This window comes from Streptomyces sp. NPDC024632 (assembly GCF_055559175.1).
In genome coordinates, this window is the sequence record NZ_JBVHLD010000013.1 from 1 (window position 1) to 115343 (window position 115343).

Sequence of the window (115343 nt, forward strand, 5' to 3'; positions counted from 1 at the left end):
CCCCCCCCCCCCCCCCCCCCCCCCCCCCCCCCCCCCCCCCCCCCCCCCCCCCCCCCCCCCCCCCCCCCCCCCCCCCCCCCCCCCCCCCCCCCCGCCCCGGACTCCGCACGCCGTCGCCCGCTTCACCCACCCTCCCCTCGAACTCTCCCCGGAGCACCCCGCCGTGTCCTGGTTCACCGCCGCTGTCCTGGGCCTTGTGCAGGGTCTGACCGAATTCCTGCCGGTGTCGTCGAGCGCGCACATACGCGTGGTCTCCGTCCTCGCCGGATGGGACGACCCCGGAGCGGCCTTCACCGCGGTCACCCAACTGGGCACGGAGACCGCCGTGCTGATCTACTTCCGGCGCGACATCGCCACCATCGTCAAGGCGTGGACCGCGTCGCTGTTCCACCCCGAGCGCCGCAAGGACCACGACGCGCGGATGGGCTGGTTCGTGATCGTCGGTACGGTCCCGATCGCCGTCCTGGGCGCGGCATTCCAGCACACCATCGAGAACGGCCTGCGCGACCTGCGGATCACCGGCACCGTCCTGATCCTGTTCGGACTCGTCCTGGCGGTCGCCGACCGCACCCGCGCCGTGCGCCGCCCCAAGCCGATCACTGAGCTGACCTTCCGGCACTCCCTCTGGTACGGCGTGGCGCAGTCGCTCGCCCTGATCCCCGGCGTCTCCCGCTCCGGCGGCACCATCAGCGCCGGACTGTTCCTCGGCTACAGCCGCGAGGCCGCCGCGCGCTACTCGTTCCTGCTGGCCATCCCCGCCGTGCTGGCCTCCGGCGGCCTGGAGCTGTTCAAGCTCGGCAGCGGCCCGGCGCCCGCCTGGGGCCCGACGATGCTGGCGACGGTCATCGCCTTCGCGGTGGGCTACGCGGCCATCGCCTGGTTCCTGAAGTACATCTCCCACCGCAGCTTCACGCCGTTCGTGATCTACCGGGTGCTGCTCGGTGTGGTCATCATCGCGCTGGTGGCGACGGGCGCGGTCGCGGCGGGCGCGGGCGCCACCTCCGGCTAGAGCGCGCACCAGGCCAGGAGCGGGCCAGGAGCGGGCCAGGGCCGCGTCATGGCCGGGTCAGGACCGGTTCAGGGCCGGGGCCGCCGTCCGGAATGTGGTCCGGCGTGACCGGAGCATGGTCCGCGCTCTAGCCTGGCCGGTGCGACAGGTTCGCGTCCGTCAGCCAGGCGGTCGCGTCGTAAGAGGGAACCCGGTGCGAATCCGGGACTGCCCCGCAGCGGTGAGTGGGAACGACCGCCGTCATACGCACTGGGTCCGACGTACCGGACCTGGGAAGCGACGGTCAGTAGGTGTCCGCCTCAGGCGGACGTGCCCGCGAGTCCGAAGACCTGCCCGTCGCCCGTACGCGACCGTTCGCGTACGGATATCCCGGTGACCTCGTGGGCGGGTCGGCGTGCATATCGGACGGACCGGTGCCATTGCGGGGCACTGTGGGTCCGTCGGGTCTGTCACCTCCCTTTCGCGCTCGCGTCCCGTCGCCGGGAGGCCAGGAGTCATCTCGCGAAGGAGATTTCCGTGACAGCGAAGTCCGCAGCCGCGGCAGCACGGGCCACCGTGTACGGCTACCCCCGCCAGGGTGAGAACCGTGAACTGAAGAAGGCCGTCGAGGGCTACTGGAAGGGCCGCGTCACCGCCGACGCCCTCCGGGAGACCGCGGCTGACCTGCGCCGCTCGACCTGGCGGAAGCTGGCCGAGGCGGGCGTCCACGAGGTGCCGACCGGCGACTTCTCGTACTACGACCACATGCTGGACACCAGTGTCATGGTCGGCGCCGTCCCCCCGAGGCACCGGTCGGCCGTCACCGCGGACGCGCTCGACGGCTACTTCGCGATGGCCCGCGGCACGCAGGAGGTGGCGCCGCTGGAGATGACCAAGTGGTTCGACACGAACTACCACTACCTGGTCCCCGAACTGGGCCCCGACACCGTCTTCACCGCCGACTCCGCCAAGCAGGTCGCCGAGTTCAAGGAAGCCGCCGCGCTCGGCCACACCGCCCGGCCCGTCCTGGTCGGCCCGGTCACGTATCTGCTGCTCGCCAAGCCCGCCCCCGGCGTCGCCGCCGACTTCGAGCCGCTGACGCTGCTCGACCGGCTGCTGCCCGTCTACGCCGAAGTCCTCGCCGACCTGCGCGCCGCGGGCGCCACCTGGGCGCAGCTCGACGAGCCCGCGCTCGTCCAGGACCGCACCCCGGCCGAACTGAACGCCGTCGCCCGCGCCTACCGCGACCTCGGCGGCCTCACCGACCGGCCGAAGCTGCTGGTCGCCTCGTACTTCGACCGGCTCGGCGAGGCGCTGCCCGTCCTGGCCAAGGCCCCGGTCGAGGGTCTGGCGCTGGACTTCACCGACGCCGCCGCCGCGAATCTGGACGGCCTCGCCGCCGTCGGCGGACTGCCGGGCAAGCGGCTCGTCGCGGGCGTCGTCAACGGCCGCAACATCTGGATCAACGACTACGAGAAGTCGCTGGCCACCCTCGCCACCCTCCTCGGCTTCGCCGACCGCGTCGACGTGGCCGCGTCCTGCTCGCTGCTGCACGTCCCGCTCGACACCGCGCCCGAACGCGACATCGACCCCCGGATTCTGGGCTGGCTCGCCTTCGCCGCGCAGAAGACCACCGAGATCGTGACGCTCGCCAAGGGCCTGGCCGAGGGCACCGACACCATCGCCGCCGAGATCGCCGCCAACCGTGCCGCCCTCGCCTCCCGCGCCGCCTCCCCGATCACCCGCGACCCGGCCGTACGCGCCAGGAGCGCGGCCGTCACCGACGCCGACGGGCGCCGCTCCCAGCCGTACACCGAGCGCGCCGCCGCCCAGCGCGCCCGGCTCGGCCTGCCGCTGCTGCCGACCACCACCATCGGCTCGTTCCCGCAGACCGACGACCTGCGCGCCGCCCGCGCCGACCTGCGGGCCGGCCGGATCGACACCGCGGGGTACGAGGAGCGGATCAGGGCCGAGATCGGCGAGGTCGTCTCCTTCCAGGAGAAGACCGGCCTCGACGTGCTCGTGCACGGCGAACCCGAACGCAACGACATGGTGCAGTACTTCGCCGAGCAGCTCACCGGCTACCTCGCCACCCGGCACGGCTGGGTGCAGTCCTACGGCACCCGGTACGTGCGCCCGCCGGTCCTGGCCGGGGACATCTCCCGGCCGGAGCCGATGACGGTGCGCTGGACGTCGTACGCCCAGTCGCTCACCGACCGCCCGGTCAAGGGCATGCTCACCGGTCCCGTCACCATGCTGGCCTGGTCCTTCGTCCGCGACGACCAGCCGCTCGGCGACACCGCGCGGCAGGTCGCGCTCGCCCTGCGCGACGAGGTCACCGACCTCGAGGCCGCGGGCACCTGCGTGATCCAGGTCGACGAGCCCGCGCTGCGCGAGACCCTGCCGCTGCGCGCCGCCGACCGGCCCGCGTACCTGGACTGGGCCACCGAGGCGTTCCGGCTCACCACCGGCGCCGTCGCTCCCGGCACCCAGATCCACACCCACATGTGCTACGCCGAGTTCGGCGACATCGTCCAGGCCATCGACGACCTCGACGCCGACGTCATCAGCCTGGAGGCCGCCCGCTCCCACATGCAGGTCGCCACCGAACTGGCCTCGCACGGCTACCCGCGCGAGGCGGGACCCGGCGTGTACGACATCCACTCGCCGCGGGTGCCCGACGCGGCGGAGGCGGCCTCGCTGCTGCGCGAGGGCCTGCTCGCCATCCCCGCCGAGCGGCTGTGGGTCAACCCCGACTGCGGCCTGAAGACCCGCGGCTGGCCCGAGACGAAGGCGTCGCTGGAGAACCTGGTGGCGGCGGCCCGTACGGTGCGCGCCGAGCTGTGAGGCTCCGGCCGACGGCCGCGTGACGCGGTCGCGACGGCCGGGAGGGACGCGCGGAGCCTTCGCCGTCTCTCCCGGCCGGGCGCGCCGCCGCCTGTCCCGGCTCGACGCGGTGTGCGTACGGCGCGTGTGGCGTATGCGACGCGTACGGCCCGTATGGCCCCTCCGGCCCGTATGGCGAGACCCTCCCGGCTCCCCGCGCGCACGCCGGGCCTACAGTCATGCGCAGTGGTGGTTCTCGTCGGCGGGGGGAGTACGGCGATGCGCGGCGCGACATGGGGATGGCGGATCGTCCAGGGCCTGTACATGGCGGTCGTGGCCGTCCTGGCGGTGCTCGGCGCCGTCACCGGGACGAGCCTTCCGTACCTGCTGGCCGTGGCCGTGACCCTGCCCTTCGGGATGGCGGCACTGGTCCTCGTCTACGGCGGCTACGCGCTGCTCAAGGGGGTCGGCGGGCTGTGGGCGTCCACCACGAACGCCGACGGCGACGACGCCGCCTGGCTCAGCGCGGGCAGCGCGACGCTCAACGTCGTCCTCCTGATCGCCGCGGCCCTCGCCAACGTCCTGCTCCTCGAGTACCTGCGCCGCCGGAGCCCGCGCACCGCCCGGCGGTGAGGGCGCGGCGCTCGGGCCGGGGGAGCGCGGGAGCCGTCAGGGAGAGGGCGGGGCACCCCACCAGGACCGGTGGAAGGGGTCGTCGGCGCCGATCGAGCCCCGCGGGACCGGGCGGCCGGTCGCGGCCGACTTGTAGAGGGCGGTGACGAATTCGGTGGTGCGGCGCGCGTCGGCCGCCGTGTGCTCGGGCGGCTCGCCCCGCCGCATCCGCGCGACCAGGTCCGCGAGCTGCGGCGCCTGGTGCGCGGGCACCTCGGCGCCGATGGTGTCCCAGCCGGGCGTGGACGGCGGCCGGTCGGGCGCGGGGGTGAACGTCCAGTGCTCGTTGCCGTACGCGTACAGGTGGCGCAGCTCCGTACTGGCCCGCGCGCAGTCGATCCGCAGATACGACTCCTGGCGCGCCGACACGACGCTGTTCACGATCGACGCCTGCGCGCCGGAGGCGAAGGCGACATGGGCGAGGGACACGTCCTCCGTCTCGATGTCCCGGTCGACCGTCGCGATCCGCGCGCTCACCTCCGCCCAGTCGGGCATCAGCCACAGCATCAGGTCCATGGCGTGGATGCCCTGCGTGACGGTGGCACCGCCCAGTTCGGTGGCGCGCCGACCGCGCCACGGGGCCGCGTAGTAATCCGCGCCCCGGTACCAGGTGGTCTGGCACAGCGCCAGCAGCGGCGGCCCGAGCACACCGTCGCGCAGCAGACCGCGTACGTGCGCGGCGCCCGACCCCGCCCGCCACTGGAAGACCGGCGCGCAGCAGCGGCCCGTCGCGCGCTCCGCGGCCAGAATCCGGTCGTGGTCGGCCAGCGAACCGCACAGCGGCTTCTCGCAGTAGACCCAGGCACCCGCCTCCAGCGCGGCCACCGTCAGATCGGTGTGGGTGAACGACGGGGAGCAGATCACCACCAGGTCGGGCCGTTCGACGGCCAGCAGTTCCAGCGGGTCGTCGTAACCGCGCGCGATGCCGTGCCGCGCCGCGAAATCCCCGGCCCGCGCCGGGTCGGAGTCCGCGACCGCCACCAGGTCGAGCTGCCCGGACAACGCCCGGATCGCCGGGACATGGGCGTCGTCCGCGATGCTGCCCGCGCCGATCAGCGCCGTACGGTAGGGAAGGTCTCCGGCCGGCCGGGTCATATGGTGCCCCCCTGGGCCGTCATGCCGCGCGCGAGCCACCGCGCGGTCACCGCGATCGCCTCGGGCTCGTGCTCGGGGGAGTGGAAACCGTGGCCGGCGCCGGGCAGCGGGCGGAATTCCCAGTGCGGGACCGTCGCCGCGACGTCACGGGCGATGTCGAAGGAGACGCAGTCGTCGCGGTCCCCGTGCAGGACGAGGGCGGGCGGGCCGCCCGCGGTGTAGGCGTCGATCGGCCGGTGGGCGGCCAGCTCCGCGAACAGCACCCGGCCCAGGGCGAACCGGCCGCCGATCAGCAGCTCCCCGTGCTCGGCGAGGCCCTTCAGCGGACCCGGTCCGAAGTTCGCCAGCCCCCAGGGGAGTTCGGGTTCGAGGAAGGTCCGGCGCAGGTCGAGGACGGGATTCCACAGCACCAGGCGGGCCAGCCGCCCGCCCAGCCAGGGCATCGACAGGCCGGTGGACACGGCGCCGAAGCTCGCCGCCACCACCGCCAGCGGACCGGGCAACTCCCGCTCGGCGTAGGCCGCGACGGCCGCCAGGTCCAGCATCTCCCCGGCGATTGTCACACCTTGCGGAGCGCCGCCGCTTTTCCCGTGCCCGCGGAAGCTGAACCGCAGCGCGGTCAGGCCCTGTTCGGCCAGCCGCTGGGCGAGCCGTACGAACGCCCCGCCCTCGTCCAGATCCGCGGAGATTCCGTGGACCAGGAGCACCGTGCCCTCGGGGCCCGTTCCGGACCTGGTCCCTGGCCTGCTCCCGGCCCCTGTTCCGGCCCCTGTACCGGGGGCTCCGGACGCGGGGCGGTGCACGACGGCGTCCAGCTCGACGCCGTCGGATGCGACCACCCGCACCCGTTGTCCGTCCGTCACGGAAACTCCCTGTCTGCTCGATGTGTTGACGTCATCCCCACGGATCGACACATGACGACGTGCAGCGGCTGGTACCGGCGCGCATCGGCGCGGACGAGCGGCACCCCTCCGGCCGCCCGTCCGCGCACCCGCGCGTCCCTACGGCGTCCAGCGGTACAGCAGCACCTTGTTGAACAGGTCGTCCTCGACCTGGACCAGATAGTCGCCGTTGGACCTGCGGGTCGCGGTGATGCCGTACGGCACGTCGACCCACCCCGTACGTTCCACGCCGCCGACGTTGGCGCCGGGCTGCCAGGTCCCGACCGGGCTGGCGTCGGCGGCCCTCCACACCCAGATCTGCCCGCGCGTCGCGATACCGGAGATGAAGATGTAGTCGCCCGCGAAGGCCAGACTCACCATGGTCACGATCGGGTTGGCGGCGGTGTCCCAGGGCAGCAGCAGCGTCCAGGTCGGGGTGCGGTTGCCGGTGCTCCACTTGTCGTAGCGCACCAGGACCTTGCCGCACTCCTTCCAGTGGGCGTTGTCGAAGACCTGGTCAGGGGTGTAGCCGACCATGTACATCACGTCGGTGGCCACGTCGTAGTGCAGACGGCGGACGACGCTGAACGGCGCGGGCAGCGCGATCGTCTCCCGGCTCGCGTACGTGTAGACCGGGTTGCCCTGCGCGTCGAAGCCCTGCAACGGGTAGCGGCGCAGGTCGCGGTCGCCGCCCTCCCAGATGTCGCCCCGGTCGTCGACGTACCAGACCCAGCAGTTGCCGGGGGAGTTGCTGCCGTCGCCCGGCTGGAAGAACTCCCCGGCCTCGAAGGCGCCGTTGCCGCTCAGGTCGCGCCAGATCCACTGACCCGAGGCGGGCTGGTTCGGCGGCCAGTTGGGGTCGTCGCCCGGATCGGCGCCCGACCAGTGCGCCTTGAAGATCGCCCCCGACGGCTTCGCGATCTCGCCCTGGAAGCGGTAGATGAGCAGGTGACCGCAGTACATGCCCGTCACGTACATGTACATCTGCCCGTTGAGCCGCTTCAGGAAGGGCGAGGTGGCGTGGTGGTGATGGCCGGGCAGGAACAGCCGCGCGTCCTGCGGGTAGTTGACCGAGTCGAGGGTGTAGCCGCGCCAGGTCGCGTCGGTGCCGGGCTGCCGCGCGTAGTTGACGGTGTAGTGATTCTGCTTGGTGTAGACCTCGACGCCGTCGGAGGCCGGGTCGAAGTCGGCGGAGTCCACGAAGGCGCTGCCCTGGAGCTGCCACACCACGGCCCCGGCCGCGCTGAACTTCCGCAGCCAGGTGCCGAATTCGTACATCGCGACATAGACGTTGCCCGCGGCGTCGCCGCCGACGCCGACGATGCCGAAGAACTTGTCCGCGGTGACCCGGCCCGGTGTCCCCGCGCCGATGCCGCCCGCCTGGCCGAGGCTGCGGGCCCGGGTGGGCGTACCGGACAGGCCGGTGTACGTGTGGACTTGGCGCAGCGGGCCGTTGTCGCCGACGAGGAGGTCGCCGTGGACGTCCACGGCGAGCGAGGTGGGCAGCCAGTCGGCGGAGGGGCCGCTGATCGTTCCGGCCAGCGCCGCGCCGGTGTTGGAGAAGTGCAGGATCTGCGCCGGATGCGCGGGGTCGGCGTGCCAGAAGTGGCCGTCGTTGGCGTCGCGCGTGACATTCGCGACCACCCAGATCTCGCCGTTGGCGCCGATCGCCACCGCGCCGGGCTTGTTGACGCTCCAACTGCGCAGCAGCGCACCGCTGGCGGCGTCGAAGACCTTGACGAGGTTGGCCGCCCGGTCGGTGGCGACCACCTGCGTCGCCGAGGCCGCGGCGGCGGCGGGCGAACTGCCCACGGCGTAGGTCAGCGAGGTGGCGGCGCCGTTCAGGCCGAAGCGCGTCAGGCCGTTGCCGACGCTGAGATAGACGTACGAGTCGTTGACCGCCACCGCGTCGCCGTTCGCGCCGTGGCAGTTCCCGATGAGATGGCCGTCATTGTAGATGCCGGCGTAGTTCCCGCCCTCGTCCCAGAAGCTGACGGTGTAGACGGTGCCGTCCTTGGCGACGGCGATGTTGAAGACGAAGTCCTGCACCCACTCGGTGGCCCCGGAGAAGGTGTTCCCGGTCCAGGAAGTGACCACGTTCGGCAGGGTGTTGGTCGGGATCGCGGTGGCCACCGGGGGCGCGGCGAGCGGTCCTGACGCGCCGGTGGGCGCGGCGGGCGGCGGGGCGGCGGCCCGCGCCGCGGAGGTGACGGCGGCCGGAAGCGCCACGGCGGCTCCGGCGACGATCGCGGCGTTCCTGCCGTAGGCCAGCATCCGCCGGCGGGAGACCGCGCCGGTACCGCGCGGGGTGTGACGGGGTGCGGGGGGATTGTCTGCGGGTTCCTGCTCGCTCATGTTCGGGGTCCTCCGTCGTGGGGCCGACACCTTCGAGCCGGTCTGGCGGTACACGAGTGACCGTTCACTTGACGGGAGGTAAAGCTAGGACTCGCCGCACCCGGCGTCAATGGCGCGTACCTCTTCCGCTCGGCGGCGATCGGTTCTACGATGAGTGACGCGTCATGTGAACGGTCACTGAAGAATCGAGGATGCCCCGTGTCGGACCGGCCGACTCTGCGTACCGTCGCGGCCGAGGCGGGTGTCTCCCACCAGACGGTCTCCCGCGTGATCAACGGCGACCGTACGGTCACCGACGCCGTACGCGACCGGGTGCTGGTCGCCATGCGGACGCTCGACTACCGGCCGAGCGCCGGTGCCCGCGCCCTGGCCAGCGGCCGTACCGAGGTGATCGGCGTCGTCCTGCCGCACAACCCCGGATTCGCCTTCTCCAACGACCACTTGATCCGCCTGGTGCAGGGCGCGGACCAGGAACTGACCTCGCGCGGCTACGGGTTGCTGCTGTCCACCCGCGAGGTGGCCGACGAACCCGCGTCCGCCTACCGCCGGTTCGTCCAGCGCCGCCAGGTCGACGGCCTGCTGGTCGAGGCCGGAACCGGCGGGGAGTCGCTGCCCGCCCTGCGGTCCGCCGGATATCCCACCGTGGTCATCGGCTACACCGCCGAAGACCTCACCTGCGTCCACCCCGACGACGAGGGCGGCGCCTACGCCGTCGCCCAGCACCTGCTGGCCCTCGGCCACCGCCGGATCGGCGTGGTCAACGGCCCGCGGGAGAACCGGCTCGCGATGGCCGCCCGGCTGCGCGGGCTGCACCGCGCCCTGGCCGACGCGCACCGCACTGTCCCCGACGACCTCATGGAGCACGGCGACTTCACCGCCGCTTCCGGCTACGCGGCGGCCGAACGGCTCATGGCCCACCCGGAACCGCCCACCGCGATCTTCGCCTTCAACGACGGCATGGCCCTGGGCGCGCTGCGCTGGCTGCGCGAGCACGGACACGCCCTGCCCGCCGACGTGTCCGTGGCGGGCTTCGACGACACCGAGGCCGCCGACCTCGTCGACCCGACGCTGACCAGCGTCAACCTGCACAGCGTCGACGTGGGCCGGCGCGCCGCGCAGATCCTGCTCGACCTGCTGGACGGCCGCCCGCCGGCCCAGCGCGAGAACGTCATGCCCAGCACGCTCAAGGTCCGCGCTTCCACAGCGCCGCCGCGCGCGGCCGGTTGAGCACCCGCCGCCCCGCGCGATCCCGCCCCGCGTCAGCCCCGCTTCGCGCAAGCCCGCCGTACATCGGCCCCGCCCCGCGCGATCCCGCCACCTGACGCGTCAGCCCCGACTCGTACACCCCGAGGTGTACGCCCCAGACCCCCGGAAAGGACCGGTCGCACCGATGGACCACGCCCAGAACCGGAGCGAAAGCCCGGACGCCTGCGCCTACGTCGAGGACGTATCACCCGGCAACGGCCGGCTGCGGCCCCGCGCGTCGTTCGACTCCGACGCACCCGCCCTCGACCTGAACGGCGACTGGAGCTTCCGGCTCGGCGACGGTCTCCACGACGTGACCGTGGGCTTCGAGGCCCCGGAGTTCGACGCCGCCGAGTGGACGACCGTCCCCGTGCCCTCGTCCTGGCAGATGGACGGCGTCCCCGGACCCGGCCGCTTCGGCACACCCGCGTACACCAACGTCACCTTCCCGATCCCCGTCGACCCGCCGCGCGTGCCCGACGAGAACCCGACAGGCGAGTACCGCAGGGAGTTCGACGTCGCGGAGGGCTTCGCTGACGGCGGCACCGCGGTGCTCCGCTTCGAGGGCGTCGACTCCGCCTTCGCGGTCTGGCTCAACGGCCGGCCGCTCGGCGACGGCAAGGGCAGCCGGCTGCCCACCGAATTCGACGTCACCGACACCCTGCGGACCGGCCGCAATGTGCTGGCCGTACGGGTCCACCAGTGGTCCTCCGCCAGCTACTTGGAAGACCAGGACATGTGGTGGCTGTCGGGTGTCTTCCGCCCCGTACGGCTGCTGGTCCGGCCGGCCGGCGGCATCGCCGACTTCTTCGTGCACGCCGACTACGACCACCACTCCGGCACCGGCACCCTGCGGGTCGACGTCGACGGCGCGGGCGACGCGCGCCTGAGCGTCCCCGAACTCGGCATCACCGACGCCGATCCCGCCGGTCCGCACACCGCGCCGGGCGTCACTCCCTGGAGCGACGAACAGCCCCGGCTCTACGCGGGCGAACTCGTCACGGCCACCGAACGCGTCCCGCTGCGTATCGGCTTCCGCCGGGTCGTGGTCGAGGACGGCGTCGTCACCGCCAACGGCAGGCCGCTCGTCTTCCGCGGGGTCAACCGGCACGAATGGGACCCGGTCAGGGGCCGCGCGCTGACCCGCGAGACGATGCTCGCCGACGTGCTGCTGATGAAGCGGCACAACATCAACGCCGTGCGGACCAGCCACTATCCGCCCGCCGCCGCCTTCCTCGACCTCTGCGACGAACACGGCCTGTGGGTGGTCGACGAGTGCGACCTGGAGACCCACGGCTTCTCGGAGAACGGCTGGCGCCGCAACCCCTCAGACGAGCCCGAGTGGCGCCCCGCGCTGCTCGACCGGGCCGAGCGGATGGTCGAGCGCGACAAGAACCACCCCAGCGTCGTGATGTGGTCGCTCGGCAACGAGTCCGGCGTCGGCGCGAATCTCGCGGCCATGGCCGAGTGGATCCGCGACCGCGACCCCGACCGGCTGATCCACTACGAGGGCGACTGGGACGACTGCGCCTACACCGACGTGTACTCGGTGATGTACCCCGACTACGCGTTCGTGGCGGCGGTCGCCGCGCGCCAGGAACCGCTCACCGGCGACCCGGCCAACGACGCCCGCAGGCGCGCGATGCCGTTCCTGCTGTGCGAGTACGCCCACGCGATGGGCAACGGCCCCGGCGGACTGCGCCAGTACCAGGAGCTGTTCGAGAGCAGCCCCCGGCTGGCGGGCGGCTTCGTCTGGGAGTGGATCGACCACGGCGTCGCCCAGCGCGACGAGGAGGGCACGCTCTTCTACGCCTACGGAGGCGACTTCGGCGAGCCCGTCCACGACGGCAACTTCGTCGCCGACGGTCTGGTCTTCCCCGACCGCACCCCCTCTCCCGGACTCCTGGAGTACGCGAAGGTCATCGAGCCGGTCAGGATCACCGCCCGCCGCGACGGCGGCGGAGTCGAGATCCGCAATCTGCACCACACGCGGGACACCGGTTACCTGCGCTGGGTCTGGCTGCTCGAAGTCGACGGCGAGCAGGCGGGGGAGGGCGCGTGGGAGGTGCCGGTGACCGGCCCCGGCGACACCCGCCGCGCGGACTGGCCCGACAGCCTGGCCAAGGCGCTCGCCGCGGCGGGACCGGGGGAGCGCTGGGTGACCCTCAGCGCGCAGCTCGGCGCGGACGAGTCGTGGACCGGAGCCGGGCACACCGTCGCCTGGTCCCAGTTCGCCCCGGACGGCAACGGCGCGACCACGCTGACGGCGGGACCCGCGGGCGCGGCTTCCACCACGACCACGCTGACGGCGGGACCCGCGGGCGCGGCTTCCACCACGACCACCCCTCAGGCGCGCCGCCGCGGAACGATCAGCCTCGGCGCCGGACAGTTCGACGCGGCCGACGGACGGCTGCTCCGCCTCGGTGACCTGGCGCTCGAAGGCCCCCGCGTTGACCTGTGGCGGGCCCCGATCGACAACGACGGCCGGTCGCCGCTCCTGGCCGCCTGGCACCGCAGCGGCCTGCACCGGCTCCGGCACAAGGTGCTGGAGATCTCGGCGGGCGGGGCGAGCCTCACGGTGAGGACCAGGATCGCCCCGGCGGGCCTGGACCTCGCGATGCTGGCGGACTACCACTGGACCACCGGGCCCGGGGACCGGCTCGTGCTCACCGTCGACACCCGGCCCATCGGCATCTGGGAGGTACCGCTGCCCCGGCTCGGCGTCGCGCTGACCCTCCCGGCGGCGCTCGACCGGCTGAGCTGGTTCGGCCTCGGTCCCGGCGAGTCCTACCGGGACAGCGAGGAGGCCGTCCGCGTCGGGCGGTACGCGACCACGGTCGCCGAGGCGCAGACGCCGTACGTGTACCCGCAGGAGAACGGCAACCGGCGGCATGTGCGCTGGGCCCGCCTCACCAGTCCCGAAGGCGACTCCGCGGGGCCCGGTCTGGAGATCACCGGCAGCCCCTGGTTCGACCTGACCGCGCGGCCCTGGTCCACCGCGGCCCTGGCGGCGGCCAGGCACACCGCCGACCTCAGGCCCGACGGCCGTATCCACCTCAATGTCGACCTCGAACACCACGGCCTCGGCAGCGCCTCCTGCGGACACGCGTTGCAGCCCCGGCACCATCTGGCCGCCGTACCGGGCCGCTTCACGCTCGGGTTCGGTCTGACGGAAGGGGAGGCGGCAGCCGATGGCGTAGGGTGATTTCGGCGACCCCGGCGGCGGTATGATCCGAGCGTGAGACAACGTTGGCCCTCCCCTCGGCGCCGCGTCGCCGAGGGGAGCAGCACGTGAGTACACCGAGCCCGAGCGCGGCCCCGCGGCGGCCGACGATGACCGACGTCGCCCGGGAGGCCGACGTCAGTCTCAAAACGGTCTCGCGTGTGGTCAACGGCGTGTCCACCGTCGATCCGGAGATGGCCGAGCGGGTCAGGGCCGCCGTGGTGCGGCTCGGCTTCCGCCGCAACAACATGGCCAGGGACCTGCGCACGCAGTCCACCTCGGCCACGGTCGGCCTGCTCATCGAGGACCTGGCCAACCCGTTCTACGCGGGCATCGCCGCCGCCGCGGCGCAGTGCGCCCTGGAGAACGACACCCTGCTGATCACCGCCAGTTCCGAGGAGGACGCCGAGCGGGAACGCCGACTGCTGTTGCAGATGTGCGAGCGACGCGTCGACGGGCTGCTGGTCGTACCGGCCGGCAGCACCGCCGACCACGTCTACCTGCGCGCGGAGATCGACATGGGCACCCCCACGGTGTTCCTCGACCGGCCGCCCACCAACCTGCGCGCGGACACCGTGCTCATCGACAACGCGGCGGGCGCGCGGTCCGCGATCGAGCACCTGACGGCCCGCGGCCACGAGCGGATCGGCGTGGTCTCGGACTGGCTGAGCATCCACCCCATGGTCGAGCGGCTGTCGGCCGCCGAGACCGCGCTGGAGCGGGCCGGGCTGCCGTACCGCCCCGACCTGATCAGATACGGCCTGCACACCGTGCGCGACACCGAGGCCGCCGTCGAGCGGATGCTCACCGGGCCGCAGCCGCCGACCGCGCTGTTCGCGCTGAACAACCGGCTCACGCTCGGCGTGCTCGGCGCGCTGAACCGGCTCGGCGGCGAGGCCGGCGCGGGCGGCGCGGGCAGCGCCGTCGAAGTGGTGGGCTTCGACGACTTCGAGACCGCCGCGCTGATGGCCCACCCGCTGACCGTGGTGTCCTACGACGCCCGCGCCATCGGCCGGATCGGCGCGGAACTGCTCTTCAGGCGGATCGCGGGGGACAAGTCGCGGCCCCAGACGGTGGTCATCCCCACCACCCTGGTCGAGCACGGCGCGGCGCGGCCGGGCGCCGGACGGTGACCGGCGAGGGGGCCCCGCCGAGTCCCGCGCGGGACTGAACCGGGCCGCCGTCGGTCCTGTTCAGGCCCCGCCCCCCACGCCCACCCCGCACTCACCCCCGCGAACGTCCCCACTCGCCACGCAACCGGCGCGGTCCCGTACCGCTACCGCGCCGAGACTCATGCCGATACGGGCCGCCCCGTGCGCCGTTCCCCGGCCGCCGAGGGCGGCGCGCCACAGTGCGCCCAACGGGATGTCCACCCAGTCCGGTTCGCCGGTGCGGTGGTCCACGACGGGACCCTCGCCGACCCCGGCCCCGACCCCGTCCCCGGCCCCGCCGGGGACGGAGATGTCCGGCGCGTGCGGGTGAACGGCTTGTGACACGGTCGCTCTCCGGATCTCCGCGCGGGATTTCTCTGTCACTCGCGCGAAAACTCTAGGCAACGTTGTCTCAGGTGGCTAGGGTTCAGCACGACCGCCTGCGGAGGGCGGCCGGGTCGGGCCTCCTGCCCCGGTGCTCCTTCCGGTATGCGTGGTTGATCTGCCGACAGCCGTCAGGACGTAGCTGACCAGGAACGAAGGCGCCACCTGTCGGTGAGCGCGCACGGCCGGAGCCGTGGCGCGGGCGTCGTGATCCCCTCCAACCCCCTGGGGGACGCCGCTTGTCTCGTCAGGCAACGTTGTCTCAGCTGGTCAGACATGTTTCCCCGACCTCGGAAAGGAGCGGTGATGGCCGACTTCGCCAGTCCGGCGCGGTTGTGGGCCGCACGCGACGCCCTGTGTGTGCGGGGCGCCTCGGTCAGCCTGCTGACGGACGGCGCGCGGCTGAGCGTTGAGCCCGCGGGCGGTCACGTGGCCGGTGCGGACGGGGGCGCCGGGCGTCCCGTGGACGCCGACGTGCTCGAACTGCGCGCCGACGCGGCCACAACGGCCGTACTGCGGCTGGCCGTTCCGCTCGGCGACGCGGCGGGTTACTGGCATCCGGGGGCGGGCTGGGACCGGCACCTGGTGGCGGACTGGGCCAACCCCTGGCGCACCGTCGGCCTGGTCGACTCCGCGCCGCTGGGCTGCCTGTACGACACGGCGGGCCGCGCGCTGCTGGCCTTCGCGTCCGACCGGATCGCGGCCACCACGCGGGTCAGATTCGGTGTCGGCGAGGAGTCGGCCCGCTTCGGGGTGTGGCTCTCGATGGACCTCGCGGCGGGGGAGACCTGTCGGATTCGCGTCCAGGCCCCGGGCCGCCCGTGGGCCGAGGCCGTACGGGAGGTGACCGGCGGTCTCGCGGACGCCGCGCCGCTGCCCGTACCCGACGCGGCCCGCGCCCCCGCGTACTCGACCTGGTACTCGATGCACCGCGAGCTGACGGCGGCGGGCGTCGAGGCCGAAGCCGTGCTCGCCGCCGAAATGGGCTGCGGGGTGCTGCTGTTGGACGACGGCTGGCAGCTCCACGCGGACGGTCCCGGCTACTCCGGCAGTGGCGCGTGGACCCCGGACCCGGCCAAATTCCCCGACTTCGCCGCGCATGTGAGGACCGTGCAGGGCCTGGACCTGCGGTACGTGGCCTGGATCGCACCCCTGCTGGTCGGCGAACGCACCCCGGCGTACGAGGAGTTGGCGCGGGTCGCGCCGCACGAGGTGACGCGGCTCGGCTGCCGGGTCCTCGACCCGCGCCGCCCGGCCGCCCGGCGCTTCGCCGTCGACTCCTGCGTCGACCTCGTCCAGCGCTACGGCCTGGACGGGCTCAAGATCGACTTCCTGGACTTCGCGATGGCGTACGCGGCGGAGGAGTACGCGGCTGAGGAACTCGCGGGCGGGGACCACGCGGCCGAGGTCCACGCGGTCGAAGTCCATGCGGTCGAAGTCCACAAGGTCGAGGTCCATGGGGCCGACCGGCCGACTGCCGAAGAGAACGCCGCAGACGAGAACGTCAGGACCGGCCGCGATGACGGCACCGGTGCGGGCCGTGGTGCCTCCACAGACGCCGGTACCGGTGTCGCCACCGCCGCCGGACCTGACACCGGCGGAGGCACCGGCACCGGCACCGGTAAGGACACCTGCCGAGGCGTCACCGCGGAGGCGCCCGCCGACCTCGCCGTCGCGGACGTCGCCGATGTGGGCCTGGGCATACGGCTGTTGCTTACCGAACTGCGCGAGCGGCTGCGTGAACTGCGCGGCGACGAGCTGCTGATCGAGCTGCGACAGCCCTACACCGGCCCCGGCATGCGGCGCTTCGGCAACATGCTCCGGGCCGCCGACTGCCCGGGGGACGCCACCGCCAACCGGGTCCGCACGCTGGACACCGGCGTGCTCGCCGGATCGGCGGCGGTCCACTCGGACATGCTGATGTGGGACCCGGCCGCCCCGGCGGAAGCGGCGTCCCGACAGCTGCACTCCGCGCTGTTCTCGGCACCGCAGATCTCCGTCGCGCTGGCCGGACAGAGCGCGGAGCACCGCGCGATGACCGCCTTCTGGCTCGGCGTCCGGCGGACGTACGCCGATGTCCTCGGCCGGGGCGAGATCCGCGCCGGACGCCCCGACCAGCTCCACCAGACGGTGACGGCCGCCCTGGGCCGGCGCGCCGTCATCGCCTGCTACGCCGAACACCACGTCGTCCCGCTCCAGTTGGCGGAGTTCACCGAGGTCGCCCTGGTGAACTCCACCGCCGGGTCGCGCGTGGTCCTGGACATCGAGGACCCCGGCGTCGAGCGGCCGGGCGTGGCGGGCGTGGCAGGCGTGTCGGGCGGGTCGGGCCTGGACATCGAAGCTCCTGGCGTCGCCGGGCCCGGTGTCCGCGTCCGGCTGGACGTCTTCGACGCCTGCGGCAGACCCGCCGCCTCGGGCCCGCGCACGCTCGGCCCCGGACTCACCCCGATCGCCGTCCCGCCCTCCGGCCTGTGCGTCGTCCGGCCGGTGGCACCCGAACAATCCCCGCGCTGAACCCTGGAGAGGACCGACCGTGACAGACAGCCACGCCAGATCCGACCGCACCACCCCGGCGACGCCGACCTCGGCGACGGCCACCCCCGCGGAGGTCTCCCGGCGCAAGGTCGTGGGCTACGGAGCGGCCGCCGTCGCGGGCGCCGCCGCCGCGAGCGCCATGGACTGGGGTCTGGCGCCGAGCGCCCGCGCCGCGGCGCCCGAGGGCACGGCGGCAGCCGCCGCGCTGCCCGTGGTCGCCTTCGGATTCTCCGACCCGACCGGCCTCTACCCGGTGACCGGTACAGCGAAGGCCGCCCCCGACCTGCTCGTGGTCTTCAACCCCACGACGGCGCTGAGCGGTTCGGTCACCTGGTCGGTCGCCGCCCGCGCCGGGGCGCCGCTGAACAGCGGCACCACCGCGTTCACCGCCCCGGCCGGTACGCAGACCACCACCACGATCCCGCTGGGCTCGTACGATCCCGATCACTACGCCGTCACGGCCACCGTCACCAACGCCTCCGGTGCCCAACTGCTGTCGCAGACGCTCGGGTTGGGCGTGATCCGGCCGACCGTGGCGGGCCGCAGGCCGAACTCGGCGTTCGGGCTGGGCATCCGCTCGGAGTCGACTCCCGCCATCACCCGGCAGATCGCCCAGCGCATCGGCGTCAAGTGGTGCCGGGGCATCGACGCCGTGCAGCCGGACACCGTCTGCCCGTCCCCCGGCGTCTTCTGGCAGCAGCCGCAGATCGACGCGGCGCGGGCCGAGATCGCCGACTGGCACGCCCACGGCATCGAGGCCCTCGCCGGCATCAACTACAACATGTCGTGGAATGTGCAGCCCGGCCCGGACGGCAAGCCGGTGAAGACCTACCAGAACCGGCCCAAGGACCTGGTCGCGCACGCCGAGATGGTCTACCACTGCATCGCGCCGCTCCAGGACCTGGTCCCCAACTGGGAGGTGTGGAACGAGCCGTGGGTGCACGGCTGGGCGTGGATGACCGGTGACGCCCAGGACTACCGCGACATGTGCAAGCTGATCTGGGACCGGGTGAAACCCGAGTTCCCCGACGTGAATCTGATCGGCGGCGGCTCGGTCACGTACAACCGCGACATCGTGTACGCGCGGGGCTCCAAGGACACCGGCTACATCGACGGCTCGGTGAACCACGCCTACGGCTACCCCGACGCCACGCAGTACGCGATGACCAAGACGCAGGTCAAGATGGACCGCCTCTGGTCGCGCACCCAGGGCCGCGCCGGGCAGTGGCAGACCGAACTGGGCAACGCCGACGCCAACTTCACCCATCTGCCGGCCGGACAGGCCGGGTACGGCGTGGCCCGCACGGTGGCGCCGACGTACCTGCTGCACATGCTCGCGGGCGCCGAGGAGGACTCGCCGATCCGGATCTTCTGGTTCTCGCTGTCCTACGACAAGACCTACTCCGGCGTCGAGTTCAACATCTACGACATCGCCACGAAGTCCCCCAAGCCCGCCGTCGTCGCCTACGCGACCATGACGAGCCTGCTCGAAGACGCCACGCTGGAAGAGGAGTTGTACCCGAACGCCAAGTCGACATGGGGCTTCCTGTTCCGCGGCGCCGACGGCAAGGGCCGGGCCGCCGTCTACGCCGACCAGCTCTACGACGGCACGATGGAGGACCAGAGCGCCGGGTACAACGGCACCGTCACCCTCAACGGCGCGCAGGGCGTGCGGGTCTACGACTACCTCGGCCGCCGCCTCGCCGACGGGGCCTCGTCGTCCGTCACGCTCCAGGTCAAGCCGTGGGAAGTCCTGTACTTCGACAGCGATCTGAGTCCTGAGGCGCTGAAGTCGGTGCTGACCACGGGTGCCGCCTTCGACTACGACACCCCGCTGAAGGTCGAGGTCCAGTCCTTCACCAGGCCGCTGGGCGCGAGCAGCACCATCGACGTCCTGGTGGAGAACGTCTCGCCGCAGACGCAGAACGCGAAGGTCGTGATCACCCCGCCGTCCGGCTGGCAGGTGTCGCTGTCGGTCTCGCCGTGGATCAGCCTCAAGCCCGGCCAGTCGAAGACGCTGACCTTCCCCGTGACGTCGTTCACGGCCAACTCCGCGAACCAGTACGAGATCGGCTACGACATCACGGTGCCGCGCGGCTCGGCCCAGGTGCACCAGACCGGGACGCGGAAGGTGCAGCTCGCGTATCTGCCGTTCCGTCAGATCACCGTCGGCGGAAGCGCCAGCCAGTGGAACGACGTCGTCCCGGTGACGATGGCCAGCACCGGCGCGGCCGGTGACACCAGGACGTACAGCCTCCAGGCCGCCTGGGACGACGGCTTCCTGTACTTCAGGGCGCTGATCGAAGACGACGTCCAGCTCTCCAACGTGCCCTTCGCGGCGAACGAGTACCTCTTCCCGTTCAAGGCGGACAGCATCCAGCTCGGCTTCGACGCGGTCGCGCACAAGACCGAGGATCTGCTGGTCGGGGACGCGCACTACGAGAAGTGCCTGCGGTCGCTCTCCCACCTGTACGTCGTCACGCTCGCCACCGGAGGCGTCCCCGAACTGCACCGGCAGCTCGCGCCCGGCACCAACTACCAGACGTACTACCCGACCAACGCGACGCTCCCGACGCCGCTGGGCCCGATGGACGCGAAGGCGGACAGCGGCACCGAGGGCCGGGTGCTGGTGTCGCGGGACGACGTCAACAAGGTGACCAGGTACGAGGTCGCGCTCGCCTGGAGCCAACTCCCCGAGGTGGCCGCCGCGGTGAAGAGCGCGCAGCCCGGCGCCGTCACCCCGATGTCCTTCGCCTTCCAGGTGACGGACGCGGGAACCGGCGGTCACGGCGCCACGTACTGGACGACCGCCGCGGAGCCGCCCACGTCCGGCTGCTACAACTTCGCGCCGTTCTGGGGCACCGGCGCCCAGTTCACCGGCGGTCGCGTGGACACCCGCTGGGGCATCGGCAGTTGACCGTCCCGCGCACCCCGTAACGCCTCTTCGCACAGAACCAGGAGCACCCTCCCGTGACCGACCACGCCGCCGATTCCGCCGGACCCGTCAAGGAGTCCGTGCCCGCAGAGCCGCCGTGGGCGCAGCCGTCCGGCGTCCGTATCACCGGCGTCAGGACGATCCTGACCGCTCCCGCGGGCACCACGCTCGTCGTGGTGCGGGTCGACACCAGCGAGCCCGGCCTGTACGGACTCGGCTGCGCGACCTTCACGCAGCGGGCGAAGGCGGTCGCCACGGCGGTCGACGAGTACCTGGCGCCGCAGCTCATCGGCCGCGACCCGGCGGACATTACGGACATCGCGTCGACCCTGCACGTCAGCGGCTACTGGCGGTCGGGGCCCGTGCTCAACAACGCGCTGTCCGGCGTGGACATGGCCCTGTGGGACATCAAGGGCAAGCAGGCGGGACTTCCGGTGTGGCAGCTCCTCGGCGGGCGCTGCCGCACCGCGGTCCCGGTGTACGCGCACGCCGCGGGACGGGACGCGGCGGAGGTCACCGACGAGGTGCTGGCCCTGATGGCCGAGGGGTACGGGCACGTCCGCTGCCAGGTCGCCGTGCCCGGCGCGGGCACCTACGGGGCGCCGGCCGCCGCGGCCACGGCCGGCGCCGCCAAGGCGCTGACCCCCAACGCCTGGGACCCGGCGGCCTATCGGCGCACGGTGCGCGGCCTCTTCGAGCACCTGCGGGAGCACGCGGGCCCCGAGGTCGAGCTGATCCACGACGTGCACGAGCGGGTGCACCCCACCGACGCCGTACGGATCGCGGCGGACCTGGAACCGTACGACCTGTTCTATCTGGAGGACCCGGTCGCGCCCGAGGACATCGAGTGGCTGCGCGTCCTGCGCGGGCGCTCGGTGACCCCGATCGCGATCGGCGAGCTGTTCACCAACCCGGCCGAGTACCGCCCGGTCGTCATGGAGCGGCTGTGCGACTTCATCCGGGTCCACGTGTCGGCGATCGGCGGCATCACCCCGGCGTGGCGGCTCGCCGCCGCCTGCGAGATGTTCGGCGTGCGCACCGCCTGGCACGGTCCCGGCGACGTCTCGCCGGTCGGGCACGCCGCCAACCTCGCCCTCGACCTGGCCGCCCCCAACTTCGGCATCCAGGAACAGCATCTGTTCGGCCCGGCCGCGCGGGAGGTCTTCCCCGGCTGCCCCGAGATCCGCGACGGCCACCTGTGGCCGAGCGACGCGCCCGGTCTCGGCGTCGACCTCGACGAGCGGCTGGCGCTGAAGTACCCGCCCAAGGGCGCGGCGGAGCCCGGCCAGGTGTGGAAGCCGCCGCGGCGGGCCGACGGCGCGCTCCAGCGCCCCTGACGCGCGCCCGCCCGCCCGGCACCGACCCCGCACCGCACTCGAAGCGACCCCGAACCGACCCCGCATCGCACTCGAACCGAACTCGAAACGAAGGAGCCCCACCCTCATGCGACCCCGTACCTTCGTCACGCTGCTGGCGGCGACCGCCTGCGTGTCGGCCGCGCTCACCGGCTGCGGCTCCTCCTCGTCCGGCGGCGGCGGCGCCACGACCACCCTGACCGTCGCCGAGTGGACCAACCCGGGCGCGATCGAGTTCACGCAGGACCTCAACGCCAAGTTCGAGAAGGCCCATCCGGGCGTGAAGGTCAAGCTCCAGCAGGCGCCGAACAACAACGGCGCCTGGCAGCAGCTCTGGAACAGCCTGCTCCAGTCCAAGTCCGTTGACGTACTGGCCCTTTCCGCGCCCACCCAGGCGGGCTTCGCGCCCAGCTACACCAGCCTCAAGCCCGCGGGCGCCGCCGCGCTGATCGACGCCGGGCAGATGACCGACCTGTCGGCGCAGCCGTTCATGAAGAACTACGACGCGACGGCCCAGGCCGCCGCGGTCGGGCGCAACGGGAAGGTCTACGGCGTCATGGCCGCGCAGTACGCCGCCGCCGGGTCGATCTGGTACAAGAAGGACCTTCTCGACAAGTACCACATGGGCGTGCCCACCACCTTCCAGGAGTTCCTCGACGACTGCGAGACGCTGAAGAAGGCGGGCAAGACCCCGATCTTCGTGGCCGCGAAGGACAACATGCAGGGCGGGGTGTGGCAGGGCTCGGTGAACCAGACGCTCATGCAGGGCCGCCCGGCCTCGGACTCGGTCAAGGTGTCGAGCGAGCGGGCCGACGCGTTCTGGAAGGGCACGCAGTCCTGGACCGACCAGGTCTACAAGGACGCGGCAGGCCGCTACGAGAAGGTCATGAAGTACATCGAGCCCAACGCGGCCGGTGTCGCCCAGCTCACCGCGCCCGGCGTCTGGGCCGCGAAGTCCGACGACTACCCGTTCCTGCTGGACGGTTCGTGGGACGGCGCGCTCATCCAGAAGGCCAACCCCACGCTCAACCTCGGGTTCTTCACCATGCCCGGCACCGACACCCCGGCGGCCAACCGCCTCATGCTCAAGCCCGACCTGACCTGGATGGTCCCGACGACCGCCAAGCACAAGGACCTGGCCATGGAGTGGCTGACGATGTTCTCCGACCCGGAGAACTACAAGGAGTGGCTGACCAAGACCGGCTCCATCTCCACCCAGCCCGCGCTGAAGAACACCGGACTGCCGTGGATGGACTGGCAGAACGCCCACATGGACGACGCCTTCCAGCAGCTCAGCAACCCGTGGGTGCCCGCGGGCGCGCCCGTGGACGCGGGCGGTCCCGACTTCTCCAAGATGACGCCGATCGGCGGCGACAGCGCCGACACGATCCTCAGCCGCTCGGCGAGCGCGTACCGCAAGTCGGTCGGCAACTGACCACCGCCTCCCAGGCACCATGAGAAAGGAGGCGCGGCGTGGCACGCTGTCCCTTCGGAACCCAACGGACGCGGCGGTTCATTCCCTGGGCCAGCATCGCGATTCCGGGAGCGGGCTGGCTGCTGTTCGGGCTCTACCCGTCCCTGGCCACCATCGGATACTCCTTCACCAGGTACTCCGGGCTCCCGGGCACGCCGCTCAACTTCTGCGGACTGTGCAACTACGACGCGGCGTTCACGTCGCTGTCCACCCAACTGTGGAGCGCCGTACGGGTCACGCTGATCTATGTCATCGGCGTGACCGTGCTCCAGAACGCGATCGGGCTGGGACTGGCCCTGCTGCTCAACCGGCCGGGCCGCTCCCTGACCTTCTACCGCGCGCTGATCTTCATGCCGCAGATCTTCTCCGTCACCGTGGTCGGCGCGGTCTTCTCCCTCATGCTCGACCCGTACTCGGGGCCGGTGGAGAAGGTCGTGCACGGACTGTTCGGCGTCGACTCCGCCTTCCTCGGGTCGAGTTCACTGGCGCTGTGGCTGGTGATGATGGTGAACGTCTGGATGTTCTCCGGCTACTCGATGCTCATCTACATCGCGGGACTGCGGAACATCCCGCGCTCGGTGTACGAGGCCGCGGCGATGGACGGCGCGGGGCGGTTCCGGGTCTTCCGGCATGTGACGTGGCCGCTGCTGGCCCCGGCCACCACCGTGAACGTCTTCCTCACCGCGATGGCCACGCTGGGCGAGTACGCGCTGATCATGGTGCTCACCGCGGGCAACTTCGGCACCAAGACCCTGGGGTTGTACATGTTCCAGTCCGCGTTCGGCAGTGACAGCCAACTCGGCTACGGCTCGATGCTGGCGATGATCCAGTTCGTGCTGACCGTCGCGATCGGCGGCGTCCTGCTGTACGGCCTGCGCAGGCGGGAGGTCTCGCTGTGACGACCGCCCGGGCGGCCGGCGCGTCGCCGTCGTCAGCGCCGAGGACCCCCGCGGCCCCCACCCGGCTCCAGCGGCTGATGTCTGCCAGGACGACCAAGGCGGCGGGGCTGAACCTGCTGTGCTTCGCCATCGCGGCCGGTCTGTTCGCCCTGCCGCTGGTCTACGTCCTGCTCCAGGCGTTCAAGACGTACACCGGATTCCTCCAGAACCCCACCGGGATGCCGCATCCGTGGACCACCGAGAGCTTCTCGGCGGCCTGGAACCAGGGGCACTTCGGACGGCAGATGATCAACAGCCTTGTCTACGCGGTCATCCCCGACGTCGTCACGCTGATCCTCGGCGTCTTCCTGGCCTTCCCCATCTCCCGCGGCTACTTCAAGTACTCCAACGGGCTGTACACCTTCTTCATCTTCTCCGGCTTCCTGCCCGGCGGCCTGATCCCGCTGTTCATCGAGGCCAGGACGCTGGGCCTGTACAACAGCATGGCCGGCTACCTGATCCTGACCAGCCTGTCCGGCGCCGGGTTCTTCTTCTTCGTCGGCTACATCAAGGGCATCCCGCGCGAGATCGACGAGGCGGCGGCGCTCGACGGCTGCGGCTACATCCGGTTCATCTTCACCATCATCATTCCGCAGATGAAACCGGCCCTGGCCACGTTCGCGATCTTCGGCTTCGTGCACGCCTGGAACAACCTGATCCTGCCGCTGGTGATGCTGTCGGACTCCGCGCTGTGGCCGGTCACCCGGGGGCTGTACTCGTTCTTCGGCGAGTACTCGCAGAACTGGCCGCTGATCGCCGCGGGCACCTTCATCGTCGCGGCGCCCATCATGCTGCTGTTCATCCTGCTCCAGCGCTACCTCGTCGAAGGCGTCGCGGGCGGCGCGGCGTTCGGCACGCAGGGTGTCGCGCCCGGCTCGTCGGGCGCCGGAGGCGCCGAAGTGGGAGGGGGATCGTGACGGCCGCCGTCACGCACTGGCCGGCGGACGGGGACGAGGTGAGGTTCGCGCTCAGCGACCCCCTCGACCACCCCGACTTCGCCTGGCCCCGGACTCTGCTGCACTACCCGGTGCGGTGGGCGGCGCCCTCGATACGCGCCGGGCGACTGCGGCTGCTCGACGCGTCCGGCGCGCCGGTGCCCTTCCAACTCGCCGAGACGACCACGGACTCGGAGGGCGACGACGCGTTCCTGACGTCGGCCACCGTCTGCTTCTTGGCCGACCTCGCGCCCGGCGCCCGCCATGAGTTCACCCTGCGCGCGGACGAGACGCTGCCGTCGGCGCGGGGCACGGGGCCGGTCGAGGTCACCGAGGACGGCGACGGCATCGTGGTCGACGGCGGAGCCCTGCGGGTCCGGCTGCCGTCCGCCGGCCGGTTCGCCGCCGGGGACATACCAGGGCCGGTCCGGCAGCTCGACCGCGGGCACGGCTGGGTCGGCAGGTCCGTACTGCGCTGCGGCGACGGGCGGCTGGACCACCTCGACGTGCAACTGACCGAGGCCGGAACGCTGTTCGCGACCCACGTCCTCACGTACGTCTTCACCGGCGGCGCGCGCTACACCGCCACCGTCCGGGTGCTGCGGGACTGCGACTTCCTCGAACTGTCCGAGGAGATGGTGTCGTTGGACGAAACGGCGACCACCACTACTGCGACGACGACGGCGACGACGGCCATGGCGTGGGAGCTGCACTGGGAGGGCTGCACGCCCACCCACCGGTTCTCCTCCGCCTGGCCGTTCTCGCAGTCCGCCGCCGACCACGCCGACCCCGGTTCGCCCGAGCTGTACCACTGGCTCGGCATCGACGAGCCCGTCGTCGTCGGCGACTGCGGCGAGGACCCGTCCTTCTCCGGGCCGGGCGGCAGGGAGCACCCCGAGACCGACATGGCCTTCACCGTCGGCCCCTACGCCCCGAGCTTCGCGTGGGACATCCGGCCGCACGCCGCCTTCTGGGACGCAGAACAGCGCGACGCCATGGGCGTGTTCGTCCGCGACCACGCCCGGTGGGACGACCGTACGTACTCCTCGTGGGCGTCGGCGGACACCCTCCGCGTCCACTTCCGCCACGACGGCGTCCTGCGCTGGACCTGGCCGCTGCGCACCGGCACCCGCAGCACCGGTATCGCCTTCTACGACCACGAGCGCGACCTGGGGGTGCTGCGCGCGCAGCGGTCGACGGCCTACCAGTCCACGTACGTACGCCATCTCCAGCACTGGCAGGGCACGCTCAGCCTCGACCGGGTCAAGGACTGGACGCTCACCTATACCGGCAAGCGGCCGGAACCGCTGTGCGGGGAAGGGGAGTTCGGCAGCGCGCGGGAATTCGCCGACGCCCTGCTGACCGGCCCCGAGGGACCCCGGCTGATCGCCCACGGGGTCAACGACGTCGCGGGCTACCTCAACATCGGCCAACGCCCGCTCTACGACCGGCTGCTGGACGGCTACGACCGGTTCGCCGGACAGCTCGACGCCGCCGAGCGCGAACGCGTGGACGCCCTGCTCCTGCTGACCGGATACGTCTCGGCGGGCGAGGAGATCGGCCCGCTGCTGCGGATGGCGGGCGGGCACCCCAACTTCATGGCCGACGGCAAGGCGGCGCTGGCCTGCCTGGCCTGGCTCTACCCCGAGCACGAGGCGGCAGGGGAGTGGCTGGACCAGTTCGAGCGGTTCGCCGAGCTGACCGGTGTGTTCCACACCCGCCCGGCGCTGCCCTCCCGCCGCGCGAGGCCCGGCCGGTGGACCGAGAGCCTGGCCACGTACGTGTGGGCGTATCTGCGGCCCCTCGGCCAGGGCAACCACCTGGCGCGGGAGGCCGACGGCCGCAACCGGGCCGTCACCCCCGAACTCGCCGCCCTCGGCGACTGGTTGGTCAACGCGCTGACCGCGCCGGTCGATGTCACCGGCACCGGCGAGCTGCGGCGGCTGCACCCCGCGCAAGGAGCGCACGCCTACTGGCCGCGCCGCCCTCCCATCGAGATGCGGCTGCTCGGCGAGACCCTGCACCGCTACCGGCCCCTGGTCGCCGAACACCTGCTGTGGGGCAGCGACCCCGCCGCCCGACGACTGGACAGCCCGCACGACGCACCCGACCCCTGGCGCGTCACCGTGCGCACCGAGGGCAACCCCGGCACCAACCCCCGCCTGCGCAGCGCCAAATACACCGGATACGGGATCACCCTGCGCGCCGACGTCGACCGGCCGGGCGAGGTCGCCGTCTTCCTCCAGCAGGTGGACCGCGGCCCCAACTACCGCTGGGGCGTCGCCGACGACAACGGGAGCGGCCACCTCTACTACTACGCGGCGGGCGCCTCCTACAGCGGTCACGGTCCCGAGGACGCCGGGGACCGCCGCGTGCCCGACGCGACCTTCGCGACCTCCTGCGCGGTCTGGAAGGACGGCGCCTTCCGCGGCATCGGCTGCCACACCCTCGACCGGCCGATGTACGACCTCGGCGGCGCGCAGTACGCGGAGATCGTCCCCGATCCCGACGGCCCGGTCGGCGACCTGTACCTCGGCCGCAGCGTGCTGCTCGTCGGCACCGACTACCTGGTCACCTACGACTCCTTCGCGCCCAACCAGCGCATGGTGTGGACCTGGTCGGTGCTCACCGAGGCCACCGGGCACGACGCCAACAGCTACCCCCACCTGCCCGAGCGGATGCCGTTCATCCACCTCGTGCGCGGGGTGCGCGAGGACGGCACGGTGGGAGAAGGCGGCGCGGCGGGCCGGGGCGGCGCGGTGCGGGAGGCCGGCGCGCTCGGAGGCGCCTTCGCCACCGACGTCACGCACGGCGTACGCCTCGAAGGCCGCGCCGACGGGGCAAACGGCAACACGCTCGCGGTCGTCAGCCACCGCGACGACCTCGTGGTCGACCCCGCCGCCGACACGCCCTGGGGCGCCAGGATCCGCACCCCGCACAGCCTCGACCTCGTCTTCCGGCACCAGTCCGCGAGGCCCTGCGAACCGGCCGCCGTCGAATTCGCCGAGGACGGGCTGCGGTTCACGGGGACGGCGGGCACGATCCGGCTCTTCGACAGCGGACGCCGCGAACTGACGCTCTTTCACGGCAGCGCCATCGGCACGGCGGACGTCCTGCTGACCACCGACGACCGCGACCTGGGCATCAGCCTCGGCTACCTCCACCCCACGGAGCTGCGCGGCACGTACGACGCGCAGACGGACACCGGGATCACCCTGCGCCTGCCCGCCGGGCTCGACGCCGCGGCGGACTTCTCCGTGGACGGCGCACCGCTGCGCCCGCTCGGCCGGACGCACGACACCGTGCGGCTGGCGCTCCCACGGGGCCGCCACGCATGGGAGTTGACCGCGCGCCGCCCGGAACCGGCGCCGCCGCGGGTGATCCGTACCGAGACCGTCCCCGGCGGCGCCGTCGTGCACTTCACCGCCGTCGCCGCGGCCGACTCCTACCTGCTCGAACTCAGCACGGACGGCGGTCTGACCTGGGCACCGGCCGTCGCCGCCGCCGACAGCCCCGGACTCCTGAGCGGACTGTCCGACGGCGTGAAGTACCACGTCAGGGTCGCCGCGCGGAACACCGACCGGCAGGGCCCTCCCGGCGCCGACTACCCGGTCTACGCGTCCGGCCGGGCGCCGGAGCCGCCGGACGGCCTGAAGGTCAGGCTCAACGACGGCGCGGTGAGCGTCAGTTGGGGCGAGGTGCTGGGCGCAGGACGGTACCGGCTGTACCGGCGGCGCAAGGGCGAGGCCGGCTTCCGCGAGGTCTTCGCGGGCACGGCCTTCGCGTACGTCGACCGCGTGCCCGGTGTCGTACCGGCGACCGGCGATCCGTGCGGGTCGGACGGTGCTCGCGGCGGCGGGAGGCCGGGGCAGGCGCCCGTCCTGGAGTACGCGGTGGCCGCCGAGAACGGAAACGGTGCCGGCCCCATGTCGCCCCCCGTCGACACCGACCCCGGCAGCTGGCGGCACTGGAATCCGCCGGTCGACGTCGCCTTCCGCCGTCACCACGCCTACAACCAGCCGCCGTACGCCCCCGCCTGCGCGACCCCGCGGCCTTACGACGAGCAGCGCCCGCCCGCCCGACTGCCGCACGATATGGACCCGTTGGAGCGGACATGGTGACGGCGCAGCGCATCCTGATCACCGGGGCCGCGGGCCGCGTCGGCCGGGCGCTGCGCCCGCGCATGGCGCGGCCGGGACGCACGCTCCGGCTCCTGGACATCGCCGAGATCGAGCCGCCGGCGCCGGGCGAGGCCGTGGAGACCGTACGCGCCTCGTTCACCGACCCGGACGCGATCGACGCCGCCTGCCAGGGTGTCGACGCCGTGCTCCACCTCGGGGGACTGGCCGGGGAGGCGCCCTGGGAGCGCATCCGGGAGATCAACATCGACGGCACGCAGCGGGTACTGGAGGCCGTGTGCCGCCAGGGCGTGCCGCGGGTGGTGCTCGCCTCCAGCATCCACGCGGCGGGATTCCGTACGCGGGACGACGCCGTACCCGTACGGGAGGCGGGCGCTGCCGCAGGGGCCCCCGCCGCGGAGCGCGCCGAACTGCCCGCGGACATCGCACCGCGCCCCGACACGTTCTACGGCGCGGGGAAGGCCGCGGTGGAGGCGCTCGGCGCGCTCTACCGGAGCCGCTTCGGCATCGACGTCACCTGTCTGCGGATCGGCGCCTTCCGGCCGCGCCCGCTCGCTCCTGAGGACCTGGCCGCCTGGCTGTCGCCGGACGACGCGGCCCGGCTGGTCGAGGCGTGTCTGCGCGCGGAGCCCGCCGGATTCCGGATGCTGTGGGGCATCTCCCGCAACACCCGCCGGTGGTGGTCCCTCGCGGAAGGGGAGGCCATCGGCTACCACCCGCGGGACGACGCCGAGGACCACCTGGCCGCGCTCCTGGAGTGCGGGTCCTTCGGTCCCGCGGACTTCGACCCGGCGGCCGACCGCAACTTCCGCGTCGGCGCCAATTTCTGCACTATGCCGTTGGGCTGACGACAAGGGCCTGCCGTCGGCAGCAAGCTCGGACGGCAACAGTTTTCGGTCATCCGGCCGCGCAGGCGCTCCGGTTGGCGAACACCGTGGGACTGGAGAGGGAACGTATGAGTGAGGAACACGCCGGTCGCATCGCGCTGGTCACGGGCGGATCGAGCGGTATCGGCCGCGCCGCCGCGGAACTGCTGGCCGCGTCGGGCGCCGCTGTCGCCGTCTGCGGTGTGGACGCCGACGACACGGAGAAGACGGCCGCGGCCATCGCGGAGGCGGGCGGCCGGGCGCTGCCCGTCGTCGCGGACGTCTCGGACCCCGACGCGGTCGCCGCGGCGGTGGCGCGGACCGTGAGCGAGTACGGCGGTCTCGACGTGCTGGTGACGTCCGCGGGCATCCAGCGCTACGGGACGGTCGCCGACACCGACGAGAAGACCTGGGACGAGGTGTTCGCCGTCAACGTCAAGGGAGTGTTCCTGACCGCCCGCGCCGCCCTGCCCCACCTGCGGCGCAGCGCCTCCGGCGGCTCCGTCGTCGTGGTCTCGTCCGTGCAGTCGCGCGCCGCGCAGTCCAACGTGGCCGCCTACGCGGCGGCGAAGGGCGCGCTGAACGCGCTGGTCCGGTCGATGGCCGTGGACGAGGCCCCCTTCGGGGTACGGGTCAACGCGGTCTGCCCCGGCTCCGTCGACACCCCGATGCTGCGCCACTCGGCGGCACGGTTCAGCGACGGCAGCGACGAAGGGGTGCGGCGACTGCTCGGGGAGTGGGGCCGCAGCCACCCGATAGGGCGCATAGCCCAGCCCCGAGAGGTCGCCGAGGTGATCGCCTTCCTGGCCGGCACCCGCGCCGGATTCGTCACCGGCACGGACATCCCGGTCGACGGCGGCGTCCTCGCGGCCCTGGCCGTCACCCTCCCCCAGGACGCCCCGGAGCCCTCCGCGACAGCCTGACCCCACGGCCGGACCGATACCGGCGACGAGGGAGCGGGGGCCCTCGTCGGCACGGCGAAGTCGGTCGCCGTGCGCAGCGACCGGCGCCGGGCGGGCCCGTCGGCGTCCCGGCGGAGCGCGAGCCGTTGCTCTACGGCCTGCGGGCGGGCGGCGGTTGAAGGGCGGGCCAGCGGGTGAGCATCGCTTCGCGCATCGCGGGGGCCAGACGGCCGAGAGCCGGCAGGCGGCCCTCTCGGGCGGTCACGCGGCCGACGACGCCGAGCCGGTGGACCAGCCGCTGACGGGCCGTCACCGTGCCCCACTCCCAGTCCTGGTGAGGAATCAGGGCCAGGCGGTCGGTGGTCCCGCGCTCGGCCCGCTGCACCAGCGCGTCACCGCGCAGCAGCCAACCGGCGCAGGCGTCGGTGAGATCACCCGGGACGTCCGTGCCCGTCGCCCGGCGCCAGGCGTCGCGGTACGCGGCCTCCGCCGCTTCCAGCAGCGGGGGAGCGGCGGCGGTGACGCACCAGCAGGTCGGGAAACCGACGCGCAGATAGGCGAGTTCGACGATTCCGTCGCCCAACGCGGCCTGCTCGAAGTCGATGAATCTGACGCCGTCGTCGGTGTGCATGTCGTTGCCGGGGCACGGGTCGCCGTGCAGCAGAGCGCGGCCCCGCGCTCGTGACGTACGGTCCACGATGTCGTCCAACTCGCCGCGTACGGCGGGCGGTACGGCGACGCCGAGGGCCTGGGCGAGGCCGAGGAAGGAGTCGACGTCCGTGTGCGCCGGGCCCGACCAGGCGGGGAGTACGTCCGAGCCGTCGCTGCCGTCGCTGTCGTCGCCGCTGTCGCCGCTGTCGCCGTCGTCCCCGACGTCCGCATCGCCGCTGGTCGCCGCGTGGAGCCGGGCGAGTGCCCCGGCGTAGTCGACGATCCACTCCTCGCGCGGCGGCCGGTGCTCCACGTACTCCAGCACCAGCACCCGTTCCCGCGCGTCGGCGCCCAGCAGCGTCGGCACGACCGGCGGATCGACCCGGCCCGCGAGCCGCAGCGCGGCCACCTCGCGGGCGTACCTCTCGTCGGCCTCGGGCGCGTCGACAAGTTGCTTGACCACCACGGGAGTTCCGGCCAGCTCGGCCCGCCACACCCGCGAGCGCGGACTGCTCCCCAGCCGGCGGCCCCGCCGGGGCGTCCCCAACTCGTCCCGCAACTTCTCCCCGAGGGGCAGCCGTGACCGCATGGCGGCATCCTCGCACGGGCGGGGACGACACCCGGAGCGATTTATGGCGCGGCGGCCCCGCCCGGTCCGGGGCGGTCCCCGCCCATGACATTCGTCATGAACAGTCATGACAGACCACACGGCCCGAAGCGCCGACGGGCGGACAGCCTTGAGACATGGACACAGTCATCGAAACCACCGGCTTGCGGCGGAGCTACAGCGGCTTCGAGGCCGTACGCGGCGTCGACATCAGCGTGGGGCGGGGCGAGCTGTTCGCTCTGCTGGGGACGAACGGCGCGGGCAAGACCTCGACGCTGGAGATCCTGGAGGGGCAGGCGCCCGCCGGCGCGGGAACCGTACGGGTGCTGGGCGCCGACCCCTACCGCGAGCGTGCCGCGGTGCGGCCCCGTATCGGAGTGATGCTCCAGGAGGGCGGCTTCCCCACCGAGCTGACCGTCGCGGAGACCGTCGACATGTGGGCGGGCTGCACCAGCGGTGCCCGGCCCGTGGCGGAGGCCCTGGAGCTGACGCGGCTGGAGCAGCGGCGCGGGGTGCGGGTCAAGCAGCTCTCCGGCGGCGAGCGGCGCCGCCTCGACCTCACGCTCGCGCTGCTCGGACGCCCGGAGGTGCTCTTCCTCGACGAGCCCACCACCGGTCTCGACGCCCAGTCCCGGCACGACACCTGGGAGCTGATCGGAGAGCTGAAGCGGCAGGGCACCACGGTGCTGCTCACCACGCACTACCTCGAAGAGGCGGAGCAGTTGGCGGACCGGCTGGCCATCATGCACGCGGGCCGGATCGCCAGCACCGGACGCGTCGCGGACGTGGTCGCCGAGCGGCCCGCGCGGATCACCTTCGAACTGCCCTGGGGCCGCTTCCCCGCCGACCTGCCGCCGCTGCGGTCGATCGGCGTCACCGCACACGAGGTCACCGGGCAGAAGATGCGCCTGGAGACCCGCGACCTCCAGCACACCACCACCGAGCTGCTGTGCTGGGCCCGTGACCAGGGCGTCGAACTGACCGGCCTCGACGTCCGTTCCGCGTCACTGGAAGAGGCGTTCATGGACATCGCCAAAGAGCTCGACCACCGGGCCACCCACCGGGCCGACGACCACCAGGAGACGACGCGATGACCTCCGCGACCACGACGACCACCGTGCCCACGGACACCGCGCGCCGGTCCCGTAAGAGCACCGAACGCCTGGCCGCGCTCGGCCGCGCGGAACTGATCCTGCTGGTCCGCAGCAAGGCCGCCCTCATGACGGCCCTCGTCCTGCCCGGTGTCATCGCCGTGTCGATGCGCAGCGCCGTGAAGAGCCTGGACCTGGGCGGCACCGGCCTGTCCGTCGCCACCGTGCTGGTGCCGGGCGCCCTCGGCATGGCGCTGTTCTTCGCGATCTACACCAACATGGTCGGCGTGTACGTCACCCGCCGCGAGGGCCTTGTCCTCAAGCGGCTCCGCTCGGGAGAGGTCCGCGACGCCGAGATCCTGACCGGCGGCGCGCTGCCCGCGGTCCTGATGGCGGTCGTGCAGTCCCTGCTGCTCGGCGTCGGACTCGCCGTCCTGCTCGACATGCCCGCCCCCGAGGCACCTCACCTGCTGGTCCTCGGCCTGCTCCTCGGTATCGTGCTGCTGGTCGTGGGCGCCGCGCTCACCGCCGCCTTCACCCAGACGGCTGAGAGCGCCCAACTGACCTTTCTGCCGTTCATGCTGGTGAGCATGGCCGGTTCCGGGATGTTCCTGCCCCGCGACACCCTGCCGGACACGGTGGCGCGCATCGGCGCGTTCCTGCCGTTCACCCCGGTCATGGACCTGTTGCGCTGCGGCTGGACGGGGAATGTGGACGGGACGGACCAGCTCCGGCTCACTCTCACGGCCCTGGTGTGGATCGGCGTGGCCGTGCTCGGCGTGCGGAAGTGGTTCCGTTGGGAGCCTCGGCACTGACCGCCCGCGCGGCCGACGAGAAGGCCGGGCGCGCACGGCGCCGGACACGTAGGACTCAAGGATTCGAAGGACCGAAGGACTCGAAGGACGAAGGGACGAAGGGGCGACGGTGACTGCGGGAACCACAGGGACCACGACGGGACCCACGGGAACGGCCGGGCTGGCGAGCGTGCAGAGCTGGGTGGAGTGGCTCGGCCACCGGCACGGCACGGACCGCTACCGTCGCTACACCCTGAACTCCCTCTCCTGCTTCGCCCTGTTCGAGGCGGGCCTGTGGACGCTGTGGGTCGTCACGAACGACGTGGGCCCGCTCTGGATCGCGGTCGCGGTCCTGGGCGCTGCCCACGTCGTCGTCCAGGCACTGCTCTCCCGCGCCGGGCTCCGCGCCTACATCGGCCTGGCGCCCCGGCCGTACCTGCTGGCCGCCCTCTACACCGCCGTCACGGTCGCCGCTGTCGCGGTCGGCTGCGTGTTGCAGGCGAAGGACCGCGTCGAGGGGAAGGACCTCGCGCCGTACGTGCTGTGGCTGATGATGTTCTACGCGGGCCCGCCCATGCTGGCGCTGTCCCTGCGGGCGGGTACGGCCCTGGTCTCGGCCGTCACGCTGGGCTCGCTGGTCGCCGTCTTCGCGACCGGACTGCGCGGGGAGTCGCTGGCGGTGGTCGTCGGCGGGACCCTGTTCCTCGTCCCGTTCATGGCCCTCGCCCTGCGGGCCTCCGGCTGGAGCGTGCTCCTGATCGAGGAGCTGGCCGCGGCCCGCGGGACCCAGGCCCGCCTGGCCGTGGCCGAGGAACGCCTGCGCTTCGGCCGCGACCTGCACGACATCCTCGGACGCAACCTCGCCGTGGTGGCGCTGAAGAGCGAACTGGCGGCGAAGCTCGCGGAACGCGGCAGCCCGGAGGCCGTCGACCTGATGTACGAGGTGCAGCGCATCGCGCAGGACAGCCAGCGCGAGATCCGTTCCGTCGTGCGCGGATACCGCACCGCGGACCTGCACACCGAACTCGCGGGGGCCCGCGAGGTCCTGAAGGCCGCCGGGATTCCCTGCCGTATCAGCGACGGTCCCGCCGCCCGCCTCCCGGACGACATCCAGACCGCGCTCGGCTGGGTCATCCGCGAAGCGGTCACCAATGTGCTGCGCCACGCCCAGCACGCCACCCGCTGCGAGGTGTCCCTGCGCGACACCGGCGAGGGCGCTGTCACGCTGGTCGTGGAGAACGACGGCAGCGACCACCGGGGCGGGCGCGGCCACCGCGCGGGGAGCGCGGGAGGCGGCCACGGGCCCGCCACCACGGTGGGCAGCCGCACGGCGGACGCGGCCTCCGCGGACGGGACCACACCCGGCGGAAGCGGTCTCGCCGGACTCGAAGAGCGTCTGACGCAGCTTCAGGGCACACTCACGACCAGCGAACGCTCCGCCGGCGTCTTCCGCCTGACCGTGACCATCCCGTGGGAGGAAACACCATGATCAGGGTCCTGCTCGCCGACGACGAGCACCTCATCCGCGGAGCGCTCGCCTCGCTGCTCGCCCTGGAGGACGACATCCTTGTCGCCGCCGAGGCGGGCTCCGGCGACGAGGCCCTCGCCATGGCACGGGCCCACCGGCCGGACGTCGCCGTCCTCGACCTCCAGATGCCGCGCGGCGACGGAATCAGCGTCGCGGAACACCTGCGCGCCGAACTCCCCGACTGCGCGACGATGATCGTGACCAGCCACGCCGGGGCCGGGGCCCTCAAGCGCGCGCTGAGCGCGGGCGTGCGCGGCTTCGTACCCAAGACCGTCTCCGCGCAGCAGCTCGCCCGCATCATCCGTACCGTGCACGACGGCGGACGCTACGTCGACCAGGAGCTGGCCGCCGACGCCATCACCGCGGGCGACTCCCCGCTGACGCCCCGCGAGGCGGAACTGCTCGCCATGGCCGAGGAGGGGGCGCCCGTCGCCGACATCGCCGCCCGCGCGATGCTCTCGGTCGGCACCGTACGCAACCACCTGTCGTCCGCCGCCACCAAGGTCGGCGCCGAGAACCGCCATGTCGCGGCGCGCCTCGCCCGCGAGCGCGGCTGGCTGTGACCGCACAGCGCACCGGAGACCGCGGGCGGGGGCCGCAGGAGGTCAGGGACCGGTCACCCGCAGGAGACGAAGGTCACCTCCACGGCCCGCCTCCTGACCCGTGGTCTGTACCGGCGCTCACGGGGAAACCGCCGTGACAGGGACCAAGCCGCGTGACGTGCGGCGGCAGGCCCGACGACGACGAAGTGGTGGCGATCGTGGGCATGGTCCGAAGATTCGACGCCTATCAGCGCGAGCACACCTGGATCGGGCTGCCGCTGGCGGTGGTGTACAAATTCGGCGAGGACCAGGGCGGCTACCTCACGGCGCTGATCGCCTACTACGCCTTCCTGTCGGTCTTCCCCGTGCTGCTGCTCCTGGTGTCGGTGCTCGGCTTCCTGCTGCACAACGACGCGCACTTCCAGAAGCAGGTCGTCGACTCGGCCCTGCACCAGTTCCCGGTGATCGGCGATCAGATCGGCGAGAACATCCGGTCGTTCCACGGCAACACGCTCGCGGTCGTCACCGGTGTGATCGGCGGCCTGTACGGCGCGCTCGGTGTCGCCCAGGCCGCGCAGAACACCCTGCTGAAGATCTGGGCCGTGCCGCGCCACGACCGGCCGAACCCGTTGCGCTCCCGGCTGCGCAGCCTGCTGGTGGTAGGGGTCTTCGGCGTGGGCCTGGCCGCCACCACCGCGCTGACCTCGCTCGCGTCGGACGCCCGCGCGTTCGGCGTCCACCCCGTCGTCCTGCTGCGGATCGCGGCGACCGTACTGTCCACGGCCGTCAACACCGGCCTGCTCCTGTTCGCGTACCGCTACTTCACGGTCGGCACCGTACGGCTGCGCTCCTCGGCGGGTACGGCGCTGGCCGCCGCGCTGGCCTGGCAGTTCGTGCAGTGGGCGGGCACGTACTACGTCCGGCACGAGTTGCGCGGGGCGACCGCCACGTACGGGCTGTTCGGGATCGTCCTCGGCCTGATCACCTGGATCTACCTGGGCGCGCTGATCTTCGTCCTCACCGCGGAGGTGGCGGCGGTGCGGGCCCGGCGGCTCTGGCCGCGCAGCCTGCTCACCCCGTTCACCGACAATGTGGTCCTCAGCCGCGCGGACCGCGAGGTGTACACCTCGTACGCCGCCACGGAGGTCTTCAAGGGCTTCCAGCACGTCGAGGTGAGGTTCGACCCGCCGACCGTGCCCTCGCCCACCGGTACGGCGACGGATACGGCAACCGGTACGCCGCCGCCCGGCGTCGGGCTTCCCGCGCAGGACGGTTCGGGGGACGCGAAGGACGTCGTTCCATAGCGGGTGCCTCAACTCCGCCGATCGGGGAAGTCGGCCTGTGTGAAGACGCAAGCAGCAGCATCGACGGGCCGTCACAACGCCAGACGCGCGGCCGACAGCAAGGCGGTCGCCGTCGCGGGCCGCGCGGGGTTCGCGGCCCGAGGGGTGATCTACATCCTGGTGGGCGCACTGGCGGTGCGCATCGCCTTCTCCGACGCCGGAGGCCAACAGGCCGACCGCGGCGGCGCGCTCGCCGAGATCGCGCACAAGCCGTTCGGGGACGTCCTGTTGTGGCTGCTGGGCATAGCCCTGGCCGGAATGGCCCTGTGGCGGCTGTCGGAAGCGGCCTTCGGACAGGCGGGACCCGACGGCGACAAGCCCACCAAGCGCGCGATGGCCGCGGGCCGCTGCGTCTTCTACGCCTTCGTCTCGTACTCCGTGCTCGCCTACGCGGCCGGTGAGAAGAGCAGCGGCAGCGGGTCGACCGACAAGAGGACCGACGACGTGACGGCCAAGGTGCTCGACTGGCCGGGCGGCCAGTGGATCGTCGCCGTCGCCGGTGTCGCCGTCTTCTGCGTCGGTGTGTGGATCGCGGTCCGTGCCCTCATGCGCAAGTTCCACAAGCACCTGAAGATGGGCCAGATGTCGCGGCGCCAGCGCCAAGCCGTGGACTTCCTCGGCATGTTCGGCGGCACCGCGCGAGGCGTGCTGTTCGCCACGGCCGGCGGATTCGCCGTGGCCGCGGCGGTCAAGCACCAGGCGGGCAAGTCCAAGGGCATGGACGACACGCTGCGCTCGTTCGCCGACACGCCGGTCGGCCCGTGGCTGCTGGTGCTCATCGCGGTCGGCCTGATCGCCTTCGGGCTGTTCTCCTGGGCCAACGCGCGGTGGCGCGAGGTCTGAGCGGCGTCGGAAGGCGGACCGCGCGGCTCACAGGTCGCGCGCGCTCACAGCTCGCGGATCTCCTCGGGCGGGCGGCCGACGGCGTCCGCCACCTCGTGCTCGTCGCCGCCCTTGGCGAGGACCGCCGCGCTCTCGGCCTTGAGGTCGATCGCCGCCGCCTGGAGGGCGTCCTCGGCCTCGGCGTAGCGGTGCGCTGCCAGTTCAAGTTTCGCTGTGTCCACAGCGCAAGCATGCCACTACTCACCGCTGTCGCGGCGCACGACCGGGGCAGGTGTCGGCCGGTCCTGCCGTCCGTACATTCGTCCGCACCCCCGTACACGAAGAGGAGAAGCCGATGAGCACGCCGATGTGGGTCGTCCTGGGCGCCGTGGTTGTTGTGGCGCTGGTGGCCGCCGTGGTGGCGGCCGGACGCGTGCGGCGTAGCGGAGAAACCCCCGTACGGCGGTCGGGCGGCGCGTCCGGCGGCGGCGCCGCGCCGCGCAGGGGCGAGGTGTGGTGGGCGGACGTGCCGTACGAGGACACGGCCGGCTCGAAGGACCGTCCCTGCCTGGTCGTCTCGGTGCGCGGCGGGACCGCGCGGGTCGCCAAGATCACCTCTCAGCACCACGAGGAGCTGCCCGGAGTCGTACCGCTTCCCGCGGGCACCGTCGACGACGCCCGGGGCCGGCAGAGCTATCTGGAGACCAACGAGCTGCGGCGCGTGCCCGTCTCGGCCTTCCGGCGCCGCGCGGGCGCCCTCGACCCTCAGGTCATGAAGCGGCTTAATCTGCGGTGACGAGCCGTCGGGCGAGCGGCCGTCGCGGACGCGGGGCCCGTCCGGCAGTCAGCTCAGCCACCAGATGAAGAAGCCTCCCGCGAAAACGAGGAGGCAGATGGTGAGATTGGTGCGCCAATACGTCATGAGCATCGCGACGAATTCGCGAATGGTCGCACTCGGCCAGAAATACGCGGCGGTCGGCGCTCCCACGACATGTCCTCTGACGCCCAGCCGCCGCGCGGTCACCGCGGCGCGCAGGACATGGTAATTGTTCGTGACGACGACGCAGCGGTAGTCCGCCTTGTTCCGCTCCATGATGGACTTGCTGAAGCGCAGATTCTCCTCGGTGGTCGTCGACCGGTCCTCGCGTTCGATCAGATCCGCCGGAAAACCCTGCGCCACAAGGTAGTCGGCCATCGCGTGCGACTCCGGCAGCTTCTCGTCCGGGCCCTGTCCGCCGGAGGTGAGCAGCACCGGCCGCCTGCCGCGCGACGAGAGCCTGCGGTGCACCGTACGGGCCCGGTCGAGGCGGCTCGCCAGCAGGGGCGGCACCTTGGTGCCGCCGATGAGCCCCGAGCCGAGAACCACGACGTAGTCGGTCTTGCGGCGGACGGTCAACCATCCGTAGAGCGACCCGTAGACGATGAAACAGAGGAAGAGGAAGACGACATACCCCGCGAGGACGGTGGCCGTCCCCGCGACCACGAGCAGTGCGCGGGTGTGCATCACCACCGCGGTGATCAACAGCGCTATGAGCGCCAGCAGCGCGAACCCGGCCAGCAGGGACAGCAGATTGGCCGGACTTCTGCCCTCTTTCCGCACCATGGCGACGCCGTTGGAAATCAGAAACCACGACATGGCGACCACGCCCACCGCCATGAGCGTCAGCAGCGCCACCCCGAGATCATTGCCCAACGTCGGGTGTTCCCTGCCTATGTCAAACAGCCACGCACCCAGCGCGAAAACGGGTGAAAGCCCGAGCAGAATCGCATTGCTGAACCGACGCCGCTCCCGCAGCACTCCGACACAGAACCCCAGAAAGAACAGCACCGCCGGTACATACGCCCACATGCCCACATGCTAGTGGCCCCCCGTCCCCCCACCCGCCGCCCCACCAGCCCCGGTTCCCCGCCAGGGTCAGGTCAGGCCCGCTTCGATGGCGCGGCGGACGGCGTCGGCGCGGTCGCGGATCGCGGCTTTGGCGAAGAGGTTGTTGATGTGGGTCTTGACGGTGGCCTCGCTGATGAAGAGCTTCTCGGCGATGCCGCGGTTGGGCAGGCCCTGGCCGATCAGCGCGAGCACTTCGCGTTCGCGGGGTGTGAGGTCCTCCGGCAGGGCCTGGCCCACCATCGGGGCCTTGGTCCTGACGGAGGCGAGCAACCGGTTCTGCACCTCGCGGTCGAGCACCGACTGCCCCGCGGCGGCGGCACGGATCGCCCGGATGATGTCCTGGCGCCCCGCGTTCTTCGTCAGATAGCCGCGGGCGCCCGCGCTCAGCGCGCCGAGGATCGAGTCGTCGTCGGCGAAGGTGGTCAGTACGACCACCGCCACGTCCGGGTGCTCCTCGCCGAGCCGCCGGGTCGCCTCGATCCCGTCCATCACCGGCATGCGCAGGTCCATCAGCACCACGTCCACCGGCCCGGCGGCGACAGCCGCCAGCACCTGGCTCCCGTCCGCGGCGGACGCGACGACGTCGATGTCCTCGGACAGCCCGAGCACCGCGGCGAGCGGCTCCCGTACGGCGGCCTGGTCGTCCGCGACGACCACCCTCAGCCGCCGCGGCTTCTCGGTCGGTTCGGTCATACCGGAATCACTGCTTCCACCTTCCAGCCGCCCTGGTCGGGACCGGCCGTGACCGGCCCCGCCGTCACCGTCCCGCCCAGCAGGGCGACGCGTTCGCGCATTCCGATCAGCCCCATGCCGCTGCCGACCACCGCGTTCACCTCGCGCGTGGCGGGGCCGTTGCGCACCGCCAGCGTGATCGACGCGGCGGCGTACGTCAGCTCCACACCGACATCGCCGCCGGGAGCGTGCCGGGCGGCGTTGGTCAGCGACTCCTGGGCGATACGCAGGAGATTCTGGACCACCCGGGCCGGGACCTCACGGGCGGTCCCGGTGACGGTGAGGACATCGCGGTGCCCCGACGACTCCAGCATCGCCGTCAGGCTCTCCAGCAGCGGCAGCGAGTCCTCGCGCAGCGCGTGCACCGTCCACTGCGCTTGTTTGAGGCTCTCCCGCACCAGACCGTGGGCCTTGTCGTTGGCCTCCCTGACCTTCTCCAGGTCCCCGGTGTCGAGCAGCGCGTCGGCCAGTTCCAACTGCATGTTGATCCCGGCCAGCGAGTGCGCCAGCACATCGTGCACGTCCCGGGCGATCCGGCTGCGCTCGGTCAGCGCGGCCGTCCGCGCCTCGGCCCGCGCGGCGCGCTCCGCCGACTCGGCCGCCGCGATCACCGCCTGTACGGCCTGGCGCTGGCTGCGGTTGAGTATGCCCACCAGCACCGGAGTGCCGGTGGCCAGACCGAGCACCCAGGGCAGCTCGTCGTGCCCGGGACCGAGACGGAAGTACAGCACCCCGCCGCAGAGCAGACTGCAGATCCCGGCGAGGACGAGAGCCGGTCTGGTCTCCAGCCGGTATCCGATGTGACCGGCGAGGAAGAAGGCGAAGAGATAGCCCGTACCGCTGCGGCTGACACCGATCAGGGCGACCGCCGCGGCGATGCCGACCGTCAGCCACGGGAGCACGAGGCCCTGGGGAATCCTGTCCTCGGGCAGGCGCCGGGCCAGCAGCACCGCCGAGTTGATCACGAGCAGGACGGCGACGACCAGCCCCCGGCCGCTGAAGCCCAGGGGGCGGATCGTCAGGACTCCGGCGACGACGACCCCGAGGGTCATCGCCCACTGCATCCACGGGTCCTGTCCCGGCACCTGCCGCGCCCCCGCCTCCTGGGCCACGGTCTTCCCAGGAGGCGGGGGGCTGTCTGTCGCGGGCACGGGGAGAACATAACGCACGGTCAGGCCCTGCGGCTGAGGACGGGCACGGTGCGCGGCGTCATCTGCATCCGGCTCCGTATGAAGATGGTGGCGAGCCGCGTCACGACTTCGGTGAGCGCCATCAGTACGAACGCCGCGACCCACGCCTGATCGCTGGTGATGTGGTGGGCGACGCTGAATTGGGCGACCTGGTGGGCGCCGCCCGCGTGCTCGGTCCACAACTGGAAGCCCATCCGCGCCCCCATGCCGACGACCCACAAGATCGCCGACACGGCGCCGGCCTTGATCAGGACGTGCTCGCCGACGGTCCGGACGCGGGTGTAGATGCCGCCGGCGACGCCGAGCGCGGCGCCTACGCTCATCAGCACTCCGATGAGCACCAGGTCGTTGCCCGCGGTGGGAATGGTGTCCAGGTACGAGTTCGCGACGAAGGCCACGATGCCCAGCGGGATCAGGAAGGTCTTGAGGTCGAGTCGGCCTTCCCGCAGTTGCCGGAAGACGACGAGGAGAAGAGCGATGTCGGTGATCCACTCGGTCGATGTCATGCCCCCAAGACTGCTGCGACCAGGCACGAAGCACCTGGACCCAGGGGTGGAACCAAGGGTGGAGATGACTCCCCGCCCGGCCCTCCACCCCCACGGCGCCGCCGCGCACCTGGACGCCGCAGAGCCCGCGCGCCCTGCCACCGCAGAGCCCGTGCGCCGGACACCGAAAAGGGCCGCCCGAAGGCGGCCCTGTAAGGAGAGAAGATGTGTCCGAGGGGGGACTTGAACCCCCACGCCCGATAAAGGGCACTAGCACCTCAAGCTAGCGCGTCTGCCATTCCGCCACCCGGACGGGGTGTGTCACCTCGGCCTATGGGCCGTGGCGACGAGGTAAACCATAGCAAAGATCCGGTCACGTCGATCACGGGCGCGGAGCGGGCCGAGGGGGCCGATGAAGGGGCTGTGCGCGGGGCCCGGGGTGAGGGCCCGGAGGGGAGCCTTGGGCGGGGTGGGGGTGTCGGGGGAGGATGGGGGGAGGCATCGGCCGCGGTCGCCCGGGTGGTGGGCGGACGCGGCAGGCAACGAGCGAGGAGACAGCGTGAGCGAGTCGGGGCCGGGCAGGGCGGAGAACGGGACGGTCACGGGCGAGGACGAGGTCGTCGACCTGTGCAGTGAGCTGATCCGGATCGACACCAGCAACTACGGCGACCACTCGGGGCCGGGAGAGCGGGCGGCGGCGGAGTACGTCGCGGAGAAGCTCGCCGAGGTGGGCCTCGAACCGCGGATCTTCGAGTCGCACCAGGGCCGGGCGTCCACGGTGGCGCGGATCGAGGGCGAGGACCGCTCGCGGCCCGCGCTGCTGATCCACGGGCACACCGACGTGGTCCCGGCCAACGCGGACGACTGGACGCACCACCCGTTCTCCGGCGAGATCGCCGACGGCTGCGTGTGGGGCCGGGGCGCGGTCGACATGAAGGACATGGACGCGATGACGCTGGCGGTCGTACGCGACCGGCTGCGCAGCGGGCGCAAGCCGCCGCGCGACATCGTGCTCGCCTTCGTCGCGGACGAGGAGGCGGGCGGTGTGTACGGCGCCCGGCACCTGGTCGACAAGCACCCCGACCTCTTCGAGGGCGTGACGGAGGCGATCGGCGAGGTCGGCGGCTTCTCCTTCACCGTCAACGAGAACCTGCGGCTGTACCTGATCGAGACCGCCCAGAAGGGCATGCACTGGATGCGGCTCACGGTGGACGGCACCGCGGGGCACGGCTCGATGACCAACAACGACAACGCGATCACCGAGCTGTGCGAGGCCGTCGGGCGGCTCGGCAGGCACGAGTTCCCGGTCCGCGTCACCAAGTCCGTCCGCGGCTTCCTCGACGAGCTGTCGGACGCCTTCGGGGTGGAGCTGGACCCGGAGGACATGGAGACGACGCTCGCCAAGCTCGGCGGCGTCGCCAAGATGATCGGCACGACCCTGCGGAACACCGCGGCCCCGACGATGCTCGGCGCGGGCTACAAGGTGAACGTGATCCCCGGCCAGGCCACCGCCCACGTCGACGGCCGCTTCCTGCCGGGCTACGAGGAGGAGTTCCTGGCCGACCTCGACCGGATCCTCGGCCCGCGCGTCAAGCGCGAGTCGGTGCACTCCGACAAGGCGCTGGAGACGGACTTCGACGGCTCCCTGGTGGACGCCATGCAGCTCGCCCTCAAGGCGGAGGACCCGATCGCGCGCGCCGTGCCGTACATGCTCTCCGGCGGCACCGACGCGAAGTCCTTCGACGACCTGGGCATCCGCTGCTTCGGCTTCGCGCCGCTCCAGCTCCCGCCGGAGCTGGACTTCGCCGGGATGTTCCACGGTGTTGACGAGCGGGTGCCGGTGGACGGCCTGCGGTTCGGGGTCCGGGTGCTCGATCGTTTCATCGAGAACTGCTGACGGTTCGGCCGCCCGTACGAGTACGGGCGGCCCGGATCGCTGGGACGAGTGAATGATCCAGTGCTTTCGTAGCTCTATTCCTCCGGCTTCGTTACGACGTGTGTGGTCCGCGGCTGGGACCGCACTTGTCAATCAGGAGGAAGAAAATGATCAAGAAGGTCGTAGCCGCTGCGGCTGTCACCGGCGGTCTCGTGCTCGCGGGTGCGGGCATGGCTGTCGCCGACTCCGGCGCCCAGGGCGCCGCTGTGCAGTCGCCCGGTGTGCTGTCCGGCAACCTGATCCAGATCCCCGTGCACGTGCCGGTGAACCTGTGCGGCAACACGGTCTCCGTGATCGGTCTGCTCAACCCGGCCTTCGGCAACTACTGCGTCAACAAGTAGTCCGAAGGCGTTCGGAACCCCTGTGGTCCGAACCGTCGGAACCGGCCCCGGAAGCGCGTATGCCGCGCTCCGGGGCCGGGCCGTGTCTGCGGCGGACCCCGCGTCCCACCGTCGCGCGTCTCACCATGTGGCCCGCACCTGGCGGATGATCCGGCGGCGCAACCGCACCCTGCGGCTGCCGTCGGGGTAGAGGCGTACCCGGTCCAGTTCCCAGTGCCCGTACTCGGCCTCGTCCGTGAGCAGTCGTGTCGCGTCCTTGCGGGAGACCCCGCGTGCGACGTACATCTCTCTGAATTCGTATTCCGGCATCGCATCTATTGTGCGGGCAACGCCCCGGTGCGGATAGCGTCTGCCTCATGTCTGATGACGTGCAGCCCACCGTTGCCGAGGTCCGAGCCGCTGTCGAGGCGGTCAAGGCCGCGCTGGACCGCCACCTCGAGGCGATCGAGAACCGTACGGGCGAAGACGATCCCGCCGTCTACGCGGCGTTCGAGTCGCTGGCTTCGGCCGCCGAGTCGTATGACGAGTTGCTGTACGACACCTACGACGAGGTGACTCCCTTCGAGGTGCCCGCGGGCGACTCGCTGCCGGAGTACACCGGTCCCGAGGACCCGGAGGCCATCAGTGTGCTGATCCGCCGCGACTACACGATCGTTGAGCCCACCCGGCTGTTCGCGCAGGCCAGAAGGGCCGATGACGGCGACGGCGCGGCGGACGCCACGGTGAACGCGGCGGTCGGGGTGATCTTCGGCGAGTACGAGCCGGACGAGATCGCCCAGCGCCACAAGGAGTTCGGCCTGGAGGAGGGCGACTCCACGGTGTGGGTGTCGGCCGTGCCGGAGGCCGCGGAACCGGGGGAGTGGCTGGACGCGCCCTTCGAGCAGGCCGACCCGCAGCTCGTCATCTGCCGCTTCGACGTGAGCGCCGTCTTCGACGACGAGCTGAGCGTGCTCGACCCGGACTGAGCGGGTCGCCCGAGCGCCAGGAGGGGGCGGACAGCGGGCGCTGTCCGCCCCCAGACGCGTCCGGAGCCGGTGGGCGGCGGGACGGGACCCGTACGGGTCCGCCGGGCCGGTGGGCGGCGGCTGAGCCGTACGGAGCCGCCGGGGAGGTGGCGGGCGGCAGCTGAGCCGTACGGAGCCGCCGGGCCGGTGGCGGGCGGCGGCTGAGCCGTACGGGGCCCGCGCCGCCCGTCAGTCGGCGGCCAGCTCCCGCAGCACGGTCACCAGCCGGGTCGTGCGCGGCGCGGCCTGGGGACCGGCCACGGCCTGGGCCAGGCCCTGATCGGCGCCCTGGACGACCGACAGGTGCCGCTCGCCGCGCGCGAACGCCGTGTAGACCCAGGAGCGGGTGAGCAGCGGCCCCGCGTCGCCCGGTACGACCACCACGACCGCGGGCCAGCGCATCCCGGCCGCCTGGTGCCCGGTGATCGCCCAGGCGTGCCGTACGGTCGTCGCCACGTCCGCCCGCGGCACCAGCACCGGCCCGTCCTCGCACTCCAGCCGCAGTCCGTCCGGCTCCGCGCCGACGACGGTGCCGGGCAGCGTACGGCCGGGGACCGGTACGTGGACGACGCGGTCGCCGGGGTCGAAACCGGCGAAGCGGCCGGGGCCGGGATTCAGCCGTTCTTTGAGCGCCGCGTTGAGCACGCGGGTGCCGACCGCGCCGCCGTGCCCCGGCGTGATCACCTGGGTCCGCTCCGCCGGTACGCCGATGGCGCGCGGTACGGAGTCGGCGACGAGCTGCACCGTACGGTGCACGGCCTCGCGCGGGTCGCGTACGGGGACGACGACGACCTCCTTGTCCGGGGCCTCGACCGGGGCGAGTTCGCCGATGCCGATGAGCGAGACCAGCTCGCCGATCGGGCCGGGGTCCGGGGTGCGGGAGGCGACCCGCGGGCAGGACTTGGCGGCCAGCATGTCGGCGAAGGCCAGACCGGGGCCCGCCGACCACATCGCGTGCTCGTCGCCGCTGAACACCAGCCGGGCGCCGTCCGGCACCGCCTCCACCAGCGAGGCGGCCTCCTCGATGCCCAACTGCTGGGCGTCGAGCACCGCGAGCAGGTCCAGGGCCAGGGCGCCGTCGCCGGACCTGCCGGGGCCCTGCGTACCGGCCAGCAGCGCCTCGACCGTCACGGCCGCGTCCTCGCCGAGCGCCTCGGCCAGCCGCCGCCTGCCGTTCGCCGTGTACGCGGCGGCGTACGCCCGCAGGCCCGCCGCGCGCGCCGCGGCCACCAGGGCGGTCGGCTCCTCGCGGGCCGCCTCGCCGCCGGAGTGCACGACCAGGCCGCTGCCCGCGGCGGCCCTGATCAGCTCCGCCGCCGACTTCGACGGCGCGCCCGCGGCGGCCTTCTCCCAGTCCGTGCCGTGGTCGCCCTCGAAGGAGCGCAGCAGCCGCACACAGCCGTCGGCCAGGCTCTCCTCCGCCAGCGCGTACCGGTCGAGACCGATCAGCAGCGGTACGTCCGCCGCGCCGTCCTCGCCCTCGTCCTCCTCCTCGCTCGCGGCCTCCGAGGCCGTCGCGGGGTGCGCGGGGTGCTCGGGGAAGACGAGCACCTGGCCGTCGGCCACGGCGGAGGCCACGGCCGCCGCCGGGTCCGGTACGGCGCGGGCCGCCAGCTCCGCCTGTAGCTCTGCCGACCGCAGGGCTGTGTGCCCCTTCTCGGCGGCGCGCTCCAGCAGCCAGCCGACCAGCGCGTTCGCCCGCCGCTCGTCGTCCGGGCGGCACCGCGCGCCGAGCAGCGCGCGGGCGAAGGTGTCCGCCGGTTCCACCCGTACGCCGGGCAGGCCGAGCACCAGCCACGGGTCCTCCCGCAGCGCCTCCCCCGCCCGCTCCCCGAGCGCCCTGACCGCCGCCTCCGCCAGCTCCCCTGGCGCGCCGCCCTCTTCCAGCACGGCCTTCGCCGCCGCGACGGCCGCCGGATCAACGGCCGCCTTCCGCAAGCCGCCCTCGCGTACCCGCGTCCCGGCCGAAGCCGCCCCGCCGCCGGACGCCGCGTCCGCGCCGGCCCGCGGCCGCGCCTCGACACCGGCCGCCGCGCCCGCCCCGGAGGCCGCCGGAGCCGCGCCGTGGCCCTCGCGCCCGTCCTGAGGGCCGTCGGCCCCGGCCGACGCCTGCGGCGCGGCGCCAGGACCTGTGACTCCGCTCTGGGGCGCGTCAGCCCCGGCGGACGGCCGCGGCCCCGTGGCAGGACCCGTGGCTCCCGACGCGGGTCCGTCCGCCCCGGCGTCCGGGGCCGTAACTCCCGTCTCGGACGCCTCCGTTCCGGCCCCTGACGGCTCCTCGGCGCCGTCCTCGTCCCCGCTCCCGTCCGTCGCCTCCACGGACGACTGGGCGTCGTCTGTCGCCTCCGCGTCGGCCTCCGGCCCGCCGTCCGCGCCGTCCGTGCCGTCCGTCCCCGCCGGGGCACCGGCGCCGACCTCCGCCGCCTCCGCGGCCTGCATGGTGGCGGCCTCCGCCGCCATCGCCTCGCGCCGCTTGCGGCGGGCTTCGGCCGCGTCACCGCGCGGCGCGGGCGCCGCCGGATTGTCGCCGCGCTCGATCGAGCGGACGGCGGCGGCCAGCGCGGCCACGTCGGCGACCGGCTTGGCGGCGGCACGGCTCCCCGGCACCGCGGCGGACGCCGTGCCCGTGGGCCGCTCCTGCGGGGCCGTCCGCGAGCCGCCCCCGGAGGACGGGCCGTCCGCGGCGGCCGGTGGGTTCGCCGGGCCTCCGGCGGGGCCGCTCGGCGGCGGGGTGTCCGCGCGGGGCGGGGGAGTGGGGGATTCGGTCACTGCGGCCTCCGTGGGGTGGTGGACCGGCGGGAGGCTTGCGTGCCGTTCAGAGCGTGCTCCAGTCGTGGTCCGGATAGCGGTGCAGGGGTGCTGACACGTCGTCGAGCGCCAGGCAGATCTCTTCCGGAAGCGTAAGCGCCTCCACTGACAACGAGGCGATGAGCTGCTGCGCGTTGCGCGCGCCGAGGATGGGGGCGGCGACACCGGGCCGGTCGCGTACCCAGGCGAGGGCGACGTGCAGCGGGGAGACCGCCAGGCCGTCGGCCGCTATCGCGAGGGCGTCCACGATGAGCCGGGCGGTCTCGTCGAGGTAGGGGGCGACGAAGGCGGCCATGTCGTCGGAGCCGCCGCGCGACTCGGGCGGCGTGCCGTTGCGGTACTTGCCGGTGAGCACACCGCGGCCGAGCGGCGAGGAGGGCAGCAGGCCGACCCCGAGGTCGATCGCGGCGGGCAGCACCTCGCGCTCCACTCCCCGCTGGAGGAGCGAGTACTCCATCTGCGTACTGGCCAGCGGCGTCCGCCCGGGCGCGGCGAGCTGCCACGCGGCGGCCTTGGCGAGCTGCCAGCCGCAGAAATTGGAGACGCCGACGTAGCGCGCGCGGCCGGAACTGACGGCGATGTCCAGCGCCTGGAGCGTCTCCTCCGTGGGCGTACCGGGGTCGAAGGCGTGCACCTGCCAGAGGTCGACGTAGTCCGTGCCCAGCCGCTGCAAGGACGCGTCGAGCGCGGACAGCAGGTGTCCGCGCGAGGCGTCGAACCGCCGGTCGGGGTCCGGCACGCTGCCCGCCTTGGTGGAGATCACCAGATCGGCCCGCGGCACGAGATCCTCGATCAGCCGCCCGAGCAGATACTCGGCGCCGCCGTCGGCGTACACGTCCGCCGTGTCGACCAGACTGCCCCCGGCGTCCCAGAACGCCTTGAGCTGGTCGGCGGCGTCGCGTTCGCCGGTGTTGCGTCCCCAGGTGAGCGTGCCGAGACCGAGTCGGGACACGCGCAACCCGGTGCGGCCCAGGTGCCTATGCTCCATGGGCGCTGAGATTACTGCCCGCACCGGCCGAATGGGCGGCAGTGACGTACCTGACAGGGCCCCGTGCCGCGGCGGGGCGCTACAGTCCGGAGGTACAACGACGTTACTCGCCAGTATGTCGGCGGACGACGGCGGTGACATGACAGCGAAGACCTGACAGCGACGGACGCGAGAGCGACGGACGCGAGAGCGACGACGCGACAGCGACGACACGGTGGCGGAAAGAGGAGCGGTATGCGGCTCGGGATCAACCTCGGCTACTGGGGCGCCGGGATGGACGCGGACAACCTCGCCGTCGCCCAGGAGGCGGACCGGCTCGGCTACGACGTGTGCTGGGCCGCCGAGGCGTACGGATCCGACGGCCCCACCGTGCTCTCCTGGGTCGCCGCGCAGACCGAGCGGATCGACGTCGGCTCGGCGATCTTCCAGATCCCGGCGCGTGCCCCCGCGATGACGGCGATGACCGCCGCGACCCTGGACTCGCTGTCCGGCGGCCGGTTCCGCCTCGGTCTCGGCGTGTCGGGCCCGCAGGTCTCCGAGGGCTGGTACGGCGTCAAGTTCGACAAGCCGCTCTCCCGCACCCGCGAGTACGTGGAGATCGTCCGCAAGGCGATGTCCCGCGAGCGGCTGAGCTACGAGGGCGAGCACTGGACGCTGCCGCTGCCCGGCGGCCCCGGCAAGCCGATCAAGCTCACCGTGCACCCCGAGCGCGAGCACATCCCGCTCTACATCGCCGCGATCGGCCCGAAGAACCTGGAGCAGACCGGCGAGATCGCCGACGGCGCCCTGCTGATCTTCCCGTCCGCCGCGCACCTGGAGGACACCGCGCTGCGGCACATCAGGGCCGGGCGCGAGAAGGCCGGTCTGACGCTGGACGGCTTCGATGTCAGCCCGACCCTGCCGCTCGCCCTCGGCGAGGACGTCCCGGCGCTGGCCGACATCTTCCGCCCGTACACCGCGCTGTACGTCGGCGGCATGGGCAGCCGCAAGCAGAACTTCTACAACCAGCTCGCGCAGCGCATGGGGTACGAGAAGGAGGCCGCCGAGATCCAGGACAAGTACCTGGCGGGCGACAAGAACGGCGCGGGGGCGGCCGTGCCGCAGGACCTCATCGACTCCACCTGCCTGCTCGGCACGGTCGACCGGATCGCGGACCGGCTGCGCGAGTACGCCGACGCCGGGGTCACCACGCTCAACATCACGCCCGCCGGATTCACGCGGGACGAGCGGATCGCGGGCGTACGGGCGGGCGTCGAGGCGCTGGAGCGGGCCGGGCTCGCGGGGGCGTAAGGCGAGGACGTGACGACGGGTCGGCCCGACGTGGGCCGGCCACGGCCCCGTGCCGATGTCGGTCCGATGGGCCGGTCATGGCCGCGTGCCGCGCGCGGGGCCCGTGCGCGGCGCCCGCCTCGACGCGGCCCATCGCCCGTCCTCATGACGGCCCGGCCCAGCCCGGCCCAGCGCCGCGCTCAGCTCGGTACCAGCCGCCCCAACAGCCGCCCGAAGGCGATGAGTCGCGCTATCTGCCCGGCGCCGCCGTCGTCCAGGGACTTGCTGAAACGGAACGCCTCGGGGCGGAATTTGGCGGAGGCGACCGGCAGCGGCGAGTCCGGGTCGGCCTGCACCGCGCTCATCTCGTGCGGCATCGCGGTGGCAAGCACCAGATAGACCCCGCGGTCGATCCGCTGCCCGCCCTCGTCGCGGCCGACCAGGGTGCGCATCCCGACGTGCCCGATCGAGTCCAGCGGCAGCACCTGCACCGACGAGTCCAGTACGGTGCCGCCCGGCGCCTTGTCGTCCGCCAACTCCTCGCTGTGCCACAGGATCAGCCGCCGCCCGTCGCACACCGCGGCCTCCTGCCACACCGAGGTGCCCGCCTCAGTCAGGTCGACCACCCGCTCCAGGGTGAAGCCGCGCACCCGGCGGCGGCCCAGCACACCCTCGATGGCGTCGAGCGCGACGTCCGCGTGCAGGAAATACGCGTCGGCGGCGTCCTCCAGGCGGCCGTACGGAGACCAGTCAGAGCCGGCCGGACCACTCCGGCGCGCGCTCGGACGGCTCCTCGTCGCCTTGCTGAACATCTCCACCTGCTTCGCCATCCCGACTGCTGCCCGAAAACTGAAGGGCCCCCCGACCCCTAGACCTTACCTATGAGGCAAGTCGGCGAGGGCTAGGCCGGGGGCAGTGGATCGCAGGGAATTCAGCGGCCGTGGTGGGGGCTCGGGGGGATCTTCCCCGCCACGGCCGTCACCCAGCACAACGGGTCGGCGGCGGAAGGGTTACGGTGGCGGACATGCCCACCGTGATCCTTGTCCGGCACGGCCGGTCGACCGCCAACGCCGACGGAGTGCTGGCCGGATGGAGTCCGGGCGTCGCCCTGGACGACACCGGCCGGGCCCAGGCGACCGTGCTCGCCGCCCGGCTCGCCGCACTGCCGCTCGCCGCCGTCGTGTGCAGTCCGCTGCAACGCTGTCAGGAGACCGTAGGACCGCTGCTCGACACGCGCCCCGAGCTGCCGCTGCACACCGACGAGCGGGTCGGCGAGTGCCACTACGGCGACTGGACGGGCCGCAAGCTGGCAGAACTGGCGGAGGAGCCGATGTGGGCGACCGTCCAGCGGCACCCGTCGGCTGCCGTCTTCCCCGGTGAGAACGGCGAGTCGCTGCGCGCGATGCAGGCCCGCGCGGTGGACGCCGTACGGGACTGGAACGCCAGGATCGAGGCCGAGCACGGGCCCGACGCGCTGTACCTGGTGTGCTCGCACGGCGACATCATCAAGTCGCTGGCCGCCGACGCGCTCGGCATGCACCTGGACCTCTTCCAGCGGATCAGCACCGACCCCTGCTCGGTGACCGTCATCCGCTACACCCCGTACCGCCCCTTCCTGCTCCGCCTCGGCGACACCGGCGACCTGACCCCGCTGATCCCGCCCCCGCCGCGGGACAAGCCGCACGACAGGCCGCAGGGCAACGAGGACGACGCGGTCGTCGGAGGCTCCACCGGCGCCCTGTGATCAGCTTCCGCAGTAGGGTGGGGGACCGGCAGTGGAACCAGTGAATGCCACCAGAACGCATCGCGCCAAAGCAGCGATTCAGTCGAGATAACGGAGCGGGACGTGCCCCGTCAGGTCTTCTTCTACGAGCAGCCGGACCGTTTCGTGGCCGGGACAGTCGGCCAGCCGGGTCAGCGGACCTTCTTCCTCCAGGCCACCGCGGCGGGCAGGACCACCAGCGTGGCGCTGGAGAAGACGCAGGTCGCGGCGCTCGCCGAGCGGGTGGACGAGCTGCTGGACGAGGTGGTGCGCAGGTCGGGCGGCAACGCCTCGGTGCCCGCCGTCGCCCCGGCGGAACTGGCCGACTCCGCCCCGCTGGACGCCCCCGTCGAGGAGGAGTTCCGGGTCGGCACCATGGCCCTGGCCTGGGACGGCGCCCACGAGCGGATGGTCATCGAGGCGCAGGCGCTGGTCGAGCTGTCCGGTGAGGACGAGGACGACCTGGAGGCGGCCGAGGAAGAGCTGCTCCAGGACGACGAGAACGGCCCGCCGCTGCTGCGCGTCCTGCTGACCGGCGCCCAGGCCCGCTCCTTCGCCAAGCGCGCGCTCGACGTGGTCTCCGCGGGGCGCCCGCCGTGCCCGCTGTGCAGCCTCCCCCTGGACCCGGAAGGACACGTATGCCCGCGTCAGAACGGGTACCGGAGGTCGGCCTGAGCCCCGGCACCGAGGCCCTCGTCCACGGCGAGCTGACCGTGCGCGGCCAGGTGCGCGACGCCTCCAACGCCGTGCTGTTCTGCGAGACCGAGTACGAGGGCCGCGCGCTCGCCTGCGTGTACAAGCCGGTGGCCGGGGAACGCCCGCTGTGGGACTTCCCCGACGGCACCCTGGCCCAGCGCGAGGTGGCCGCGTACCTGGTCTCCGAGGCGACCGGCTGGGGCCTGGTGCCGCCCACCGTGCTGCGCGACGGACCGTACGGCGAGGGCATGGTCCAGCTCTGGATCGACCCGCCGGACCTGACCGCGGACACGGATTCGGGTACGGAAGTCGGCCCCGACGAGGCCCCGGACGCCGCCGCCGACACCAATTCCGACACCGACGCCGACGCCGACCCCGCGCAGCCGGAGCTCTTCGGGCTGACCGAGGACACCGAGCCCGCCCCCGGCTGGAAGCCCGTCGTCGAGGCCCGGCTGGAGAACGGCCGCACCGCCCTGCTGGTGCACGCCGACGACATACGCCTGCGCCGCCTGGCCGTGCTGGACGCCGTCATCAACAACGCCGACCGCAAGGGCGGCCACCTGCTCCAGACCGCCGACGGGCGGCTCTACGGCATCGACCACGGAGTGACGTTCCACACCGAGGACAAGCTGCGCACCCTGCTGTGGGGCTGGGCGGGCGAGCCGCTGCCGGACGAGGCCGTGGCCGTACTGCGCAAGCTCCAGGCGGAGCTGTCGGGGGCGCTCGGCGACCGGCTCGCCGAGCTGATCACCCCCGCGGAGACGGCCGCCGTACGGGCCAGGACCGAGCGGCTGCTGCGGTCGGGAGTGCATCCCGAGCCCGGCGGCGAGTGGCCGTCGATCCCCTGGCCGCCGGTCTGAAGCGGGGCGCTCCGGGCCGTCCAGGAGAGCGTTCCGGCAGCGCGCCCGAGCCGCCTCGTCCGGCATTGCCCCAGCTCCGGTTCGTTTGCCAGTCGTCTGCACGGTTAATCTCATGACATGCATGCCTGGCCCGCTTCCGACGTCCCCGCCCTTCCCGGCACTGGACGCGCACTCCGTCTCCACGACACCGCGACCGGTGGGCCGCTGACGATCGATCCGGGCCCGGTGGCCCGGATCTACGTCTGCGGGATCACCCCCTACGACGCCACTCACCTGGGGCACGCGGCCACGTACAACGCGTTCGACCTCGTGCAGCGCGTGTGGCTCGACACGAAGCGCCAGGTGGAGTACGTCCAGAACGTCACGGACATCGACGATCCGCTGCTGGAGCGGGCCAACGCGACCGACGTCGACTGGGTCGAGCTGGCCGAGCGGGAGACCGCGCTGTTCCGCGAGGACATGACCGCGCTGCGGATGCTGCCACCCGCCCACTACATCGGCGCGGTCGAGGCCATTCCGGGCATCGTCCCGCTGATCGAGCGGCTGCGGGACGCGGGCGCGGCGTACGAACTCGGCGTCGACACGTACTTCTCGATCGCCGCCGACCCCGACTTCGGCAAGGTCTCCGGGCTCGACGCCGCCACGATGCGCGCGCTCTCCGCCGAGCGCGGCGGCGACCCGGACCGGCCGGGCAAGAAGAACCCGCTGGACCCGATGCTGTGGATGGGCGCCCGCGAGGGCGAGCCGAGCTGGGACGGCGGCTCGCTCGGCCCCGGCCGCCCCGGCTGGCACATCGAGTGCGTGGCCATCGCGCTCGACCACCTCGGCATGGGCTTCGACGTCCAGGGCGGCGGCTCCGACCTGGCCTTCCCGCACCACGAGATGGGCGCCTCGCACGCCCAGGCGCTCACCGGCGAGTACCCGTACGCGAAGGCGTACGTGCACGCGGGGATGGTCGCGCTGCACGGCGAGAAGATGTCGAAGTCCAAGGGGAATCTGGTCTTCGTCTCCACGCTGCGCCGCGACGGCGTCGACCCGGCGGCGATCCGGCTCGCGCTGCTCGCCCACCACTACCGCGCCGACTGGGAGTGGACCGACTCCGTGCTCGCCGAGGCGGTCGAGCGGCTCGCGCGCTGGCGGGCCGCCGTCTCCCGGCCGGACGGGCCGTCCGCCGACGCGCTGCTCGAAGAGATCCGTGAGGCGCTGGCCGACGACCTCGACGCGCCGCGCGCCCTGGCCGCCGTTGACCGCTGGGCCGCCGCCCAGGAGTCCGACGGCGGCACCGAGACCGGCGCGCCCGGCCTGGTGTCGCGCACGGTGGACGCGCTGCTCGGAGTCGCGCTGTAGCCCGCACACCCCAACCGCCCCACCCGTGACCGCCCTTGGACTCAGCCGGAGTCCGAGGGCGGTTTCCGTTCCGCTTCCGTTCCGCTTCCGTTCCGCCCATGGTCCCATGCTCGATTTTGCGCTAAACACGCTTCATGCAAACAAGAGTGCGCACTAGAGTGGCGCTGGTCGGTGCAGCCGTGCTCGGTCTGCTCATGGCCTTCACGGGACCCGGCGGCGCGCAGGCCGCCGCACCCACCGCGACCGCCGAGACCTCCGTGGGGGACGTGACCGGCTTCGACCACGCCGGCGCCGTCTACCGGCTGCACGCGGGTCAGGCCCTGGCCCGGGTCAGCTTCGTGTCGGCCGACACCTTCCGCATCGAACTGGCCCCGGACGGCGCCTTCACCGATCCGACCGGCGACGACATCGTCCTGCCGCAGGGTGCGCCGCCCGCGACGCGCTGGAAGGACGCGGGCGACGCCTACGAGTTGAGCACCTCGGCCGTCACGCTGCGGGCCTACAAGGCGCCGCTGCGCTTCGCCCTCTACCGGGCCGACGGCACCCGGGTCTGGTCCGAGACGAAGCCGCTGAGCTGGACCAAGGACAGCACCACCCAGACCCTCGACCGCGGCGCGGCCGAGCAGTTCTACGGCGGCGGCATGCAGAACGGCAGCGGCAACACCTCGCACCGCGGCCAGACCGTCCAGGTCGGCGTGGACGGCAACTGGAACGACGGCGGGCACCCCAACTCCGTGCCGTTCTACCTCTCCACGGCCGGATACGGCGTCTTCCGCAACACCTACGCGCCCAACACCTACAGCTTCGGCGAGCCGGTGACCGCGAGCGCCGAGGAACGGCGCTTCGACGCCTACTACTTCGCGGGCGACGCCAAGCGGGTGATCGGCGACTACACCAAGCTGACCGGCAAGCCCTTCCTGCCCCCGGTCTACGGCCTGGAGCCGGGCGACTCCGACTGCTACCTGCACAACGCCAACCGCGGCGAACGCCACACCCTCGACGCGCTCGACGTGGCCGCCGACTACACCGCCAACGACATGCCCAACGGCTGGATGCTCGTCAACGACGGCTACGGCTGCGGGTACGAGAACCTGCCGGAGACGTCGGCGGGCCTGGCGAAGCAGGACATGAAGCTCGGCCTGTGGACCGAGGACGGCCTGGACAAGCTCGCCGACCAGGTCAAGGCGGGCCAGCGGGTCGCCAAGCTCGACGTGGCCTGGGTCGGCGACGGCTACAAGCACGCGCTGGACGGCTGCAAGGACGCCTACCAGGGCATCGAGGACAACAGCGACGCCCGCGGCTTCACCTGGGCGCCGGAGAGCTGGGCGGGCGCGCAGCGCTGCGGCGTGCAGTGGTCCGGCGACCAGTACGGCACCTGGGACTACATCCGCTGGCAGATCCCGACCTACGCGGGCGCCACGATGTCGGGCCTGGCCTACACCTCGGGCGACATCGACGGCATCTTCGGCGGCAGCGCCGACACGTACACCCGCGACCTGGAGTGGAAGTCCTTCCTGCCCGCCGTCATGACGATGGACGGCTGGGCCGCCAACGACAAGCAGCCCTATCAGTACGGGGAGCCGTACACCTCGATCAACCGCCAGTACCTCAAGCTCAAGGAGTCGCTGCTGCCGTACATGTACAGCTACGCGGCCGAGGCGAACAGGACCGGTGTCGGCGCGGTGCGCCCGCTGGCGCTGGAGTACCCGGACGACCCGGTGGCGGCGACCGACGCGGCGAAGTACGAGTTCCTGTCCGGGCAGGACTTCCTGGTCGCGCCGGTCTACGAGGACTCCGCGGTGCGTGACGGCATCTACCTGCCCAAGGGCACCTGGACCGACTACTGGACCGGCCGGATCTACCAGGGGCCGACCACGGTCGACGGCTACAGCGCGCCGCTGGGCACCCTGCCGCTGTTCGTCAAGGCCGGTGCCGCCGTGCCGATGTGGCCCGGCATCAGGTCGTACCGGGACCGTACGGCCGACTCCCCGGTGGCCTGGGACGTCTACCCGCAGGGCACCTCGTCCTTCACCCTCTACGAGGACGACGGCGTGACCCGGCAGAGCCGCGCGGGGAAGTACGCGCGGCAGAAGGTCACGGTCACCGCGCCGAAGTCCGGCGCGGGCGAGGTGACGGTGGACGTCGGCGCGAGCGTCGGCGACTTCCGGGGCAAGCAGACCGCCCGGCCGTACGCGTTCACCCTGCACACCGGTGACGCGCCCGGCGCGGTGCTGCTCGACAGCAAGGTGCTGCCCCGGCTGGGCACCGAGGCCGCCTTCGACAAGGCGACGCAGGGCTGGTGGTACGACCCCGCCGACCGCGGGGGAGTGGTCCGGGTGAAGACCGCGACCCGGTCCACCGCGCAGGCGTTCCGGCTGCGGCTGGCGGGCTCCAGCGCGCTCGGCGGACGCGTGCCGGGCTCGGCCGCGGTGGTCTCCGCGCCCGCGGGCCAGGAGACCGGCGCCGGGGTCGCCTCCGACGTCGCCGTGGACCTGACCGCGGGCAAGCTGCCGGTGGTCGGCGCCAAGGTCTCGCTCCGGGCGCCGGACGGCTGGAAGGTGTCGGCGCCGCAGACCGTGCCCGTGCTGACCGCGGGGAACACCAAGCGGCTGCGCTTCTCGGTGACCCCGCCCGCCGGGGTCACGGCCGGACAGACCGTGCTCACCGCGCGGGCCGACTACCTGTCGTCGGCGCCCGGCCGGGTCGCCGTCCAGCCGTTCGCGGTCGCGGCGATGCCCGCGCCGCCGACGGCCGACACGTATGCCGGGGATCTGACCTGGCTGACCTCGACCAACGGCTGGGGGCCGCCGGAACGCGACCGCAGCAACGGCGAGTCGGGCGCGGCCGACGGGCACACGCTGACCCTGGACGGGACGACGTACGCCAAGGGCATCGGGGCGCACGCGGCCTCCGACGTCGAGGTGTACCTCGGCGGCCGGTGCTCGGTGTTCACCTCGGACGTGGGCATCGACGACGAGATCGACGGCTACGGCTCGGTGACCTTCTCCGTCGTCGCGGACGGCGTCACGCTGTGGACCTCGCCCGTGCTCACCGGGGCGTCGGCCACCGTGCCGGTGTCGGTACCGGTGACCGGGGCCCGGCACGTCCATCTGAAGATCACCCCGGCGGCGACGTCACTCAGCGGTGACCACGGGGACTGGGCGGGGGCGCGGTTCCACTGCGCGTGACCGGTTGGGGGTGAGGGGGTGCGCGTGGCGCGCCCCCTCACCCCCGTCCGTCGCGCGGTCTACTCCTCGCGGCCGTCCCCGTCGCCGTCCGGGGCGTCCAGGTCGCCTTCCCCGTCCTTGGCGGCCTCGGTCTCCGTGTCGGCGTCGGCTGCGGCCTTGTGGTCGGCCTTCTTGGCGGCCTCGGCCTCGGCTGCGGCGTCCTTGTCGGCGCCGTCGTCCGTATCGGTGTCCGTGCCCGCGCCCGCGCCGCTGTCCGGGTCCAGCCGCGGCGACTGCGCACGGTCCCGGAACTGCGGCACCCCGCCGTCACCCTCGCTCGCGTACTCCCCGGCCTGCGGGTCGCGGCGGCGCAGATAGCGCTCGAACTCCTTGGCGATGGCCTCACCCGACGCCTCGGGCAGCTCCGCGGTGTCCCGCGCCTCCTCCAGCGTCTGGACGTACTCCGCGACCTCGCTGTCCTCGGCCGCGAGCTGGTCCACGCCGACCTGCCAGGCGCGCGCGTCCTCGGGCAGCTCGCCCTGCGGGATGCGCAGGTCGAGCAGGTCCTCGAGGCGGTTGAGCAGCGCCAGGGTGGCCTTGGGGTTGGGCGGCTGCGACACATAGTGCGGCACCGCCGCCCACAGGCTCACCGCGGGGATGCCCGCGTGCGTGCACGCCTCCTGGAGGATGCCGACGATGCCGGTCGGCCCCTCGTAGCGCGACTCCTCCAGATTGAGCGTCGTCGCCAGGTCGGGGTCCGAGGTCACCCCGGTGACCGGGACCGGCCGGGTGTGCGGGGTGTCGCCGAGCAGCGCGCCCAGCACCACGACCATCTCGACGCCCAGCTCGTGGGCGAAGCCCAGGATCTCGTTGCAGAACGAGCGCCAGCGCATGCTGGGCTCGATCCCGCGGACCAGCACCAGGTCGCGGGGCTTGGGCGTCGTGATCCTGACGACCGAGAGCCGGGTCGTGGGCCATACGACCCGCCGTACCCCGGCGTCCATCCAGACCGTGGGGCGGTTCACCTGGAAGTCGTAGTAGTCCTCGGCGTCGAGCGCCGCGAAGACCTCGCCCTTGAACTCCCGGTCCATGTGCCCGACCGCGGTCGAGGCGGCGTCCCCGGCGTCGTTCCAGCCCTCGAACGCGGCCACCATGACCGGGTCGATCAGCTCGGGTACCCCCTCGAGCTCGATCACCCAGCGCCTCCTTCCGACCGGAGGGGAGCGGTGCCGTCCCCGTACCGGCTGCTGTTCCTGCACGTGCGGCACCAGCCTACGGCGTACCGAGGCCGGTGCCGTGGTTCTCGTAGCTGGATGATCCCCAGCGCGGCCCCCGATGAGTCACCGGCAGCGCCACCAGGTGAGACATCCGATCTGTTGCCCACAAAGTTTGGCCTCGCCCCTGGACTTCCGGCCCCGCGCGCCGCTATACATCGGATCATCAAGAAAAGATCCGATGTCTCACGACGGGGGTGTGCATGAGTCCGACCATTACCGAGGTCGACGTGTACGACATCCGCTTTCCGACCTCGGAGCAGCTCGACGGCTCGGACGCCATGAATCCCGACCCCGACTACTCCGCCGCCTACGTCATGCTCCGTACGGACTCGCCCGGCGGCCTGGCGGGCTACGGTCTCTGCTTCACGATCGGGCGCGGCAACGACGTCGTCGCCGCGGCGATCAGGACACTGCGACCCTACGTGGTCGGCCGCTCGGTGGACAGTGTCACGGGTGATCTTGGCGGCTTCTACCGGCTGCTCACCCACGACTCCCAACTGCGCTGGCTCGGCCCGGAGAAGGGCGTGATGCACATGGCCGCCGGGGCGGTGGTCAACGCCGCCTGGGACCTGGCCGCCCGCCGGGCCGGACTGCCGGTCTGGGAACTGCTGGCCGGGATGAGCCCGGAACAGCTCGTGGACATGGTCGACTTCCGCTACCTCAGCGACGCCATGACCCGCGACGAGGCGCTGGAGATCCTCCGCCGCGCCGAGCCGGGCCGCGCCGAGCGCGCCGCGGAACTGCGCCGTCGCGGCTACCCCGCCTACACCACGGAACCCGGCTGGATCGGCTACTCCGACGACAAGTTGACCCGGCTGTCGAAGGAGGCCGTCGCCGCGGGCTTCCAGCAGATCAAGCTCAAGGTCGGCGGCGACCTGGACGACGACCTGCGCCGGATGCGGCTGGCCCGCGACGCGGTCGGCCCCGACATCAGGATCGCGGTCGACGCCAACCAGCGCTGGGACGTCTCCGACGCCGTGGACTGGATGCGGGCGCTGGCGCCCTTCGACCCGTACTGGATCGAGGAGCCGACCAGCCCCGACGACGTCCTCGCGCACGCCGCGATCCGCGCGGGCCAGCCGGTGCCGGTCGCGACCGGCGAACACGTCGCCAATCGCGTGGTGTTCAAGCAGCTCCTCCAGGCCGGCGCGGTGGACTTCGTCCAGATCGACGCGGCCCGCGTCGCCGGGGTCAACGAGAACATCGCGATCCTGCTGCTCGCCGCCAAATTCGGCGTCCCGGTCTGCCCGCACGCCGGCGGCGTGGGCCTGTGCGAACTCGTCCAGCACCTGTCGATGTTCGACTACGTCGCCGTCTCCGGCACCTGGGACAACCGGGTGATCGAGTACGTCCCGCACCTGCACGAACACTTCACCGATCCCGTGGTGATGGACCACGGCCGATACCGCGCCCCTGCCGCGCCCGGCTTCTCCGCCCGTATGGTCCCGGAGTCGCTCGCCGACTACCGCTACCCGGACGGCCCGGTGTGGCAGGCGCGACAGGCCCGACAGGAGCTGACCCGATGAGCACCAGCGCCGATCCGACGCACGCCGCCTCCGCCGCCCAGGACCTCGCGGGCCTCACCGCCCTCGTCACCGGCGGCGCCTCCGGGATCGGCGCCGCCACCGCGGCGCTGCTGACCGCCCGCGGCGCGCGCGTCGCCGTACTCGACCGCGACACCGCGGGCGCGCCGAGCGGCACCGTCCCCGTCACCGCCGACGTCACCTCGGACGAGGACGTACGGGCCGCGGTCGGCGCGGCCGTCGCCGAACTCGGCAGCCTGCACATCGTGGTGAGCAACGCCGGGATCGGCGCCATCGGCACCGTCGAGGACAACCCGGACGACGAGTGGCAGCGCGTGCTGGACATCAACGTCCTGGGCATGATGCGGACCGCCCGCGCCGCCCTGCCGCACCTGCGCGAGGCCGCCGCCGCCCGGCCGGGCAGCGCCTCCATCACCCACACCTGCTCGATCGCCGCGACCGCGGGACTGCCGCAGCGGGCGCTGTACAGCGCGAGCAAGGGCGCGGTGCTCGCCCTCACCCTGGCGATGGCCGCCGACCACGTACGCGAGGGCGTACGGGTCAACTGCGTGAACCCCGGAACCGCCGACACCCCTTGGATCGGCCGCCTCCTCGACCAGGCCGAGGACCCGGCCGCCGAGCGCGCGGCACTCGACGCACGCCAGCCCCTGGGACGGCTGGTGTCCGCCGACGAGGTCGCCGCGGCCATCGTCTACCTGGCGAGTCCCGCCGCGGCGAGCGTGACCGGAACCGCGCTCGCCGTCGACGGCGGAATGCAGGGACTGCGCCTGCGCCCCGCCGGAAGCTGAGCCGCCACCCCGGCTTCCGCGCACGGCAGTTGTCCCCAAGTACGTCAGCTCCTCCGCACCTCAGCTCCTCCGCACGTCAGCTCCTCCGCACCTCAGGCACCGCCCCCGCACCACATCCTCCGCAGAGCCGACACACAATTCGAAGGGCAGGGCTCGACGATGAGACTGCGCAGAACGACCGTGGCCGCCTGTGCCGCACTGCTCGCGGTCACCGCGCTCGCCGGTTGCAACCGGGGAAGCGACAGCAAGGCGGGCAGCTCCGGCAAGGTCGGCATCGACCTGCCGCGCTCCGACAGCGACTTCTGGAACTCGTACAACAGCTACATAGAAAAGGGCGTCAAGGCCGGTGACGTCTCGGCCCTGCCCCGCACCAACTCGCAGAACGACATCGGCAAGCTCGTCGCGAACGTGCAGAGCTTCGCCAACGAGGGCGCCAAGGCGCTCGTGATGGCCCCGCAGGACACCGGCGCCATCGCCTCCACCCTGGAGCAGATGGCCAAGAAGAAGATCCCGGTGATCAGCGTCGACACCCGCCCCGACAAGGGCCCGGTGTACATGGTCGTCCGCGCGGACAACAAGGCGTACGGCACGAAGGCGTGCGAGTACCTGGGCGAACAGCTCAAGGGCAAGGGCAAGATCGCGGAATTCGAGGGCGACCTGTCCTCGATCAACGGCCGCGACCGCTCGGAGGCGTTCGCCGCCTGCATGAAGAGCAAATTCCCGAACATCAAGGTGATCCCGCTGGTCACCAACTGGGACGGCGCCACCGCCTCGGCCAAGCTCCAGACCACGCTGGCCGCCGACCCGGACCTGAACGGCATCTACATGCAGGCCGGCGGGGTCTTCCTCCAGCCGACCCTCGCGCTGCTCCAGCAGAAGAACCTGCTCAAGCCGCCGGGCACGCCCGGACACATCACGATCATCTCCAACGACGGCATCCCCGAGGAGTTCAAGGCCATCAAGGCCGGGCAGATCGACGCCACCATCTCCCAGCCCGCCGACCTGTACGCGAAGTACGCGCTGTACTACGCCAAGGAGGCACTGGCCGGGAAGACCTTCCAGCCGGGCCCGACCGACCACGACTCCACGATCATCAAGATCCCCAACGGCCTCGAGGACCAGCTCCCCGCCCCGCTGGTCACCAAGGACAACGTGGACGACGCGAGCCTGTGGGCCAACCAGCTCGGGAAGAGCTGACCCATGGCCGAGGCCGTACCGCCCCCCGCGGTCCACGCGGAGGGCATCGTCAAACGGTTCGGGGCCACCGTGGCCCTGGACCGGGTGGGCATCACCGTCGCGGCCGGCGACTCGCACGCGCTCGTCGGCCGCAACGGGGCGGGCAAGTCCACCCTGGTCTCCGTGCTGACCGGGCTGCACGCCCCGGACGCCGGGCGGGTCTCCTTCCTCGGGAAGCCCGCCCCCGCGCCCGGCGACACCGCCGCCTGGCAGTCCAAAGTGGCCTGCGTCTACCAGAAGTCGATGGTCGTCCCCGATCTGACCGTCGCGGAGAATCTGTTCCTGAACAGATTCGGCCACGGCCGGATCCGCTGGTCCGCGCTGCGCGGCCGGGCCCGCGACCTGCTCGCCGAGTACGGGGTCGACGTCGACCCGACCGCGCGCGCCGGTGATCTCACCGTCGAGCAGGGGCAGTTCGTGGAGATCGCGCGGGCCCTGTCCTTCGGCGCGCGCTTCATCATCCTGGACGAGCCCACCGCGCAGCTCGACGCGGCGGGCATCGAGCGGCTCTTCACCAAGCTGCGCGGCCTCCAACAGCAGGGCGTGGCCTTCCTGTTCATCTCGCACCACCTCCAGGAGGTCTACGACCTGTGCAGCACCGTCACGGTCTACCGTGACGCCCGCCATGTCGTGACCGCGCCCGTCGCCGAGTTGAGCAAGGCGGAACTGGTCGAGGCGATGACCGGTGAGGCGGCGCAGGCCGAACTGGCCTGGCACGCACGGGGGTCGGCCGACGAGTCGGCGTCCAAGGCGCTGTCCACCTCGCTGTCGGTGCCGGTCTCCAAGGGCGCCGCGGACACCGGTGACGCCGTCCTGCGCGCCGAAGGGCTCGTGCTCGACGGCGCCTTCGACAGCATCGACTTCGCCGTACGCCCCGGCGAGGTGCTGGGCCTGGCCGGGGCCACCGCCAGCGGCAACACCGCGCTCGGCGAGACCCTGGTCGGGCTGCGCAAGGCCACCGGCGGCCGGACCCTGGTCGCGGGCAAGGCCGTACGCCCCGGCAGCGTCCCGCACGCGCTCGGCGCCGGGATCGGCTACGTACCCGAGGACCGGCACCGGCAGGGCCTGGTGCTCGGCCGCAGCGTCGCGGAGAACGCCACCCTCACCGTGACCGACCAACTCGGCCCGTACGGCACGGTCCTGCCGTCCAGGACCAGGGAATTCGCACAGCGCATGATCAGCTCGCTGGACATCAAGACCTCGGGACCGGCCCAGCCGGTGGCCGACCTGTCCGGCGGCAACCAGCAGAAGGTCGTCATCGCCCGCGCCCTGGCCCGCGCCCCGCGCGTGCTGGTGGCCGTCCGGCCCACCGCGGGCGTGGACGTGAAGTCCAAGGACGCGCTGCTCGGCGTGGTCAGAGGCGTCGCGGACCGCGGCGACGCCGCCGTCATCGTCTCCGACGAACTGGACGACCTGCGGGTCTGCGACCGGGTGATCGCGCTCTTCCACGGGCGGGTGATCGCCGAGTTCGGCAGCGGATGGAGCGACCGGGACCTGGTCTCGGCCATGGAAGGGCTGCCCTCGGGCGGCGACGAGGGAGCCGAGGAATGAGTGACACCAGTCAGTTGACCGCCGATGTGGCGGTACCGGACAAGACCCGGCGGCCGGCGCCGCGTATCCAGCTCACCCGCTACCGGGACCTGTCCCTGCTGCCGGTGATCCTGCTGCTGGGCGTCATCGGCTTCATCGTGTCGCCCACCTTCCTGACCTCCGACAACCTCCTCGGCGTCCTCCAACAGTGCAGCGAGCTGAGCCTGTTGGTGCTCGGCGAGGCGATGATCCTGATCTCCGGCCGGATGGACCTGTCGCTGGAGTCCACCATCGGCGTGGCCCCCGTGATCGCCATGTGGCTGGTGATGCCGAGCACCGGCTCCGCCACCTACCACGGCATCGGACTGCTGCCCGGCTGGTCCTCGATCCCGCTCTGCCTGCTGGTGGGCGTGCTCATCGGCGGCTTCAACGGATTCCTGATCCTGAAACTGCGGGTCAACGGCTTCATCGCCACCCTCGGTATGCTGACCATGCTCCGCGGCCTCCAGGACGGCATATCCCAGGGCAAGTCCATCGTCGAGGTGCCCGCGTCCTTCTCCTACCTCGGCGGCGCGTCCTGGCTCGGCGCCCCGGCCGCGGTCTGGATCTGCCTGGTGCTCTTCGTCCTCGGCGGCCTGGCGCTCGGCTATCTGCGGCACGGCCGGGCGCTCTACGCGATCGGCGGCAACAAGGAGGCGGCCCGCGCGGCCGGTATCCGGGTCGACCTCATCACCTGGGTCGTCCTCGCCGTCGCGGGCCTGCTCGCCGCCTTCGCCGGTGTGCTCTACGTCGGCCACTACGGCGCGATCTCCTCGACCCAGGGCAACGGCTGGATCTTCCAGGTCTTCGCCGCCACCGTGATCGGCGGCGTCAGCCTCAACGGCGGCAAGGGCACCCTCTTCGGCGCCCTGACCGGTGTCGTCGCGCTCCAACTCGTCGTGAACGTCACGACGCTGGGCGGTGTGCCGCCGCTGTGGGACAAGTTCCTCTACGGTGCGATCATCATCGTCGCGCTGATCATCTCCCGCTTCGCGAGCGGCGAGAAGCAGGACTGACCGGATACCCGAGGGAGAGAACGTCACCATGCCCGTACCGGTACTGCCCCGGCTCGGCCTCGGCTGCGCGCCGCTGGGCAACCTCTACCGCGCCGTCACCGAGGAGGAGGCCGAGGCCACCGTGGCCGCCGCCTTCGAGACGGGGGCCGCGGGGCCCGTGTACCTCGACACGGCGCCGCACTACGGTCTCGGCCGCTCCGAGGAACGGCTCGGCCGGGCGCTGGCCGGACGAGACCGCTCCACGTACGTGCTCTCCACCAAGGTCGGCCGCAGGCTGCGCGACCTGCGGCCGGGCGAGGCCCCGGACGGCCAGGGCTTCACCGACTCCCCGGCCCGCGCGCGGGAGTGGGACTACACCGCCGACGGCATCCGCGCCACGCTGGAGGGTTCCCTGGAACGGCTCGGCGTGGACGCCGTCGACATCGTCTATCTGCACGACCCCGAGGACCACCTGCCGGAGATCTACGACACCGGCTTCGCCGCCCTGGCCGACCTGCGCGACCAGGGCGTGGTCAAGGCCATCGGCTTCGGCATGAACTACAGCGACATCCTCGCCCGCCTCGTCGCGGACCTCGATGTCGACGTCGTGCTGTGCGCGGGCCGCTGGACGCTGCTGGAACGCACCGCGCTGGACGACCTGCTGCCGGCCTGCGAACGGCGCGGTACGAAGGTCGTCGTGGGCGGCGTCTACAACTCGGGCCTGCTGGCCGACCCGCGACCCGGCGCGCACTACAACTACGTCGAAGCGCCACCGGAGATCCTGGCCCGCGCGCAGCACATCGCCGCCGTCTGCGCCGAGTTCGACGTCCCGGCGCGCGCCGCCGCGCTGCGCTACCCCTTCGCGCACCCCTCGGTGGTCTCGGCCGTGGTGGGCGCCGCCAACGCCGCCGAGGTGCGCGACAACGCGGAGCTGTTCTCGTACGACATCCCGGACGCGCTCTGGCACGCTCTGGTCGCCCGCGGGCTGCTGGACAAGGACGCGCCGCTGCCGCTCAGGGCTCCCGCCGAGGGGGCCTGACCGGATGCGGATCGACGCCCACCACCATCTGTGGGACCTCGAAAGGCGCCCCCAGCCGTGGCTGACCGGGGCTGAACTCGACCCCATCGCCCGGACGTTCCGCCTCGCGGAACTCCTTCCGCTGCTGGACGCGCACGGGATCGACGCCACCGTGCTCGTCCAGTCCAGCTCCTCGCTCGACGAGACCCGCGAACTCCTCGCCCTCGCCCGCGACTCCGGTGGCCGGGTCGCGGGGGTCGTCGGCTGGGCCGACCTCACCTCGCCCGAACTCCCCGGCACCCTGGGCGCGTTGGCCGCCCTCGGACCCCTGGTCGGCATACGGCACCAGGTCCAGGACGAGGCCGACCCCGGATGGCTGGCGCGCGCCGACGTCAGGTCCGGCCTCGCCGCCGTCGGCGCCGCGGGGCTCGTCTACGACCTGCTCGTCACCGTCGACCAGCTCCCCGTCGCCATCGACACGGTGCGGGCGCTGCCCGAGGTGCGGTTCGTCCTCGACCACGGCGCCAAGCCGCCGGTCGGCGGCGGAGGCTGGGAGCCGTGGGCCGCCTCCATGACCGAGCTGTCGGCGCTGCCGAACGTCTGGTGCAAGCTCTCCGGGCTCGTCACGGAGGCCGACTGGCACCGGTGGCGCGTCGCCGACGTGCTGCCCTACGCCCGCCATCTCCTGGCCGCCTTCGGGCCCGACCGGCTCCTCTTCGGCTCCGACTGGCCCGTGTGCACCCTCGCCGCCGATTACTCCTCCGTCGTCGCCCTCGCCGAGGCGGCCCTCTCCCCTCTCACCCCCGCCGCCCGCGACGCCGTCCTCGGCCGCAACGCCGCTCGCCTCTACGCCCTGAACCTGCCCCCGGCGGGTCCATGAGCCAGTGCAGCGCCTGCTCCCGGGGGCGTGGCCCCGGACGGTTCGTTCGCCGGGGCGGCAGGCCGAGTTCTAGGGGCGGAAAGCGAGGCCCCGCGGAGGGCGAACGCACAGGGCTCGCGCCCTCCCCACCCCGCCCGGAGGGTTAAAGCGTTGAGCGAAGCCACTGCTCCACGCTGGCGACATGCACCGTCGCCCACGAACGGGCAGCCTCGGCGTCGCGGTCGCGCAGGGCGGTGAGAATGGCCCGGTGCTCGTGCAGCGTGCGGCTGACGGCGTCGACCTGGGTGATGCCGCGCCAGACGCGCGCGCGGGTGGTGGGTCCTGACAGACCGTCGAGCAGCGAGCAGAGCACGGAGTTGCCCGAGCCCTGGACGATGCCGCGGTGGAACTCCAGGTCGGAGGCGACCAGTTCCTCGACGGACGGCTGCGGGCCGAGCGCGTCCAGCTTGCCTTCGAGGGCGTCCAGCTCCTCGACGGAGATGCGGACGGCGGCCATCGCGGTGGCGGCGGGTTCCAGGATGCGGCGGACCGCGAGGAATTCGAGCACGGTGTCGTCGCGGTGGAAGTCCACGACGAAACTGAGAGCTTCGAGCAGGAGCTGCGGGTCGAGGCTGGTGACGTAGGTGCCGTCGCCCTGGCGGACGTCGAGGATGCGGATCAGGGAGAGGGCGCGGACGGCCTCACGCAGGGAGTTGCGGGACAGCCCCAGCTCGGCCGCGAGTTCGCTCTCCTTGGGGAGCCGGTCGCCCGGACGCAGCGCCCCGGAGACGATCATCTCCTTGATCCTCTCGATGGCCTCGTCGGTGACCGCCATCAGCGCCTCCCCTGTTCAGGTCCCGCCGCCGCCAGACCTCCGATGTATGAGGCCCCATTATGGGCCCGGCGCGCCGGAACGCCTAACAACGGCCGGAACCGGGCACAGCCGCCCGCGTACCGGCCGAACCGCCCCCCCCGTACGGGCTCAGCGGCTCGCGTACCGGCTCGGCGGCGCGCCGACCGCCGCGGTGAAGTCACGGGTCAGGTGCGCCTGGTCGGCATAGCCCAGGTCGGCGGCGAGCGCGGCCCAGTCGATGTCGGCGCCGCCGTCCGCGCGGGCCGCGGCCTCGTGCAGCCGGGCCCGGCGCAGCACCCACTTGGGGCTCGCCCCCACGTACTCCGCGAAGAGCCGCTGGAGCCGCCGTACGGGCAGGTCCAGCTCGCGGGCCAGCTCGTCCACCCGGAAGAACTGCGGGCCGGCGGTGATCCTCCCGCGCTCATCGACCGGGGGGACACCCCTCTCGATTCTCTCGACCAGGTCCGCCACCTCGGCCACCACCGGGTCCTGCCGGGTGCCGGGCAGCAGCTCCAGCAGATACTCCTCGGCCAGCGCCGTCATCGCCGCCAGGTCGTCCAGCGCCAGGATCTCCCGGCTCAGCGCCTCGACGGCCCCGGCCGGGCCGCCCAGCAGACCGGCCGCGGGCACCGCGCGGTCGGCCAGCTCCGCCACCGGCCCGTCGATGAACGGCCGGAAGGCGCCCGGCCGGAATTTCACCCCGAACACCTGGTCGCGCCCGTGCAGCACACGGCTGAACACCCCCCGCTGCACCCCGTACACCAGTGGCTCAGGGGCCTCGAAGACCAGATGGACATTGGGGTGGGCGAGCACCTTCTGCTCGTGGTCCGGCCGCCCCCGCAGGTCCCAGCGCGGATTCCAGTAGAAGTCGACCAGAGTCGCCAGCGCGGGCCGCGGCTGCTGCCGCCGTACTTCGACGCGCCCGCCCGTCGCCTCCGGCCTCAGCACCCCGCGCCCCAGCCCGTGCCCGCTCATGCCCGTCACTGTAAACGCGGCCACCGACAACGGCGCGGGCACGCGCGGGCACGCGCGGGCACCGGCAACGGCGCGGCCACGCGACACGGGCCGGGTGTCGCGTTTCTTCAAGACCGCCGTCCCCGGTCGCGCCTAGCGTCGAGGGCATGAACTTCCACGCACAGATCGCCGACAGTGCCGCGGAGGCCGCCCGGGTCGCCGCCGGGATCACCGACGACCAGCTCACCGGCCCCACGCCCTGTCCCGACTACGACACCCGCACCCTGATCAACCACTGGGTCGCGTACACCGGCCTCGGCATGGAGCTGCGCGCCCGCAAGGAGCCGCACCCCGCCGACCTCGGCGAGCGCGACTTCACCGCGGAGCCCGGCTGGGCCGCCGCCTACGCGCGGCAGCTCGACCGGGCCGCGGACGCCTGGGCCGACCCGGCCGCCTGGGAGGGCGAGCTGGACATGGGCGGCATGGCGATGCCCGCGAAGGACATCGCCGGAATGCTCTTCATGGAGCTGCTGCTGCACGGCTGGGACGTCGCCAAGGCCACCGGGCAGGAGTTCAGGGCCGACGAGAAGTCCGGCGCCCTGCTGCTGGCCGTCGTGCGCGAGCAGGCCGAGATGTTCCGGCAGTACAAGGGCTTCGCGGAACCGGTCGCACCGCCCGCCGGTGCCACCGACTTCGAAACCGCTGTCGCCCTGTCCGGCCGCGACCCATACTGGGCGGCATGATCCAGCACGACCTCATCGCCCGGGTACGGGACATGTGCCGCGCCGACGGACGCCTCGGCGCGGCACTGATGTACGGCTCCTTCGCCGCGGGGGAGGGCGACGCCCACAGCGACGTCGAATTCTGGCTCTTCTTCGACCCGGAGCGGCGCGCGGAAGTGGACCCCGAGCAGTGGTGCCGGGAGATCGCCCCGGCCAATCTGGTGCTGCTCAACGAATTCGGCAGCCATGTCGTGCTCTTCCCGGGCCCGGTGCGCGGCGAATTCCACTTCGCGACCACCGACGAAATCCCGACAGTCGCCACCTGGCCCGCGCGCGGCGCCGCCGTCGAGCGGATGGTGGTCGTCGACCGCGAAGGGCTGCTGACGCCCGTGCTCGAAGCGGTGCCCGAGCACCCCGTGCTCCCCGCGGCGCCCGACGAGATCGCCGACCTGTGCGGCCGGTTCGCCAACTGGCTGGTGCTCGCGCTGCACGTCACCGCGCGCGGCGAGCACCTGCGCGCGCGGGACGCGCTCTGGCACGCGGCCCGCCATGTGCTGTGGATGGCCCGGCTCGCCGAGGACAGCACCGCGCACTGGCTGACGCCGTCGCGCGCCGCGGAGGCCGAGCTGCCCGCCCGTACGATCGCGGCCGTGGCAGAGGCCAACCCCGTGAGCCTCTGGCACGAGGGCCGCGACCGCTGGCTGACCCTGCTGCCCAGGACCGGCCGCCCCGCCCCGACCGCCCTGTTCGCCGAACTCGACCGCCTGACCGCCGAGACGGCCCAGCCCGCCGGGACGGCCCAGCCCGCCGGGACGGCCCAGCCCGCCGGGACGGCCGAGGCCGCCGCGACGGAACCGCCCGCAGGGACGGCGGCCCCCACTTCCTAGTCCCGGCGAAGCACCCGCTCGACCCCTTCCCGCACCTCCGGCGTGTCGAGACCGCGGATGGTCAGCGTCGTCCGCCGCCGCAGCACGTCGTCCGCGTCCTGCGCCCACTCGTGGTCGCGGGCGTAGACGACCTGGGCCCAGATCTCCGGGGCGTCCGGGTGCACGCGCCGGGCCAGCTCCGGGTCCTCGTTGGCCAGCCGCGCGATGTCGAAGGCCAGCGAGCCGTAGTGGGTGGCCAGGTGCCTGGCGGTGTCGGCCGCCATGCGCGGTCCCGGCGCGTCGCCGTCGATCAGCAGCCGGTGGGCGACCGCGTCGGGGCTGGCGAAACCGGGCAGCGGGGCCCGGCGCGGCAGCGACGACATCGGCTCCATGTCGTCGGACAGCGGATGCCCGGGCAGCTCGGCCAGCTTGGTCATCACCGTGCGGCCGATGTGCCGGAAGGTGGTCCACTTGCCGCCCGCCACCGACAGCATCCCGCCGGTCCCCTCGGTGACGACCGTCTCCCGCTTGGCCTTCGAGGTGTCACCGGGACCGCCGGGCAGCACCCGCAGACCCGCGAAGGAGTACGTGATCAGGTCGCGGGAGAGCTGCTGGTCGCGGACGGAGAAGGCCGCCTCGTCCAGGATCTGCGCGATGTCGGCCTCGGTGACCCGCACATCGGCCGGATCGCCCTCGTACACCTCGTCCGTGGTGCCGAGCAGCAGCATGTCCTCCCAGGGCAGGGCGAAGGTGATGCGGTACTTGTCGATCGGGGTGGCCAGCGCCGCCCGCCACGGCGAGTGCCGCTTGAGCACCAGGTGCGCGCCCTTGGACAGCCGGATCGACGGCGCCGCGGCCGGGTCCTCCATCCGCCGCAGGTGGTCCACCCACGGCCCGGTGGCGTTGAGCACCAGCCGCGCGTCGACCCCGAATTCGGTGCCGTCCACGCGGTCGCGCAGATCGGCGCCCGTGACCCGGCCCCGCGTGAAGCGCAGCCCGGTGACCTCGGCGTGGTTGAGCACGGTCGCGCCCGCGTCGACCGCGGCCCGTACCGTCATCAGCGCCATCCGGGCGTCGTTCATCTGCCCGTCCTCGTAGACGGCGACCGCGCGCAGATTGTCGGTCCGCAGCTCGGGCACGTCTCGCGCGGCCTTGGCCGGGCTGATCACATGGCCGACGCCGTCGCGGAAGGCGGACAGCGCCGAGTACGCGAAGACGCCCGCGCCGAGCTTGGCCGCGCCGTGCGGGCCGCCCTTGTAGACCGGCAGATAGAAGGTGAGGGGGTTGGCCAGGTGCGGCGCGATGTCACGGGAGACCGCGCGCCGCTCCAGGTGGTTCTCCGCCACCAGCTTCACCGCGCCGGTCTGGAGGTAGCGCAGGCCGCCGTGGAGCAGCTTGGAGGAGGCGGAGGAGGTGGCCCCGGCGAAGTCACCGGCGTCCACCATGGCCACCCGCAGCCCCGACTGCGCGGCGTGCCAGGCGGTGGTGATGCCGAGGATGCCACCGCCGATCACCAGCAGGTCGTACGTGGCACGGCCGAGCAGATCCCGGGTCTCGGCCCTGCCGGGGTTGGCGCCTGCGGTCGGATGCGAACCCAGGGCGGGAACGCGCTGCGAGGTGGTCATGGGGTGAATCAGTGCTCCTCTGCGGTGCTCTCTTCGAGCCAGCCCATCGTGGCCTGCACGGCCTTGAGCCAGCTCTTGTACTCGCGGTCCCGTTGGGCCGCGTCCATGCGCGGGGTCCACTCGGCGGCGCGCCGCCAGTTGGCCCGCAGTGCCTCGGTGTCGGGCCAGAAGCCGACCGCGAGACCGGCCGCGTAGGCCGCGCCCAGGCAGGTGGTCTCGGCGACCATCGGGCGCACCACGGGCGCGTCCAGGAAGTCGGCCAGGGTCTGCATGAGCAGGTTGTTGGAGGTCATGCCGCCGTCGACCTTGAGGGCGGCCAGTTCGACGCCGGAGTCCTTGGTCATGGCGTCGGCGATCTCCCGCGTCTGCCAGGCCGTCGCCTCCAGCACGGCGCGCGCGATGTGCGCCTTGGTGACGTAACGGGTCAGCCCGGCGATCACCCCGCGCGCGTCGTCGCGCCAGTAGGGGGCGAACAGGCCGGAGAAGGCCGGTACGAAGTAGGCGCCGCCGTTGTCCTCGACGGACGAGGCCAGCGTCTCGATCTCGGCGGCGGTGCTGATCAGCCCCATCTGGTCGCGCATCCACTGCACCAGCGCGCCGGTGACGGCGATCGAGCCCTCCAGCGCGTAGACCGGCGCTTCGTCGCCGATCCGGTAGCCGACGGTGGTGATCAGGCCGTTGTAGGAGTTGACCGGGGTCTCACCGGTGTTCATCAGCATGAAGGTGCCGGTGCCGTAGGTGGACTTGGCCTCACCCTCGGCGAAGCAGGTCTGCCCGAACAGCGCCGCCTGCTGGTCGCCGAGCGCGGAGGCCACCGGCACGCCGTCCAGCACGCCGCCGACCGTGCTGCCGTACACCTCGGCGGAGGAACGGATCTCCGGCAGTACGGCGGCGGGTACGCCGATCGACTCCAGGATCTTGTGGTCCCAGTCCAGGGTGCGCAGGTTCATCAGCAGGGTGCGGGAGGCGTTGGTGACGTCGGTGACGTGCCGGCCGCCGTCGACACCGCCGGTGAGGTTCCAGATCACCCAGGAGTCCATGGTGCCGAAGAGGATCTCGCCGCGCTCGGCGCGCTCGCGCAGGCCCTCGACGTTGTCCAGCAGCCAGCGGATCTTGGGCCCGGCGAAGTACGAGGCGAGCGGCAGGCCGGTCTCGCGCCGGAAGCGGTCCTGGCCGACGTTGCGGCCCAGCTCGCGGCAGAGCACGTCGGTGCGGGTGTCCTGCCAGACCAGCGCGTTGTGCACCGGCTCACCGGTGTTCTTGTCCCACAGCAGGGTGGTCTCGCGCTGGTTGGTGATGCCGATCGCCTTGACGTCGGCGGCGCTGAAGCCCTCGTTGTCCTGGGCGGCCTTGGCGATGGCGCCCTCGACCACCTCCTGGACATTGGTCCAGATCTCGGCGGCGTCGTGCTCCACCCAGCCCGGCTTGGGGAAGATCTGCTCGTGTTCCTTCTGGTCGACGGCGACGATCCGGCCGTCCCGGTCGAAGACGATGCAGCGGCTCGACGTGGTGCCCTGGTCGATCGCGGCGATGAACGGGCCGGTGCCGTGCGAGTGGGTGCCGGCGGCGGCGGTGGTGTCGGTCACGTGGTGCTCCTCGGGATCTGCGCGGGGGAAGTGGCTGCGGGGGAGTGGGCGTGGCGGTCTCGCGGCGGCCCTACGTGAAGGCGAGCTTGTACAGGCCGCCGGCTATCGCGGCGCCGGCCAGCGGGCCCAGCACCGGGATCCACGCGTAGCTCCAGTCCGAGCCGCCCTTGTTGGGCAGCGGCAGAAGGCTGTGCACGATACGCGGGCCGAGGTCGCGGAACGGGTTGATCGCGTACCCGGTGGGGCCGCCGAGCGACAGGCCGATACCGACGACGAGGAGCGCGGTGAGCAGGATGCCGGTGCCGTTGAGCGCGAGTCCGGTCGTCATGCCCTGGGTGAGGATGAAGAGCACCAGGACGGCGGTGCCGATGACCTCGGTGAGGAGGTTCTGCACCGGGTTCCGTATCTCGGGTCCGGTGGAGAAGATGCCGAGCACGGGTCCCGCGGGCTGCCCCTTGCGGTCGGTCTCCGGGCCCTCGGGGGAGGTCGTGCCCCCGCCGACGATCTCGGGGTCGGTCAAGTGCGCCTGGAACTGGCCCAGGTAGGCCACCCACACCAGGAAGGCGCCGATCATCGCGCCGAGCAACTGCCCCATCAGGTAGAAGGGCACGGTGTGCCACACACCGGTCTTGATCGCCACGCCGAGGGTGACCGCCGGGTTGAGCTGGCCGCCCGAGTAGCCGTTGGCGATGTAGGCGCCGCCGAGCACCGCGAATCCCCAGCCGAAGGAGATGGCGACCCAGCCCGCTCCCCGGGCCTTCGACTTCTTGAGCGTGACGGCGGCGCAGACGCCGCCACCGAGCAGGATGAGCACGGCGGTGCCGAAGGTCTCGCCGATGAAGATATGGCCGTTGGACACAGCGACTCCTTTGTCCAAGTGTCTTTACGTCAGGGCACGGGCGACCCGAATCGCGTCCGGCGTTCGACAATGTCGACCGTACAGCGAATATTTTCTCTCCGGGAGCGGCAGGTCAAGAGGAGTGGACGGTGAACCGCGGAAGAAGGCCGCGCGGGCGCGTCGTCGAGGGCCGGATACGGGCGGGGCGGATCAGAAGCGGGCGGCGCCCAGATCGCGGGAGACGGCGCGGGCGCAGTCCCGTACCGCCGCCACCAGCCGGGCCTGGATGCCGCCCTCGTCGCAGACCCGTTCCACGGCGCCGGTGATGCCCACCGCGCCCACCGGCATCCGCCGCCGGTCGTAGACGGGCGCCGCGACCGAGGCCACGCCCTCCCATGTCTCCTCCAGGTCGGCGGCCCAGCCGCGCGCCCTGGTGAGGTCCAGCAGCGCCTCGAAGTCGGTGATGTCGGTGACGGTGCGCGCGGTGAGCGTCGCCCGCTCGTGCTCGGTCACCTCGTTGTGCGCCACCGGGTCGAAGGCGGACAGCACCTTGCCGAGCGCGGTGCTGTGCAGCGGGTGCATCGCGCCCACCTCCAGCGCCTGGCGGCTGTCGTCCGGCCGGAAGACGTGGTGCACGATCAGCACGCCGTCCTGGTGCAGCACCCCGAGATACGCCGCCTCGCCGCTTGACCTGGCCAGGTCGTCGGTCCACACCAGCGCGCGGGCCCGCAATTCGTGCACGTCCAGATAGCTGTTGCCCAGCCGCAGCAGCTCCGCGCCGAGCTGGTACTTGCCGGAGACCGGCTCCTGTTCGACGAAGCCCTCCTGCTGGAGGGTGCGCAGGATGCCGTGCGCGGTGCCCTTGGCCAGGCCGAGCGACGAGGCCACGTCGGTGAGTCCCAGTCGGCGCTCACCGCCGGCCAGCAGCCGCAAAATCGCCGCCGCGCGTTCCAGTGACTGGATGGGACCTGGCATCGGCGGCACTCCAAGCAGAGGGGGGTGTCATGATCAGCGGTCGACAATGTCGACCGTCATCATCTCAGAGATGATTCTGGCACCACGGTCCGCCCATCGGAATGCCTTCGAGCCCGGACGGTGCGGCCCGCTAGGCTGGCCGGGTGCGCGTCCCGCCGCCCTCCGATCCGTCGGCCCCGACGGGGAACGCATAGCCGACAGCCGTCGCATCCCAGGGAGCACGTTCCATGGCCTCGCTTTCTCCGTCGTCCCCTACGTCTGGTACGTCCGGTTCCTCCCCATCGGGGACGAACGCGGCGCCGACGCGTACCTCCCCGACCGCGTCGCCGATGGACGCACCCCGCGCCGCCGCCCTCCGCGAGGCGCTCGCCTCCCGCGTGGTCGTCGCCGACGGCGCCATGGGCACCATGCTCCAGGCGCAGGAGCCGACGCTCGACGACTTCCAGCAGCTCGAAGGCTGCAACGAGATCCTGAACATCACCCGCCCCGACATCGTGCGCTCGGTCCACGAGGCGTACTTCTCGGTCGGCGTGGACTGCGTCGAGACCAACACCTTCGGCGCCAACCACTCCGCGCTCGGCGAGTACGACATCCCCGAGCGGATCCACGAACTGTCGCAGGCCGGCGCCCGCCTGGCCCGCGAGGTCGCCGACGGCTTCGCCGCCGACGGCCGCCCGCGCTGGGTGCTCGGCTCGATGGGCCCCGGCACCAAGCTGCCGACGCTCGGCCACGCCCCGTACGGCGTACTGCGCGACGGCTACGAGGCCAACGCGGCGGGGCTGATCGCGGGCGGCGCCGACGCGCTGATCATCGAGACCACCCAGGACCTGCTCCAGACCAAGGCGGCCGTGATCGCGGCCCACCGCGCGATGGCGTCGGCCGGGGTGAGCTTGCCGCTGATCTGTTCGGTGACCGTGGAGACCACCGGCACCATGCTGCTCGGCTCGGAGATCGGCGCGGCGCTCACCGCGCTCGAACCCCTCGGCATCGACATGATCGGCCTCAACTGCGCGACCGGACCGGCCGAGATGAGCGAGCACCTGCGCTATCTCGCCCGGCACTCGCGTATCCCGCTGTCCGCCATGCCCAACGCGGGCCTGCCGGTGCTCACCAAGGACGGCGCGCACTACCCGCTCACGGCCTCAGAACTGGCCGACGCGCACGAGACGTTCGCCCGCGAGTACGGCCTGTCCCTGGTCGGCGGCTGCTGCGGCACCACGCCCGAGCACCTGCGGCAGCTCGTGGAGCGGGTCGGCGGGCAGGACCTGCACCCGCGCAGGCCGCGCCCCGAGGCGGGCGCCGCCTCCCTCTACCAGACGGTCCCCTTCCGCCAGGACAGCTCGTACCTGGCGATCGGCGAGCGCACCAACGCCAACGGCTCCCGCAAGTTCCGCGACGCGATGCTGGAGGGCCGCTGGGAGGACTGCGTGGAGATGGCCCGCGACCAGATCCGGGAGGGCGCCCACCTGCTCGACCTGTGCGTGGACTACGTGGGCCGGGACGGCGTCGCCGACATGGCCGAGGTCGCCGGGCGCTTCGCCACCGCCTCCACCCTGCCGATCGTGCTCGACTCCACCGAGGTGGACGTCCTGCGGGCGGGACTGGAGAAGCTGGGCGGCCGGGCGGTGCTCAACTCGGTCAACTACGAGGACGGCGACGGCCCCGAGTCCCGGTTCGCCAAGGTGACCGCGCTCGCCCAGGAGCACGGCGCCGCGCTGATCGCGCTCACCATCGACGAGGAGGGCCAGGCCCGTACCGTCGAGAAGAAGGTCGGGATCGCCGAGCGGCTGATCGACGACCTGACCGGCAACTACGGCATCAACGAGTCGGACATCCTGATCGACTGCCTGACCTTCACCATCTGTACCGGCCAGGAGGAGTCCCGCAAGGACGGCGTCGCCACCGTCGAGGCGATCCGCGAGCTGAAGCGCCGCCACCCCGACGTGCAGACCACCCTCGGCCTGTCGAACATCTCCTTCGGCCTCAACCCGGCCGCGCGCGTGGTGCTCAACTCGGTCTTCCTCGACGAGTGCGTCAAGGCGGGCCTGGACTCGGCGATCGTGCACGCCTCCAAGATCCTGCCGATCGCCCGCATCCCCGAGGAGCAGCGCGAGGTCGCGCTCGACCTGATCCACGACCGGCGGCGCGAGGGCTACGACCCGCTGCAACGCCTGATGGAGCTGTTCGACGGCGTCGACAACAAGTCGCTGAAGGCCAGCCGCGCCGAGGAACTGCTGGCGCTGCCGCTGGACGAGCGGCTCCAGCGCCGGATCATCGACGGCGAGAAGAACGGCCTGTCCGCCGACCTGGACGAGGCGCTGGCCGAGCGGCCCGCCCTGGACATCGTCAACGAGACGCTGCTCGCGGGCATGAAGGTGGTCGGCGAGCTGTTCGGCTCGGGCCAGATGCAGCTTCCGTTCGTGCTCCAGTCCGCCGAGGTGATGAAGACCGCGGTGGCGTATCTGGAGCCGCACATGGAGAAGTCGGACGACGAGGGCAAGGGCACCATCGTGCTGGCCACCGTGCGCGGCGACGTCCACGACATCGGCAAGAACCTGGTCGACATCATCTTGTCCAACAACGGCTACAACGTCGTCAACCTCGGCATCAAGCAGCCGGTCTCGGCGATCCTGGACGCCGCGCAGGAGCACCGCGCCGATGTGATCGGCATGTCGGGCCTGCTGGTGAAGTCCACGGTGATCATGAAGGAGAACCTGGAGGAGCTGAACCAGCGCGGCCTGTCCGCCGACTTCCCGGTGATCCTCGGCGGCGCCGCCCTGACCCGCGCCTATGTGGAGCAGGACCTGCACGAGATCTACGAGGGCGAGGTCCGCTACGCCCGCGACGCGTTCGAGGGCCTGCGGCTGATGGACGCGCTGATCGGCGTCAAGCGCGGCGTGCCGGGCGCGGCGCTGCCGGAGCTGAAGCAGCGCCGGGTGCCCAAGCGCGAGCAGCCGGAGCCGGACGGACCGGACAAGGCGGTCAACCTCGGCCAGATCCGCTCCGACGTCGCGGTCGACAACCCCGTCCCCACCCCGCCGTTCTGGGGCAGCCGGGTCGTCAAGGGCATCCAGCTCGCCGACTACGCGTCCTGGCTGGACGAGGGCGCCCTGTTCAAGGGCCAGTGGGGCCTGAAGCAGGCCCGCTCGACCGGTCCGACGTACGAGGAGCTGGTGGAGTCCGAGGGCCGGCCCCGGCTGCGCGGGCTGCTGACCAGGATGCAGTCGGAGGGCCTGCTGGAGGCCGCCGTGACCTACGGCTACTTCCCGTGCGTGTCCAAGGGCGACGACCTGATCGTGCTGCGCGAGGACGGCACCGAGCGGACCCGCTTCACCTTCCCCCGCCAGCGCAGGGGGCGGCAGCTCTGCCTCGCGGACTTCTTCCGGCCCGAGGAGTCCGGTGAGACCGACGTGGTGGGCTTCCAGGTCGTCACCGTCGGCAACCGGGTCTCCGAGGCGGCCAACGAGCTGTTCGCGACCGACTCCTACCGGGACTACCTGGAGCTGCACGGCCTGTCCGTGCAGCTCGCGGAGGCACTCGCGGAGTACTGGCACGCGCGGGTCCGCTCGGAGCTGGGCTTCGCCGGCGAGGACCCGGACGAGGTCGAGGACATGTTCGCGCTGAAGTACCGCGGCGCGCGCTTCTCGCTGGGCTACGGGGCCTGCCCCGACCTGGAGGACCGGGCGAAGATCGCGGACCTGCTGGAGCCGGGCAGGATCGGCGTGGAGCTGTCGGAGGAGTTCCAGCTGCACCCCGAGCAGTCCACCGACGCGATCATCATTCACCACCCGGAGGCCAAGTACTTCAACGCGCGTTGAGCGCGGCTCACCAGCGAGTCGTACACTTGACGGTCCGGCGCAGGCCGGTCGCCTTCCCGTCCGCGGGACGCGGCGACCGGCCTTTGTGTCCCCCGGAAACGGGACGGGCCGGCGCGACCGGCACCGGGAACCGCGCGAGCCGAGGAGTGGGGCGTATGACCAGCAGCATCCCTGTCGCCGACACCCGTATGGCGCAAGGCCCCGCCCTCCAGGCGGTGCTCCTCGACATGGACGGCACCTTGGTGGACACCGAGGGCATCTGGTGGGCGGCGGAGAGTGAGGTCTTCGCGGACCTCGGGCACGTGCTGGACGAGGCGCACCGCGAGGTGGTGATCGGCGGCCCGATGACCCGCAGCGTGGGGCACCTGATCACCGCCACCGGCGCGGACGCGACGCTGGCCGAGCTGATGCTGGCGGTCAACATCCGCTTCGAGAAGCTGATCGCCCGGGGCGCGCCGCTGATGCCCGGCGCCCGCAGGCTGCTCACCGAGCTGGCCGCGTACGGCGTCCCGACCGCCTTGGTGTCCGCCTCGCACCGGCGGACCATCGATGTGATGCTGCGCACGCTGGGCGCGGAGAACTTCGCCTTCACCGTCGCGGGGGACGAGGTGAGCCGCACCAAGCCGCACCCCGAGCCGTATCTGACCGCCGCCGCCCGGCTGGGCGCGGACCCGGCCGCCTGTGTGGTCGTCGAGGACACCCTGACCGGTGTGGCGTCCGCCGAGGCGGCGGGCTGCCGGGTGGTCGCGGTGCCCTCGCTGGTGCCCGTCGAGGCCGCTCCAGGGCGTACGGTCGTCGGTTCGCTCGAAGAGCTGAGCGTGCCTTTCCTGCGCGCTTTGAATGCGCGCGTTCACTGAGCGTATTTGCTGAATAGGAACCGTCCAGAGGCGTCTCACAGGTCGGAATCCGGCCCCTGGTGATCTATGTCACGCGCGGGGAGGTCGACACCGCGCTGTCCTGCCTGGATGAGATCCGCAGATCGGGACGTGCGGCGCGGCCGAATGTCCGCAATGTTCCGACCGGGGAGGGATCGTACCGCCGTCCGTTTATCGGTGCTCCGAGCCCCGTTATCGGTATGTAATTCCGCCTCAACTTCGCCGTGCTCTAGCGGAGTAGGTCCCTCCGGCTAGTGTCCCTGCTGGTCAATGCCGAATCGAACGACCGGCATTTGAGCAAGGGGATTCACTGGATGTCACGTAACAAGCGTGTCGTCGCCGCAGCCGCCGTGGCCTTCCTGGCCGTCGGTGCGTCCGCGTGTGGTGGCAAGAAGGACAACTCGTCGGCCGGTGGCGGAAAAGGCGCCGTGATCGTCGGAACCATCGACTCGGTGTCGTCACTCGACCCCGCGGGAGCGTACGACTACGGCTCCTGGGAGGTCATCGACAGCGTCTACCAGAAGGTCATGCACTTCCCGACCGGCGGCACCACGCCGGAACCGGACGCGGCCAAGTCGTGCGCCTTCACCGACCCGAAGACGTACGCCTGCACGCTCCAGCCGGGGCTGGTGTTCTCCAACGGCGACAAGCTCACCGCCGCGTCGGTGAAGTTCTCGTTCGACCGCATGGTCGGCATCGCGGCGCCCAACGGCCCGTCCAGCCTGCTCGCCAGCCTGGACAGCACCGAGGCCAAGGGCGACGACCAGGTGGTCTTCCACCTGAAGAACGCCGACTCGACCTTCCCCTCGGTGCTCGCCACCGACGCGGGCGCGATCGTCGACGAGAAGACCTTCCCGAAGGACAAGCTCCTCGACGGCTCGAAGATCATCGGCTCGGGTCCGTACACGCTGGACAAGTACACGCCCAAGCAGCAGGCGTCGTTCCTGGCCAGCAAGACCTACAAGGGCCCGGCCAAGCTCAACAACGGCCAGTTCGTGCTCCAGTACTTCTCCGAGGCGTCCGCGCTCAAGCAGGCCGTCAAGGACGGCACGGTCAACGCGGCCTTCCGCACCCTGTCGCCCACCGACACCGCGGACCTGAAGAAGACCTCCGGCATCCAGGTGCTCGACGGCACCGGCACCGAGAAGCGCTACCTGGTCTTCGACGCCAAGGTCAAGCCGTCCGACCAGAAGGCGGTCCGCCAGGCCGTCGCCCAGGTCATCGACCGCGAGGGCATCGCCAAGGACGCCTACGACGGCACCGTGGCCCCGCTCTACTCCATGGTCGGCAACGGCATCCAGGGCCACACCGAGGCCTTCAAGGACAAGTACGGCGCCCCGGACAAGGCCAAGGCCGCCGCGATACTCAAGGACGCGGGCATCACCGCCCCCGTCGACATCGCGTACGCCTGGACCCCCAGCCACTACGGCGCCGCGGCGGCCGACGAGGCCACCGCGATCAAGCGGCAACTGGAGGCCACCGGCCTGTTCAAGGTGAAGCTCAGCTCCACCGAGTGGCAGCAGTACCAGAAGGACGAGAAGTCCGACACGTACGCCTCGTACATGATCGGCTGGTTCCCCGACCTGCCGGACGCCGACAACGACGTCTCGCCGTTCCTGGGCAAGCAGCCCTTCCTCGGCACCGGCTACGACAACCCGGAGATCCAGCAGCTCCTGGTCAAGGAGCAGGGCACCGACGACGCCAAGGTGCGCGACCAGGCGTTCGCCGACATCCAGAAGATCGTCGCCGACGACGTCCCGATCATCCCGCTCTGGCAGGGCAAGCAGACCGTGGTCATCCGTGACGGCGTGACCGGCGCCGACAAGGCGCTCGACCCGACGATGTTCCGGTTCTACGAGCTCGGCTCCAAGTGACGGACGGCCGGTCCGCGGGGGTGACGCCCCCGCGGACCGGCCGCCGCGGCTGTTCGCCAGCCCGCACCCCAGCCCGTACCTGAGCCGTACCTGAGCCTGTTCTGTTCCTGAAGAAAGACACACTCAGTTGAGCAACACGAGCAAGCAGTCCGGGTCGCTGCGCCGCTACGTCCTCACCAGGATCGCGCTCGCCGTGCCCATGGTCCTCATCCTGCTGGTCCTGGTCTTCGTCATGATGCGGGTGGCGCCGGGCGACCCCATCTCGGCCTCGCAGGGCGGCAAGCTGAGCGCGGCCGAACTCGCCGCCAGACGCCACGCGGCGGGCTTCGACGCCCCCATCTACCAGCAGTTCTGGGACTACCTGAAGTCCGTCGGCACCCTGAACTTCGGCACCACGTTCTCCGACCGCCGCAGCGTGCGGGACATCATCGTCGAGAACGGCGGCGCCACCCTCACCCTCACCGCGGGCGCCCTGGTCTTCGCCGCCGTCATCGGCATCCCCGTCGGCCTGCTCGCCGGCCGCTACCGGGACCGCGCGGTCGACGTCACCAGTCGGCTCTTCAGCACCGTCAGCTACGCCGCGCCCGTCTTCGTCACCGCGCCGCTGCTGATGCTCGCCTTCGGCTCCACCTCCGGCCAGGCCTCCCCGCTGGTGCAGCTCAACGTGCCCACCCAGACGCACATCCTCATCGTGGACGCGGTGCTGGCCGGCGACTGGGACGCGGTCGGCGACATCACCCAGCACCTGATCCTGCCGTCGGTCTGCCTCGGCCTGCTCGTGGTCGGCGTCTTCATCCGGATGATCAGGATCAACCTCATCCAGTCGCTCCAGGGCGACTACATCGAGGCCGCCCGCGCCCGCGGCGTCAAGGAACGCCACGTCGTGGCGCGGCACGGCTTCCGCAACGCCCTGGTGCCGGTGATCACGGTCCTCGGCCTCCAGGTCGCCATGCTGCTCGGCGGCGCGGTGCTCACCGAACAGATCTTCAACTGGCCCGGCATCGGCCGCCAGTTGATCGACTACATCAACCAGCGCGACTACGTCGCCGTCCAGGGCATCGTCACCGTCTTCGCCCTGGTCGTCGTCGTGATCAGCATGCTGATCGACTTCGTGAACGCGCTGATCGACCCGAGGGTGCGGTACTGATGGCCCAGACAACCCCCATGCCCCCCGGCCCGGCCACCGAGGCCCCGCAGGCACAGCTGCCCGCCCCCAGGTCGACCCGCTTCGGCGGGCTGCGGCGGATCTGGGCGGCGATCCGCGAGGCCCGCGGCGTACCGCGGTTCATGCTCTGGACCGGCGCCCTGATCTCCGCGCTCTTCGTGATCATGGCCGTCTTCGGCCCGCTGATCGCGCCGTACGACTTCGACACGTACCAGTCCGGCGGCACCCGCTTCCCCAAGCAGGGCGCGCCCGACGGCGACCACTGGTTCGGCACCACCGTGCAGAGCCTCGACGTGCTCTCGCGCACCATCTACGGCGCCCGCACCGCGCTGGAGGTGATGGTGCTCGCCGTGGTGTTCTCGCTGATCATCGGCGTCCTGCTGGGCCTGCTCTCCGGCTACTTCGGCGGCTGGCTCGACCGCATCCTGGTGCTCGTGATGGACGCGCTCTTCGCGTTCCCCTACCTGCTGCTGGCGATCGTCGCCGGATTCGTCTTCGCCGGGATCGCGGGCGGCAGCATCATCACCGCCGCCCTGTCGATCACCGTGGTCTACATCCCGCAGTACTTCCGGGTGGTCCGCGCCTCCGCGCTCTCCGCCCGCGAGGCGACCTTCGTCGAGGCCGCCCGCGCGATGGGCGCCAAACCGTCCGTCGTCATCCGCAAGTACCTCTTCGGCAACGTCATCCAGTCGGTGCCCGTCATCACCACGATGAACGCCGCCGACGCCATCGCCACCCTGGCCGGCCTCGGCTTCCTGGGCCTGGGCATCCAGCCCACCGACGCCGCCGAGTGGGGCTACGACCTCTCCCGCGCCATCGACGACGTCAACGCGGGCATGTGGTGGACCTGCCTCTACCCGGGCCTGGCCATGGTCATCGCGATCCTCGGCTTCACCCTGCTCGGCGAGGGACTCAACGACGTCCTCAACCCGACCATGCGCCGCCGCCGGATCTCCAAGGTGCTGCTCCCGCCGCACACCCGCCGCCGCACCGTCATCACCCCCGAAGGGACGGCCGCCAAGTGACCACCGTGACCGAACCCGTCCCCGCCGGGCCCGCACCCGCCGGACCCGTCCTGTCCGTACGCGACCTGCGCGTCTGGTACGGCACCGACCGCGGCCCGGTCCGCGCCGTGGACGGCGTCAGCTTCGACGTACGCCCCGGCGAGACCCTCGGCCTGGTCGGCGAGTCCGGCTGCGGCAAGTCCACCCTCGGCCGCGGCGTCCTCGGCCTCACCCCGGCCGCCGCCGCGGTCGACGGCGAGGTCGTGCTGAACAGCGAGGGCGGCGCGGGCCGCAACCTCACCGAACTGTCCGACCGCGAGATCCAGAAGCTGCGCGGCCCGGAACTCGGCCTGATCTTCCAGGAGCCGATGACCCGGCTCAACCCCCTCATGCGGATCTCCCAGCACTTCGAGGAGGCCCTGCGCACCCACCACAAGGACCTCCCCAAGCGCGAGGTGAAGGCGCGCGCCCTGGAGGCGCTGCGCGGCATGGGCATCCCCGAGAGTCGCTACGAGAACTACCCGCACGAGTTCTCCGGCGGCATGCGGCAGCGCATCATGATCGCGCTCGCGCTGGTGCTGCGGCCCGCGTTCATCGTCGCCGACGAGCCCACCACGGCCCTCGACGTCCTGGTCGAGGCGCAGATCATCAAGATCCTCGCCGACCTCAGGAAGAACTTCGACACCTCACTGGTGCTGATCACGCACAATCTCGGTATCGTCGCCGAAGCGTGCGACCGGGTCGCGGTGATGTACGCCGGCCACATCGTCGAACAGGGCGATGCCCGCGCGGTGTTCGCCGACCCGCAGCACCCGTACACCAAGGAACTGCTCCGCTCGACCATCTCCCTGTCCACCACGGGACTGCACTACATCCCCGGCAGTCCGCCGGATCTGGTGCGACCGCCGGAAGGCTGCCGGTTCCATCCGCGCTGCCCGGTGGCGATGGCGGGATGCGCGACGGCGGAGCCGCCCGAGGTGACGCTGCCCTCCGGCGTGCGCAGCGCCTGCTGGCACCAGGCCATCGAGGCCGATCCCTCGCTGGCCGACGAGTTGGGAACGGGCGGGCGCGAGCCGCTCGCCGCGGTGAAGGAGATCAGCGTTGCTGACGAAGCCTGATGTGATGCCCTCCGGCGGCGCCGCCGGGGACGGCGCGGAGGCGCTCGTCGAGGTCGACGACCTCGAAGTCCACTTCGGCCTGCGCGGCAGCCTGCTGGGACGCTTCGGCGGCCGGGCGGCCGGCGCGGTCAAGGCCGTCGACGGCGTGAGCCTCACCCTGCGCAAGGGCGAGGTGCTCGGCCTGGTCGGCGAGTCCGGCTCGGGCAAGACCACCCTCGGCCGCACCCTGATCGGCCTGAACAAGGCCACCGGCGGCTCCATCCGCTACCGCGGCCAGGAGATCGGCGGCCTCGGCGAACGCGCGCTGCGCCCCCTGCGCCGCAAGCTCCAGATGGTCTTCCAGGACCCGCACGCCTCCCTCAACCCGGCGATGGACATCCGCACCGCCGTCGGCCACCCGCTGCGCATCCACCGACTCGTCGACAGCGAGCAGGAGTACGACGCCAGGGTCACCGACGCGCTGGAGCGCGTCGGCCTCACCCCGCCCGAGCGCTACCTCTCCAAGTTCCCCGCCGACCTGTCCGGCGGCCAGAAGCAGCGCGCCGTACTGGCCCGCGCGATCATCGCCGAGCCGGAACTGCTGGTCGCCGACGAACCCATCTCGATGCTCGACATGAGCGTCCGCGCCAAGATCCTCCAGCTCATGCTGGACCTCAAGCGCGACCTGGACCTCACGTACGTCTACGTCACCCACGACCTGGCGAGCGCGAAGTTCTTCTGTGACACCATCGCCATCATGTATCTCGGCCGGATAGTCGAGTACGGCCCGACCGCACAGGTCTTCGCCGACCCGCAGCACCCCTACACCAAGGCCCTGCTCGCGGCCATCCCGGAGCCCGACCCGCGGCTGGCCGTGGAGCGCGAACTGCCGCGCGGCGAGATCCCGGACGCCGCCGCACCGCCCCTGGGCTGCGCCTTTCACCCGCGCTGCCCGGTCGCGGTCGCCGAGTGCGGCTGGGAGGCCCGCGACCTGCGCGCCCTGCTGGAACGCCGCTGGCTGGAGCTGCCCCCGCAGGACAGCACCGCGGAGAAGGCGCTGTTCGCGGACCTCGATTCACTGTCCGCTCCAGGGCTCGGCCACGTATCGATCGCCCCCGGAAGAAGCCACACGGCCGAGGATGTGCTGGAATACCTCCGGCGTCTGCGCGAGGAAGCATCGGCGGCCGAACCGCGTGAGCCCTTCTGGCGCGGAGTGGTCACGATGCGTGCCGAAAGCGGCCGGGTCGTGGTGGAGTTCGCCCCGCCACGCGATCCGCGCCTCAACCTGATTCCGAAGACCGGCGTGCAAGTCGCCTGCCACCTGCACCAGCACGCCGCGAGCGCCCAGGGAACATGAGCGGGAACAAGAGGAGAACGACGACGATGAACCGCAAGCTTCTGGTGCTGCCCGCCCTGCTGGGCGTCATGACACCCCTGATCGCTGGGTGCGGCGGTACCGGCGGGGGGAGCGGCGACAGCGGCAAAGCCATCGTCGTCGGCACCACGGACAGTATCGAGCTGACCAAGGACAACCCGGCCCCCCTCGACCCGGCGACCTCCTACGACAGCGCGACCTGGAACATCTTCTACAACACGTTCCAGATGCTGCTCACCTACCCGCGTGGCAGCACCACCCCGACCCCGGACGCGGCGAAGGAGTGCCACTACAACGACACGTCCGGGCTGACGTACACCTGCACGATGCGCGACGGCCAGAAGTTCTCCAACGGCCACGACCTCACGGCGGAGGACGTCAAGTTCTCCATCGAGCGCATGCAGAAGATCAACTACAAGGTCGGCCCGGCGTCCCTCATATCGGACGTGAAGTCCGTCGAGGCGCCCGACTCCAAGACCGTGATCTTCCACCTGAAGGCCGCCGACGCCACCTTCCCGGCCAAGCTCGCCACCCCGGCCGCCGCGATCGTCGACAGCCGGGTCTACGAGATGGACAAGCCGTACACCGGCTTCAAGCTGGTCGGCTCGGGACCGTACACGCTGGACTCCTTCGTCCAGGCCAAGCAGGGCGTGTTCTCCAAGAACTCGCACTACGGCGGCATCCTCAAGCTCAACAACAGCAAGGTCGACCTGAAGCTGTTCGCCGACTCCAAGAAGATGGAGGCGGCGCTCAAGGCCGGCAGCATCGACGTGATGTCGCGCACGCTGAACCCGGACCAGATCAACAACCTGCTCCAGAGCACCGACCCGAACGTGAAGCTGACCGAGGCCCCCGGCGGCGAGGCGCGCTACCTGTTCCTCAACACCGACTCGCCGAACCTCAAGGACGTCGCGGTCCGGCAGGCCATGGCATGGGTCCTGGACCGCCAGGCGATCACCCGTGACGTCTACAAGCGCACCGCCGAGCCGCTGTACTCGGTCGTGCCGCAGGGCATCACCGGTCACATCAACTCGTTCTTCAACAAGTACCAGGTGCCGAGCGTCAGCAACGCCAAGTCGCTGCTGCACCACGCGGGCATCGACGACAAGGTCGAGCTGACCATCAACTACCGCCGTGACACCGGCGGCACGATGAACCAGCCGGAGGCCGAGGAGATCGCCCGGCAGCTCAACGCCAGCGGCCTGTTCACCGTCACGGCCAAGAGCGAGCAGTGGAACGCCTTCCTGTCCAAGGCGTCCTCCCGCGCCTACCAGATCTTCGCGATCAGTTGGCTCCCGGACTTCCCGGACCCCGACAACTACATCGCGCCGTTCTTCGACAAGGACAACTTCCTGAACCTGCCGTACAAGAACAAGCAGATCCAGGACCAGATCCTGCCCGCCACCCGCAAGCAGGCCGAACGCAGCACCGCCAGCGCCGACTTCGCGACCGCGCAGAACCTCATCGCGCAGGACGTGCCGATGCTGCCGCTGTGGCAGGGCAAGCAGTACATCGCGTCGCGCCCCGACATCACCGGTGTCGAGTGGGCGCTCAACTCCTCGACCACCACGCAGTTCTGGGAGCTGGGCCGCGGCGTCTCCGGCTGACCCGGAGACCGGCCGTCCGGTGACGGCGCGACGACGAAAGCGGCCGGCCGCGGTCCCGAACCTCAGGGACCGCGGCCGGCCGCTTCGCGCGTGTCGTGCGCCCGCGGGGGACGTCAGCCCGCGCCGGGGCGCACCAGCCCGCTCTCGTACGCGTAGACCGCCGCCTGGACGCGGTCGCGCAGCGCCAGCTTGGTCAGCACATGGCCGACATGGGTCTTGACGGTCGTCTCGCTGACGAACAGCTCGGCGGCGATCTCCGCGTTCGACAACCCGCGGGCCACCAGCTTCAGCACCTCGACCTCGCGCTCGGTCAGCGAGTGCAGCGGCTGCGGCACCGCGTCCTCACCGGACGGCAGCCGGCCCGCGTACTTGTCCAGCAGCCGCCGCGTGATGCTCGGCGCGAGCATCGCCTCACCGGCCGCGACCACCCGGATCGCCTGCACCAGCTCGGCGGCGGGCGCGTCCTTGAGCAGAAAGCCGCTGGCCCCCGCCCGCAGCGCCTCCACCACGTACTCGTCGAGGTCGAAGGTGGTCAGCACCAGCACCTTGGCCGGGCCGGACCGGTCGGGCCCGGTGATCTGCCGGGTCGCCTCCACCCCGTCCATCCGGGGCATCCGGATGTCCATCAGGACCACATCGGGCTGCAACGCCCGCACCTGGTCCAGGGCCTGCTGGCCGTCCCCGGCCTCGCCGACCACGACGAGATCGCCCTCGGCCTCCAGGATCATCCGGAAACCGGTACGCAACAGGGGCTGATCGTCCACCAGCAGGACGCGAATAGCCACGGGTTCTCCTTCGCCTTCGCTAGATCGGGCCATTCTCGCCCACGAGAGGCAGCGCACCCGCTATTTCCGCCAGGGGATAGGGCGGGGGAGTCCCCCCGAACTCGGGACAGAACGCCTGGTGGTCGCACCAGCCGCACAGCGGCGTACGGCGCGGGCGCCAGTCCCCGCTGGCCGTCGCCTCCCTGATCGCCTCCCACAGGGCCTGCAACTTGCGCTCGGTGGCCCGCAGATCGCCCTCGGTCGGGTCGTACGTCAGCACGTCCCCGCTGCCCAGGTAGACGAGCTGGAGGCGGCGCGGCACCACACCGCGCAGCCGCCACAGCACCAGCGCGTAGAACTTCATCTGGAACAGCGGCTCGTCCGCGTACTCCGGGCGCGGCGCCTTGCCCGTCTTGTAATCCACCACCCGCAGGTCGCCGCTGGCCGGTGCCACGTCCAGCCGGTCCACGTATCCGCGCAGCGTCAGCCCGGACTCCAGCACCGTCTCCACGTACAGCTCGCGCTCGGCGGGCTCCAGACGCGTCGGGTCCTCCAGGGTGAACCAGCGGTCCACCAGCCGCTCGGCGCTCTCCAGCCACTGCGCCAGCGCCTCCGCGTCCACCGCGTCGTCCGCCGCCCGGAACAGCGACGCCAGCTCGGGGCGGGCCGCCAGCAGCTTCCGCCACTCGCCCGGCACCATCGCCCGGGCCCGCTCGGCCGTACGCTCGGCGGCAGGGGCGTCGAAGAGCCGTTCGAGCACGGCGTGCACCACGGTGCCCCGGGTGGCGGCCTCGCTCGGCTGCTCGGGCAGCCGGTCGATCACCCGCAGCCGGTACAGCAGCGGGCAGCGCATGAAGTCCGCCGCGCGCGACGGGGACAGCGACGACGGCGGTCGCGGCGGGATGCTTTCGGTGCTGGTGCCCATGGCAGACGACCCTACGGCCTGCCACCGACAGTGCGGGTGTCCCGCCCGGAACAGCGGGGCAATAGCATGGCTGCGGAGCCCGTCGTCCCGCATGATCGACTCAGGGTCCGTATCCGAACGAGGGGAACCAGTGAGCGAGAGCGGCCGGCCGCCGTCCAAGAACACCAACATCCCGGGCCGGGACGGCGGCAGCGACAAGCCGCCGCGCGAGCCCGGAGGCGGCATCCTCATGGGCCGCTTCTACGGTGTCCCGATCTACGTCGCCCCGAGCTGGTTCCTGGTCGCCGCCCTGATCACCTGGGTCTTCGGCGGCCAGCTGGAAACCGTGCTGCCCGAGCTGGGCCGCATCCGCTACCTGGTCTCGCTCTTCTTCGCGGTCGCCTTCTACGCCTCCGTGCTCATCCACGAACTGGCCCACACCGTCGCCGCGCTCCGCTTCCGGCTCCCCGTACGGCGGATCCAGCTCCAGTTCTTCGGCGGCGTCTCCGAGATCGAGAAGGAGTCGGAGACACCAGGCCGCGAATTCGTGCTCGCCTTCGTCGGCCCGCTGCTCTCGCTGGTCCTGGCCGGGGTCTTCTTCGGCGGCATGCAGTTCGTGGAGTCCGGCACCGTCCCCGGAGTGCTGCTCGCCGGACTCATGGTCAGCAATCTGATCGTGGCCATCTTCAACTTCCTGCCCGGCCTGCCGCTGGACGGCGGCCGGATGCTGCGCGCCGTGGTCTGGAAGATCAGCGGCAAGCCGATGACCGGCACCGTCGCCGCCGCCTGGGTCGGCCGGGGCCTGGCCATCGCCGTACTGATCGGCCTGCCCCTGCTGTCGTACGCGGGCGGGCTGCGCAACAACGGCGACGGCAGCGGCGCGGACTCGCTCACCGACGCCCTGCTCGCCGCGATCCTGGCCGCGATCATCTGGACCGGCGCGGGCAACAGCCTGCGCATGGCCAGGCTGCGCGAGCGGCTGCCGGGACTGCGTGCCCGCACCCTCACCCGCAGGGCCGTGCCCGTCGCCTCCGACACCCCGCTGTCCGAGGCGCTGCGCCGGGCCAACGAGGCGGGAGCGCGCGCCCTGGTCGTGGTGGACGGCGCGGGAGCCGCGACCGCGCTGGTCCGCGAGTCCGCGATCGTCAACATCCCCGAGCACCGCCGCCCCTGGGTCGCCGTCAGCGGCCTCGCCCAGGACCTCACCCCCGGCATGCGCGTCTCGGCCGAGCTGTCGGGCGAGGAGCTGCTCGACGCCCTGCGGGCCGCCCCCTCCACGGAGTACCTGGTGGTCGAGCCCACCGGCGAGATCTACGGCGTCCTGTCCACCGTGGACGTCGAACGCGCCTTCCTCTCGGCGATGTCCCGGCCCGACGCGTGAACGGGCCGACGCGTGATCGGGCCACGTCGGCGGCCCTGGCGAACGGGCGGCCGGAAGCCGCGTGAACAGGCGGCCGTAAAACAGCCGGTAGGGTGGTCTTATGTCCGAACCGACCGGTGCCGCCCGCCGACGCGGGCCCTTCAAAGTCGGGGACCAGGTCCAGCTCACCGACCCCAAGGGACGCCACTACACCTTCACGCTCGAAGCCGGAAAGCAGTTCCACACCCACAAGGGCGCTTTCCCGCACGACGAGCTGATCGGTGCTCCCGAGGGCAGTGTTGTCCGAACCACGGGAAACGTCGCCTACCTCGCGCTGCGCCCCCTGCTCCCCGACTACGTCCTGTCCATGCCCCGCGGCGCCGCCGTGGTCTACCCCAAGGACGCGGGGCAGATCCTGGCGATGGCCGACATCTTCGCCGGCGCCCGGGTCGTCGAGGCGGGCGTGGGCTCCGGCTCGCTGAGCAGCTTCCTGCTGCGGGCGATCGGCGACCACGGCATGCTGCACAGTTACGAGCGCCGCGCCGACTTCGCCGAGATCGCCACCCAGAACGTGGAGCGCTACTTCGGCGGCCCGCACCCCGCCTGGCAGCTCACCGTCGGCGACCTCCAGGACCACCTCTCGGACACCGACGTGGACCGGGTCATCCTGGACATGCTGGCGCCCTGGGAGTGCCTGGAGCCGGTCGCCAAGGCCCTGGTCCCCGGCGGCATCCTGTGCGCGTACGTGGCCACCACCACGCAGCTCGCCCGTACCGTGGAGGCCATCCGCGAGCACGGCACCTTCAACGAGCCCGCGGCCTGGGAGACCATGGTCCGCACCTGGCACGTCGAGGGACTGGCCGTCCGCCCCGACCACCGGATGATCGGACACACCGGCTTCCTGCTCACCGCCCGCCGCCTCGCGGACGGCGTGGAGCCCCCGCTGCGCCGCCGCAGGCCCGCCAAGGGCGCCTACGGCGAGGACTACACCGGACCCGGCAGCGCGAGCGGCGGCTCCGCCCCGGCCGACGCCGCCTCGTAGCGCCACCCGGTCAACAGCGCCGTTTCGGCCAACTTCATCCGGCCGCCGCCGGTTTGCCCTCCGATGGGCACCGGCGGCGGCTTTTTCGCGGTCCGATTCTCCGGGTCCGTGCCCCTTTCCCCGAACCGCACGCGCGGTACCACGGGCAACTGCCGCCCCGCCGTTCCCCCCTGGTGTGACGTATGGCACCATGCTGGCCACCCCCGCCGTTCGACCCCAGGAGACAGGCGAGTGCAGCCGTCCGCAGGCCCGGCCCTCCCGCACACCCGCACCCGCACGGTGCACTGGATCACCACGGCCGCCGCGCTCGGTGCCATCGTGGCCGCGGGGGCCCTCGTACAGCCCGCGGACGCCTCATCGGGCGACGCCAAGGCGCCCGCCACCCCGGTGGCCGCGCCGGACCCCCAGGCGGTCACGTACCCGCTGGACTGCGCCGGCGCCCCGGTGGAGGTCCTGAACCACGTGTCCGGCGACCTGGACGGCGACGGGCGGCCCGAGACAGTCGTCGTGGTGCGCTGCCGGGCCGACACCGGCACCCCGCCCAGCGGCGTCTTCGTCCTCGCCGCGCCCGCCACCGCGGGCGGGCGTCCGACGATCGCCGAGACCCTGGTCAGGCCCGCCGACAAGCGGTCCGTCACCGGCTTCCGGCTCCAGGGCCGCACCGTACGGGCCACCGTGCTCGGCTATTCGAGCGACACCACGCCGCGCTGCTGCCCCGACCTGAAGCGGGACTACTCCTGGGAGTGGCGCGACGGCCGCTACGTGGCGCTGCCCGGCCCGGCGAACAACAGCATCTGACCGCGGGCGGCCGTCCGGCCGCACGGGCCCGGCGCCCGCCCCCGGCCGCCCGTCCGGCTCAGTCGGCGTCCGGGCCGTACACCTCGACCCGGTCCGCCGCGCGCCGCACGTGAATGCAGTCGCCCGGGCACTCCTTGGCCGAGTCCACCACATCCCGCAACAGCGGCAGCGGTACGGGTACGGTGGCACCAGGTGTCTGGAGCAGCTCGGCTTCCTCACCCTCCGGAGCCGGACCCTTCACATAGGCCAGCCCGTCGATGTCCAGCTCGAAAATCTCGGGCGCGTACTGCACGCAGATCCCGTCACCGGTGCAGAGGTCCTGGTCGATCCAGACCTCGAGTGCTTCGGCCGTCTCGTTGCCCACGGAAACCCTCGCCTGCCGTTCGTCGTTCAGGAAGCATCGGAAACTCATCAGCAACACCATCAGGAAGCAACAGCCTTCGCAGGGTGTTGACCGGATCGACGATACAACCGGCGGCTTTCCGATGGTGATCGGCGGGTCTCGGTGGGTATCTCACTGGCGGAGGGACGTACGCAAGGGTGAAGATCGGACACACCGCGATCGTCTTTTTGATCTAGGGGTTTACACCCCTACCGGCCCAGGTAGGGTCTGGAAACGTCCAGCTCCCCTTGGAGGAGGTGAGGACCGTGGCGGCCCACGACGACGACTACAACCGTGGCGGCCGACCCGCTCGTGGTTCGGAAGACCCCATGAGCCAGGTCGCCTTTCTTGAGCAGGAGATCGCCGTCCTGCGACGCAAGCTCGCCGATTCTCCGCGGCACACGAGGATTCTCGAGGAGCGGATCGTCGAGCTGCAGACCAACCTGGCAGGTGTGTCCGCGCAGAACGAACGGCTGGCGAACACCCTCCGGGAGGCCCGCGACCAGATCGTGGCCCTCAAGGAGGAAGTCGACCGGCTCGCGCAGCCACCTGCCGGCTTCGGCGTATTCCTTCAGGCCAATGACGACGGCACGGCCGACATCTTCACCGGCGGGCGCAAGCTCCGGGTGAACGTCAGCCCGGCCGTCGACCTCGAAGACCTCAGGCGCGGACAGGAGCTGATGCTCAACGAAGCGCTCAATGTGGTCGAGGCGATGGAGTTCGAGCGCGTCGGCGACATCGTCACCCTCAAGGAGGTCCTGGAGGACGGCGAGCGCGCCCTGGTGATCGGACACACCGACGAGGAGCGGGTGGTACGGCTCGCCGAACCTCTCCTCGACGGCGCCCTGCGGACCGGCGACGCCCTGCTGCTGGAACCGCGCTCCGGCTATGTCTACGAACGGGTCCCCAAGAGCGAGGTCGAAGAGCTCGTCCTCGAAGAGGTGCCCGACATCGACTACCGCCAGATCGGCGGACTCGGCGGCCAGATCGAGCAGATCCGCGACGCGGTGGAGCTGCCCTACCTGCACGCCGAACTCTTCAAGGAGTACGAACTGCGCCCGCCCAAGGGCGTGCTGCTCTACGGCCCTCCCGGCTGCGGAAAGACCCTCATCGCGAAGGCGGTCGCCAACTCGCTGGCGAAGAAGGTCGCCGAGGTCACCGGGCAGCCGCAGGGCAAGAGCTACTTCCTCAACATCAAGGGTCCCGAGCTGCTGAACAAGTACGTCGGCGAGACCGAGCGGCAGATCCGCCTGGTCTTCCAGCGTGCGCGGGAGAAGGCGAGCGAGGGCACCCCCGTCATCGTCTTCTTCGACGAGATGGAATCCCTCTTCCGCACCCGCGGATCCGGTGTCAGCTCGGACGTGGAGAACACCATCGTCCCGCAGCTCCTCGCCGAGATCGACGGTGTGGAGGGCCTGGAGAACGTCATCGTCATCGGCGCGTCCAACCGTGAGGACATGATCGACCCCGCGATCCTGCGGCCCGGCCGCCTGGACGTGAAGATCAAGATCGAGCGTCCCGACGCCGAAGCGGCCAAGGACATCTTCTCGAAGTACCTGGTCGACACCCTGCCGCTGCACACCGAGGACCTCTCGGAGCACGGCGGATCCAAGGCGGGCACCGTGGACGCCATGATCCAGTCGGTGGTCGAGCGGATGTACTCCGAGACGGAGGAGAACCGCTTCCTGGAGGTCACCTACGCCAACGGGGACAAGGAAGTCCTCTACTTCAAGGACTTCAACTCCGGAGCGATGATCCAGAACATCGTCGACCGGGCCAAGAAGATGGCGATCAAGGACTTCCTCGACCACGACCAGCGCGGCCTGCGCGTCTCCCACCTGCTCGCCGCCTGTGTGGACGAGTTCAAGGAGAACGAGGACCTGCCCAATACCACCAACCCCGACGACTGGGCCCGTATCTCCGGCAAGAAGGGCGAGCGGATCGTCTTCATCCGCACCCTGGTGACCGGAAAGCAGGGCGCGGACACCGGACGCTCCATCGACACCGTGGCGAACACGGGACAGTATCTGTAAGCACTACCCTCCGGCTGCGGGTCCCCACAGCGGGTACCCGCAGCCGGTGTGTTTCCGGCTCAGCACGGGCCGGAGCCGGGCAAGGAGGGCCGCATGACCGTACGGCGAGTAATGGGCATCGAGACGGAGTACGGCATCTCGGTCCCCGGCCACCCCAACGCCAATGCCATGCTCACCTCGTCCCAGATCGTCAACGCCTACGCGGCGGCGATGCACCGGGCCAGGCGGGCCCGCTGGGATTTCGAGGAGGAGAACCCGCTGCGGGACGCCCGGGGCTTCGACCTCGCCCGGGACTCGGCCGACTCCACGCAGCTCACCGACGAGGACATCGGCCTGGCCAATGTGATCCTCACCAATGGCGCGCGGCTGTACGTCGACCACGCGCACCCCGAGTACTCCTCGCCCGAGATCACCAATCCGCGGGACGCGGTGCTGTGGGACAAGGCGGGGGAGCGCATCATGGCCGAGGCGGCGCTGCGGGCGGCGCAGCTCCCCGGCGCGCAGCCGATCCACCTCTACAAGAACAACACCGACAACAAGGGCGCGTCCTACGGCACGCACGAGAACTACCTGATGAAGCGGGAGACCCCGTTCTCGGACATCGTGCGGCACCTGACGCCCTTCTTCGTCTCCCGCCAGGTCGTGACCGGCGCGGGCCGGGTCGGCATCGGCCAGGACGGCCGTGAGGACGGCTTCCAGATCAGCCAGCGCGCCGACTACTTCGAGGTCGAGGTGGGCCTGGAGACCACCCTCAAGCGCCCGATCATCAACACCCGCGACGAACCGCACTCCGACGCCGAGAAGTACCGCAGGCTCCATGTGATCATCGGCGACGCGAACCTCTCCGAGATCTCGACCTACCTCAAGCTGGGCACCACCGCGCTGGTGCTCTCCATGATCGAGGACTCCTTCATCAAGGTGGACCTGGCCGTCGACCAGCCGGTCCGCACCCTGCACGAGGTCTCCCACGACCCCACACTGCGACAGCTCGTCACGCTGCGTAATGGCCGGACGCTGACCGCGGTACAGCTCCAGATGGAGTATTTCGAGCTGGCCCGCAAATACGTCGAGGAGCGCTACGGCGTCGACGCGGACCCGCAGACCCGCGATGTGCTGGCCCGCTGGGAGGACGTGCTCAACCGGCTGGAGAACGACCCGATGAGCCTGTCGGGCGAGCTGGACTGGATCGCCAAGCGCGAGCTGCTGGAGGGCTACCGGCGCCGCGACAACCTGGGCTGGGACGCCGCCAGGCTGCACCTGGTCGACCTCCAGTACGCCGACGTACGCCCCGACAAGGGCCTCTACAACCGGCTGGTGGAGCGCGGCCGCATGCGGCGGCTGCTGGACGAGCCCGATGTCGTCAGGGCCGCCACCAAGCCGCCCGAGGACACCAGGGCGTACTTCCGCGGGCGCTGTCTCGAACAGTACGCGGACGACGTCGCCGCCGCCTCCTGGGACTCGGTGATCTTCGATCTGCCCGGCCGGGACTCGCTCCAGCGGGTTCCCACGCTGGAGCCGCTGCGGGGCACCCGCAAGCACGTGAAGGAGCTGCTGGACCGCTGTCGCACGGCGGAGGACCTGGTACGGATCCTTTCCGGCGGCTGATCCGCGGCTGAAACGGTCCAGAACCGGGAAACAACCCAGTGGCACTCGTACGTTGACGTAATCGAGCGCTGATGTCGGGCCCTGCTTGTAGGGTCTGATCTTGTAGGCAGTCAACCGAGCGCACGGAATAGCGGGGTGAGGGACATGGCTACCAAGGACACCGACGGCGGACAGCAGAAGGCGACGCGTTCCACGGAGGAGGTCGAGGAGGTCCAGCAGGACGCCCAGGCGGCCGACGACCTCAAGGAGCGCCAGGAGAAGCTCTCCGACGACGTGGACTCGGTGCTGGACGAGATCGACGACGTACTCGAGGAGAACGCCGAGGACTTCGTGCGTTCCTTCGTGCAGAAGGGCGGCGAGTAGGTGGCAGCCGGCACGTATGGCACCGGACGGCTCCCGGCGGCGTTCCTGACGCCGGGATCCTCCTCCTTCCTGGACTTCCTGGGCGACCACTCGCCGGAGCTGCTGCCGGGCAACCGGTCGCTCCCGCCGGTCAAGGGCGCCGTCGAACTCCCGCACGGCACCACCATCGTGGCCGCCACCTTCAGCGGCGGGGTCATCCTCGCCGGTGACCGGCGGGCCACGATGGGCAATGTCATCGCCCAGCGCGACATCGAGAAGGTCTTCCCCGCCGACGAGTTCTCGGCGGTCGGCATCGCGGGCACCGCGGGCCTCGCGGTGGAGATGGTCAAGCTCTTCCAACTGGAGCTGGAGCACTACGAGAAGATCGAAGGGGCGACGCTGTCCCTGGAGGGCAAGGCCAACCGGCTGTCCACCATGATCCGCGGCAACCTCGGCATGGCGCTCCAAGGGCTGGCCGTCGTCCCGCTCTTCGCCGGATACGACACCGAGCGCGAGAAGGGCCGCATCTTCTCGTACGACGTGACCGGCGGTCGCAGCGAGGACGTGGGCTTCACCGCGACCGGCTCCGGCTCGGTCTACGCCCGCAGCTCGCTGAAGAAGCTCTACCGCAGCGACCTCACCGAGCGTCAGTTGGCCACCGCCGTCATCCAGGCGCTCTACGACGCCGCGGACGACGACTCGGCCACCGGCGGCCCCGACATCACCCGGCGGATCTACCCGATCGTCGCGGTGATCACCGAAGAGGGCTTCCGCAGGCTCAGCGAGGCCGAGGTCTCCGAGATCGCCCGCGCCGTGCTGGACGGACGTCTGGAGCACCCCGACGGCCCGCGGGCCGAAGTGCTCTGAGAGCCGGTCAGTTGAGAACCGGTCAAGCGACGCATCCCTCAGAGCCGACAGCAGAAAGGCACGGTTAGCCGGTGTCCACGCCCTTTTACGTTTCACCTCAGCAGGCCATGGCCGACCGCGCCGAGTACGCCCGCAAGGGCATCGCGCGTGGCCGCAGCGTCGTCGTGCTCCAGTACACCGACGGCATCGTCTTCGTCGCCGAGAACCCGTCCCGCGCACTCCACAAGGTCAGCGAGATCTACGACCGGATCGCCTTCGCGGCGGTCGGGAAGTACAACGAGTTCGAGAATCTGCGGATCGGCGGCGTGCGCTACGCCGATCTGCGCGGATACACCTACGACCGCGAGGACGTGACGGCCCGTGGGCTGGCCAACGTCTACGCGCAGACCCTGGGCACCATCTTCTCCAGCGTGGGGGAGAAGCCCTACGAGGTCGAGCTGATCGTCGCGGAGGTCGGCTCGGCCCCCGAGGACGACCAGATCTACCGGCTGCCGCACGACGGGTCGATCGTCGACGAGCACGGCGCGGTCGCGGTCGGCGGCAACTCCGACCAGATCGGCAGCTACCTCGACCAGCGGCACCGCGACGGCATGACGCTCGCCGAGGCGCTGGCGCTGGCCGTCGAATCCCTCGGCCGCGACAACAACGGCAGCGACCGTCAGCTCACCGCCGAGCAGTTGGAGGTCGCCGTCCTCGACCGCACCCGCCCCCAGCAGCGCAAGTTCAAGCGCATCCTCGGCCGCCAGCTCTCCCGCCTGCTGGAGACCGAGTCCGCCTCGACGGCCACCACGGACGACCCCTCGGACGAGGAGGAGTAGCGCCCCGCGCGGGCGCCGCCCGGCCCCCCCGCGGGGGCGGGCGGTGACCTGGCGAGGGATCAGGCCGGCGGCGGGGCCGAGGAGCCGCGGACGACGAGTTCGACGGGGAGTTCCACCGGCCCGACGGAGCCCCCGTCGAGAAGGCTGAGCAGCGCGGTCATACCGCGGTCCCCGACCGCCTCGGCGGGCAGCCGCACGCTGGTCAGCTCGGGATCGAGCGCGGTGGCCAACGCCAGATCGTCGAAGCCGGTGACGGACAGGTCCGCGGGCACCCGGAGCCCCAGGCTCCTGGCGGCCTTGCACGCCCCCGCGGCCAGGATGTCGTCGTCGCACAGCAGGGCGGTGGGCCGGGGGCCCGGCCCGCGCAGAGCGCGCAGGGCGGCGGAGCGACCGGCGTCCACGTCCAAGGAGCAGCGCTCGGAGGTGAGTTCCGCTCCGGGAACCGCGGCCAGCTCGGCCGCGACCGTCCGCGTGCGCTCGTGGAACGTCCAGCTGTCGATGTCGGCCGCGACATGGGCGATCCGCCGGTGCCCGAGCGCGACGAGGTGGCGCACCACCTGCCGGAATCCGTCGCCGACCGCCAGGTCGACCGTGGGGGGACCGCCCGGCGCCGCCGGACCGCTGTCCAGCATCACCAGCGGCAGTTCACCGCCGCCGATGCCGGTCAGGGCGTCCGCGGCCATCGAGGAGGCGATGACCCCGTCGATGGCCGCCCGGGCGGAGCCGAAGGGGTCGCGGGCCGGTCCGACGCCGTCGGGTGACGGGTAGAGCACCACGCCGAAGCCGTGCTCGGCGGCGACCAGCGCCGCCCCCGTATAGACGCGGGCGAAGTACTCGTTGGTGAGCGCGGGCACCACCATCAGGGCCGTCCGGGTGCGGCCGAGCCGCAGATTGCGAGCGGCGAGATTCGGCCGGTAGCCGAGCCGCCCCGCCGCGTCCCGCACGGCGTGCGCCGTCCGCTCCGACACCCGGCCGTGCCACTTCCCGCCGAGCACGAGCGAGACCGTCGCCTGCGACACTCCGGCCGCCCGCGCGACGTCACGAGAGGTCGGCCGCGTACTCCCCGTCAACCTTCCGCACCCTTCCCGTTCGCTCCTGCGGGTGGACCCGCCGACTGCCGACATGGTACGTATGACCGTAGACGTTATACGTAACACGTGAGCGGTCGCGGCCTTCGGGTCGCGGTGCGGGTCGCGGCCCGTGACCCGCCGGTCACGGCGGCGAGGCACCGGGGACCGCCGGGGGAGAGGGGCCGGGATGGCTGGGCAGACCGCGGGATACGGGGACCTGCTGCGTACACGGCACGCCGCACGGCTGCTCGGCGGGACCCTCCTCGGACGGCTGCCCAACGCCATGGCGGCGCTCGCCATCGTGCTCTTCGCGCGCTCCGAGGGCGCCGGATACGGCCTCGCGGGCACCCTGTCCGCGATCTACGGCGCCGCCGTCGCCATCGGGCAGCCGCTGCTCGGCCGGGCCGTCGACCGGCGCGGCCAGCCGCGGGTGATGACCGCCGCCGCGCTGCTGGCCGCGGCGGGCTTCGGACTGCTCGCGGCCGTCGGCCCCGACCCGCTGCCGCTGGCCGTCGCCGCCGTCGTCCTGGCCGGGGTCGCCACACCGCCGCTGGAGGGCGGCCTGCGGGCCCTGTGGGCCTCCGTGCTGGGCGACGAGGAGCGGGTGCAGAAGGCGTACGCGCTGGACGCCGCCGCGCAGGAGGTGCTGTTCACCCTCGGGCCGCTGCTGGTGACCGTCATCGTCTCGGCCGCCTCGCAGGCCGTCGCCCTGATCGTCACCGGCGCGCTCGGCGTCGCGGGCACCCTCGTCGTGGTGACCTCCCGCCCCTCCCGGCAGTGGCGGGCCGTCCCCCACGAGGCCCACTGGCTCGGCGCGCTGCGCTCACCGGGCCTCGCCGTCCTGCTCGGCGCCTTCTTCTTCGTCGGCATCGCCCTCGGCGCCGTCTCGCTGGCCGCCGTGGCCTACGGCGACGCGCACGGCGGCGGCCCGGTCGCCGCGTACGTCCTGGCCGCCAACGGCGCGGGCGCCCTCGTCGGCGGCCTCACCTACGGCGCCCGCGTCTGGTCCGGCGTGCCCGAGCGCCGCCTGCGGCTGCTCTCGGTCGGCCTCGCCCTCTGCTACCCGCCGCTGGCGCTGGTGCCGGGCCTGCCCTGGATGCTGCCGCTGGCCGCGCTCGCCGGACTCTTCCTCGCCCCCGCCCTGGCCTGCGGCTTCCTCGTGGTCGACCGACACGCCCCGGCCGGCACCGTCACCGAGGCGTTCTCCTGGGTGGTGACCTCCGCCGGGGTCGGCGCGGCGCTCGGCACGGCCGCCGCCGGAGTCGCCGCCCAACACGGCGGAACGGCCGCCGGATTCGGGGTCGCGGGCGCGGGCGGCGCGGTCGCGATGCTCGTCCTGCTGTGCACCGGCCGAATCCTGACGCCGCCAAACCTCCGGAGCCCCTCCGAAAAAGATCGAAACGGAGCGGTCGAACCTCGTTTCAGCACCACGCATCAGGCGTAATGTTCAGACATGGACCGCCGCATTTTCGGGCTGGAGAACGAGTACGGCGTCACATGCACGTTCAGGGGACAGCGGCGTCTGTCCCCTGACGAGGTGGCGCGGTACCTCTTCCGCCGTGTCGTGTCATGGGGCCGGAGCAGCAATGTTTTCCTCCGCAACGGTGCCCGCCTCTATCTCGACGTCGGTTCGCACCCGGAGTACGCCACTCCCGAGTGCGACAACGTCACCGAACTCGTCACGCACGACAAGGCCGGCGAACGCATCCTTGAGGGCCTTCTCGTGGACGCCGAACGGCGCCTTCACGAAGAGGGCATCGCAGGCGATGTGTACCTCTTCAAGAACAACACCGACTCGGCCGGCAACTCCTACGGATGTCACGAGAATTACCTGGTCGCCAGGCACGGGGAATTCTCCCGGCTCGCGGACATCCTCATTCCGTTCCTCGTCACCCGGCAGCTTCTGTGCGGCGCGGGGAAGGTACTCCAGACCCCGCGCGGCGCCGTTTTCTGCGTGAGCCAGCGGGCCGAGCACATCTGGGAGGGTGTCAGCTCCGCCACCACCCGCTCCCGTCCGATCATCAACACCCGCGACGAGCCGCACGCCGACGCCGAGCGCTACCGGCGCCTGCACGTCATCGTTGGCGACTCCAACATGTCCGAGACCACGATGCTGCTCAAGGTCGGCGCCACCGACCTCGTCCTGCGGATGATCGAGGCGGGCACCGTGATGCGCGACCTGACCCTGGAGAACCCGATCCGGGCCATCCGCGAGGTCAGCCACGACATCACCGGCCGCCGCAAGGTCCGGCTCGCCTCGGGCCGCGAGGCGTCCGCCCTGGACATCCAGCAGGAGTACTACTCCAAGGCCGTCGAGTTCTGCGAGCGCCGCGGCATCCGCAGCGGTGTCATCGAGCAGGTCCTGGAGCTGTGGGGCCGCACCCTGGACTCCATCGGCAGCGGCGACCTCGCCCGGATCGGCACCGAGATCGACTGGGTGATGAAGTACCAGCTCATCGAGCGCTACCGGAACCGGGACAACATCACGATGTCCCACCCCCGGGTCGCCCAGATCGACCTCGCCTACCACGACATCCACCGCCGCCGCGGCCTGTACTACCTGCTGGAACGCAAGGGCCAGGCCAAGCGGATCTGCACCGACCTGAAGATCTTCGAGGCCAAGTCGGTGCCCCCGCAGACCACCAGGGCGCGGCTGCGCGGCGACTTCATCCGCCGCGCGCAGGAACAGCGCCGCGACTTCACCGTCGACTGGGTGCACCTGAAGCTCAACGACCAGGCGCAGCGCACCGTGCTGTGCAAGGACCCCTTCCGGTCGGTCGACGACCGGGTGGAGAAGCTCATCGCCGGCATGTAGGCCGGTACGCGAGCCGATATGTCCTACCGGCGGCGTGACATCCCGGTACGACCTGTCGGTTAGGCGTACCGGCGCACGCCATGACCCGGCGTCACAGACGGCACACAGGCCCCGTGCAGAACTCGTACGGGGCCTGTGGCACGCCGTAGGGTGTGGGACGGCATCCAGCCGCCGTTCCCGAACCCGATCCGAACCGAGGACATCCGTGCGCCGACGCTCCGTACTGCTCGCCGTGCCCGCGCTCATGCTCACCGCCGCCGGTTGTGGCAGCGACGACAGCAAGAGCAAGAGCGACCCGGCGGCATCCGAATCCCCCTCGACCTCGGGCTCGCCGTCCGCGTCCGCCACGCCCAGCACGAAGATCGTGGCGGGCCCCGTACCGGACATCACCGGCGGCACCAAGTTCGGCGAGAAGCCCACCGTCGCCAAGGGCACCGGCACCCCGTCCACCGACCTGGCCGTCAAGACCGTCATCCAGGGCGACGGCGCCGCCATCGTCGCGGGCGACTACGTCACGACCAACTACCTCGGCCAGATCTGGGACACCGCCAAGGTCTTCGACACCTCCTACGGCCGCGCGCCGTACACCAACGTCATCGGCCAGGGGAAGGTCATCCCCGGCTGGGACAAGGGCCTGGTCGGCCAGAAGGTCAACAGCCGCGTCGAGATGGCGATCCCGCCGGCCCTGGGCTACGGCACCTCGGGCAACTCCCAGGCGGGCATCAAGGGCACCGACACGCTGGTCTTCGTGATCGACGTGCTGGCGACCTACAACGCCAAGAGCTCCGCCAAGGGCAAGGCCGTCCCGCAGAACGACGCGAATCTGCCGAAGGTCGGCACCAACACCGACGGCAAGGCGCCCAGCATCACGGTGCCCAAGGTCAAGGCGCCGACCAAGCTGGTCTCCGAGTACATCCTGGAGGGCGACGGCGCCGCGGTGAAGGCCACCGACACGCTGCTGCTCCAGTACAAGGGCGTGCTGTGGGACGGCGGCAAGGAGTTCGACGCCAGCTACACCGCAGGTCAGCTCGCCGCCTTCCCGCTCGCGCAGCTCATCAAGGGCTGGCAGGAGGGCCTGGTCGGCAAGAAGGCGGGCAGCCGCGTCATGCTGGTGACCCCCGGAGACCTGGCCTACGGTGCCACGCCGCCCAGCGGCAGCAACATCCCGGCCAACGCCACCCTGGTCTTCTCCTTGGACATCCTGGCGATTCTGTAAGACTGTCCAGGTTGCCCGCAACGCACAAGGAGCATTGAAGTGAGCATCGAGAAGCCCGAGATCGACTTCCCGGGCGGCGAGCCGCCGGCCGACCTGGAGATCAAGGACATCTGGGAGGGCGACGGCCCGGTCGCCAAGGCCGGGGACACGGTCTCCGTCCACTACGTCGGCGTGGCCTTCTCCTCCGGCGAGGAGTTCGACGCGAGCTGGAACCGCGGCTCCGCGCTCCAGTTCAAGCTCGGCGTCGGACAGGTCATCGCCGGCTGGGACCAGGGCGTGCAGGGCATGAAGGTCGGCGGTCGCCGCCAGCTCATCATCCCCGCGCACCTCGCCTACGGCGACCGCGGCGCCGGCGCCGCGATCAAGCCCGGCGAGACCCTGATCTTCGTCTGCGACCTCGTCGCCGTCTGATCGGGCCCGTCCGCACAGCCGTCACAGGAGCCCCGGCCTGCCAGGCCGGGGCTCCTCGGCTTTTGTCGCGGGACCTCGGGGCGGTACGGTCGGCGACGAGAGCCGAACGAAGGGTGCGGGATGGCGATTGCCAAGGCTGAGCGGTTGATGAATCTCGCACTGTGCCTGATGAACACCCGGCGGCCGGTCAGCAAACGCGAGCTGCGCAGCTCCATCGAGGCGTACCACGAGGTCACCTCCGACGACTCCTTCAACCGGATGTTCGAACGGGACAAGGACGACCTGCGCGAGCTGGGTCTGGTCATCGACACGGTGGAGAGCATCGACGGCGAGTTCGGCTACCTGGCGCGGCGCGACCGCAACCGGCTGCCCGACATCGCCCTCGACCCCGAGGAGGCCGCCGCGCTCGCGCTGGCCGCCAAGGTCTGGCAGCAGGCCAGATTCGCCGAGGCCGCCAGCGGCGCGCTCCAGAAGCTGCGCGCGGCGGGCGTCCCGTACGAGGACACCCACAGCGCCCTCGAACCGCGCATCCCCACGCCGGAACCCGCCTTCGAGGCCCTGATGCTCGCCACCCGCGAGCGGCGCGCCGTCTCCTTCGAGTACCGCAAGGCCAACGCCGCGCGGCCGGAGCCGCGGCAGATCGAGCCGTGGGCGCTGGAGTGCTGGCGCGGCCACTGGTACGTGGCGGGCTGGGACCGCGACCGCGGCGCCGTCCGCGTCTTCCGGCTCTCCCGGATCAGCGGCAAGGTCCGCGCCCGCGGCGCCTTCACCACCGAGGTGCCCGCGCACGTCGACGTCCGCGAGGCGGTGGCCCGCTGGGCGGGCGAGGGCGCCACCGCGACCGCCCGCATCCGGCTGCGCCGCGACAGCGGCTACCCGCTGCGCTCCCGCGCCGTGACGACCACCCCGGTGGACGCCGACTGGGACGAGCTGGAGATCCCGTACGGGCACGGACTCGACGCCTGGCTGGCCGAGTTCGGCCCCGACGTACTCGTCCTGGCGCCCGAGGAGCTGCGCACGGACGTACTGGACCGGCTGCGCGCCGTGGCGAAGGGCTGACGTGGCCGACGTGAGCGACGCACGCGGGGCCGCCGGGCGGCGGACCAGGACGACGGCCGCGGCCTTGCGCCGGGCGGGCACGGAAGCGAAGAACAGGCGGGGGACGGCGGCGTGAGCAACGCGATCGACCAGACGCGCAGGATGCTGTCCCTGGTGACGTATCTGCGGGAGCGGCCCGGAGCACGGGTCAGCGAGGTGGCACGGGCCTTCGGGGTGACCGAGGCCGAGCTGATCGGCGACCTCAATGTGCTGCCGCTGTGCGGCACCAGCTTCCGCGGCGGCGACCTGCTGGACATCGACACCGACGGCGAACGGATCTGGTGGCACAACCCCGGCACCGCGGACGACGTGGCGCAGCCGCTGCGGCTGGCCGCGGACGAGGCCACCGCGCTGCTGGTGGCCGCCCGCGCGGTGGCCAATCTGCCGGGCCTGCGGGACAGCGACCGGCAGGCGCTGCTGCGCGCCGGGGCGAAGCTGGAGGCCGCCGCGGGCGAGGCGGCCGGGGCCAGCGCGCAGCTCTCGGTGACCTTCGAGTCCGAGGGCAGCGTGTTCGCCACCGTGGACCGGGCGATCACCGAGCGGCGGCGGCTGTGGATGCGCTACTACTCGCCCGCCAGGGACGCGCTGACCGAGCGCGAGGTCGACCCGATCCGGCTGTTCGCCGTCGGCCACACCTACTTCGAGGGCTGGTGCCGCCTCTCGGAGGACCGGCGCACCTTCCGGCTGGACCGGGTCGAGGAGATCCGGCTGCTGGACGAGCCGTCCGACCCGCCGCGGCTCCAGCCGCGCGACCTGTCGCAGGGCCTGGTCCAGCCCGCGGGCGACGACCCCGAGGTAGTGATCGAAGTGGGCCCCGGCGGGCGCTGGGTCGCGGAATACTATCCGCACGACAGTGCCGAGGAGCAGCCCGACGGCGGCCTGCGCATCACCTTGCGCACCCCCGACCCCGGGTCGCTGCGGCGGCTCGCGCTGCGGCTCGGCAAGGACGGCCGGATCGTGTCGCCCCCCGAACTGGCGGGGGACGCGCGCGACGCCGCCGTGCTGGCGCTCGCCGCCTACGGGGAGTGAGAGGACATCACGATGACGGCCACGGCGTCCGGCTGCGCGCCCATGACCATGCCCGTGCTCTTCCGCGCGGGCTGCCCGCACTGCCGCACCAGCTTCGAACTGTCCGCGGGAGCGCTGCTGCTGGCGATCGGCGGCTCGGCGCGTACGACCTTCTACTCCTTCACCTGCCCTGAATGCGACACCGCCGTCCGCAAACCGGCGGGGGAGCGGATCGTCGAACTGCTCACGGTCGGCGGGGTCCGCACGATGCGGCTCCACGCCCACTGACGGGTGTTCACGTCGGGCGGCCGCGGACGGGGCCGGTGCGCACGGGGGGCGGTACGGAACAGGCCGGTACGGAACACGCCGGTACGGGTGGCGTCGGCGCGGAAACGGAACCGGTAGGCTCGCGGCCCATGTGGTGGCTCTATCTCTGCGTCGGCCTGGCGACCGCGGGACTCCTGGTGCTCGGGGTGCTGGCGGTCCGGGTCTTCGCCGCCGTCCAGGAACTGGCCCGGCAGGTGGCCGCGGCCACCGACGCGCTGGCCGCCGCGGGCGACCGTCTGCAGCGCGCCGCCCGCCCGTTGAGCGAGCGTGCCGGGCAGATCTCCAGAAGCTGAGCCTGCCGCGAGGCCGCGAACGCGGGGTACGCTGACCGGGCGGCCCGTACTCACGAGCGCGGCGAGGGTCGCAATCCGGCGGATTCCGGGGCATTCCCCGGTGTTCACCGGTGCACGATACGATCACAGCCAGCGCGGCGGCCGGGCACCTGCCCGAATCGTCGTGCACCTGCGGAAGCGGACGCGCGAGCGCCACGCCCTCGCAGTCACGGAACACGCCGCCCACCGGTGAGAAGGTAGACATTTTATGCTCGGCAATCTCAAGCCCCTAGAGATCGTCCTGATCCTTCTCGTCGTCGTCCTGCTCTTCGGCGCGAAGAAGCTGCCCGACATGGCCCGGTCGCTCGGCAAGTCGGCGCGCATCCTCAAGAGCGAGGCCAAGGCGATGAAGAACGACGACTCCGGCACCGCGGAGTCCACCGCCGCCCCGGCTCCCCAGGAGCAGGCCGCACCCCGCACCATCCAGGCCGCGCCCGGCGACACCACGAGCGCCCGTCCGGTCTCCGAGCCGGCGGACCGCACGCCCCGGGCCTGACCTGACCCTCTGCTGAAGGACGAAGCCGACCGCGAGCCGGGCGGCTGCCGCACGAGACGAGGACGTGGGTGCTCAAGACTGCCCGCAAGCAGGAGAAGGACCCCGAGGGGCGGATGCCCCTCGCGGACCACCTGCGTGAGCTGCGCAACAGGCTGGCCAAGTCCGTCCTGGCTATCCTGGCCGTCACGATCGTGGCGGCGTTCGTCTACAAGGACATCATTCACTTCTTCCAGCACCCGATCCTCAAGTCGGTCGGCTGTGTGGACGGTGCGACGCACCAGAAGAACGGCCAGCCCTGCGCCCAGATGACCGTCAACGGTCTGCTCGGCGGTTTCTCCATCGCGCTGAAGGTCTCGCTGATGGCGGGCATCCTCTGCGCCTCGCCGGTCTGGCTCTACCAGCTCTGGGCGTTCCTTGCGCCCGGTCTGCACCGCAGCGAGAAGCGGTACACCCTCGGCTTCGTCGGCGCGGGCGTCCCGCTCTTCTTCGCCGGTGCCTGGCTGGCCTACGCGATCCTGCCGCAGACCGCCAGGATCATGATCGGCTTCGTGCCGGACGACACCACCAACCTGCTGGCCCTGGACGACTTCCTCGACCTCGTCGTCCGCATGGTGATCGTCTTCGGTCTCGCCTTCGAACTGCCCCTGGTGCTGGTGCTGCTCAACTTCACCGGCATGGTCAGCGGCCGTCGCATGCTCGGCTGGTGGCGCGGCATGGTGATCGGCATCACCGTCTTCGCCGCGGTCGCCACGCCCACCGGCGACCCGCTCACCATGTGCCTGCTGGCCGCGCCGATCGTCTTCCTGTACTTCGTCGCCATGGGCATCTGCTTCTTCAACGACAGCCGCCGCAAGCGCCGACTCGAAGCGAACCCGGACTACGCCCTCGACCCGGACGAGGCGTCCACCCTGGACCACGTCCCGGAGCAGATCGCCGCCGAGCCGTACGAGGACCGGACCGGCGAGCGCGTCGACGACGGCTACGACGACGCGACCTGAGCGCCCGACCGCCCCGCCGGCCCCTGACACCGCCGCCCCCCACCGCTACTGGTGGGGGGCGGCTGTCCGGTAGGGTCCGCGCGTGACCAGCGAGATCACCCTCTTCGTCAATCCCGTCGCCGGACGCGGCCGGGGCGCCCGCGCCGCCCAGCCCGCCGCCCACGCGCTCCGCGAAGCCGGTTACGGCGTCCGTACCGTCGTGGGCGAGGACGCGGCCGACGCGCTGGCCCGCGCCCGGCAGGCCGTCGACAGCGGTACGGGGGCGCTGGTCGCGGTCGGCGGTGACGGCATGGTCTCGCTGGCCCTCCAGGCGGTCGCCGGGACCGACACGCCGCTCGGCGTGGTCGCCGTCGGCACCGGCAACGACTTCGCGCGGGTCAACGGCCTGCCGGTCCGGGACGCCGCGGCGGCCGGTACGGGCATCGCCGAGGCGCTGCGGGACGGCCGCAGCCGGGCGCTGGACCTGGGCAGGACCGGGGAGCGCTGGTTCGGCACCGTCCTCGCCTCCGGCTTCGACTCGCGGGTCAACGACCGCGGCAACCGTATGCGCTGGCCCGTCGGCCGCTTCCGCTACGACCTGGCGATGCTCGCGGAGCTGGCGGCGCTGCGGCCGATCCCGTACCGGGTGACCTTCGACGACGCGCCGGAACGGCAGATCGAGGCCACGCTCATAGCCGTCGGCAACGGCTCGTCGTACGGCGGCGGCATGCGGATCTGCGCGGACGCGGTGATGGACGACGGGCTCTTCGACGTGTGCGTGGTCGGCCCGTGCAGCCGCACCACCCTGCTGCGGGTCTTCCCCCGCGTCTACCGGGGCACCCACCCGAGCCACCCGGTCGTCACCGTGCACCGCGCGGCCCGCGTCCGGCTGGACGTCGACCCGGCGCAGGGCGTGACCGGCTACGCGGACGGCGAGCGGATCGGGCCGCTGCCACTGGTCGCCGAGACGGTGCCGAAGGCCGTACGGCTGCTGGTCTGAGCCGGTTGCCGCGCGGGTGCGCGGTGCCCCATGGGGGACCTGATCCGGTCGGCGTGGCGGGCCTGATCCGGGCGGCGCGGCGGGCCTGATCCGGCCGCTCGACGGGTATAGCGGCAATAAAGATCACGTGCCGTGTCAGTGGTGGCGGGTAGGCTCGGAGCCAAGATGACCGATGAGAAGTCCGCAGATGAGATGGCGCTCGATGAGATGTCGCCCGCCGAGCGCTTCGCCGCCAGCCGTCGCCGCGCAGCGGAGAACGCAACGGCCCTCGCCCAGTTCCGTGAGATGTACGAGTTCGGCCTCGACCCCTTCCAGGTCGAGGCGTGCCAGGCGCTGGAGGCGGGCAGCGGCGTCCTCGTCGCCGCCCCGACCGGCTCGGGCAAGACCATCGTCGGCGAGTTCGCCGTCCACCTCGCTCTCGCCGAGGGCCGCAAGTGCTTCTACACCACGCCCATCAAGGCTCTGTCCAACCAGAAGTACAGCGACCTCGCCAAGCGCTACGGCGCCGAGAAGGTCGGCCTGCTGACGGGTGACAACAGCGTCAACGGCGATGCGCCGGTGATCGTCATGACCACCGAGGTCCTGCGGAACATGCTGTACGCCGGCTCCGCCGCCCTCGACGGCCTCGGCTATGTGGTGATGGACGAGGTGCACTACCTCTCCGACCGCTTCCGCGGCGCCGTCTGGGAAGAGGTGATCATCCACCTCCCGCAGTCCGTCACCCTCGTGTCGCTCTCCGCGACCGTCTCCAACGCCGAGGAGTTCGGCGACTGGCTCGACACCGTCCGCGGCGACACCGAGGTCATCGTCTCCGAGCACCGCCCGGTCCCGCTGTGGCAGCACGTGCTGGCCGGCCGCCGGATGTACGACCTCTTCGAGGAGAAGGCCGGCGCCACCGACGGCAAGGGCCGCCGCGAGGTCAACGCCGATCTGGAGCGGCTCGCGCGGATGGAGAACCAGCGCAGCTACCACCCGCGGGCCAAGCGCGGCCGCGAGGCCGACCGCGAGCGGGAGCGGCGTGCCCGCAGCCGGGTGTGGACGCCCAGCCGCGCCGAGGTCATCGACCGGCTGGACAACGAAGGACTGCTGCCCGCCATCACCTTCATCTTCAGCCGCGCGGGCTGCGAGGCCGCCGTCCAGCAGTGCCTCTACGCGGGCCTGCGGCTGAACACCGAGGACAAGCGCGCCCAGGTGCGCGCCATCGTGGAGGAGCGCACCCGCGCCATCCCCGACGAGGATCTGCACGTCCTGGGCTACTTCGAATGGCTCGAGGGCCTGGAACGCGGCATCGCCGCCCACCACGCGGGCATGCTCCCGACCTTCAAGGAGGTCGTCGAGGAGCTCTTCGTCAAGGGCCTGGTCAAGGCGGTCTTCGCCACCGAGACGCTGGCGCTCGGCATCAACATGCCCGCCCGCTCCGTGGTGCTGGAAAAGCTCGTCAAGTGGAACGGCGAGACCCACGCCGACATCACCCCCGGCGAGTACACCCAGCTCACCGGCCGCGCGGGCCGCCGGGGCATCGACGTCGAGGGCCACGCCGTGGTGCTCTGGCAGCGCGGTTTCGACCCGGGCGCGGTCGCCGGACTCGCGGGCACCCGTACGTATCCGCTGCGGTCGTCCTTCAAGCCGTCGTACAACATGGCGGTCAACCTCGTGGGGCAGTTCGGGCGGCACCGCTCGCGCGAGCTGCTGGAGACGTCCTTCGCGCAGTTCCAGGCCGACCGCTCGGTGGTCGGCATCTCCAAGCAGGTGCAGCGCAACGAGGAAGGGCTCGACGGCTACAAGCAGTCGATGACCTGCCACCTCGGCGACTTCGACGCCTACATGCGGTTGCGGCGGGAGCTGAAGGAACGCGAGTCGGAACTGTCGAGGCAGGGCGCGATGCAGCGCCGCGCCGCGGCCTCCGACGCGCTGGAGAAGCTGAAGCCGGGCGACATCATCCACGTCCCCGCGGGCAAGTACGCCGGGCTCGCGCTGGTCCTGGAACCCGGTGTCCCCGCGGGCCGTTCCAACGGCCACCCGCATCGCAACGAGGAATTCGCCGACGGCCCGCGCCCGTTGGTGCTCACCGCGGAGCGCCAGGTCAAGCGGCTCGGGCAGATAGACTTCCCCGTTCCCGTCGAGGCGCTGGACCGGATGCGGATCCCCAAGTCCTTCAACCCGCGCAGCCCGCAGTCCCGGCGCGACCTCGCCTCCGCGATGCGCTCCAAAGCGGGCACCGCGGGCTGGGCCGCACCCTCACGGCACCGCAAGCAGCGGGCCGCCGCGGCCGACGACACCGAGATCTCCCGGCTGCGTACCGCGATCCGCGCGCACCCCTGCCACGGCTGCGAGGAGCGCGAGGACCACGCCCGCTGGGCCGAGCGCTACCACCGACTGCGGCGCGACACCCAGCAGTTGGAGCGGCGCATCGAGGGCCGCACCAACACCATCGCCCGCACCTTCGACCGGATCTGCGCGCTGCTCACCGAACTGGGCTATCTCCAGGCCGAGAAGGTCACTCCCGAGGGGCGGCGGCTCGCCCGGCTCTACGGCGAGTTGGACCTGCTCGCCAGCGAATGCCTGCGCGAGGGCGTCTGGGACGGCCTCGGCCCGGCCGAACTGGCGGCCTGCGCCTCGGCGTTGGTCTACGAGACCCGGCAGGCCGACGACGCCGTCGCGCCCAAGCTGCCGACCGGCAACGCGAAGGAAGCCCTCGGCGAGATGGTCCGTATCTGGGGCCGTCTCGACGCGCTGGAGGAGTCCCACCACATCAACCAGGCCGAGGGCGTCGGCCAGCGCGAGCCCGACCTCGGCTTCGCCTGGCCCGCCTACCGCTGGGCCTCGGGCCACGGCCTGGACGCGGTCCTCTCCGACGCCGACATGCCCGCCGGTGACTTCGTCCGCTGGTGCAAGCAGCTCATCGACGTCCTGGGCCAGATCAGCGACGCCGCTCCGGAGGGCAGCCCGGTCCGCCGCAACGCCCGCCGGGCGGTCGACGGGCTGCGACGCGGGGTCGTCGCGTACTCCTCGGTGGGGTGAGCCGCCCCTGCGGCGTGCACCTGTGCGGCCCGGTCCCGGAGGATGACGGGCCGCACGGGCGGCCCGCGCGTTGACTCACGGCATCACGGCATCACGGCATCACGGCCGCACCGGCGGACCGGCGCACCGGCGCACCGGCGCCCCGACACACCGGCGCCCCGACTCACTGACCGGTGAGCTTGGTGCAGGTCAGAGAGCCGTTGACGGTGATCGACTTCCTGTCGTCGCCGTGGTTGCCCGCGATGACGAGGTCCTTCACCGTCACTTTCCAGGTCCCGGCGCTCTTGGCGGCCGTCACGCTGCCGGACGACCGCTGGGCGTACGAGTCGGTGGCCGTCGGCTGGAGCATCGCCAGCTTCTGGAGGCCGCCGGTCGTCGCGATGAACGACGGGACTTCGGCGCCGACGCGTCCGTCCTGTCGGGGGCGGTCACCCCGACCAGCTTTCCCGCCACGATCTCGCAGGAGATCGCCGAGGTGAACAGGGCGGTCCCGGTGGTGTCCCCGGTGTAGTCCAGCCTGCCGTTGGCGGTCTTCGTCGGTACCGCCGAGGTCGTCGGCGTGGCCGACGGTGTCCCGGCCGACGCGGACGGTTTGGCGCTGTCGTCGGACGAGTCCGACGACGAACAGCCCGCCAGGGCCGTCCCGGTGAGCGTGACGGTCAGCAGAGCGGTGGTGATTGCGGTGACGCGGCGCATACGGCCGTGGTCCTCCCCGTCGGTGAACAATCCGCACAGTGTACGGAGGGTGCCGCTGGGTGGCGGGGGACGGGTGGGGCGACTTCTCCGCGTTCGCCGTCGAGGTTCATGCCCCGGACCGGTCGGCGAGGTACGCGCGCCAGCCGCCGTAGGCCGTGATGTCCTCGGCGCTGTCGAGCGCCGACGGCTCGCACAGGAAGCCGGGGCAACTGGTGCCGTCGGACAACTCGACGCTGCCCAGGGCCATCGGGCGCGGCAGGGCGGCGGTCAGCGCGCCGAGACCGGCGGCGGGCAGCTCCCAGACCTCGGCCTCGACGGCGGCGCCGCCCTTCTCGGTCCGCACCAGACCTGGCTTGGCGGGTTCGGTGTCCAGGGCGTAGAGCTGGTACGCGGGGGCGGTGGTGGTCGCGGCCGTCAACCGGGCTCCGAGCGCGACGAGTTGGTGGTTGAGGGGCTGGCCGCTGAGGTGGGCGCCGACCACGGCGACGCGGAGAGGCGGCTCCAACAGGGCGGCGACGTCCGCGATCCGGTCGTCGGTGTGCGCGGGGCCGAGCAGCATCACGCCGAAGGGCCGGCCCTCGACGGTGCCCGCCGGGACCGCGACCGCGCAAAGGTCCAGCAGGTTGGCCGAGTTGGTGAAGCGGCCGAGGCGCGCGTTGGCGCCGAGCGGGTCGGCGGCGACCTCGGCGAG

95 protein-coding genes, 1 tRNA gene and 1 riboswitch (1 of these 97 running past the window's edge) are annotated in these 115343 nt (G+C 71.8%); of the genes, 68 read left to right on the top strand and 28 right to left on the bottom strand.

Annotated elements, in window-relative coordinates:
* The first annotated feature begins 163 nt into the window (after window positions 1-163).
* From ACZ37P_RS25690 to ACZ37P_RS25700, 3 genes are all read left to right on the top strand, one after another.
* A complete protein-coding gene (locus tag ACZ37P_RS25690) occupies window positions 164-1009 on the top strand; it encodes an undecaprenyl-diphosphate phosphatase (protein WP_467348815.1) in 846 nt (281 codons plus the stop codon).
* 129 nt (window positions 1010-1138) lie between these two features.
* Window positions 1139-1360: riboswitch (cobalamin riboswitch) on the top strand.
* 165 nt (window positions 1361-1525) lie between these two features.
* The gene (metE, locus tag ACZ37P_RS25695; RefSeq protein WP_467348816.1) at window positions 1526-3835 is read left to right on the top strand and encodes a 5-methyltetrahydropteroyltriglutamate--homocysteine S-methyltransferase; all 2310 of its coding nucleotides are present in this window, start codon (window positions 1526-1528) and stop codon (window positions 3833-3835) included.
* A 258-nt stretch (window positions 3836-4093) separates the two neighbouring features.
* A complete protein-coding gene (locus ACZ37P_RS25700) occupies window positions 4094-4447 on the top strand; it encodes a hypothetical protein (RefSeq protein WP_467348818.1) in 354 nt (117 codons plus the stop codon).
* Window positions 4448-4483: 36 nt separating this feature from the next.
* Here ACZ37P_RS25700 and ACZ37P_RS25705 read toward each other — a convergent pair whose 3' ends face one another.
* The 3 genes from ACZ37P_RS25705 to ACZ37P_RS25715 all read right to left on the bottom strand — a co-directional run bounded on the left by ACZ37P_RS25705 (window position 4484) and on the right by ACZ37P_RS25715 (window position 8817).
* On the bottom strand, window positions 4484-5581 hold the full coding sequence (locus ACZ37P_RS25705; RefSeq protein ID WP_467348820.1) for a Gfo/Idh/MocA family protein: 1098 nt from the start codon (window positions 5579-5581) through the stop codon (window positions 4484-4486).
* Complete coding sequence (locus ACZ37P_RS25710; protein ID WP_467348822.1) at window positions 5578-6444, bottom strand: alpha/beta hydrolase; 867 nt, start codon at window positions 6442-6444, stop codon at window positions 5578-5580. Before ACZ37P_RS25710 ends, ACZ37P_RS25705 begins: the two co-directional genes overlap by 4 nt.
* A 138-nt stretch (window positions 6445-6582) precedes the next feature.
* Complete coding sequence (locus tag ACZ37P_RS25715) at window positions 6583-8817, bottom strand: hypothetical protein (RefSeq protein ID WP_467348824.1); 2235 nt, start codon at window positions 8815-8817, stop codon at window positions 6583-6585.
* Window positions 8818-9015: 198 nt separating this feature from the next.
* Between ACZ37P_RS25715 and ACZ37P_RS25720 the strand changes: the two genes are divergently transcribed.
* The 12 genes from ACZ37P_RS25720 to ACZ37P_RS25775 all read left to right on the top strand — a co-directional run bounded on the left by ACZ37P_RS25720 (window position 9016) and on the right by ACZ37P_RS25775 (window position 30920).
* The gene (locus ACZ37P_RS25720; RefSeq protein ID WP_391048314.1) at window positions 9016-10044 is read left to right on the top strand and encodes a LacI family DNA-binding transcriptional regulator; all 1029 of its coding nucleotides are present in this window, start codon (window positions 9016-9018) and stop codon (window positions 10042-10044) included.
* Between the two features lie 163 nt (window positions 10045-10207).
* Window positions 10208-13267, top strand: a complete 3060-nt coding sequence (locus tag ACZ37P_RS25725; RefSeq protein WP_467348826.1) for a glycoside hydrolase family 2 TIM barrel-domain containing protein — start codon at window positions 10208-10210, stop codon at window positions 13265-13267.
* Window positions 13268-13353: 86 nt separating this feature from the next.
* Window positions 13354-14418: a LacI family DNA-binding transcriptional regulator gene (locus tag ACZ37P_RS25730; protein WP_467348827.1), complete on the top strand. Its 1065-nt coding sequence runs from the start codon at window positions 13354-13356 to the stop codon at window positions 14416-14418.
* 708 nt (window positions 14419-15126) lie between these two features.
* Window positions 15127-17334 carry a hypothetical protein gene (locus ACZ37P_RS25735; RefSeq protein WP_467348829.1) on the top strand — a complete coding sequence of 736 codons (2208 nt, stop codon included), beginning with the start codon at window positions 15127-15129 and terminating at the stop codon, window positions 17332-17334.
* A gap of 19 nt (window positions 17335-17353) precedes the next feature.
* The gene (locus ACZ37P_RS25740; protein ID WP_467348831.1) at window positions 17354-20272 is read left to right on the top strand and encodes a hypothetical protein; all 2919 of its coding nucleotides are present in this window, start codon (window positions 17354-17356) and stop codon (window positions 20270-20272) included.
* Window positions 20273-20325: 53 nt separating this feature from the next.
* On the top strand, window positions 20326-21627 hold the full coding sequence (locus tag ACZ37P_RS25745) for an enolase C-terminal domain-like protein (protein WP_467348832.1): 1302 nt from the start codon (window positions 20326-20328) through the stop codon (window positions 21625-21627).
* Window positions 21628-21733: 106 nt separating this feature from the next.
* Window positions 21734-23080 (top strand): ABC transporter substrate-binding protein, encoded by a 1347-nt coding sequence (locus tag ACZ37P_RS25750; protein WP_355333127.1) that lies wholly within the window; start codon window positions 21734-21736, stop codon window positions 23078-23080.
* A 38-nt stretch (window positions 23081-23118) separates the two neighbouring features.
* The gene (locus tag ACZ37P_RS25755) at window positions 23119-24018 is read left to right on the top strand and encodes a carbohydrate ABC transporter permease (protein ID WP_355333125.1); all 900 of its coding nucleotides are present in this window, start codon (window positions 23119-23121) and stop codon (window positions 24016-24018) included.
* The gene (locus ACZ37P_RS25760) at window positions 24015-24974 is read left to right on the top strand and encodes a carbohydrate ABC transporter permease (protein ID WP_391161104.1); all 960 of its coding nucleotides are present in this window, start codon (window positions 24015-24017) and stop codon (window positions 24972-24974) included. The genes ACZ37P_RS25755 and ACZ37P_RS25760 overlap by 4 nt, the downstream gene beginning before the upstream one ends.
* On the top strand, window positions 24971-29113 hold the full coding sequence (locus ACZ37P_RS25765; protein WP_467348836.1) for a hypothetical protein: 4143 nt from the start codon (window positions 24971-24973) through the stop codon (window positions 29111-29113). Before ACZ37P_RS25760 ends, ACZ37P_RS25765 begins: the two co-directional genes overlap by 4 nt.
* Window positions 29107-29979, top strand: a complete 873-nt coding sequence (locus ACZ37P_RS25770) for an NAD-dependent epimerase/dehydratase family protein (RefSeq protein WP_467348837.1) — start codon at window positions 29107-29109, stop codon at window positions 29977-29979. Before ACZ37P_RS25765 ends, ACZ37P_RS25770 begins: the two co-directional genes overlap by 7 nt.
* A 107-nt stretch (window positions 29980-30086) precedes the next feature.
* Window positions 30087-30920 carry an SDR family NAD(P)-dependent oxidoreductase gene (locus ACZ37P_RS25775; protein WP_467348839.1) on the top strand — a complete coding sequence of 278 codons (834 nt, stop codon included), beginning with the start codon at window positions 30087-30089 and terminating at the stop codon, window positions 30918-30920.
* Between the two features lie 130 nt (window positions 30921-31050).
* Here ACZ37P_RS25775 and ACZ37P_RS25780 read toward each other — a convergent pair whose 3' ends face one another.
* A complete protein-coding gene (locus ACZ37P_RS25780; protein WP_467348841.1) occupies window positions 31051-32139 on the bottom strand; it encodes a phosphotransferase family protein in 1089 nt (362 codons plus the stop codon).
* A gap of 155 nt (window positions 32140-32294) precedes the next feature.
* Between ACZ37P_RS25780 and ACZ37P_RS25785 the strand changes: the two genes are divergently transcribed.
* The 6 genes from ACZ37P_RS25785 to ACZ37P_RS25810 all read left to right on the top strand — a co-directional run bounded on the left by ACZ37P_RS25785 (window position 32295) and on the right by ACZ37P_RS25810 (window position 38298).
* The gene (locus ACZ37P_RS25785; RefSeq protein WP_467348843.1) at window positions 32295-33251 is read left to right on the top strand and encodes an ABC transporter ATP-binding protein; all 957 of its coding nucleotides are present in this window, start codon (window positions 32295-32297) and stop codon (window positions 33249-33251) included.
* A complete protein-coding gene (locus tag ACZ37P_RS25790; protein ID WP_467348844.1) occupies window positions 33248-34063 on the top strand; it encodes an ABC transporter permease in 816 nt (271 codons plus the stop codon). The genes ACZ37P_RS25785 and ACZ37P_RS25790 overlap by 4 nt, the downstream gene beginning before the upstream one ends.
* Window positions 34064-34172: 109 nt before the next feature.
* Complete coding sequence (locus tag ACZ37P_RS25795) at window positions 34173-35531, top strand: sensor histidine kinase (RefSeq protein WP_401306683.1); 1359 nt, start codon at window positions 34173-34175, stop codon at window positions 35529-35531.
* On the top strand, window positions 35528-36133 hold the full coding sequence (locus tag ACZ37P_RS25800; RefSeq protein ID WP_355333104.1) for a response regulator transcription factor: 606 nt from the start codon (window positions 35528-35530) through the stop codon (window positions 36131-36133). Before ACZ37P_RS25795 ends, ACZ37P_RS25800 begins: the two co-directional genes overlap by 4 nt.
* Window positions 36134-36336: 203 nt before the next feature.
* The gene (locus ACZ37P_RS25805; RefSeq protein WP_391161091.1) at window positions 36337-37416 is read left to right on the top strand and encodes a YihY/virulence factor BrkB family protein; all 1080 of its coding nucleotides are present in this window, start codon (window positions 36337-36339) and stop codon (window positions 37414-37416) included.
* Between the two features lie 39 nt (window positions 37417-37455).
* Entirely contained in the window at window positions 37456-38298 is an 843-nt protein-coding gene (locus ACZ37P_RS25810) for a DUF1206 domain-containing protein (protein ID WP_355333099.1), read from the top strand.
* Between the two features lie 44 nt (window positions 38299-38342).
* Here ACZ37P_RS25810 and ACZ37P_RS25815 read toward each other — a convergent pair whose 3' ends face one another.
* The gene (locus ACZ37P_RS25815) at window positions 38343-38519 is read right to left on the bottom strand and encodes a hypothetical protein (RefSeq protein WP_355333097.1); all 177 of its coding nucleotides are present in this window, start codon (window positions 38517-38519) and stop codon (window positions 38343-38345) included.
* 113 nt (window positions 38520-38632) lie between these two features.
* Here ACZ37P_RS25815 and ACZ37P_RS25820 point away from each other — a divergent pair, with 113 nt between their 5' ends.
* On the top strand, window positions 38633-39073 hold the full coding sequence (locus tag ACZ37P_RS25820) for a type II toxin-antitoxin system PemK/MazF family toxin (RefSeq protein WP_355333095.1): 441 nt from the start codon (window positions 38633-38635) through the stop codon (window positions 39071-39073).
* A 48-nt stretch (window positions 39074-39121) separates the two neighbouring features.
* Here ACZ37P_RS25820 and ACZ37P_RS25825 read toward each other — a convergent pair whose 3' ends face one another.
* From ACZ37P_RS25825 to ACZ37P_RS25845, 5 genes are all read right to left on the bottom strand, one after another.
* Window positions 39122-40126 (bottom strand): YdcF family protein, encoded by a 1005-nt coding sequence (locus tag ACZ37P_RS25825; RefSeq protein ID WP_401306691.1) that lies wholly within the window; start codon window positions 40124-40126, stop codon window positions 39122-39124.
* A 66-nt stretch (window positions 40127-40192) separates the two neighbouring features.
* Window positions 40193-40858, bottom strand: a complete 666-nt coding sequence (locus ACZ37P_RS25830; RefSeq protein ID WP_467348849.1) for a response regulator transcription factor — start codon at window positions 40856-40858, stop codon at window positions 40193-40195.
* On the bottom strand, window positions 40855-41961 hold the full coding sequence (locus ACZ37P_RS25835) for a histidine kinase (protein WP_391048654.1): 1107 nt from the start codon (window positions 41959-41961) through the stop codon (window positions 40855-40857). Before ACZ37P_RS25835 ends, ACZ37P_RS25830 begins: the two co-directional genes overlap by 4 nt.
* A gap of 107 nt (window positions 41962-42068) precedes the next feature.
* Window positions 42069-42593, bottom strand: a complete 525-nt coding sequence (locus ACZ37P_RS25840) for a hypothetical protein (protein WP_391048280.1) — start codon at window positions 42591-42593, stop codon at window positions 42069-42071.
* Window positions 42594-42800: 207 nt separating this feature from the next.
* Window positions 42801-42885, bottom strand: a tRNA-Leu gene (locus ACZ37P_RS25845).
* 246 nt (window positions 42886-43131) lie between these two features.
* Here ACZ37P_RS25845 and ACZ37P_RS25850 point away from each other — a divergent pair.
* The gene (locus ACZ37P_RS25850; RefSeq protein ID WP_355333086.1) at window positions 43132-44469 is read left to right on the top strand and encodes a M20/M25/M40 family metallo-hydrolase; all 1338 of its coding nucleotides are present in this window, start codon (window positions 43132-43134) and stop codon (window positions 44467-44469) included.
* 146 nt (window positions 44470-44615) lie between these two features.
* Window positions 44616-44849: a chaplin ChpH gene (gene chpH / locus ACZ37P_RS25855; RefSeq protein ID WP_355333084.1), complete on the top strand. Its 234-nt coding sequence runs from the start codon at window positions 44616-44618 to the stop codon at window positions 44847-44849.
* A 120-nt stretch (window positions 44850-44969) separates the two neighbouring features.
* On the opposite strand, the gene ACZ37P_RS25860 is transcribed toward chpH, so the two are convergent.
* The gene (locus tag ACZ37P_RS25860) at window positions 44970-45158 is read right to left on the bottom strand and encodes a DUF5703 family protein (protein ID WP_188283518.1); all 189 of its coding nucleotides are present in this window, start codon (window positions 45156-45158) and stop codon (window positions 44970-44972) included.
* A 47-nt stretch (window positions 45159-45205) separates the two neighbouring features.
* Here ACZ37P_RS25860 and ACZ37P_RS25865 point away from each other — a divergent pair, with 47 nt between their 5' ends.
* Complete coding sequence (locus ACZ37P_RS25865) at window positions 45206-45814, top strand: hypothetical protein (protein WP_391161087.1); 609 nt, start codon at window positions 45206-45208, stop codon at window positions 45812-45814.
* Window positions 45815-46042: 228 nt separating this feature from the next.
* Here the strand turns inward: ACZ37P_RS25865 and ACZ37P_RS25870 are convergent, their stop codons facing one another.
* Together ACZ37P_RS25870 and ACZ37P_RS25875 are read right to left on the bottom strand one after the other, a co-directional pair.
* Window positions 46043-48292 (bottom strand): helix-hairpin-helix domain-containing protein, encoded by a 2250-nt coding sequence (locus tag ACZ37P_RS25870; RefSeq protein WP_467348973.1) that lies wholly within the window; start codon window positions 48290-48292, stop codon window positions 46043-46045.
* Between the two features lie 376 nt (window positions 48293-48668).
* Window positions 48669-49649 carry an aldo/keto reductase gene (locus ACZ37P_RS25875; RefSeq protein WP_355333079.1) on the bottom strand — a complete coding sequence of 327 codons (981 nt, stop codon included), beginning with the start codon at window positions 49647-49649 and terminating at the stop codon, window positions 48669-48671.
* 234 nt (window positions 49650-49883) lie between these two features.
* Here ACZ37P_RS25875 and ACZ37P_RS25880 point away from each other — a divergent pair, with 234 nt between their 5' ends.
* Window positions 49884-50939, top strand: a complete 1056-nt coding sequence (locus tag ACZ37P_RS25880; protein WP_355333077.1) for an LLM class F420-dependent oxidoreductase — start codon at window positions 49884-49886, stop codon at window positions 50937-50939.
* Window positions 50940-51118: 179 nt separating this feature from the next.
* On the opposite strand, the gene ACZ37P_RS25885 is transcribed toward ACZ37P_RS25880, so the two are convergent.
* Window positions 51119-51748, bottom strand: a complete 630-nt coding sequence (locus ACZ37P_RS25885; protein ID WP_355333075.1) for a hypothetical protein — start codon at window positions 51746-51748, stop codon at window positions 51119-51121.
* A gap of 194 nt (window positions 51749-51942) precedes the next feature.
* On the opposite strand from ACZ37P_RS25885, the gene ACZ37P_RS25890 reads away from it, so the two are divergent.
* The 5 genes from ACZ37P_RS25890 (at window position 51943) to ACZ37P_RS25910 (ending at window position 58771) form a co-directional block, all read left to right on the top strand.
* Window positions 51943-52662, top strand: coding sequence for a histidine phosphatase family protein (locus tag ACZ37P_RS25890; protein WP_467348852.1), 720 nt, complete (start codon window positions 51943-51945; stop codon window positions 52660-52662).
* 102 nt (window positions 52663-52764) lie between these two features.
* Window positions 52765-53355, top strand: a complete 591-nt coding sequence (locus ACZ37P_RS25895; protein WP_355333071.1) for a DUF3090 domain-containing protein — start codon at window positions 52765-52767, stop codon at window positions 53353-53355.
* Window positions 53319-54236 (top strand): SCO1664 family protein, encoded by a 918-nt coding sequence (locus ACZ37P_RS25900; RefSeq protein ID WP_467348853.1) that lies wholly within the window; start codon window positions 53319-53321, stop codon window positions 54234-54236. The genes ACZ37P_RS25895 and ACZ37P_RS25900 overlap by 37 nt, the downstream gene beginning before the upstream one ends.
* A gap of 117 nt (window positions 54237-54353) precedes the next feature.
* Window positions 54354-55583, top strand: a complete 1230-nt coding sequence (mshC, locus tag ACZ37P_RS25905; protein ID WP_467348854.1) for a cysteine--1-D-myo-inosityl 2-amino-2-deoxy-alpha-D-glucopyranoside ligase — start codon at window positions 54354-54356, stop codon at window positions 55581-55583.
* A 134-nt stretch (window positions 55584-55717) separates the two neighbouring features.
* Window positions 55718-58771, top strand: coding sequence for an NPCBM/NEW2 domain-containing protein (locus tag ACZ37P_RS25910; RefSeq protein WP_467348856.1), 3054 nt, complete (start codon window positions 55718-55720; stop codon window positions 58769-58771).
* A 59-nt stretch (window positions 58772-58830) separates the two neighbouring features.
* Here the strand turns inward: ACZ37P_RS25910 and ACZ37P_RS25915 are convergent, their stop codons facing one another.
* Window positions 58831-59946 (bottom strand): PAC2 family protein, encoded by a 1116-nt coding sequence (locus ACZ37P_RS25915; protein WP_467348858.1) that lies wholly within the window; start codon window positions 59944-59946, stop codon window positions 58831-58833.
* A gap of 281 nt (window positions 59947-60227) precedes the next feature.
* Here ACZ37P_RS25915 and ACZ37P_RS25920 point away from each other — a divergent pair, with 281 nt between their 5' ends.
* The 7 genes from ACZ37P_RS25920 to ACZ37P_RS25950 all read left to right on the top strand — a co-directional run bounded on the left by ACZ37P_RS25920 (window position 60228) and on the right by ACZ37P_RS25950 (window position 68057).
* Complete coding sequence (locus ACZ37P_RS25920) at window positions 60228-61553, top strand: L-fuconate dehydratase (RefSeq protein WP_355333059.1); 1326 nt, start codon at window positions 60228-60230, stop codon at window positions 61551-61553.
* Complete coding sequence (locus ACZ37P_RS25925; protein ID WP_391048258.1) at window positions 61550-62359, top strand: SDR family NAD(P)-dependent oxidoreductase; 810 nt, start codon at window positions 61550-61552, stop codon at window positions 62357-62359. Before ACZ37P_RS25920 ends, ACZ37P_RS25925 begins: the two co-directional genes overlap by 4 nt.
* A gap of 159 nt (window positions 62360-62518) precedes the next feature.
* On the top strand, window positions 62519-63556 hold the full coding sequence (locus tag ACZ37P_RS25930; RefSeq protein ID WP_355333054.1) for a sugar ABC transporter substrate-binding protein: 1038 nt from the start codon (window positions 62519-62521) through the stop codon (window positions 63554-63556).
* 3 nt (window positions 63557-63559) lie between these two features.
* Window positions 63560-65146 carry a sugar ABC transporter ATP-binding protein gene (locus ACZ37P_RS25935; RefSeq protein ID WP_467348861.1) on the top strand — a complete coding sequence of 529 codons (1587 nt, stop codon included), beginning with the start codon at window positions 63560-63562 and terminating at the stop codon, window positions 65144-65146.
* The gene (locus ACZ37P_RS25940; protein WP_188282963.1) at window positions 65143-66180 is read left to right on the top strand and encodes an ABC transporter permease; all 1038 of its coding nucleotides are present in this window, start codon (window positions 65143-65145) and stop codon (window positions 66178-66180) included. Before ACZ37P_RS25935 ends, ACZ37P_RS25940 begins: the two co-directional genes overlap by 4 nt.
* Window positions 66181-66208: 28 nt before the next feature.
* On the top strand, window positions 66209-67198 hold the full coding sequence (locus ACZ37P_RS25945) for an aldo/keto reductase (protein ID WP_467348862.1): 990 nt from the start codon (window positions 66209-66211) through the stop codon (window positions 67196-67198).
* Between the two features lie 4 nt (window positions 67199-67202).
* On the top strand, window positions 67203-68057 hold the full coding sequence (locus tag ACZ37P_RS25950) for an amidohydrolase family protein (RefSeq protein ID WP_467348863.1): 855 nt from the start codon (window positions 67203-67205) through the stop codon (window positions 68055-68057).
* A gap of 142 nt (window positions 68058-68199) precedes the next feature.
* Here ACZ37P_RS25950 and ACZ37P_RS25955 read toward each other — a convergent pair whose 3' ends face one another.
* Together ACZ37P_RS25955 and ACZ37P_RS25960 are read right to left on the bottom strand one after the other, a co-directional pair.
* Window positions 68200-68871, bottom strand: coding sequence for a FadR/GntR family transcriptional regulator (locus tag ACZ37P_RS25955; RefSeq protein WP_355333046.1), 672 nt, complete (start codon window positions 68869-68871; stop codon window positions 68200-68202).
* Between the two features lie 147 nt (window positions 68872-69018).
* Complete coding sequence (locus ACZ37P_RS25960) at window positions 69019-69864, bottom strand: AraC family transcriptional regulator (RefSeq protein WP_467348865.1); 846 nt, start codon at window positions 69862-69864, stop codon at window positions 69019-69021.
* A 146-nt stretch (window positions 69865-70010) separates the two neighbouring features.
* Here ACZ37P_RS25960 and ACZ37P_RS25965 point away from each other — a divergent pair, with 146 nt between their 5' ends.
* Complete coding sequence (locus ACZ37P_RS25965) at window positions 70011-70586, top strand: TIGR03086 family metal-binding protein (RefSeq protein ID WP_391161069.1); 576 nt, start codon at window positions 70011-70013, stop codon at window positions 70584-70586.
* A complete protein-coding gene (locus tag ACZ37P_RS25970) occupies window positions 70583-71452 on the top strand; it encodes a hypothetical protein (RefSeq protein WP_467348867.1) in 870 nt (289 codons plus the stop codon). Before ACZ37P_RS25965 ends, ACZ37P_RS25970 begins: the two co-directional genes overlap by 4 nt.
* Here the strand turns inward: ACZ37P_RS25970 and ACZ37P_RS25975 are convergent.
* The 4 genes from ACZ37P_RS25975 to ACZ37P_RS25990 form a co-directional block, all read right to left on the bottom strand.
* Complete coding sequence (locus tag ACZ37P_RS25975) at window positions 71449-73056, bottom strand: glycerol-3-phosphate dehydrogenase/oxidase (RefSeq protein ID WP_355333038.1); 1608 nt, start codon at window positions 73054-73056, stop codon at window positions 71449-71451. The genes ACZ37P_RS25970 and ACZ37P_RS25975 overlap by 4 nt on opposite strands.
* A gap of 8 nt (window positions 73057-73064) precedes the next feature.
* Window positions 73065-74642, bottom strand: coding sequence for a glycerol kinase GlpK (glpK, locus tag ACZ37P_RS25980; RefSeq protein ID WP_402713058.1), 1578 nt, complete (start codon window positions 74640-74642; stop codon window positions 73065-73067).
* 70 nt (window positions 74643-74712) lie between these two features.
* Window positions 74713-75501 carry an MIP/aquaporin family protein gene (locus ACZ37P_RS25985; protein WP_401306738.1) on the bottom strand — a complete coding sequence of 263 codons (789 nt, stop codon included), beginning with the start codon at window positions 75499-75501 and terminating at the stop codon, window positions 74713-74715.
* Window positions 75502-75690: 189 nt separating this feature from the next.
* On the bottom strand, window positions 75691-76455 hold the full coding sequence (locus ACZ37P_RS25990; protein ID WP_355333031.1) for an IclR family transcriptional regulator: 765 nt from the start codon (window positions 76453-76455) through the stop codon (window positions 75691-75693).
* A 329-nt stretch (window positions 76456-76784) separates the two neighbouring features.
* Between ACZ37P_RS25990 and metH the strand changes: the two genes are divergently transcribed.
* From metH to ACZ37P_RS26030, 8 genes are all read left to right on the top strand, one after another.
* Entirely contained in the window at window positions 76785-80273 is a 3489-nt protein-coding gene (gene metH, locus ACZ37P_RS25995) for a methionine synthase (RefSeq protein WP_355333029.1), read from the top strand.
* Window positions 80274-80428: 155 nt separating this feature from the next.
* The gene (locus tag ACZ37P_RS26000) at window positions 80429-81130 is read left to right on the top strand and encodes an HAD family hydrolase (protein ID WP_391048241.1); all 702 of its coding nucleotides are present in this window, start codon (window positions 80429-80431) and stop codon (window positions 81128-81130) included.
* Window positions 81131-81462: 332 nt separating this feature from the next.
* Window positions 81463-83022: an ABC transporter substrate-binding protein gene (locus ACZ37P_RS26005; protein WP_355333024.1), complete on the top strand. Its 1560-nt coding sequence runs from the start codon at window positions 81463-81465 to the stop codon at window positions 83020-83022.
* Window positions 83023-83149: 127 nt separating this feature from the next.
* On the top strand, window positions 83150-84169 hold the full coding sequence (locus tag ACZ37P_RS26010) for an ABC transporter permease (RefSeq protein ID WP_355333022.1): 1020 nt from the start codon (window positions 83150-83152) through the stop codon (window positions 84167-84169).
* Window positions 84169-85212 carry an ABC transporter permease gene (locus ACZ37P_RS26015; RefSeq protein WP_391046222.1) on the top strand — a complete coding sequence of 348 codons (1044 nt, stop codon included), beginning with the start codon at window positions 84169-84171 and terminating at the stop codon, window positions 85210-85212. Before ACZ37P_RS26010 ends, ACZ37P_RS26015 begins: the two co-directional genes overlap by 1 nt.
* Window positions 85209-86309, top strand: coding sequence for an ABC transporter ATP-binding protein (locus ACZ37P_RS26020; RefSeq protein WP_355333017.1), 1101 nt, complete (start codon window positions 85209-85211; stop codon window positions 86307-86309). The genes ACZ37P_RS26015 and ACZ37P_RS26020 overlap by 4 nt, the downstream gene beginning before the upstream one ends.
* Window positions 86293-87645 (top strand): oligopeptide/dipeptide ABC transporter ATP-binding protein, encoded by a 1353-nt coding sequence (locus ACZ37P_RS26025; protein ID WP_401721140.1) that lies wholly within the window; start codon window positions 86293-86295, stop codon window positions 87643-87645. The genes ACZ37P_RS26020 and ACZ37P_RS26025 overlap by 17 nt, the downstream gene beginning before the upstream one ends.
* A 26-nt stretch (window positions 87646-87671) precedes the next feature.
* Window positions 87672-89270, top strand: coding sequence for an ABC transporter substrate-binding protein (locus ACZ37P_RS26030; RefSeq protein ID WP_355333012.1), 1599 nt, complete (start codon window positions 87672-87674; stop codon window positions 89268-89270).
* 113 nt (window positions 89271-89383) lie between these two features.
* On the opposite strand, the gene ACZ37P_RS26035 is transcribed toward ACZ37P_RS26030, so the two are convergent.
* Both ACZ37P_RS26035 and ACZ37P_RS26040 read right to left on the bottom strand, forming a co-directional pair.
* Complete coding sequence (locus ACZ37P_RS26035) at window positions 89384-90055, bottom strand: response regulator (protein WP_188282977.1); 672 nt, start codon at window positions 90053-90055, stop codon at window positions 89384-89386.
* A gap of 19 nt (window positions 90056-90074) precedes the next feature.
* On the bottom strand, window positions 90075-90959 hold the full coding sequence (locus ACZ37P_RS26040) for a RecB family exonuclease (protein WP_467348870.1): 885 nt from the start codon (window positions 90957-90959) through the stop codon (window positions 90075-90077).
* A gap of 91 nt (window positions 90960-91050) precedes the next feature.
* On the opposite strand from ACZ37P_RS26040, the gene ACZ37P_RS26045 reads away from it, so the two are divergent.
* The 3 genes from ACZ37P_RS26045 (at window position 91051) to ACZ37P_RS26055 (ending at window position 94138) form a co-directional block, all read left to right on the top strand.
* Complete coding sequence (locus ACZ37P_RS26045; protein ID WP_391161052.1) at window positions 91051-92319, top strand: site-2 protease family protein; 1269 nt, start codon at window positions 91051-91053, stop codon at window positions 92317-92319.
* A gap of 100 nt (window positions 92320-92419) precedes the next feature.
* Complete coding sequence (locus ACZ37P_RS26050) at window positions 92420-93340, top strand: tRNA (adenine-N1)-methyltransferase (RefSeq protein ID WP_355333006.1); 921 nt, start codon at window positions 92420-92422, stop codon at window positions 93338-93340.
* A gap of 231 nt (window positions 93341-93571) precedes the next feature.
* Window positions 93572-94138: a hypothetical protein gene (locus ACZ37P_RS26055; RefSeq protein WP_401857685.1), complete on the top strand. Its 567-nt coding sequence runs from the start codon at window positions 93572-93574 to the stop codon at window positions 94136-94138.
* A 58-nt stretch (window positions 94139-94196) separates the two neighbouring features.
* Here ACZ37P_RS26055 and ACZ37P_RS26060 read toward each other — a convergent pair whose 3' ends face one another.
* Window positions 94197-94550 (bottom strand): ferredoxin, encoded by a 354-nt coding sequence (locus tag ACZ37P_RS26060; protein ID WP_355333001.1) that lies wholly within the window; start codon window positions 94548-94550, stop codon window positions 94197-94199.
* A 236-nt stretch (window positions 94551-94786) separates the two neighbouring features.
* On the opposite strand from ACZ37P_RS26060, the gene arc reads away from it, so the two are divergent.
* The 5 genes from arc (at window position 94787) to prcA (ending at window position 100185) form a co-directional block, all read left to right on the top strand.
* The gene (gene arc, locus ACZ37P_RS26065; RefSeq protein ID WP_355332999.1) at window positions 94787-96553 is read left to right on the top strand and encodes a proteasome ATPase; all 1767 of its coding nucleotides are present in this window, start codon (window positions 94787-94789) and stop codon (window positions 96551-96553) included.
* Between the two features lie 93 nt (window positions 96554-96646).
* The gene (dop, locus tag ACZ37P_RS26070) at window positions 96647-98158 is read left to right on the top strand and encodes a depupylase/deamidase Dop (RefSeq protein WP_391046233.1); all 1512 of its coding nucleotides are present in this window, start codon (window positions 96647-96649) and stop codon (window positions 98156-98158) included.
* A 144-nt stretch (window positions 98159-98302) separates the two neighbouring features.
* Window positions 98303-98521: a ubiquitin-like protein Pup gene (locus ACZ37P_RS26075; protein ID WP_188282985.1), complete on the top strand. Its 219-nt coding sequence runs from the start codon at window positions 98303-98305 to the stop codon at window positions 98519-98521.
* A complete protein-coding gene (gene prcB / locus ACZ37P_RS26080; RefSeq protein WP_355332993.1) occupies window positions 98522-99367 on the top strand; it encodes a proteasome subunit beta in 846 nt (281 codons plus the stop codon). It abuts the gene before it with no gap.
* Between the two features lie 71 nt (window positions 99368-99438).
* Window positions 99439-100185 carry a proteasome subunit alpha gene (gene prcA / locus ACZ37P_RS26085; RefSeq protein WP_188282987.1) on the top strand — a complete coding sequence of 249 codons (747 nt, stop codon included), beginning with the start codon at window positions 99439-99441 and terminating at the stop codon, window positions 100183-100185.
* Window positions 100186-100244: 59 nt separating this feature from the next.
* Here prcA and ACZ37P_RS26090 read toward each other — a convergent pair whose 3' ends face one another.
* Complete coding sequence (locus tag ACZ37P_RS26090; RefSeq protein WP_402713061.1) at window positions 100245-101309, bottom strand: LacI family DNA-binding transcriptional regulator; 1065 nt, start codon at window positions 101307-101309, stop codon at window positions 100245-100247.
* A 133-nt stretch (window positions 101310-101442) separates the two neighbouring features.
* On the opposite strand from ACZ37P_RS26090, the gene ACZ37P_RS26095 reads away from it, so the two are divergent.
* From ACZ37P_RS26095 to ACZ37P_RS26150, 12 genes are all read left to right on the top strand, one after another.
* Window positions 101443-102699, top strand: coding sequence for an MFS transporter (locus ACZ37P_RS26095; RefSeq protein WP_401306763.1), 1257 nt, complete (start codon window positions 101443-101445; stop codon window positions 102697-102699).
* 9 nt (window positions 102700-102708) lie between these two features.
* Window positions 102709-104070: a Pup--protein ligase gene (gene pafA, locus ACZ37P_RS26100; protein ID WP_355332986.1), complete on the top strand. Its 1362-nt coding sequence runs from the start codon at window positions 102709-102711 to the stop codon at window positions 104068-104070.
* Window positions 104071-104275: 205 nt separating this feature from the next.
* Window positions 104276-105286, top strand: coding sequence for an FKBP-type peptidyl-prolyl cis-trans isomerase (locus ACZ37P_RS26105; RefSeq protein WP_355332984.1), 1011 nt, complete (start codon window positions 104276-104278; stop codon window positions 105284-105286).
* Between the two features lie 39 nt (window positions 105287-105325).
* The gene (locus tag ACZ37P_RS26110) at window positions 105326-105697 is read left to right on the top strand and encodes an FKBP-type peptidyl-prolyl cis-trans isomerase (RefSeq protein ID WP_188282992.1); all 372 of its coding nucleotides are present in this window, start codon (window positions 105326-105328) and stop codon (window positions 105695-105697) included.
* 120 nt (window positions 105698-105817) lie between these two features.
* Window positions 105818-106756, top strand: a complete 939-nt coding sequence (locus ACZ37P_RS26115; protein ID WP_355332982.1) for a helix-turn-helix transcriptional regulator — start codon at window positions 105818-105820, stop codon at window positions 106754-106756.
* Window positions 106757-106897: 141 nt separating this feature from the next.
* The gene (locus ACZ37P_RS26120) at window positions 106898-107824 is read left to right on the top strand and encodes a helix-turn-helix transcriptional regulator (RefSeq protein WP_355333585.1); all 927 of its coding nucleotides are present in this window, start codon (window positions 106898-106900) and stop codon (window positions 107822-107824) included.
* A 12-nt stretch (window positions 107825-107836) separates the two neighbouring features.
* On the top strand, window positions 107837-108091 hold the full coding sequence (locus ACZ37P_RS26125) for a hypothetical protein (protein ID WP_391046240.1): 255 nt from the start codon (window positions 107837-107839) through the stop codon (window positions 108089-108091).
* 128 nt (window positions 108092-108219) lie between these two features.
* A complete protein-coding gene (locus tag ACZ37P_RS26130; RefSeq protein WP_355332978.1) occupies window positions 108220-108423 on the top strand; it encodes a hypothetical protein in 204 nt (67 codons plus the stop codon).
* A gap of 247 nt (window positions 108424-108670) precedes the next feature.
* The gene (gene tatA / locus ACZ37P_RS26135) at window positions 108671-108958 is read left to right on the top strand and encodes a Sec-independent protein translocase subunit TatA (protein ID WP_188282996.1); all 288 of its coding nucleotides are present in this window, start codon (window positions 108671-108673) and stop codon (window positions 108956-108958) included.
* Between the two features lie 68 nt (window positions 108959-109026).
* A complete protein-coding gene (gene tatC / locus ACZ37P_RS26140; protein ID WP_355332976.1) occupies window positions 109027-109956 on the top strand; it encodes a twin-arginine translocase subunit TatC in 930 nt (309 codons plus the stop codon).
* A gap of 82 nt (window positions 109957-110038) precedes the next feature.
* The gene (locus ACZ37P_RS26145; protein ID WP_355332974.1) at window positions 110039-110935 is read left to right on the top strand and encodes a diacylglycerol kinase; all 897 of its coding nucleotides are present in this window, start codon (window positions 110039-110041) and stop codon (window positions 110933-110935) included.
* Between the two features lie 165 nt (window positions 110936-111100).
* Window positions 111101-113956 carry a DEAD/DEAH box helicase gene (locus ACZ37P_RS26150; RefSeq protein WP_355332972.1) on the top strand — a complete coding sequence of 952 codons (2856 nt, stop codon included), beginning with the start codon at window positions 111101-111103 and terminating at the stop codon, window positions 113954-113956.
* A gap of 163 nt (window positions 113957-114119) precedes the next feature.
* Here the strand turns inward: ACZ37P_RS26150 and ACZ37P_RS26155 are convergent, their stop codons facing one another.
* The 3 genes from ACZ37P_RS26155 to atzF all read right to left on the bottom strand — a co-directional run.
* The gene (locus tag ACZ37P_RS26155; RefSeq protein WP_467348878.1) at window positions 114120-114305 is read right to left on the bottom strand and encodes a hypothetical protein; all 186 of its coding nucleotides are present in this window, start codon (window positions 114303-114305) and stop codon (window positions 114120-114122) included.
* A complete protein-coding gene (locus tag ACZ37P_RS26160; protein ID WP_467348880.1) occupies window positions 114251-114682 on the bottom strand; it encodes a hypothetical protein in 432 nt (143 codons plus the stop codon). The genes ACZ37P_RS26155 and ACZ37P_RS26160 overlap by 55 nt, the downstream gene beginning before the upstream one ends.
* Window positions 114683-114758: 76 nt before the next feature.
* Window positions 114759-115343, bottom strand: the end of a protein-coding gene (atzF, locus tag ACZ37P_RS26165; protein WP_467348882.1) for an allophanate hydrolase. It continues 1056 nt past the right edge of the window; only the last 585 of its 1641 coding nucleotides appear in the window; its start codon lies beyond the right edge, outside the window — the gene reads right to left on this strand; the stop codon is at window positions 114759-114761.

Coding starts and splice junctions, on each gene's coding strand:
- ACZ37P_RS25700 (WP_467348818.1), top strand. CDS start 4,094: ATGCGCGGCGCGACATGGGGATGGCGGATCGTCCAGGGCCTGTACATG.
- ACZ37P_RS25705 (WP_467348820.1), bottom strand. CDS start 5,581: ATGACCCGGCCGGCCGGAGACCTTCCCTACCGTACGGCGCTGATCGGC.
- ACZ37P_RS25715 (WP_467348824.1), bottom strand. CDS start 8,817: ATGAGCGAGCAGGAACCCGCAGACAATCCCCCCGCACCCCGTCACACC.
- ACZ37P_RS25725 (WP_467348826.1), top strand. CDS start 10,208: ATGGACCACGCCCAGAACCGGAGCGAAAGCCCGGACGCCTGCGCCTAC.
- ACZ37P_RS25735 (WP_467348829.1), top strand. CDS start 15,127: ATGGCCGACTTCGCCAGTCCGGCGCGGTTGTGGGCCGCACGCGACGCC.
- ACZ37P_RS25750 (WP_355333127.1), top strand. CDS start 21,734: ATGCGACCCCGTACCTTCGTCACGCTGCTGGCGGCGACCGCCTGCGTG.
- ACZ37P_RS25770 (WP_467348837.1), top strand. CDS start 29,107: ATGGTGACGGCGCAGCGCATCCTGATCACCGGGGCCGCGGGCCGCGTC.
- ACZ37P_RS25775 (WP_467348839.1), top strand. CDS start 30,087: ATGAGTGAGGAACACGCCGGTCGCATCGCGCTGGTCACGGGCGGATCG.
- ACZ37P_RS25780 (WP_467348841.1), bottom strand. CDS start 32,139: ATGCGGTCACGGCTGCCCCTCGGGGAGAAGTTGCGGGACGAGTTGGGG.
- ACZ37P_RS25785 (WP_467348843.1), top strand. CDS start 32,295: ATGGACACAGTCATCGAAACCACCGGCTTGCGGCGGAGCTACAGCGGC.
- ACZ37P_RS25790 (WP_467348844.1), top strand. CDS start 33,248: ATGACCTCCGCGACCACGACGACCACCGTGCCCACGGACACCGCGCGC.
- ACZ37P_RS25800 (WP_355333104.1), top strand. CDS start 35,528: ATGATCAGGGTCCTGCTCGCCGACGACGAGCACCTCATCCGCGGAGCG.
- ACZ37P_RS25805 (WP_391161091.1), top strand. CDS start 36,337: ATGGTCCGAAGATTCGACGCCTATCAGCGCGAGCACACCTGGATCGGG.
- ACZ37P_RS25820 (WP_355333095.1), top strand. CDS start 38,633: ATGAGCACGCCGATGTGGGTCGTCCTGGGCGCCGTGGTTGTTGTGGCG.
- ACZ37P_RS25825 (WP_401306691.1), bottom strand. CDS start 40,126: ATGTGGGCGTATGTACCGGCGGTGCTGTTCTTTCTGGGGTTCTGTGTC.
- ACZ37P_RS25830 (WP_467348849.1), bottom strand. CDS start 40,858: ATGACCGAACCGACCGAGAAGCCGCGGCGGCTGAGGGTGGTCGTCGCG.
- ACZ37P_RS25835 (WP_391048654.1), bottom strand. CDS start 41,961: ATGCAGTGGGCGATGACCCTCGGGGTCGTCGTCGCCGGAGTCCTGACG.
- ACZ37P_RS25840 (WP_391048280.1), bottom strand. CDS start 42,593: ATGACATCGACCGAGTGGATCACCGACATCGCTCTTCTCCTCGTCGTC.
- chpH (WP_355333084.1), top strand. CDS start 44,616: ATGATCAAGAAGGTCGTAGCCGCTGCGGCTGTCACCGGCGGTCTCGTG.
- ACZ37P_RS25860 (WP_188283518.1), bottom strand. CDS start 45,158: ATGCCGGAATACGAATTCAGAGAGATGTACGTCGCACGCGGGGTCTCC.
- ACZ37P_RS25865 (WP_391161087.1), top strand. CDS start 45,206: ATGTCTGATGACGTGCAGCCCACCGTTGCCGAGGTCCGAGCCGCTGTC.
- ACZ37P_RS25870 (WP_467348973.1), bottom strand. CDS start 48,292: ATGCAGGCCGCGGAGGCGGCGGAGGTCGGCGCCGGTGCCCCGGCGGGG.
- ACZ37P_RS25875 (WP_355333079.1), bottom strand. CDS start 49,649: ATGGAGCATAGGCACCTGGGCCGCACCGGGTTGCGCGTGTCCCGACTC.
- ACZ37P_RS25880 (WP_355333077.1), top strand. CDS start 49,884: ATGCGGCTCGGGATCAACCTCGGCTACTGGGGCGCCGGGATGGACGCG.
- ACZ37P_RS25885 (WP_355333075.1), bottom strand. CDS start 51,748: ATGGCGAAGCAGGTGGAGATGTTCAGCAAGGCGACGAGGAGCCGTCCG.
- ACZ37P_RS25890 (WP_467348852.1), top strand. CDS start 51,943: ATGCCCACCGTGATCCTTGTCCGGCACGGCCGGTCGACCGCCAACGCC.
- ACZ37P_RS25900 (WP_467348853.1), top strand. CDS start 53,319: ATGCCCGCGTCAGAACGGGTACCGGAGGTCGGCCTGAGCCCCGGCACC.
- mshC (WP_467348854.1), top strand. CDS start 54,354: ATGCATGCCTGGCCCGCTTCCGACGTCCCCGCCCTTCCCGGCACTGGA.
- ACZ37P_RS25910 (WP_467348856.1), top strand. CDS start 55,718: ATGCAAACAAGAGTGCGCACTAGAGTGGCGCTGGTCGGTGCAGCCGTG.
- ACZ37P_RS25920 (WP_355333059.1), top strand. CDS start 60,228: ATGAGTCCGACCATTACCGAGGTCGACGTGTACGACATCCGCTTTCCG.
- ACZ37P_RS25925 (WP_391048258.1), top strand. CDS start 61,550: ATGAGCACCAGCGCCGATCCGACGCACGCCGCCTCCGCCGCCCAGGAC.
- ACZ37P_RS25930 (WP_355333054.1), top strand. CDS start 62,519: ATGAGACTGCGCAGAACGACCGTGGCCGCCTGTGCCGCACTGCTCGCG.
- ACZ37P_RS25935 (WP_467348861.1), top strand. CDS start 63,560: ATGGCCGAGGCCGTACCGCCCCCCGCGGTCCACGCGGAGGGCATCGTC.
- ACZ37P_RS25940 (WP_188282963.1), top strand. CDS start 65,143: ATGAGTGACACCAGTCAGTTGACCGCCGATGTGGCGGTACCGGACAAG.
- ACZ37P_RS25945 (WP_467348862.1), top strand. CDS start 66,209: ATGCCCGTACCGGTACTGCCCCGGCTCGGCCTCGGCTGCGCGCCGCTG.
- ACZ37P_RS25950 (WP_467348863.1), top strand. CDS start 67,203: ATGCGGATCGACGCCCACCACCATCTGTGGGACCTCGAAAGGCGCCCC.
- ACZ37P_RS25955 (WP_355333046.1), bottom strand. CDS start 68,871: ATGGCGGTCACCGACGAGGCCATCGAGAGGATCAAGGAGATGATCGTC.
- ACZ37P_RS25960 (WP_467348865.1), bottom strand. CDS start 69,864: ATGAGCGGGCACGGGCTGGGGCGCGGGGTGCTGAGGCCGGAGGCGACG.
- ACZ37P_RS25965 (WP_391161069.1), top strand. CDS start 70,011: ATGAACTTCCACGCACAGATCGCCGACAGTGCCGCGGAGGCCGCCCGG.
- ACZ37P_RS25970 (WP_467348867.1), top strand. CDS start 70,583: ATGATCCAGCACGACCTCATCGCCCGGGTACGGGACATGTGCCGCGCC.
- ACZ37P_RS25975 (WP_355333038.1), bottom strand. CDS start 73,056: ATGACCACCTCGCAGCGCGTTCCCGCCCTGGGTTCGCATCCGACCGCA.
- ACZ37P_RS25990 (WP_355333031.1), bottom strand. CDS start 76,455: ATGCCAGGTCCCATCCAGTCACTGGAACGCGCGGCGGCGATTTTGCGG.
- metH (WP_355333029.1), top strand. CDS start 76,785: ATGGACGCACCCCGCGCCGCCGCCCTCCGCGAGGCGCTCGCCTCCCGC.
- ACZ37P_RS26000 (WP_391048241.1), top strand. CDS start 80,429: ATGACCAGCAGCATCCCTGTCGCCGACACCCGTATGGCGCAAGGCCCC.
- ACZ37P_RS26005 (WP_355333024.1), top strand. CDS start 81,463: ATGTCACGTAACAAGCGTGTCGTCGCCGCAGCCGCCGTGGCCTTCCTG.
- ACZ37P_RS26015 (WP_391046222.1), top strand. CDS start 84,169: ATGGCCCAGACAACCCCCATGCCCCCCGGCCCGGCCACCGAGGCCCCG.
- ACZ37P_RS26030 (WP_355333012.1), top strand. CDS start 87,672: ATGAACCGCAAGCTTCTGGTGCTGCCCGCCCTGCTGGGCGTCATGACA.
- ACZ37P_RS26040 (WP_467348870.1), bottom strand. CDS start 90,959: ATGGGCACCAGCACCGAAAGCATCCCGCCGCGACCGCCGTCGTCGCTG.
- ACZ37P_RS26045 (WP_391161052.1), top strand. CDS start 91,051: ATGATCGACTCAGGGTCCGTATCCGAACGAGGGGAACCAGTGAGCGAG.
- ACZ37P_RS26050 (WP_355333006.1), top strand. CDS start 92,420: ATGTCCGAACCGACCGGTGCCGCCCGCCGACGCGGGCCCTTCAAAGTC.
- ACZ37P_RS26060 (WP_355333001.1), bottom strand. CDS start 94,550: ATGAGTTTCCGATGCTTCCTGAACGACGAACGGCAGGCGAGGGTTTCC.
- dop (WP_391046233.1), top strand. CDS start 96,647: ATGACCGTACGGCGAGTAATGGGCATCGAGACGGAGTACGGCATCTCG.
- ACZ37P_RS26075 (WP_188282985.1), top strand. CDS start 98,303: ATGGCTACCAAGGACACCGACGGCGGACAGCAGAAGGCGACGCGTTCC.
- ACZ37P_RS26090 (WP_402713061.1), bottom strand. CDS start 101,309: ATGTCGGCAGTCGGCGGGTCCACCCGCAGGAGCGAACGGGAAGGGTGC.
- ACZ37P_RS26095 (WP_401306763.1), top strand. CDS start 101,443: ATGGCTGGGCAGACCGCGGGATACGGGGACCTGCTGCGTACACGGCAC.
- pafA (WP_355332986.1), top strand. CDS start 102,709: ATGGACCGCCGCATTTTCGGGCTGGAGAACGAGTACGGCGTCACATGC.
- ACZ37P_RS26115 (WP_355332982.1), top strand. CDS start 105,818: ATGGCGATTGCCAAGGCTGAGCGGTTGATGAATCTCGCACTGTGCCTG.
- ACZ37P_RS26120 (WP_355333585.1), top strand. CDS start 106,898: ATGCTGTCCCTGGTGACGTATCTGCGGGAGCGGCCCGGAGCACGGGTC.
- ACZ37P_RS26125 (WP_391046240.1), top strand. CDS start 107,837: ATGACGGCCACGGCGTCCGGCTGCGCGCCCATGACCATGCCCGTGCTC.
- ACZ37P_RS26130 (WP_355332978.1), top strand. CDS start 108,220: ATGTGGTGGCTCTATCTCTGCGTCGGCCTGGCGACCGCGGGACTCCTG.
- tatA (WP_188282996.1), top strand. CDS start 108,671: ATGCTCGGCAATCTCAAGCCCCTAGAGATCGTCCTGATCCTTCTCGTC.
- ACZ37P_RS26150 (WP_355332972.1), top strand. CDS start 111,101: ATGACCGATGAGAAGTCCGCAGATGAGATGGCGCTCGATGAGATGTCG.
- ACZ37P_RS26155 (WP_467348878.1), bottom strand. CDS start 114,305: ATGCTCCAGCCGACGGCCACCGACTCGTACGCCCAGCGGTCGTCCGGC.